We start from the raw sequence: 115,343 nt of genomic DNA on the forward strand, positions 1-115,343 counted from the left end.
GTATTAAAAGAAATTAAAACATCTCAATTAGTATGTGTTAAATGTTTACTATATTTAGTTATCAAACTTTTTTAAGGTTGGTCAATTAAATACCTATTATATGATTTATGCTCAAATAGCAGGTGCTTTATTAGGCATGCTAGCTGTAATTTTAGGAGCCTTTGGGGCGCATGCACTGAAAGGAAAATTTACAGCAGAACAATTAACGAGTTACGAAACAGGGGTTAAATACCAAATGTACCATGCTATTGTTTTATTACTAATAGGTTTTAACAATAAAGCAGTACCTGTATATGAAACCACTGTATGGTTTTTTATTTTAGGAACAGTACTTTTTTCTTTTAGTATATATCTACTTTGTTATACTGGGTATAAGGGTTGTAAATGGAAATTTCTAGGACCTATTACACCATTAGGAGGGGTGTGTTTGGTAATAGGTTGGGCATTGCTATTATACAATGCCCTAAGTATTTTGTGAGTATAGTTAATGACAACCACAGTTGTCTTTACCGCATCCTGAATTTTTTACAGATTTTTGGCGTTTAGGCATGTTGTATTTATAAAATAAATAGAACAAGGCAGCTAAAACACTTACGTAAACTAAAATTTCTTGCATCATCTTCTTTTCTATTTTAAAATTTGAAAGGCTATAAAGGCAACCACATAAGCAAAACCTGTCATGCTTATAAGTTGTATAGATGGCCATTTCCAACTATTGGTTTCTTTTTTTACAATGGCTAACGTACTCATACATTGCATAGCAAATGCATAGAATAACAGTAATGAAATGCCCGAGGCTAAGTTAAACACTTTGGTTCCGTCTGGCATTAATTCAGATTTCATTCTGTTTTTTATAGTATTTTCATCATCAGATTCAACACTGTAAATGGTAGCTAAGGTGCCTACAAAAACCTCTCTTGCTGCAAAAGAACTTACAATAGCTATGCCAATTTTCCAGTCATAGCCTAAAGGTCTAATAATAGGCTCTATTGTTTTACCGCAAATACCAATGTATGAATTCTCTAATTGATAAGCACCTGTATGTTTGTTAAGCTCTTCTTTAGAGATATTTTGATCTTTATATTTTTCAGTAATAATTTTTTCAGCGTTTGTAAATTTATCGGTAGGACCATTGGTGGCTAAAAACCATAGAATAATAGATAATGACAAAATGATTTTACCGGCTCCTAGAACAAAACTCTTAGTTTTTTCAAAAACAGTAATAGCTATATTTTTGAAAAGAGGTATTTTATAATTGGGCATTTCAACAACAAAAAAAGAACGTGTTTTTGTTCTTAAAATTTTGTTTAGAATATAAGCAGAGGCAACCGCCATTATAAACCCTAAGATATATAAGCTCATAAGTGCTAATGCCTGATAGCTTAACCCTAGAATGGTGCCTTGCGGAATAACCATAGATATTATAATAAGATATACAGGCAAGCGCGCAGAGCATGTAGTAAATGGAGTTACCAATATAGTTATGAGACGCTCTTTCCAGTTTTCTATGTTTCGGGTGGCCATAATTGCTGGAATAGCACAAGCAGTACCAGATATTAATGGAACCACGCTTTTACCACTAAGACCAAAACGACGCATTATTTTATCCATTAGGAATACAACACGACTCATGTACCCCGTTTCTTCTAGTATAGATATGAATAGGAATAAGAAGGCAATTTGCGGAATGAATATAACAATACCTCCAATACCGGGTATAATGCCTTCGGCAATTAAGTTCGTAAATGCTCCCGAAGGTAAAGTTTCTTTGATCCATTCAGCTAAAAATGAAAAGGTATTCTCAATCAGGTTCGTAGGAACCTCGCTCCAGCTATAAATAGCCTGAAATATAAGTAATAAGATAAAAAAGAATGTGGCAAATCCATATACTTTGTGCATTAGAATTCGGTCTAAAACACTTCTCAGGTCTTTGGCTGCATTAATGTCTTTCTTAAAAGTTTCTTTTAGAACATTATTAATAAATTGGTATCTGACAATAGTCTCCTTTTGTTGCATTCGTTTTAAGTCAGATCGTGATTTGGTTGAAAAGCTGGAGGTATCCTTCACTAAATTTCGGTCTAACTTTACAAAGTTTACATCTTGTGTAATAACCAACCATAGTTTATAGATAGATTGGTTTGGGAAAGCCTTCTTTAACCCATCAAAATATTCTTGATCTATAACAGAAGCATTTACACAAGGCTCTGTAGAAAGGTTTTTATAGTTAAGAATTAAGTCTTTTAAATGCTCAATATTGGTTCCTTTTCTAGAACTTACCAAAGCAATTTTGGTTTTTAATTGGGCTTCTAAGAGTTCGATATCTAACGAAATTCCATGTCTTTCCATTCTATCGGCCATATTGACTACCAAAATGGTCGGAATTTCTAGATCTTTAATTTGTGTATATAAAAGAAGGTTCCGTTTTAAATTTTCAACATCAGCAACAATAACGGCAACATCCGGAAAATCTTTATCATTTTTATTAAGAAGCAATTCTATAACTACGTTTTCATCTAATGAAGTAGCATTTAAACTGTAGGTTCCGGGTAAGTCTAGTATATGAGCCTTAATGCCTCTAGGAAGCTTGCAAATGCCTTCTTTTTTTTCAACCGTAATACCAGGGTAGTTACCTACTTTTTGGTTTAGCCCTGTAAGGGCATTAAATACGGATGTTTTACCCGTGTTGGGATTACCAATGAGGGCAACTTTTATTTGCTTACTCATAGGGTAATATGATTTTCAATTTTTTCAATTTCAATTAATTCTGCAGTTTGCTTTCTAATAGCTAAATGCGACCCATTTATATTAAGGTATAAAGGGTCTCTAAAAGGAGCAAATTGAATTAATTCTACTTCATTTCCTGGTAGACATCCCATCTCATATAATTTTAAAGGTATCGCTGGGTTCGATATATCTTTAATAATTCCTTTCTCGCCTCTCTTCAGATCTGAAATAGTGTGTTTCAACTTGTTATTTAGATTGATTTTAATTAAGCAAAAGTACTATAAATAATGTAGTTACCAAAAAAGAAAGGCGTTAATAAGCTATACAAGCGGGTAGTTTTGGTGTTATAGGGCTATAACTTATTCTTTTTCAAGTTTTTTAATGTCTTCAAGGAGTCTTTTTATTTCTTCTTTTTTAGTGCCGTCATAAAATCCGCGTATACGCCGTTTGGTGTCTACTAAAACAAAGTTTTCGGTGTGTACCATATCATAAGGACCTCCATCTCCATCACTCTCTGCTGCTAAATAACTCTTACGAGCTAAGTTGTATATTTGCTTTTTATCACCTGTAACTAAATTCCATTTGCTATCGATAACCCCTTTTTTAATAGCGTATTTTTTTAATTGAGGAACCGAGTCTTGCACTGGAGTTACACTGTGCGAAAGAAGAAGTACTTTGTCGTTATTTAGAATTTCTTTTTGGATATCTGCCATATTAGCTGTCATTATAGGGCATATTCCGGGGCAAGTAGTAAAAAAGAAATCAGCAACGTATATTTTACCCTCATAGTTCTTTTGCGTAATCGTATCTCCGTTTTGGTTTACTAACTTAAAATTTGCTATAGTGTGATACTTACGGATGTATTGTACAGTGCTGTCTACTAAGCTCGTGTTAACATCACTTGGTTGATATATGGGTAATCTATTTTCTGCATCTCTGCCAGGCTTGCTTAAAAAGAAGTATATGCCGCCAAATGCAGCAATTAGTATGGTGACAAATAATGATATTAACAATATTAGCGAAGTGCTTTTTTCTTTTCCTTGCTTCATTATAACATAATTACGATTGGAACTTGCGATGCAAAGTTATAGTATTAAAGACATTTCAATTGTTAAAATGACGATAACTATATATTGGGTTTAGTTGGTTTCTAGTGTTTTTTAATCAGGGTAAACATCGTTGATAGCTATTCTTGAAGGCTTTTTTTTGCGTCAAGCCCATGTTTGGAGTTGATCTTTAGTGACATATGTTACATTTGCTGAATTGTTAATAATATTTTGTAATTTATTTATGATTTACTTTGATGTATTGATAAGGGTTTATTGAATTCACTTAATATCCGTTAAAAGTGTACTTTTTTCCGATTAAACGCAATTTAATTCGTTAAAAGTGTTATATTTACTATCCCGATACTTACTATATACTTGATTTATGATGAGAAGATTACTTATAATAGCGGTACTTTTAACTTCTGTATTATCATTTGCTCAAAGTCCTGAGGAATTTAAGCAAATAGTTAATAGTGAAATGAATAGAGCAGAATCAAAAATACAAGCTCCTACCAATATCAATACAGAAAATTACGATTTAAAATTCACTCGTTTAGAATTTACATTGGATCCTGCAGTTTATTATGTTGATGGTACGGTAACAACCTACTTTGAAGCTGTTCAGGATATGAACACAATTACTTTTGATTTTACAAATCAGATGCCTGTTTCTTCGGTAACTAGAAACGGAGTAGCATTAACATTTACTCAAAATGCGACTGATGAATTAGTGATCGATTTGCCACAAACTGTTGCGGCAGGAACTTTAGATTCTTTAACTGTTACGTATGCTGGTGCTCCTGCTGCAGATCAGGCTGCATTTACTGCAAGTACACATAATGGAACACCAATTATTTATACTTTATCTGAGCCATATGGGGCTAAAGATTGGTGGCCATGTAAGCAAGATCTTAACGATAAAGTAGATAGTATAGAGGTAAGTATTACTGCTCCTATGCAGTATGTTTCAGTTTCTAATGGTTTAGAAACAAATAATGTTACTAACGGATCTTATAAAACAACTACTTTTAAACACGGTCACCCTATCCCGGCTTATTTAATTGCAATTGCGGTTACTAATTATCAAGTGTATACCGAGACGGTGGGTAGTGGTGCAGATAGCTTCGATATTGTGAATTACGTATATCCGGAAACATTAGCCACCGCACAGGTGGCTACCCCGGTAACCGTTGATATTATGAATTTATTCCAAAACCTTTTTGAAACATATCCTTATCATGATGAGAAATATGGGCACGCTCAGTTTGGTTGGGGTGGAGGTATGGAGCATACTACTGTTTCTTTTATGGGTGGATTTAGTAGAGGCTTAATAGCGCATGAATTGGCACACCAGTGGTTTGGGGATAAAATTACATGCGGAACCTGGAGAGATATATGGTTAAACGAAGGTTTTGCTACTTATTTATCGGGTCTTGTAGAAGAACATCTAGATGGTAATGATGACTTTATTAATTGGAAACAAACCAAAATAGCTAATATTACTTCTAATATTTCTGGGTCGGTATATTTACAACCTTCAGACACTACCAATGTAAGTAGAATTTTTAGTTCGCGTTTATCTTATAATAAGGCAGCAATGGTTTTGCATATGCTTAGAAAGAAATTAGGTGATGCAGATTTTTATCAAGGAATTCAGAATTATTTGGCCGATCCTGATTTAGCGTTTGATTATGCGCATACCACAGATTTTATTGCCCATATGGAGGTGCAAAGTGGAATGAGTCTTACTGAATTTTTTGATGATTGGATTTATGGGGAGGGGTATCCTATGTATGATGTGTCATGGAGCCAAGCCTCGGGAGGTATAAATGTGGTGTTAAGTCAAGATGTATCGATGCCTTTGGTAACAGACTTTTTTGAAGTGAATGTTCCTATACGTTTAATTGGTGCAGGTGGCGAGCAATTAGATGTAACTTTAGATAATATCTATAACAATCAAGTATTTAGCGTGCCTGTTGGTTTTACAGTGACCGATGTAGAGTTTGATCCTGAATATGATATTATCTCTAAGTTTAATACAGTTACTTTAAAGTTGCCTGATAATGAAGTTGCAGAATCTGATATTATAATATACCCAAATCCGGGTAATACGACTTTTGAAATAGAAAAGCCTGAAAATGTAATTATTAATCATGTGAAAATATATGATATGACGGGTAAGTTAATTACAGTGACTAGTGGGGTTGCTGTAGTTGATGTTACGGCATTATCATCAGGGGTTCATAAAGTGCTAATTGAAACCGATAGAGGGACTATCCAGAAAAGTTTCGTAAAGAATTAACGTAAAATTAGCAGGAAATAAAGTGTATTAATTTTAAAAGTAAGGTGAAAACCTTACTTTTGTGCGTTTTGAAAGTAGAGAAAAGAACTTATGAGTCCATTTTTAGTTAAAGCATTACAGCTATTTCTTAGCTTATCTATATTGATTGTATTACACGAGTTAGGGCATTTTATCCCTGCAAAAATTTTTAAAACCAGAGTAGAGAAATTCTTCCTTTTCTTCGATGTTAAGTTTGCATTGTTTAAAAAGAAAATAGGGGAAACTGTATATGGTATAGGTTGGTTGCCATTAGGAGGGTATGTGAAAATTGCCGGTATGATTGATGAGAGCATGGATAAAGAGCAGATGAAAGAACCTGCTAAGCCATGGGAATTTAGAAGCAAACCAGCTTGGCAACGTTTAATAATTATGGTTGGTGGGGTTACCGTTAATCTTATTGTAGGGTTCCTTATTTATACACTTGTTTTTTATTATAACGGTTCGAAAGTTGTAAAGATGGAAGACCTTAAAGATGGTTTTGAGGTAAACGATGCAATGAAAGCTTATGGATTTAAGGACGGAGATAAGATTTTAAGCTATAATGATAATGAGCTGGATGATGCGTTAAAAATGAACTGGTATTTACTGGTTAGAGATGTGTCAGAAATAGAGGTGGTTCATAAAGATGGTGTAACGGAAACAATAGCATTGCCTGACTCTTTAGGGATGCATTTGTTTAAAGAAGGAGCTATTAATGCTTTTGTGCCTATTATAGACAGTATTTCTAGAGATGCAGTAATCCGTTCTGTAGAAGAAAGAAGTCCGGCTAGTAAAGCAGGTTTTTTAGCAGGAGATAAAGTGATGTCTATTAATGATACACCGGTAGCTAAGTTCTCAGAGATTTCTTCGTTACTTAAAGAGGGAGAGAATGTTATTGTGGTACATAGAGATGTCAAGGATGAAACTATTAGTGTGACTCCTGTTGAAGGAAAAATAGGAATAGGTAATAGAAAGTTAATTTCTACGAAGTATTATACTTTTGGAGAAGCTGTTAAAAAAGGAACTGCTGAGGCTTATTGGACACTTCACGATTATGCATCGCAATTAAAATACTTATTTACGAGTAAAGGAGCGTCTCAAATGGGAGGTTTTGGTAGTATAGGAAGCATTTTCTCTCCTACGTGGGATTGGGTTTCTTTTTGGGAAAAAACGGCCTTTATATCTATTGTGTTAGCATTTATGAATATTTTGCCAATACCTGCGTTAGATGGGGGGCATGTATTGTTCTTAATGTACGAAATGATTACGGGTAGAAAACCGAGTGATAAGTTCTTAGAATATGCTCAATTGGTTGGGTTTATTATAGTTATTAGTTTGGTTTTATATGCAAACGGAAATGACTTGTATCGCTACGTAATTCAGAAATTTTTTGGTGGCTAAAAAAAAATAAAAAAAATGTTTGGTGTGAATTAAAAAACCTATATATTTGCAACCGCTAAAACAGAGAGGCATATTCCTCCTTAGCTCAGTTGGTTAGAGCATCTGACTGTTAATCAGAGGGTCCTTGGTTCGAGCCCAAGAGGAGGAGCTTAAAAATGAAGCAGTAACATTTAAATGTTGCTGCTTTTTTGTTTGTAAGCAAGCGGTTAGTTGTTAGATAAACTAAAAATACTATTGGAATTTTATATGGAAATTTGATAGTAGTATGTTTTAATAAGTAATGAGATGTGCACTTTTTCCTTGCACATAAATAAAAAAACATATAGATTTGCCACCGCTAAATATAAGGAAATACAGTCCTCCTTAGCTCAGTTGGTTAGAGCATCTGACTGTTAATCAGAGGGTCCTTGGTTCGAGCCCAAGAGGAGGAGCAAAAGTAAAGGCAGTAACATAATTAATGTTGCTGCCTTTTTTAATTAGTTTACTGTAAAGGATAAGGATAGAGATAAAAAGGAGTTGTTACAGTTGTATAAGCCAAATGAATTTGAAATAACGAATAGATGTGTTCTTTTATTTTGATATAGAGATACTTATGCCTTTGCCGTTTCTGTTTCTATGATTGTTTTTTTGCTGTTCTATAAACTGTTTCATTTTCTTTTCACTAATTTCATCATATTCGGTTTGAGTAACCTTTTTTCCTTTGGAAGGTATTTTTATTTCAAAGTCGTTTTCTTTGCTCAACGTTATTTTGTTACACACAAGTGTTTTATTTCCTTCATGAACTTCGAGAATTAGTCCTGGTAAACCTTGATAGTCTTCTGGTCCGTTGCTTACTGGTATTTCAGGAGTGTACCAAGCAGTAAGTGTCTTGGTTTTTTCTACGGTTTTTTCTTCTTCTTCGTTTCCAAAGGTGAATTGTGTGTGTGTTACCGTAAAGTCAATAGTGGCTTTATAACAAGTATAATTACCTATGGTTTTAGTTTCAGAACCTAATTTCCATTTACGTGTAGTAAGGGTATCTTTTATTAAAAATAGTTTTCCCATTAACTCGGTTTGGTTTACAAACTTGTTTTCTTTTACATTTTTATATAACAAGTCACCTCCTCCCGAAGAGCTTATAAATACAGCACCAACACCGCCCACATTACTGCTTGCAGGAGTGGGAGTATCTAGTTGTTCCTCTTGTTTGTATATAGACTCAGTTGGGGTAAAGGTTAGGGTGTACTCTTTTTGAGACAGGCTCTTAAGTTGCGCATCTATTGCTTGTCGCATTTTGTTAGTCATTTTTGCGTTGGTGGTAGAGTCAAAAGAGATACTCGCTTTAACATGTTCAAGATAGGTAGCTTCCCCTTGTTGAGCTATAGCTGATGCACATGTAAATGTGCTTATCAGTAATCCAAGAAAATAGTTCATAACTGTTCGTTTTTCAATTTGATGTAGTAAATATCTAATTGTTTTTCTGCTTTAATGGTTAACCAGTGTTAACTAGTGTTAACCGATAAAATAATGCTTTTAAAAACTGTATTTTTGAGGTATGAACAATCGAAAATACAAATACATACTATATATCATTGTGATAACCATAATGGTAACTTTGGTTGTTCAGGCGTATTGGAATTATAAAAATTATCTGGTTAATAAAGATAATTTTAAAACCGAAATGCAGGAGGTTTTAGATAATGCTTTAGAAAAGTATTACATAAACATAGTAAGGAAAAAAGATATTTCGTTGGTGGCATCAACTCATAAATTTGTACAGATAGAAGGCGATGTGCATGTTGCTGAAGAAGCAGAGATAGATAAGTTTTCTAATCAGTTTACAGATAGTATAGAGTTTCAATTAAAACAAGCAAAATCACCGAATACAATTTTTAAGATTCACGATAATTTAATGGGGGCAAAAGAAGGAGCTGATATAGGCGATTTTTTAGAGGATAGTCTTCGGCTAAACCCCAATCAAATAAGCAGTGTAAGTGTTTTTAAAAACGATACCATTAAAGACAATCTACAACAGCGTATTACTTCTATTTTTATTTCATTTCAGGAAGATACCATCAATTTTCAAAAATTAGATACGTTACTACGTGCTGAATTAGATAGCAGAGATTTTCACTTTCCTTATGCTATTACTCAGTTTAAAAAGGATACGGTGTACAGAACATTTAATGCAGGTGTGGTAGATGAATCCTTTTTAAAAGCGAAATCACAATCGAACTATATAGATGAGGGAGAAGCAATGGAAATAGCGTTCCCTAATGCTAGAGGTATTATTTTGAAATATAGTTTTTTGGGTATTTTTATTTCGGTGCTATTGGCATTGGTTATTATAGGGAGCTTGTTTTATCTGTTGCGGATTATAAAAGATCAAAAAGAACTTTCAGAAATTAAAGACGACTTTCTAAGTAATATAACCCATGAATTTAAAACGCCAATAGCTACGATACATGCAGCCCTAGAAGGGATGGATACCTTTAATGCCCTAGATGATGCTGCTAGGGCAAAAAGATATGTGCAGCGGTCACGTGTACAGTTGGAAAAATTGAGTGAGATGGTAGAGAAGATTCTTGAAACCGCAACCTTAGAGAGCTCTTCTATAAAGGTAACCAAAGAAGAGATGTGTATAAACACCCTTATACGCTCTATTCTAGGTGATTTTAGAAGTAATGGAGGTGATAAAGTATGGGATGTGACATTACCTGAAGAAGAAATATTGATTTTTGCCGATACGTTTCATTTAGAAAATGCCATAGGAAATATACTAGATAATGCTGTCAAATATGGAGGAAAACGGATTACTATAAAATTACTTAAAGAAGATACTTTGCGAATTGTGATAGCTGATAATGGATGCGGTTTAACCAAGGATCAGGCTACGCGGATTTTTGAGAAATTTTATCGGGTTCCCACGGGTAACATTCATAATGTTAAGGGGTATGGTATAGGTTTGTACTATACTAAAAATATTATTGAAAAACACAATGGAACTGTAGCTGTTAGAATAGGTTCGGGAATTACAACATTTGAAATACGGTTGCCTTATGAGTGATAAAATAAAAATACTGTTGGCCGAGGATGAAGAAGTACTCGCCGAAATAGTAAAGGAAAGCTTAGAAACCAGAGATTTTAATGTAGTGTTGTGTGCAAATGGAGAAGAGGTATTAAAGGCTTATGCCGAATACCAGCCAGAATTACTAGTGCTGGATGTAATGATGCCTCTAAAAGATGGTTTTACAGTGGCTAAAGAAATACGAAATTTAGATGAAAAAATTCCTATTATTTTTTTAACGGCAAAATCACAAACACAAGATGTAGTTGCTGGTTTTTCTATTGGCGGAAACGATTATTTGAAAAAGCCTTTTAGTATGGAAGAGCTGATTGTTCGTATCCATAATTTACTTAACTATACTAAAAAAGCGATGTTGGAAGAGGTGCACGAGGGAATTGCTATAGGGACGTATACCTTTGATGTTGCTAAGCAAGAACTACGTTATGGGGGTGAAGATAAGGTGGTGCTTACCCATAAAGAAACACAGTTGCTTTTTCATTTGGTGAGCCATAAGAACGAGTTGCTGGAGCGGTCTTATATTTTGAATGAACTTTGGGGCGCAGATGATTTTTTTACAGCCCGTAGTATGGATGTGTATATCACTAAGTTACGTAAGCGGTTAAAGCAAGATGGAAAAATTAAAATACTGAATGTTAGAGGTTTGGGGTATAAGTTGATTTGTTGATTATAAAACTTATAAACATTTGGTAATGTTTTTTTAACTTTTATTTGAAATTATAGTATGATTGTAGAATTTTACGCTTTAACAACGCAACGCAATGAAAATAGGAATTCCAAAGGAAATTAAAAACAATGAGAACAGGGTAGGTATGACACCTGCAGGGGTTTTTGAACTAATTAAAAACAATCATACGGTATATGTACAATCAACCGCAGGCGAAGGCAGCGGTTTTTTTGATGCCGATTATGAAAGTGTTGGGGCTACAATTTTACCAACTATTCAGGATGTATATGCTGAAAGTGATATGATTGTTAAGGTGAAAGAACCAATTGAAGAGGAGTATGATTTAATAAAGCCAAATCAGGTTCTGTTTACATATTTCCATTTTGCTTCTAGCGAAGCACTTACATTGGCTATGCTAAAAAGCAATGCAGTGTGTATTGCTTATGAAACGGTGGAGGATGAGGAAGGTACCTTGCCATTACTAACGCCTATGTCTGAAGTGGCTGGTAGAATGGCTATTCAGCAAGGGGCTAAGTATCTTGAAAAACCTATTAAAGGTAAAGGGATTTTATTAGGTGGTGTACCAGGTGTGCCTCCGGGTAAAGTTTTAATACTAGGTGCCGGTGTAGTGGGTATTCAGGCTGCTAAAATGGCAGCAGGCTTAGGGGCTCATGTAACTATTTTAGATGTGAACATGAAGCGTTTGAGATATGTAAACGATATTATGCCAAGCCATGTAATTACTGAGTTTTCTAGTGAGTATAATATTCGTAAGCATATCAAAACCCACGATTTAATTGTAGGAGGGGTGCTTATTAAAGGAGCAAAAGCACCTAAACTAATTACCAGAGATATGTTGAAAGATATGCATCCGGGTGCTGTGATTGTAGATGTAGCGGTTGACCAAGGTGGATGTATTGAAACAACCAAACCTACTACGCACGAAGACCCTACTTATATTATTGATGATGTAGTACACTATTGTGTAGCTAATATGCCTGGTGCTGTACCATATACTTCTACAGTAGCGTTAACCAATGTAACGTTGCCATATATTTTAAAACTGGCTAACAAAGGTTGGGAAGTAGCTTGTGATGAAGATAAGCTTCTGGCAAAAGGATTAAATATTGTAAAAGGTACGTGTGTTTTAGAGGAAATTGAGGAAGCCTTTGGGTGGAATGTTTCTTGTTAATGTTACAATAGATTTACGGTATAAAAAATCGCACCAAATAATTAAAAGTAGTTGGTGCGATTTTTGATGTTATACTCCGTAAAGGGTGTAAATTATTTTACTGAAAATCTTCTTCGTTTATTTCATAAATATATTCATAATCGTGTTTAGAGGGGTTATTAACGCTCCAATACTCGTCAATATTGTAGATATTTTTACCGGGCGTATCCTCTTTATATACTTTGAGTATGTTGTTTGAAAAATCGGTAATGTATATAGAATCATACAGAGCCATATATAATATAGATCCTCCCCCCATATCGCAGTATTTAGATCCAAAAGGTATTTTAGAGTCTTGATAAATGTTTTTAAAAATAATCGTATCCTGACTTACAAAATATATATTAACATTAGTTTCACTATAATTAGCAAGATGGAAACTTGAGCATTTTTCGGGATCACATCCAGTTAATAATGTTACCAAGCAACTAATAAGAAATATTTTTTTCATGTATGTAAACTATTAATATTAATCCCAATAATAAGCTTCAAATAGATTTCGTAAATCTGTTTCATCTAAATTTCCATTTTCACTTAGTAACCGGTCTCTTAATTTTTGTGGTGAGGTTACATCACTGTCCATAGCATTATAGATGTTTTGATATGTATAGCCACTAACATTGTCTCTGTATCCTGTTCGTACCCAGTCTGCTTGGGTATCGGTAATATCTAATATGATACCTGCTGGAATCCAGCCTCTCCAATTATATATTGGAGTTCCATATCTGACTACATCTGCATTACTTGGTTTCTGCACTGGATCAAAATTTTCAAATCCATTAATAGAAATAATCCCATTTGTACTCCCAAACTCCTGTAAAGTTAAAAAATACCCTATATGATATCCCCATGCTTCTCCTAAAGCTACATATTCATTGTTCATACCATGTCCGTCTCCATAAGCTCCGTAGGTGATAATATAGTTAATATATTTTATCCAATAGCTACTTCCTACTTTTTTAAAGTGTGATGCATGTCCAAGCTCATGAAATGTGGTTTCAAATACACCATCGGTACCTTGACTTGCATTTGCTTTCTTCATGTTTCTCACAGTATAAGGATTAGCTGTGTTAGTAGCTCTTGCGTAGTTGGGAGCGGCTTCGGCATTTGCTGTGCTATTTATAAAATTTATGTCTTCTTTTTCGCAAGAAACACAACTAAGGTAGGTGGCTATCATGAGCCATCCTAAACGGACTAATTTTTTTGTAACATAATTTATTTTTTAAGTTGTTGTTACGTATAAAAATAAGATTGTGTTTTTTATAAATGGGAGTTTTAATGTTACTTAATTGTAAGTATATTGTTTTTTTACATGCGTGTAATAACTTTAAAGAGTTATAAGTTTATCAAATTTTAATGTTAAACTTTGATACTGTTTACTTTGTGTTACCTGTCAAAATTACTATTTTTATGTTTGGCTTGTTTTTTTGATATTTTTATTAAAAAAACAGCCTGAATATGGGAATTTATGGATATTATTTACTGTTAGGGGCAATAGCCCTAATAAGTATGATGGTAAGTGGAAAGCTTAAGAGTAAATTTGCTTACTATTCTAAAGTACATTTGCGCAACGGGATGAGTGGTGCCGAGATTGCAGAAAAAATGCTGGCAGATCATGGCATATATGATGTTAAGGTAATAAGTACAACAGGAAGCCTTACAGACCACTACAATCCGGCTAATAAAACTGTAAACTTATCAGAAGCTGTATACAATCAGCGTAATGCTGCTGCGGCTGCGGTTGCGGCACACGAATGTGGACACGCAGTTCAGCATGCTCAGGCGTATGAATGGTTAGGACTACGATCTAAATTAGTACCTATTGTAAGTGCTACTTCCGGAATGTCGCAATGGTTGGTGTTTGGAGGGTTTATTTTAGGTGCTGCTTCACAGTCAGGCATAGGATATCCAATAGCAATTGTAGGACTTGTATTTATGGCTTTGGCAACGGTATTTAGTTTTATCACCTTGCCTGTTGAGTACGATGCAAGTAACAGAGCGTTGGCTTGGTTGAATAATAAACATATGGTAACCCAACAGGAATATGAGGGAGCAGAGGATGCTTTAAAATGGGCTGCCAGAACGTATGTGGTTGCTGCTATTGGTGCCGTGGCTCAATTAGTATATTGGGCACTACAAGTGTTTGGAGGTAGAAGAAGTTAAGAAGCCTTTATTAATTTTGGTTATAAATACAGAACGACAGCGAAAGCGGTCGTTTTTTTATGGAGTACTAATTACTTTGTTTATTTTTACCTTATGATTTTAGTTACTGGAGCTACGGGTATGGTAGGAGCACATTTGCTAGTTAAATTGTTGGAACAAAACCAACAAATACGTGCTATCTATAGATCTGAAGAAAAAATAGAAGCGTTGCGTAAAAGTATTTTGTTTGATGATAAACAAGAACAGTTTAATAGGATAGATTGGATTCAGGCAGATATAAGAGAAGTGCCCGCTTTGGAAAAGGCTTTTGAATGCGTAACTGAGGTATACCATTGTGCCGGACTCATTTCTTTTACCCCGAAAGAATATAGGGCATTAAGAACTATTAATATTGAAGGTACTGCCAATGTAGTTAATTTTGCGATAGCGAATAAAGTAGATAGATTATTTTTTATCAGTTCTATTGCAGCGTTAGGACCTGCTAATAAGGAAGGGTTTGTGGATGAAAAATGTTACTGGAATCAGGAAGAAGATCATAGTATTTATGCGATTACAAAATATGGTGCTGAAATGGAGGTTTGGAGAGCATCACAGGAAGGAATTCCTGTTATTGTGGTAAATCCAGGTGTTATTTTTGGTACAGGTGTTTACAGCAAGAGTATGGAGGTCTTTGAACGTGTTAAAAAAGGATTACGATATTATACCTGTGGAGGTAGTGGTTTTGTATCGGTGACAGATGTAATTGATGCACTTTTTTTTCTAAAACAAAAGGAAGCTTATAATGAACGTTTTGTATTGGTTTCTGAAAATATGAGTTACAAAGATATGCTAACCGATGTTGCTTCTGCTTTAGGTAAAACACCACCAAATAAAGAAATAGGTAAAAACATTTTAAATATAGTACGAGTGCTAGACGTTATAAAGGGCGTATTTACCTTAGGTAACAGACAATTTACAAAACTTACAGTAACTTCTTTAGATGAGAAAAGTAATTACTCAAGTAGTAAAATAAAAGCATTAGGTTTTACTTTTAAACCTATGAAAGAAGCTATTAAAAGTTGTGCTATTTAATAGTTATGTTAACTGGTTTTTTTTCTTCGGATAGTTGTTTGTTTTTTTCTTTTTGAAGTTCTTTCCTTGCAGCATCAATAGAATCCTGAATTTTATCTACCTGTACTTCAATTTTTGCTTTTACTCTTTCATATATTTCACCATATGCTTCTGGGTTTTTTGCAGCATAGTAAACGCTGCTTTTTGCAAATTGCGCACTATCTATTTTGTATTTCTTAAAAAGAAACTCTTTAGGGTTTATGTTGTTTTCTTTCAATGAACCGTTTTCTACTGCTTTCATGGCATTTAAAATGCTTAAGTCATAAATGATTTTCTCCATCTTATCAGATGGAATAATATTGTCAGGTTCTTTAACCAAATTTTGTTTACAGCTATACAAGCTTGTACAAATACCAATAAGTAGCAGTATTCTTTTCATTATCTATTAAATGTTAGTCTTTTAGCATTTCTCTCTTCAGAAATCATTCCATTTTCATAAGCTAGATGGCCATTAACAAAGGTATGAGTTACTTTTGATGCAAACGTAGTACCTTCAAACGGAGACCATTTACAGGCATATTCAATATTATCAGTAACAACTTCCCAAGGTGCATAAGGGTTTACTAAAACTAAATCGGCATAATACCCTTCTCTTATATAACCACGTTCTTTAATATCAAATAATATAGCTGGGTTATGACACATTTTTTGCGCCAATTTTTCAATTGGTAAGGTTCCGTTATTTACGTATTCCATCCAAGCCACTAAGGCATGCTGTACTAGAGGACCTCCAGAAGGTGCTTTAGTATAAACTTGTTTTTTTTCTTCTATGGTATGTGGTGCATGGTCTGTTGCAATAATATCTATACGGTCATCCAATAATGCTTTCCATAAACCATCTTTATCTTTTTGCGTTTTCACAGCAGGATTCCATTTTATGAAGGTTTGCTTGGTGTCGTAATCAGCATCAGTAAACCAAAGGTGATGCAAACATACTTCAGCAGTTATTTTTTTCTCGGCTAAGGGAATATCGTTCGTAAATAAGTGTGTTTCCTTTTCAGTAGAAACGTGAAAAACATGTAGGCGTGCACCAGTCTTTTTTGCTAAATTAATAGCTTTTGAAGAAGATAAAAAACACGCTTCTTCACTTCTGATAATTGGGTGATACTTTATAGGAATATCGTCGCCGTATTTTTCTTTATAGATTTCCATGTTGCGACGTATGGTGCCTTCATCTTCACAATGCGCTGCAATTACCATATCTGTATTAGAAAAAATACTCTCAATAACTTTTTCGTTATCTACTAACATGTTTCCGGTAGAAGATCCTAAGAAAAGTTTAACTCCAGCACACGATTTGTTATCTAATCTCTTTAATTCTTCAAGGTTATCATTGGTGCCTCCAAAAAAGAAAGAATAATTAGCGTATGAGGTGTTTTTTGCAATATCAAATTTGCCTTCTAATTTTTCAATAGTAGTAGTTTGCGGATTGGTATTTGGTTGCTCCATAAAAGTAGTAATACCCCCTGCAACGGCAGCTCTACTTTCAGAAGCTATATTTCCTTTGTGAGTTAACCCTGGCTCTCTAAAATGTACCTGATCATCAATAATTCCAGGTAGGAGATAATGTCCTTCGGCATCAATTATTTTAGCACTGTCGTCTGTTATGTGGGAAGCAATTTTTTCAATACGTTCCTTATTAATCAGTACGTCCGAAATTTTAACTGTTCCTTCGTTAACTACTTTTGCGTTTTTAATCAGATATTTCATTTGTGAAAAATACTTTTTATTTTCATTGAGATTACTCCAAAAATGGCTTCATAAATAATAGAACCGCTCATTTTTGATATTCCTTTTACCCGGTCTGTAAAAATAACAGGAATTTCTATGATAGTAAACTTTTTTAGTGATGCTTTAAATTTCATTTCAATTTGGAAAGCATAGCCAACGAAATGAATTTTAGATAAATCGATGGTTTCCAATACTTTTCTTTTGTAGCAAATAAATCCTGCCGTAGAATCGTTTACATTCATTCCAGTTATCCATTTCACATATTTAGAAGCGCCATAGGATAAAAGAATTCTGTTTAAAGGCCAGTTTACAACTGTAATGCCTTTTACATATCTGGAACCAATAGCAAGATCGACATTTTTGTTTTGGCAGGCATCAAGTAGCGCTTCCAAATCATTTGGATTATGCGAAAAATCGGCATCCATCTCAAATATGTACTCATAATCTTTTTGTAGTGCCCAATGAAACCCATGTAAATAAGCAGTACCTAAACCTGATTTTTCGGTACGCACTTCTAGGTGTACTCTCTGCGGATACATTTCCATAAGCACATTAACTGCATCGGCAGTTCCGTCTGGAGAATTGTCATCAACTACCAATACCTCAAATTGAGATGGTTGTTGAAGCACCTCTTTAAGAATAGCCTCTATATTCTCTATTTCATTATATGTAGGTATAACAACCAGGCTTTTTGCCATGTGTAAAAAATTTTAGCAAAAATAAACTTTTCTAAAAATTTGATTGCTAGTACCGTTTGTTTATCTTTTATTTAACAGAAATAACGTAATTTTAGCCCATATTATATAGAGTTGGAGGTAATTAAAAGAACCCTTGTTGAAAATGATTATGTGACCCTTACCTTTGTGTTGGTATTGGGTGTTGTTTGGTTTGCAAAACAGATGTACTACCACAGATTTTTAGAATTTTTACAGCTACCCTTTAGTAATAAATATTTTTCTGCAGCGCTTAGAGAAAAGAACCTCGAAAATCCATTTACCCTAATTATGCTGGTTGTTCAGATAATAAGTTTTGGTGTTTTTGTTTGGTATATGATTACAACACATCATATTAAAATCTTTAATGCAATTAAAATAGAATACTGGATGGCTTTGGTAGGGGTGTTTGTTTTTGTGTTGACCAAACTTGTAGTACAGATACTTGTCTCTGCAATCTTAAACATAAATAGAATCACCTATCAGTATATTTATAGGAAAATCAGTTACTTAAACTTTAGTTCTTTTGTTTTGTTGATAGGAATGGCTTTTGCATTTTATAACAAAAACCTGTCAAGTATATTTTTAATATTATCAGTTTTTGTATTTCTTCTATTAAATTTTATTGGAATACTAGACATGTTGAAAAATTATCAAAAATTAATCCTTAATTATTTCTTATATATTATTTTGTATCTTTGCGCTTTCGAAATAGCACCTTTGTTAATTTTAGGTGCTTATATAACAATTTATTAGCGACAATAAATACAGGGTATACATGAAAGTGAAAACAATCTTGGTTTCTCAGCCAGAACCTAAAGTAGAACATTCACCGTATTCTCAACTTGAAGAGAAGCAAAAAGTAAAAATCGATTTTAGACCATTCATTCACGTCGAGGGAGTAGATGCAAAGGACATAAGACATCAGAAAGTCGATTTGTCTGTCTTCACTGCCATTATACTTACTAGTAGAAATTCTGTCGATCATTTTTTTAGAGTAGCAGAAGAGATGAGGTTTAAGGTGCCTGATAGTATGAAATACTTTTGTCAATCTGAAGCTGTAGCCTATTATTTGCAAAAATATGTGGTTTACAGAAAAAGAAAAATTTACGTTGGAAAACGGAACTTTTCTGAATTGACTCCATTAATTAAAAAGTATAAGGACGAGAAGTTCTTATTGCCTTCTTCTGATATTTTAAAACCTGATGTACCTGCTGCATTAGACAAGCTTAAAGTAAATTGGGTAAGAGGCGTTTTCTACAAAACTGTAGTAAGTGATCTTTCTGATCTTAAAGATGTATATTACGATATCTTGGCTTTCTTTAGTCCTTCAGGTATAGAATCTTTGTTTAAAAACTTTCCTGACTTTAAACAAAATGATACGCGTATAGCTGTTTTTGGTAATACTACTAATAAAGCTGCGGAAGAAGCTGGGTTGCGTATCGATATTTTGGCACCAACACCCGATACTCCGTCTATGACTATGGCTTTAGAAAAATATATTGTAGAGGTAAATAAAAAATAAGATATATATTTTATGTGCTATTCTAAAAAGGGACTGCATGCATTACAGCCCCTTTTTAGAAGCACTACTAACTAACTACAATAAAACTAAATAGATTTTTATTTGGGTCCTCCCGCTAATATTTCATCATTAGCGTATTCTTCAAATTTTTTGAAATTTTCCTTAAAAGCATTAGCTAACTGATTTGCTTTTTTATAATAAGCATCATCGTTATTCCAGGTTTGTCTAGGGCTTAAAACTTCTGATGGTACATTAGGACAAGAGTTTGGTAAAGCAACACCAAAAACAGAGTGTATTCTGTAATCTCTATCGTTAATAGTTCCAAGATTTCCATTCATGGCAGCTGTAATCATGGCTCTTGTGTATTTAAGTTTCATTCGATGTCCTACGCCATAAGGTCCACCTGTCCATCCGGTGTTTACTAACCAAACATTAACCCCTGTTTCTTTCATTTTTTCAATGAGCATTTCTGCATATACAGTTGGGTGTAGCGGCATAAATGGTGCCCCAAAACAAGCGGAAAAACTTGGTAAAGGCTCATCAATTCCGGCTTCTGTTCCGGCTACTTTAGCGGTGTATCCAGAAATAAAATGATAGGCTGCTTGCCCTGGAGTTAATTTAGAAATAGGAGGTAATACACCAAAAGCGTCTGCGGTTAAGAAAAATATATTTTTAGGATTTTTACCTATAGATGGAGTTTGTGTATTTTCTATATGCTCTAAAGGGTAACTTACTCTAGTGTTTTGTGTAATAGAGGTGTCTTCAAAATCTACAGAACCATCATCTTTTAAGAGTACGTTTTCTAATAGAGCCCCTTTTTTAATCGCATGGAAAATTTCAGGTTCTTTCTCTTCAGTTAGATCTATAACCTTCGCATAGCAACCTCCTTCGAAGTTGAAAACGGTGTTTTCAGGAGTCCACCCATGCTCATCATCCCCAATTAATTTTCTGTCCGGATCTGCTGATAAAGTGGTTTTACCAGTACCTGATAGTCCAAAAAATATAGCGGTATCCTCATCTTTACCTACGTTAGCACTACAGTGCATAGGAAATGTTTCTTTTTCAACCGGAAGAATGAAATTCAAAGCAGAAAAGATTCCTTTTTTAATTTCACCTGTATAACCGGTACCCCCAATAAGAGCAATTTTACGTGTAAAATCCAAAATGGCAAAGTTATGTTGACGCGTGCCATCTACTTTAGGGTTCGCCATAAATTCAGGCGCATTAATAATGGTCCATTCTGGTGTAAAGTCTGCTAACTCTTCCTCTGTTGGTCGTAAAAACATATTATAGGCAAACAGATTGCTCCAAGGGTAGTCGGTAACAACACGAATATTCATCTGATAATTCGGATCAGCACATGCATAAGCATCTCTTACGTATACTTCTTTCTCAGAAAGGTAATTAGTTACCTTGGTGTAAAGTTTGTCAAAGGCTTCACTTTCAAAAGGAATGTTTACAGAGCCCCACCAAACCTTATCTTCGGTAATTGCATCTTTAACAATAAATCGATCCATAGGAGACCTTCCGGTAAATTCACCAGTGTTTATAGCTAAGGTACCGTTATTGGTTTCTGTACCTAAGCCCTTTTCAAGTGTAATTTGCTGTAGCTCTTCCGGCGAAAGCTGATAATGAGCCTTAGCCTTGTTAATTCCTAAATAGTCTAAAGAAATAACAGGGGCTATGTTGCTTGTATTTGCCATAATATATTTGTTTGTTGTGTTTCTGTTGTATAACAAATGTAATAATAAAAGAAAACTACAACGTTTTATTATGGGTGTTTCTTGCTATTTTACTATCTATAAATTTTTAAAACGCCATGCCATAAGCCCCCAGCCTACAATAAAGCAAACACCTCCTATAGGGGTTGCCGGCCCAATAAAACTGATATCGAGACTAAGTACATCTTTAAAGGTTAACAAATAGATAGAGCCTGAAAACAGTAAAATACCTATTGCCATAAAAATGGCTATCTGCTTTTTATGTTTGTCTGCAATTTTAGAAAGTCCAAGTGCCAAAAGAGCAAACACGTGGTACATTTGATAGGTGACTCCTGTTTTAAAGGTTTCTACTTGTTCAGGACTTACAATTTTCTTTAGTCCGTGAGCTCCAAAGGCTCCAAATAGTACAGTTAACATTCCTAAAACCGCGGTAAGCGTTAAAATATTCTTATGTGTACGCATGATATTTTTTATATATATAACAAATACTTACATTTAAGTTACAATTAAAACAAGTTATAACTTAGTTTGCTAAGTTACGGAACATATTAGTAAAATTATGAGAAGCATAGTAGTATTTGGAGCTGGTAAGTCAACAGCATTTTTATTTGATTATTTTTTAAATATAGCAGCAAAAGAGGCATTAGAAATTACAATAGTAGATAAATGCTTTCATGCAGTTTCTCCTGAAATTAAAGAAAGTACTTTTTTTAAGTTAAAAACTGTAGACATAAATAATAAGGAGGAAGTTGCTAAACTGATCGAATATTCTTCTATTGTGGTTTCAATGCTGCCTGCTTTTCTTCATATTAAGATAGCCAAACTTTGTTTAACATTTAAAAAGAATTTGGTAACGGCATCATATATAAGTGAGGAGATGAAAAAGATGCATATGGAGGTTAAAGGTAGTGGGTTGATTTTCTTGAATGAGGTAGGCTTAGATCCGGGAATAGACCATATGAGTGCTATGAAAATAATTGATGATGTAACCGATAAGGGAGGTAAACTGTTATTGTTTGAATCGTTTTGTGGGGGTTTATTAGCACCTGAAAGTGACTCTAATCTTTGGAATTATAAATTCACCTGGAACCCCAGAAATGTTGTGCTTGCCGGTCAGGGAGGAGCTGCCAAGTTTATTCAAGAAGGTACGTATAAGTATATTCCTTACCATAAGCTATTTAGAAGAACAGAGTTTTTAAATATTGAAGGGTACGGAGGTTTTGAAGCTTATGCCAATAGGGACTCCTTAAAGTATAGATCTATTTATGGGTTAGATGATATTCTTACATTTTACAGAGGTACTATTAGAAGGGTTGGTTTTTCAAGAGCCTGGAATATGTTTGTACAGTTGGGGATGACAGATGATTCGTATGTAATTGAAGATTCTGAACATATGAGCTATCGTGATTTTTTAAACCTATTTTTAGCTTATTCACCTTCTGACTCGGTTGAGTTAAAGCTACGCCATTATCTTAAAATAGATCAGGATGATGTAATGTGGCAAAAACTAGAAGAATTGGATTTGTTTAGTGCTACTAAAAAAATAGGAGTTCCTAATGCAACGCCCGCACAAATGCTACAGAGAATACTTGAAAATAGCTGGTCTTTGCAAGAAAATGATAAGGATATGATTGTAATGTACCATAAAATAGGGTACGAGTTACAAGGAGAAAAACAACAAATAGATGCCCATATGGTAGTAACAGGTACCAATAGTGCCTATACAGCTATGGCTAAAACAGTAGGATTACCGTTAGGTATTGCAACCTTGCTAATACTTAATAATAAGGTTACGGAAAAAGGAGTGTTGTTGCCGTTAACGAAAGAAATTTATGAGCCAATACTTAACGAATTAAGTGCACTTGGAATTACATTTAGACATGAAAAAGTATCTTATATGGGGTATAACCCAAATAATGTTTTTGGATAATACTAAATTTGGAAGTACTTGAAATGCGTTTAAGTAGAAAAAGCAATCGTAAAAATACTATTTTCTTAATTTTTCTTAAAGATATTTCATAATTAAATTAAATATGTATTTTTGGTTTCAAATGACAATTTAAAATGAAGTCTGATAAGAATACTGTAACCATAGATGGTATTGATAAAAAAATTTTAAGATACTTGATGGATGATGCTCGTAAACCTATTTTAGAAATTGCTCGAAAAATTGGTATTTCGGGAGCTGCAATTCACCAAAGATTGAGGAAATTAGAGCAAAGCGGTCTCCTTGCCGGATCAAAATTCATTATTAACCCTAAAGTTTTAGGGTACTCTACCATGGCTTTTGTGGGTATTTATCTTGATAAAGCTATGAGAAATCCGGAAGCTGTAAAGGTTTTAAAAGATATTCCTGAGGTGTTAGAGTGTCATTATACTACAGGTAACTGGAGTATTTTGGTTAAAATACTATGTAGGGATAATGAGCATTTAATGAATGTGCTTAACCATAAAATACAAGCTATAGATGGAGTCTCGCGTACTGAGACTTTTATTTCTTTAAATCAGCAAATAGATAGGCAAATAGGTATCTAAACACTTGAAAGAACACGTCAAATCCATTATATTTGCTGCTTCTTAAAAACAATATAATGGCTAAAAATTTTGTTGAAGAGCTTACATGGCGAGGTATGATACATGACGTAATGCCTGGTGCAGAAGAACATTTATTAGAAGAAATGCGTAGTGGTTACGTAGGGTTTGATCCTACTGCCGATTCACTGCATATAGGTAATTTGGTGCCTATTATGTTACTTGCTTTTTTTCAGCGTAGTGGTCATAAGCCATATGCTTTGGTGGGGGGTGCTACAGGAATGATAGGTGATCCTTCTGGTAAGTCAAATGAAAGAAACTTATTAGACGAGGCTACTTTACAATATAATCAGGAATGTGTTAAGAGACAACTTTCTCAGTTTTTAGATTTTAGTTCAAGATTGGATAATGAAGCAGTAATGGTAAATAACTATGACTGGATGAAGAATTTTTCTTTCTTAGGATTTATCAGAGATGTTGGTAAACACATTACTGTAAACTATATGATGGCTAAAGATTCGGTAAAAAGCAGACTCTCAGGTGAATCTTCTGAGGGAATGTCATTTACAGAATTTACATATCAGTTAGTGCAAGGGTACGATTTTATGCATTTGTACAAAGAAAAACAATGTACACTTCAAATGGGGGGAAGTGACCAGTGGGGAAATATTACTACAGGTACCGAGCTTATTAGAAGAATGGAGAATGGTAAAGGGTATGCTTTAACTTGTCCGTTAATTACTAAAAGTGATGGAAGTAAGTTTGGTAAGAGTGAAGGTGGTAACGTATGGTTAGATCCTGAAAAAACCTCACCTTATAAATTTTATCAATATTGGTTAAATACTTCTGATGAAGATGCTGCTAAGTACATTAAAATATTCACTTTCTTAGAAAAGGAAACTATAGATAGTTTGATAGCAGAGCATGCAGAAGCACCTCATTTAAGAGTTTTACAAAAAAGATTAGCTAAAGAGGTTACTATTACGGTTCATAGTGAAGAAGAGTACGAAAAAGTAATTAAAGCGTCTGAAATTCTTTTTGGTAAATCTACTTCTGAAGATTTGAAAGAATTAGATGAGAAAACTTTTTTAGATGTTTTTGAAGGTGTGCCACAGGCTGAAGTGGAAATGGCTGATATAGAAGCTGGATTAGATATGATTGGCGCTTTAGCGGCTAAAACCGGATTCTTAGATTCGAATGGGGCAGCAAGACGTGAGTTGAAACAAAATGCGATTTCGGTAAACAAAGAAAAAGTAAAAGAAGATTACACTATTACAAAGGAAGACCTTATTAATAACAAATTTGTGTTGTTACAAAGAGGTAAGAAAAACTATTATGTTTTAGTGGTTAAATAAAAGTCTCCGAATTAATACATATTAAAAATCCTGTCTCTTAAGGCAGGATTTTTTTGTTTAAAGTACCATAAGGTTACAACCACGTATATCACTATTGTCAAATCTTCCTATTACTTCAAAAGAGCCATCTTTGTATTTTTTACCAAGGTCTTGAGTGGCAATAAATGAGCACGAGTTAATATTGGCAAGATCTATTACATTAATACCTCCATTTTTACCGTTTGGTAATATGGTAAGCGCATCTTCGGTATCTCTGGTAAGAATACTCATCCATGGAGAACATTCGAAGATTCCATTGCCTTTAGAGTATCCTTGTGCCAATAATTCCGTCATCCCGTATTCAGAGTGTATGTAGGGTACCCCAAAACCTTTAGAAAGTACCTCGTGAAGTTCGGTTCTAATCATTTCTTTTCGCTTCCCTTTCATACCACCTGTTTCCATGACAATAGTATTTTTAAGTTGAAAAGAATGTTTTTCTACAAGGTCTAATAATGCAAATGATACCCCTATAAGCAATACTTTTTGTCCGCTTTCATCAAGCGCAATAAGTTTATCTTTTAGCTCTTCTAGATTATCAAGATAGAATCCGCTTTCAGGGTTGTTGCTTTTTTTAATAAGATCGTCTACCATATAAATAAGGGACGATCCTGTTCTTTCTAAATAAGAAGGTAATAAGGCTAAAACTACATAGTTTTCAATATTTCCATAAAAGTATTCAAATCCTTTACGGTAGCTTTTCTCATAAATACTAATAGCTGTTACCATATGTTTACTGGTGGTACTGCCTGTGGTGCCGCTGCTGGTAAAAACAGTTTCTACAGGAGCGATAGAAGATACTATTGCATGAGTTTTAAAAAATTGTATAGGTAGAAATGGTATGTGTTCTAAAGAGGTAACTTCTTCTGGTGATGTTTTAAGTAAGTTACAGAAAAGCCGATATACCTTATTTTTTTGATACTGATAATTAAAAACCTTAATAGCAGCTGCTGTAAAGTCGGTTTCATTTTTAATATCAAATATAAAATCGGTATTCATGGAGTTTATAATTTTAAACTTCAAAATTAAGCAAAATAAAAAAGCTCCCCATAAAGGAGAGCTTTTAAATATATAGTATTATAAAACTTATTTTATTACTAATTTTTGAGTAATAGAAGCTTCGTTCTGAGTTACTTTTAAAACGTATACGCCTTTCTCAAGAGTAGAAACGTTCACTATATTATTACTAATCGTAGTGTTAATTACTTGTTTTCCAAGTAAATCAAATATTTGAACATTCATATCGTTAGCTATGCTACTAGTAATGTTTAAAGTACCATTAGTAACAGGGTTAGGATAAACTTCAAAAGTTACATTATTAAAGTTAATAGTGCTTAAAGAGTAAGAGTTTGTAGTACCAGGAGTACCATAATCACCGTCTCCATAAGTAGTTGAAGCAATACCCCAATTACTACCAAGATCGTTAGAAGTAGCATCGTAAGCGTTAGTAGCTAATTCCATACTATAACCAGAAGGATCAGGGAAGGTAGAACCATTATCCCATACAACTTGGTCAATTATAGCACTAGAACATTCTATGATAATACCATCTGTACTATTTCCTAATGAGAAGTTACTTGGGTATTCGTAATTAATAGTAACTCCTCCGTTGGTTGTTTGATCAGCGTTGTTTCCAAAAACAACATATCCATTAGCAGGAACTGTTAACGCACTAATGATAAACATTTCTGTTGTTGTATTTGTTTCGTCTGTTACTGTCCATCCAGACATATTAATATCACTAGCTGTGGTATTGTAAACTTCAAACCATTCTCCGTTTTCATCATAAACCGCAGAAGGGTTTTGCATAACTTCTGTAATAATTAAATCTCCAGGATTTGAACAAACTACAGAACCTAAACATGCAGGCGAATCAATAGTTAAAGAGTAATCACAACTACTACCTGTTCCTCCTAAAATGTCTACTTGTAAGTTAGTACCTTCGGTTACTCCTGTAATAGAAATAGTACCAGAAGCCATAGCACTAGGATCGTCACCAGCAACTGTACCATCATTAACGTTTATAGTATAAGATGCTGTTCCTCCACCTGTAAAATCAATTGTAGCAGTGTAGGTGTCTACACCTGAAGTTGAAGCGTCACAAGTAGCAGCTTCGGTACCTAATGTTAAATCACATGGGTTTTCAACGCTAAATGTAATTGTTTGGTTAACAGCAGGAGAAAGAGGGTTATGAGAATCATCTACTAATTCAGCATAAACAGTATATGTTCCACCATCAGCAACGGTGATTGTTTCATCAGTTAAATCATATTTCATTGTCATGCTACCGCTATTCAAAGTCCAGTGAATATGTCCGTCACCATTACCAGCTGTGGCAACAGTAAAGTTTTGAGTAGTGAAAGATAATGTAGTAGAGGTAGTACCTGAACTAAAAACATATCCGTCTGCCGGAGCAGTAATAGTTAAAGCAGGAGAGGTAGAGCAGCCTGTATAAGCACCAAGATCGGTCCAACCAGAATTACTAGCGGTAACAATCCATTCAGAATCAGTAGCATTTGTGCCAAAAGATCCTAATTCGTTAGGGTTTGGTCCACAAACTGAAGTTTTACGAGTTAAAGTATGGTTTTGTGTTCCATTAGTTTCACCAGCAACGTCCCATCCGCTTCCTGGGTCTCCTTGTAAATCACCAATTAAATCGATAATAGTGTATGTTGAAGCTGTTGCATTAACCAAAGTTAATGCCATCGCATCGTCTCCATTACTTAGGTACGAGAAAGTGTCATCGGCTACAGCTAAAATTGTAGCATCAGCACTCGGGTTAGCAAGTACAAAAACATCTCCATCTGATAAAGTAGTACCTGCTGGAAATGTATAATTATCAGGGTAATCAAATTCACCTGCAACATTACACCCATTTGAGCAAGTAGAAAGAGAATAACCAGTTAGGTCAACATCAGCTCCTGTACCATTGTAGATTTCTAAAAATTTATTGTTACTAGACCCTTCAGCGTACATACTAAAGTATAAGTCGGAAGCTTGTGAGAAAGAAGCCGTAGTTACAAATAAAAGTAAAATAATTGAGTAGATTTTTTTCATAATATATGAAATTTAATTTTTTGTACTCAAAATTAGTAAAATGTAACATTATAAGCGCTTTGTGTTATGCATTTTAACGATTTGGTAACAGTATTTGTAAGGTTTAAGTGATATTGTTTCAAATTGTTAATCAGATATACCATTTAGCTACTTTAATTTTATGTTGTATTATGAAGAACAAATAGTTAATAGAAGTTAAATTTTAATATTATATTTACTTTTGAGCAACTTTTATAATAGAAGAAGCAATAAATCATGAAAAAAAAAGACGTTAAAATTTTATTGGTAGATGATGAACCGGATATTTTGGAGATTGTTGGGTATAATTTATCGTTAGAAGGGTATCAAATAAGTACAGCATCAAACGGTTTAGAAGCTGTAACAAAAGCTAAGAAAGAAAAGCCGCATCTTGTTATATTAGATGTGATGATGCCAGAAATGGACGGTATAGAAGCCTGCGAGCAAATACGAAAGGTTCCTGATTTGTCTGATACAATTATTACATTTTTAACGGCAAGGGGAGAAGATTATTCTCAAATGGCAGGATTTGATGCCGGTGCTGATGACTATATAACAAAACCTATTAAACCAAAGGTTTTGGTAAGTAAAGTGAAGGCATTATTAAGAAGATTGAAAGATAGCAATGAAGAAGTAGCCGATGATATTGTTAAAGTTGGTGATATTGTTATTAATAGAGTTGAGTACAAGATTATTCAGAATGGTACTGAGATTATATTGCCAAGAAAAGAGTTTGAATTATTGTCGCTATTAGCTTCTAGACCAGGAAAAGTATTTAAAAGGGAAGAAATTTTAGATAAAGTTTGGGGTAACGAAGTTATTGTTGGTGGTAGAACTATTGATGTTCACATTAGAAAACTTAGAGAAAAAATTGGCGATGACCACTTTAAAACCATTAAAGGGGTAGGATATAAATTTGTATTGTAATTTTTGAATGTCGAGAAAGCTTAAAAAGTCTTACCGATTTGCCTTAAAGTCATCTTTATTTATTACCATTAGTTCTTCTATATTGGTAAGCTTATTATTGAGCTTAACCGGAGGAGTCTTTGATTGGTGGGTTATCTTGGGTTATGCAATAGCTATTTTTTTATTGTCGTTTTTCTTTTTGCAATACCGAGTAGAGAAATTTATCTACAAAAGAGTAAAAAGAATTTATGACGATGTCTCCTTATTAGAATCTACCTCTTTTAATGAGCAGCCCATTACTACAGATATGTCTACACTTACCAAGGAAATTGAGAAATTTGCTAAGGATAAGAAACTGCAAATTGAAACTTTAAAGGTTAGGGAAGAATATAGAAAAGAGTTCATGGGAAATGTTTCTCATGAACTTAAAACCCCCTTGTTTACAATACAAGGGTATTTACTTACATTGCTAGATGGTGCAATGGATGATAAAAATATACGTAAAAAGTATTTACAAAGAGCGGCTAAAGGGGTAGATAGATTAATTTACATTGTAAAAGATTTAGATATGATTTCTAAATTAGAAGTAGGTAATCTAATACTAGAACAAGAAGCTTTTGATATAGTAGAGCTCATACAAAGTGTTTTTGAATTATTTGAAATGAAAGCCAATAAGAAAAATATTGTGCTAACGTTTGATATACCGTATGAGCCTATTTATGTATATGCCGATAAAGAACGTATTCAGCAATGTGTGGCTAATCTGGTGGTAAATAGTATTAAGTATGGTAAGATGGATGGTACTACTGAAATTAGCATTGAAAACCTTATCAAGAATAAAATTATAATTAGAGTTACCGATAACGGAGAAGGTATAGAGCAATCAAATATTAGAAGATTATTTGAGCGTTTTTATCGCGTAGATAAATCTGGGAACCGAAAAGAAGGAGGTTCTGGTTTAGGGCTGTCTATAGTGAAGCATATTATTGAAGCGCATAAAGAGAAGATTTATGTTGAAAGCGTATTTGGTGTAGGTTCTGAGTTTTCTTTTACGTTAGAAAAAGCTGCAGAAGACCAAATATTGGAAGCTGAGGAAATGTATGATGATGAGATATAAGCTTACTTTAGCCTATACTATTCATTAATTACGTTTTGATGAAGCTCTTACAAGTACATCTGTATTTAAAGTAATTGTTTTACAAAGTCGTTCCCCAGTTGTTTTCATAGATTCCATTTCTTCTTTTAAAAGTAAAAAAGCTTGTGCACCCATAGTAAATCCGGGCTGATCTATAGTACTTAACTTTGGAGAAATAACACCAGACATGAACCAGTTACTAAAACCAATTACAGCAACTTGCTCTGGTACTTTTATCTGTTGCTCATTCAGGTAGGTAAGTATACCAACAGCTACTAAATCAGTTATAGCAAAAAATCCATCTACATCGGGGTATTTTGTCATTATTTTTTTTGTAAATTCATAACCTTCTTCATAACATACACGTTCACATGGAATTACTAACTCAGGGTTAAAAGGAATATTATGATGCGCTAAAGCTGCTTTATATCCTAAAAAGCGGTCAATGGCATTTTGAGGATTTAAAGGACCTCTAATATGTGCTATTTTTTTACACCCCATATTTATAAGATGATTTACAGCATCAAATGCAGCTTTTTTATCGTCGATAACTACTTTAGAACAGTCAATTAGTTTCGAAATTTTGTCAATAAGAACAAATGGAATTTTTTTGTTGATAATCATTTTTAAATAGTCCTCATCATTAGATTGATTCGATAAAGACATAATAATACCATCAACTTTTTTGCTAATAAGTAATTCTACTTGCCTTTTCTCCATCTCTTTTTTCTCATTAGATTGTAGAATAATCACAAAATAGTTTTGTCTTTCGGCTTCTTCTATTACCCCGTTAATAACACTAGAGAAAAAATGATGTACTACCTCTGGTATAATAATACCAATGGTTCTTGTTTCCTTTGTTCTAAAGTTAACAGCTAATGAGTTAGGGGTATAGTTAAGCTGATCGGCCATATCAATAACCCTTTGTCGCGTAACTGCACTAACATCTGAATACCCTTTGAGAGCTTTTGATACTGTGGTTACGGATATGTTTAATTTTTCGGCGATTAACTTTAAAGTAGGCTCTTTTTGTTGCTTCATAAGTTTAAATATAGCATAAAATATGGAATGCGATACTAAAACGAAAACGATTTCGATGTTTTCGAAATCGTTTTCGTTTGATAAATTAGTTATTTTCGTTTATTGAAATTATACATTTACTAAAAATCAGGTAATTGTATTGTCAAATAATTAAAACAAACAAATAATGAGATCGAATTTTATGAATATTAAAATAACAGTTTTACTGATATTGTTTGCATCCTTAGGGATGTATGCACAAGAGAGTACTTTATTCGGAACTGTTAAAGATGTAAATGGAGAACCTTTACTTGGAGTAAATGTAACTTTAGAAAATACTGCTATTGGTACCTCAACAGATTTTGATGGGAATTACCAAATAGCGGGCTTAACTGATGGGGACATCACTATTGTTGTTACCTATATAGGATTTAAATCGCAAAAACAGAATGTAACCATTAATGGAGAAACCAAACTTGACATTGTTTTAGAGGAAGATGCTACTCAACTTACAGATGTAGTAGTTACAGGGGTTTTGAATCCTAAATCTAAACTACAGTCAAGTGTTTCTATTAGTAGTGTAGGGCCTGCAAAGATTGCAGAGTCGGCTCCTAGGGTAACCGCTGAGGTGTTTCGTTCGGTACCCGGTATTAAATCTGAATCAACAGGAGGTGAAGGTAACGCCAATATTACAGTAAGGGGTATTCCGGTAGCTTCGGGTGGTGGTAAGTTTTTACAATTACATGAAGATGGTTTGCCGGTAATGCAATTTGGAGATGTGGCCTTTGGAAATTCCGATATCTTCTTAAGATATGATCAAACGGTTTCAAGAATCGAGGCTATTCGTGGTGGTTCAGCTTCTACCTTAGCCAGTAATTCACCTGCAGGAATTATTAATTTCATTAGTAAGAACGGAAAAGTAGAAGGTGGTTCTTTAACACACTCTTTGGGAATAGACTATAAAAATAGTAGAACCGATTTTGAGTATGGGGCACCCCTTAATGAGTCACTTAATTTCCATATGGGTGGATTTTTCCGCCAGGGAGAAGGACCTAGAAATACCGGATATACGGCTAACGTTGGTGGGCAATTTAAAGCAAACTTGACAAAAGAGTTTGAAAAAGGATATGTTCGTTTATATGTTAAGTATTTAAATGATAAAGCAGTAGGGTACTTACCAATGCCAGTACAGGTTTCGGGTACCAATGCAAACCCTGAATGGTCTTCACTTTCAAGTTTTGATATTTTACACGATGCACCACATAGTGCTTTATTTTTAGATAACCTTAGTGTTGGTGCAGATGGGCAACCAAGAAGAAGTAATATAGGGGATGGTATGCGCCCAATAGCCACTTCTTTTGGAGCAGAAATGTCTTTTAATCTTAAAGCAGGATGGAAGATTGAAGAACGTTTTAGATTAAATTTCAATAAAGGTAGATTTGTATCTCCGTTTCCGGCAGATGTGCAAACGGCAGGGAACTATGCAACGGAGTTTGGCGTTGGTAATTTAACGTACGCTAATGGTGTTAATGCAGGGGAAGCATTTTCTAATAGTGCTTTAGCAATGCGTATTCACTTATTTGATGTAGAGATAAACAATTTCAATAATTTCACTAACGACTTAAAGCTATCTAAAAAGTTTGGGAATCTAGATGTATCTGCAGGGTATTACAGAGCTATTCAGAATATTTCAATGTCATGGTTATGGAACTCATACCTATTAGAAGTTAAAGGAGATAATGCAGCATTGTTAAATGCAGGAGATGCATCTACTAACGGATTGTATGCTTATGGTGTACCTTCATGGGGAAACTGTTGTACACGTAATTACGATGCTGTTTACGATATTTCTGCACCGTATGTTGGAGCTGAATATGAAGTAACTGAAAAATTAAACGTTGATGCTAGTGTTCGTTTTGATTATGGAACTGCAAGAGGGACGTATGCCGGGTCAACACAAGCACAAGACTTAGACGTAAATAATGATGGTGTTATTCAAACCAATGAAGAGAGTGTTTCTGTAGTAGATAATGCCAATAGATTACCTATTAATTATGATTTTGATTATATGTCATATTCCTTTGGTGCTAACTATTTATTAAATGACAATCAATCGGTTTTTGCAAGACATAGTAAAGGTGGACGTGCCAATGCAGATAGATTATTATTTGGTTCTGCTGTATTAGCATCGGGAGCAGCAATTAACGGATTGAGTGCAGATAAAGTAACACAAACAGAGGTTGGTTTTAAACATAGAAAAGGAGACTTTGCTTTATATACAACTGGATTTTTAGCAAATACCTCTGAGCAGAACTGGGATTTTGCCGGTGGTTCACCAAGAGAAATTCAAAGAGAATATCAGGCATACGGTATTGAATTGGAAGCATATTATACTAAGAAGAGATTTGATATAGGAGGTAGTGTAACTTGGACAGATGCCGAAATCAAAGAAGATTTCTTCAATCCTGAGTTCATTGGAAACACTCCTAGACGTCAGGCAGATTTTATCTATAATGCGAATGTTTCTTATAGAATGGGTAAATCAAATGAGCATATGTTAGGATTTAGTGTAATTGGTACAACAAAGTCTTATGCTCAGGATAGTAATGAGTTAGTAATGCCAGGATATGCATATGTAAATCCGTTTGTGAGGTTTCAATTAATAGATGGTTTAACTGCTTCATTGAATGTAAATAATGTGTTTGATACCATTGGTATCACAGAAGTAGAGGAAGGTAGTATTACAGAAAATACAAATAATATAGTGAGAGCAAGGGCTATTAACGGAAGAACAACGTCGTTAACCCTATCATATAAGTTTTAGTTTAAGTAGTATTTTGAGTAAGTTGAAGAATGATCATGCAGTGATGAAAAGTTCCGGTGCTGTATAGCGCCGGAACTTAATTAAAATTGAATAGTAACATGAAACATCTTAGATTTTTATTGGTATTCCTTTCTTTCTTTTATGCAGAAACTATGGTTGCACAAAACCTTGATCATGCTAACGAAAAGATTATTGTTTATGGTAGTAGCGACTGTCATTATTGCATAGACACTAAAGCATATTTAGAGGATCGTAATATAGCCTATGTTTTTTTTGATATTGATATAAATGAAAAGGCGCTTAAAGAAATGTTAGGTAAATTAAAGAATGCTGGTATAAGCTTATCAAGTGTAGCGATACCTGTAATAGATAAAGAAGGAGATATATTTATGAATGATGGAGATTTTGAAGAATTTCTAGAAAAACTGAATCAATGAAATTAGGTAAGATAAAGTTAAGCTTTTGGCAAATAGTAAATATGAATGTCGGTTTCTTTGGCATCCAATATAGTTTTGGGTTACAGCAAAGTGCCGTAAATCCTATTTACGATTTTTTAGGAGCAACTCCAGATCAAATACCAATTTTAAATTTAGCAGGACCGGTAACAGGATTTTTAATACAACCAATAGTAGGGGTGTTAAGTGATCGTACCTGGCATCCTAAATTTGGAAGAAGAAAGCCTTATTTTTTTCTGGGAGCTATTCTATGTAGTCTTTGTTTGTTTATATATCCGTACAGTAGCTCGTTATGGATGGCTGCTGGTTTGTTGTGGATTTTAGATGTTGGAAATAATATGGCAATGGAACCTTATAGGGCATTTGTAGCAGATAAATTAGTTACTGAGCAGCAGCCTATGGGGTTTCAGATGCAGAGTTTCTTTACCGGATTAGGACAAACGTTGGCTAATCTATCCATTTTCATTTTTCCTTTAATTTTTATTGGTAAAACAGGATCATTGCCCACATGGGTATATGCCTCCTTTTTTCTAGGAGCAGTATGTTCTATTGGTACCATATGGTGGTCTATGAAAACCACAAAAGAAATACCCCCTACCCAAGAAGAACTTACCCTTATGAAACAAAAGCATAAGGGGGGGCTTCAAACGTTTCTTGAAATATTTGTAGCTATTAAAGAAATGCCTAGAATAATGTGGCAATTAGCATTGGTGTATTTTTTTCAGTGGTATGCGCTTTTTTGTTATTGGCAAAATTCGTCTAAAAGTATAGCGCTTTCCGTTTGGAATGTAACACCAAAAAGTAATGAAGCTTTATATAGTAAAGCGGTAAGCTGGACAGGGCTAGTTAACGGATGGTATAATGTGGTAACGTTTTTGGTGGCATTGATTTTAGCCATATATGCAAAGAAATACGGTCCCAAAAATGTACATTTTGTTTGTTTACTACTGGCAGGATTTGGTTTTTTAGCATTCCCTCATATATCTGATAAAAATTTGTTGTTTGTTGCGATTACGGGGTTTGGTATTGGTTGGGCAAGCATTATGGGAATCCCATATTCTATAGTTTCGGCAGATATACCTAAGTCTCGTCGGGGCGTGTATATGGGTATTATTAACATGATGATTGTAATACCAATGATTATTCAAAATCTTTCATTTGGCTTTATATTAAAGAATTTTTTGAATAACGATCCCCGTAATGCTATTACGTTTGGAGGAGTATTTATAATAATTGCAGCATTTTTAACCTTGCTGATTAAATCTAAGAAAACTGTAAAAATTGAAAATTATGAATAGTTACGGCAAAGCCATAGATCTCTTAAAACGAGCTTCTTCAGAAAATGGTTTTTATGCGAGTATTCAAAATACTGGAAATTACCAACGAGTTTGGTCTAGAGATGGTGTTATTTGTGGTTTAGCAGCCTTGGCTTCCGAAGATGAGGAGTTGATTAATACCTTCAAGAAGACCTTAGAAACCTTGGCAAAATATCAACATTCAATAGGTACTATTCCATCAAATGTGCTTATTACTAAGTCGTTAACAGATGTTAGTTATGGTGGGTTAGCCGGGAGAGTAGATGCTGTAACGTGGTTTGTAATAGGTGTATGTGAATATGCATTTCATAGAAACGACACCGCTTTCTTTAAAAAATATAAGTCTACCATAGAAAAGTGTTTTCATTTGTTAACTGCCTGGGAGTTTAATAATAAGCATTTGGTGTATACTCCACTATCGGGCAATTGGGCCGATGAATATATTACAGATGGATATGTTTTATATGATCAGCTCTTGAGAATTTGGGCTTTAAAGGCCTATAACTATTTTCAAAATAGTTCGGTAATTGCATCAAAAATAAAGGCAATAGAAGAACAAATAGAAGCTAATTTTTGTCCAAATTCTAGAAAGCAGAAGTTTCATGATAAGGCTTATCTGCGATTAGAAAACAAAGACTATTTGCCTTGTTCTTTTTCTCCGAGTGGGTATAAAACTTCTTTTGATGCTTTTGGTAATTCGTTGGCGTTATTATTAAATATTGGAGATGAAACCTTCCAAAGTAGGTTGATTAATTACATGAGTGCGTTGCAAGAAGAAACTAAATTAGGACTGATGCCTGCCTTTTGGCCTCCTATTTTTGAAGGAGAAGAACACTGGGATTTACTAAAAGATAACTGCAAATACGAATTTAGAAATTATCCGTACGAATTTCATAACGGAGGAAGTTGGCCAATGGTTAACGGGTTCTATGCATTAGCATTAATTAAACACGGACAAAAGGAGAAAGCGTCTAATATGTTAGATGTTATAAATAAGGCGAATGCTAAGGAAGATTATTCTTTTTTTGAAAATTTCAATACAAAAACAGGAGCTCCTAATGGGGTACCTTATTGTGCATGGAGTGCGGCAGCAGCAATTTTAGTATCCAAGGCACTTACCAATAATTTTAAAATATCCCCCCTATGTTAAAAACGATAGATATTATATCTGCTGGTGAAATTCTTATAGACTTTATAGGTAATGAATTAAATGTAGGTATAAGTAACATTAAAGATTATCATAAACACCTAGGAGGCTCCCCAACAAACTTGGCTATAAATGGAGCTCGATTAGGATTAAAAACAACCTTAATTGCATCCTGTGGAAAAGATGGATTTGGAGATTTTATGGTTGAAAAATTAAAGGAAAATAATGTAGATACTAGATTTTTAAAGCAAAAAGAGGAAATGCCTACATCGGTTATTTTTGTTTCTAAGTCTACTGATACGCCTGAATTTATTGCTTACCGAAACTCAGATTATCAAATAACTCACGATCAGATTTCTGATGAGCTTTTAAATAACGCCAGAGTTTTTCATACAACATGTTTTGGATTAAGTAAGAACCCAGCGAGAGATACCATTTTAGATGCAGCGGGGAGAGCTGCTAAGAAAGGCTTAACTATTAGTATCGATTTTAATTTTTCGGATAAAATATGGCCTAATAGAAAAGAAGCCGAAGATGTTTTAAAAAAATACCTTTCTAAAAAGCCATTGGTTAAAATTAGTGAAGACGACTGTTTTCGATTTTTCGGGGAGGTAAAAAGCGATAATGAAATTCTTGAATACTTCCATTCGGCTGGTGCAGCAACTATATGCTATACAAAAGGTAAAAACGGTGTAGTTGTTTCTGATACAACTACAGGAATGTATTCTCAAAATGCATTGCACATACCGGAGGTGAAAGATACCACCGGTGCAGGAGATGCTTTTTGGACAGGATTCTTATACGCTTATTTACATTATAAGAAACTACAAGATTGTGTTGCCTTTGCACAACAAATGGCAGGCATAAAATTACAACGTATAGGTGGTTTGCCTATTAATATAGATGCAACAAAAATGTTAGCTGCTCTTTAGTCAAAAATAGTAAAGAGATCAGCTAACTGGTTGTTGTTTTCTGGTAATACGGTAAATCCGTTATAAACATCAATACTATCTAACTTTTTAAGTCTGAAGTCTTCTTGTTTACAATATGGAATCATGCCTTTTTTCTTCAAGCGCTTTGCAAGATATACTTGTTCGTATTGTCCTGGCGTAGGAATAAAGAAGGCTTTTTTCTCTAGTTTAGCCAAATCCATAATAGTTGTATAGCCGCTTCGGCTAATAACTATATCACTTTGGTTAAACGCTTCTTCTAATTGTTCCTTAGTCATATAATTGTATATAACTAAGTTGTCATCTTCTTTACGGGTTTGTTCTTTTTCAATTTTACCACGAACTATTAGTACTTTGCCTGAGTGTTTTTTTAGTTCTTCTATAAGAAGTTCTTCAAGCATGGTACGTTGAGGTTCTGGTCCTGAAATAAGCCCCATAATATCATAAGCCTTAGGAATTTTTTTCTTAGCTATTCTGCTTAATGGGCCTATATATTTAATATTCTTTTTATCTTTTTTAAGATGACCTAATTTGCCAGAAAGGTTAGGTTTATCTTTAAAATCAGGTACCCAACATTCATCATATCTTTTAATAATATTTTGATGAATTTTAGAACTTAACCAAGTAGTATTACCTGTAAGTACATTTAATTGGTGTGTTATGAATACACATGGAATCTTTTTTAATTGAATACCTAAGCGGTTATCAGATATAATACCGTGTATATTTTTTTCTTCAACCAGTTTTTCAACGGCCTTACGTTCTTTTGTTATAGCGGCTAACATTTTAGGAGAATCCCAAATCATTTTTAATTTGAAGTTCTTACCCTTTTTTGCATATTCAATATCGTAAGAAGGCAGTTCATATGCTTCCAAATCTGGGAATTCTTTTCTTAAAAGCTCAAGCGCAATACCATCAGAGGCAATAACGGGCTCATAAAATTCGTCTTGTAATGCATGTATAATAGGGATGCAACGGGTGGAATGCCCTAGGCCCCAATTAAGAGGGGCTACCAAAATGCGCTTTTTTTCACTCATAATAACAAATGTATTAAATTTTGCACTCTTAAACTTTTCCATAATTTTGCCAAAAAATTAAATAATTGTTTTGGGAAGTAAAAACAAGCTAAAGCGGTTCAGAGAGAACGAGACATTTTCGAATGTAATTCAACCTACAAGAGAGCAAGCGTTGAGTGGTGAATTTGAGTTAAAAGGCAATTGGGGAGCCAATTTTTTTAAGAACGACAATCCTATTGTTTTAGAACTTGGATGTGGTAAGGGTGAGTACACCGTAAATTTAGGGAAAATGTATCCTGAAAAGAATTTTATAGGGATAGACATTAAAGGGGCTCGTTTTTGGAGAGGTGCTAAAACAGCTGTGGAAGATGGAATGGGGAATGTTGGGTTTTTGCGAACACAAATAGAACTTATTGAATATTTTTTTGCTGAAAATGAGATAAGTGAAATTTGGATTACCTTCCCAGATCCACAGATTAAGTATAAGAGAACAAAACACCGTATGACTAATAGCGAGTTTTTACAGCGTTATAAGCGTGTTTTAAATGAGGAAGGGGTAATGCATTTAAAAACAGATAGTGAGTTTATGCATGGATATACTTTAGGGTTGTTACATGGAGAAGGGCATGACGTTTTATATGCCAATCATAATGTTTATAAAAACGAAGGTGCTCCAAAAGAAGTAACAAGTATTCAAACTTTTTACGAAAATCAGTATCTTGAGCAAAATAAACCTATTACCTATATAAAATTCAAAATAAAATAACGGTTTGCATTTAGTTATTCTCTTTTTTGCCACTTATTTTTCTTCTTTTGGAGCCTCTGTAATTCCGGGGCTTCTTAATATGAATGCAGCCAAGATTAGTGCTGAAAAAGGGAAAAAATTTGCGGTTTATTTTAGTGTTGGGGTATGCTCTATTATTGCTTTACAGGCATATTTAGCAGTGCATATCTCTAAGTTTCTTTTTAAGAATAAGCATATTATCGTCTATTTAATGGAAACAGCGCTGGTTATTTTTGCCATACTAGCGGTGTATTTTTTCTTGCATGCGAAGGCGAAAGCAGGTGCCGAAAAAAAGGTAAAATATATTTCGGTTAGTAGAAGAAACAGCTTTTTTAAAGGTATGTTACTTGGTGTTTTAAACCTATTAACGTTGCCTTTTTACTGCGGGCTTAATGCCACCTGGAAAGTTAGTGGATGGATTAAGTTTCAATGGCAAGACACTTTAATATTTGTGATTTCTGCAGCATTAGGCACTTTTTCCATTTTATATGTTTATATTTTTTATTTCCATAAATTAGAGTTAAAATCTAAATCGTTTACACGATACTCAGATTATATTATGGGAGTGTTAATGGTTTTACTAATGCTATTTACCCTAATAAAACTTTACTACCATTAATTTTTGTAGCCAATGAGTACAGCGCCTAATTTTTTTGAAAGTGTATATGAGGTAGCTGCTTTAATACCTTATGGACGGGTTACATCTTATGGTGCTATTGCTAGGTACTTAAGTGCCCCACGTTCTGCCAGAATGGTTGGTTGGGCTATGAACAATTGTAATGGTAGAGAAGACATCCCGGCTCATAGAGTGGTGAACCGTAAGGGGATGTTAACGGGTAAATTTCATTTTGAAGGTACCAACCTTATGCAACAGCTATTAGAAGCCGAAGGAATTAAGGTAAAAGATAATCAGATAGTAGATTTTGAGACACTTTTTTGGGATCCGTCAAAAGAACTTCTTTAAGAAAGCGTTATTCTACCAAACAGACTACAAATTTGGTTTTACCTTCTTTGTTTTGATATACCAAATATCCGCCATGGGCTTCTACAATATTTTTAGACAAGGTTAAGCCAATACCAGCACCATCTTTTCTGGTAGTAAAAAAGGGTAAGAATATTTTATCTTCTATTTCCTTAGGAATACCTTTTCCACTATCTGTAATAGTTATATAAATTCTATTGTTGGTTTGTTCCGCCTCAATGGTAATATTCCTTTCTGTGGTTTCTTGTAATGAGTACATGCTATTGGTAAGCAAATTAATAAAAACTTGTTCCATTAGTAACTTATCTAATAATAACCATCTATTAAAATCGATAGCATTTACCAATGTAATCTTAGATTCTTTTAACAAAGGTTTCATAAACGTTACACAACTATCTATTAGCTCTTGTAGTGATGTTTTTTCTTTTTTAGGAGAGGGTAGCATAGCTAGTTTTCTGTAGCTTTCTACAAATTGTTGTAAGTGATTGCTACGCTGTAACATGGTAGAAACACTCATTTTCATATCGTGTAAATCTTCATCGGTTAAGGTGTCTTGGGTAACCATTTCCTGAAGATTTTGTGATAACGATCGTATAGGGGTAATAGAGTTTAAAAGCTCATGAGAAATAACTTTCATTAGATTGCTCCAGGCTTCTTTTTCCTTTTTATCTATTACTTTTTGAATTGAGTCTAACAACACAACATAATACGTGCCATGCAGGGTCTTTGTGCATGCTGTCTGCATAATAAACGTTTGGTTGTCTTCTTTGTTTACCCGTATCTGTAAAGAAGTTTTAACCTCCTTAAAGTTTTGTGCGTTAATTAGGTCTGCAATTGCGGGAGCTTGTTCCTCAAGGTATTTCCATTTGGTTACTTTCGGAATTTTAAAGTGATTGGAGAAATAGTCGTTCATTAAAAAAATATTTCTTTCTGCTCCTGTGGTTTCTAGTATTAATATACCCGTTTCAATATTGTTTAGTAGAGATTGGTATACTAATTCTTGCGACTGCTGTTTATGCTGTTCTTTTTTTAGTTTATTATACAGTTTGAATAAGCTGGTGTAGTTGTGTCCATTTTTATATACCGAAAAATCAGCCGAAAAATCATTTTGTAGAATAGCATCAATAGTACGTTCGTAAAAATTAAAAGCACTATTAATGTAACTATATATTTCTAATAGCAGCATTAGTAGAATAAAAGTAACAAAGACACCAGAGTAGAAGAAAGCATGTGAAAACAATAACCAGCAGATAAATACAAATACAACAACAATAACCAGTCTGATGAAAAGTGCCTGATGTAATTTTAGTTTTTCCATGCTGTTAGTTTTCTATACCGTATTTTTCTATTCTTCTATACAGTGCACCTCTTGATAATCCTAATTCATCGGCGGTTTTACTTATATTATAGTCGTTTTTAGAGAGTGCTCGTTCAATAGTTATTTTTTCAATTTCAGATAAATCGGCTGATCCCGTTAAGGTATCTTCCAATGGCACATCTTCTAAATCTAAATCGTCTATGGTAATGGTATTGTCCTCACATAGTATAATAGCCCTTTCAATACGGTTTTGCATCTCTCTAATATTCCCATTCCAGCTATATATCTCCATGTGATTCTTAGCAGTATCGTTAAATGTAACGCCTGTTTTTTCGTATTTAGCCATCATGTTCTCGAGTAAAAATTCAGCTAAAGGCAAAATATCTTCTTTGCGTTCTTTAAGAGAAGGTAGCTGTATTTCCATGGTGTTAATACGATAGTATAAATCTTGTCTAAATGTTTTATCCGTCACTTCTTGTTTCAGATTAGCATTGGTAGCACATATGATACGCACATTTACCGGACGAGGTTTAGATTCTCCTAATCGTATAACAGTCTTGCTTTGTATTACCTGTAATAGTTTCGATTGAAGGTGAAGCGGTACATTACCTATTTCATCTAAAAATATGGTTCCGTTTTGTGCAGCTTCAAACCTTCCTGGGCTATCTTGTTTGGCATCAGTAAAAGCACCTTTGGCATACCCAAATAACTCGCTTTCAAAAATATGTTCGCTTAACGACCCTAGGTCTACATGAACAAAAGATTGGGTGGCTTTTGAAGAATTGTCATGTACGTATTTAGCCATGACCATTTTACCCGTACCATTGGCTCCTAAAATCAATACATTGGCATCGGTTTTAGCTACTTTTTTAGCTAAGGTATATGCTTTGTTTATTTCTTTGCTTTCGCCAATAAAATATCTCGCTTTTATAGGTTTAGTACCAATAGATAGCTTTTTATATTTTCTACTTTCATGCACTGCATTCTTAACAATTTCCAGAAGTTTCTCGTTGTCCCAGGGTTTTAATAAATAATCAAAAGCCCCCGATTTAAGTCCTTCCACTGCAGTTTCAACTTTGCCAAATGCCGTCATCAAAATTACCATAGTTCCCTGAGAAAGCTTCTTAATTTCTTTTAGGAAGTAAATACCTTCTCGTCCGTCTTCAAAACCAATCCGGTAATTCATATCTAATAACACTACATCTATGGTATTTTCTGCCAACAAGCCAATAACTTTTTTAGGGTCATTTAAGGTGTAAACTTGTTCGTAATGCTTTTTAAGGAGCATTTTAAGGGCAAAAAGGATGTCTTCCTGATCGTCAATAATTAATATCGATGCGTTCGTTTTTTTCATGTATTGTTCACTTACGGACAAAGGTGTTCATTTATGGGCACTTATAATATATCGTGTTTTTTATATGCTTGAAAAACAGTTTTTTATGAGTTTTTAAATTTTGGTACGGTATTGATGGTATAGTTAAACAAATAGCAATAAATGGACACTATCATTAAAGGTAAAAATAAAAAAAATAAACGGGTATTAATGGGTATAGCTCTTTTTTTGGTTGTAGGAGTACTAGCCTATTTTTCAATGACCAAAAAACGCAGTCTTAATATAAAGAGAGGAGAAATTTCTGTGAAAACAGTTTCTGAAGATTATTTTGAGGACTTTATCGTTTTTCAGGCTAAGGTAGAACCGCTGACATCAACGTTGATTAATGTAGTAGAGGGTGGAGCTGTTCAGGAAATTTTTGTGGCAAATGGCGATATTGTAAAAGCGGGAGAGCCATTGGTACGGTTGTACAATCCGAACACTGAGTTAAGTTACATGAATCAGGAAACAAGCATGATTGAACAAATTAACAACTTGCATAAAGCCCGATTAGATTTGCGTAATCAGGAATTAAGTTTGGAGAAAGACAGGGTTGCTATTGAGCACGACTATGTAGATGCTAAAAACGAATATGACTTAAACAAGCAGCTTTTTGAAAAAGAAATTCTAGCCAAAAATGATTGGATTATTACACAGGAAAAATTTCGTTACCAACAGGAACGAAAAAATATCATTCAGCAAACGGTAGCAAAAGAAAAAGAGGCAAATGCCATACAATTAGCTCAGATGAACCGTTCGCTGACAATTATGGAAAAGAGTTTGGAAATACTTCGTCAGAATAAAAAGAACTTCTTAATTACAGCATCGTTTACCGGTAGATTATCTTCTTTTGAACCGGTACTGGGGAAAACCTATAATGCTGGGGAAACTTTAGGTAAAATAGATGTGATGGAAGGCTATAAGTTATTGGCTGATGTAGATGAGTTTTATTTAGATAAGGTTTCTGAACACCAAAAAGGACAAATAGATTTTAAAGGAGAACTGATAGAGGTAGAAGTAACCAAAGTGATACAGGAAGTAAAAGGAGGACGCTTTATGGTTGAACTAAAATTTGTAACCGATAAAGACCTTGATTTACAACAAGGATTAAGTTTTGGGGTACGCTTAAAACTTTCGGAAAAAGAAAAAGCAGTAGTGGTATCTAAAGGTAGTTTTTACAGAGAGACAGCCGGTAAGTGGATTTTTAAACTAGAAGGAGATAAAGCAATAAGACAGCCAATAGAGTTGGGTAGAGAAAATCCCTTGTATTATGAAGTAAAGAGTGGATTGAAACCAGGCGATAAGGTAATTACATCTAACTATGAAGATTATAAAAAAGTAGAGGTCTTAAATTTTAACTAATAAGCAATTAAAAACGAATAAGTTATGATAGAAATTAATCAATTGTCAAAAGTTTTTAGAACAGAGGAGGTAGAAACTAAGGCTTTAAACAACGTAAGTCTAACTATTAAAGAAGGAGAGTTTGTTACCGTTATGGGGCCATCGGGTAGTGGTAAGTCTACCTTGTTAAATATTATTGGTTTGCTAGATAGCGCTTCTGCTGGTAGCTATAATCTTTTAGGTAATGAAATGGTTGGATTAAAAGAACGTGGTAGAGCAAAGATTAGAAAACAACAAATAGGGTTTGTATTTCAAAACTTTAACCTTATTGATGAGCTATCGGTCTATGATAATATAGAACTGCCCATGGTATACAATGGCGTAGCAGCTTCTGAGAGAGCAAAACGAGTTGAGGAGATGGCAGAACGTTTGGGAATTTCTCACAGATTAAAACATTATCCACAACAATTATCGGGGGGGCAACAACAACGTGTAGCGGTAGCCCGAGCGCTAATTAATGAGCCTAAGATTATTTTGGCAGATGAGCCTACAGGAAACTTAGATAGTAAAAATGGTAATGAGGTAATGGAGCTTTTAACCGATTTACATGCAAATGGAGCTACTATTTTAATGGTAACACATTCCGATTATGATGCTTCATTTTCTCAAAAAACCATACTAATGAAAGACGGTATGATTTTGTCAGAAAAACAGCAGAATAAAAACATAGATATTGTAGTAAACAGCTAGTTCATTCATCACACATCAATCAAACAAATCAATTAAATCAACCAGAAAACTAGAGTTATGCTTAGAAATTGGGTACATATTTTTTTCTACAATATTAAAAATAGTAAATTTTTTACACTACTTAATTTAATAGGATTAAGTATTGGGATCACCGGACTTGTTTTTGCCATATTGTATTGGAACGATGAGCATTCTTATAATGCTTGGAACTCACAAAAAGAAAAGGTGTTTGAGGTTATTAATGGTATGAATGAAAACACGGAGTGGCATACAAGTGTAGCACCTCTTGGTCCTGAGATAATAAATAGTACCGACAAGGTAGCTAGTTATTGCTATTTAAATGACTGGTACTTTTCTGAAAATGTTTACTATAATGACAAAAAAGAACTGGTAGAAAATATACTGAATGCACAAGCCAGTTTCTTTGAATATTTCCCTTTTGAGTTTGTAGAAGGGAATTCTGAAACTGCTTTAGGAGACAATACTATTGCTATTTCTGAAACAACCGCCAAACGTTTGTTTGGAAATGAAAAAGCGTTGAATAAAATTGTACGCTATTCAGGTAATGATATGGTAGTTAAAGGAGTATATAGAATTTTAGGAAAATCGTCAATAAGACCAGATATGGTTACCAATAAAATTGAGCAGTCCTTAAAAAACAATGCAGACTCTTGGGGTAATTACAATTTTGGACTCTTAATAAAGCTTAACGATCCTAAGGATAAAGAGAGTGTTATTAAAACTATTGATGATATTTATTATAGAAAAAAGATAGTCCCAGTGTCAAAGGAACTAGGGTTATCTCCTGAAGAGTTTATAGAGAAGTATGGAGAATTTTATGTGAAGTTACAAGCTCTTAAAGATGTGCGATTGGGTAGTATAGATTCTGGTTTGCCTGAAGGGCAAGGAAACCCTCAGTTTTTAATAATTATGTTAGGGTTATCTATTCTTATTTTAGTATTATCTATTGTAAATTATGTGAATTTGGCAACTGCGAATGCTATTAAAAGAGCTAAGGAGGTTGGTGTACGAAAGATAATTGGTGCTTCTAAGGGAAATATTATTTGTCAATTCTTATTTGAAACCGCTATACTATCGGTATTTGCAATTGCCTTGGCTATGGTGTTGGTAGAGTTGGTGTTACCGTATTATAATGACTTTTTAAAAAAGGAATTGGTGATACAAGGAGGGCTAATTTACAGTCAGTTAATTACCATATTTATTTTATTAGTGGTGATTGCTGGTATTTTCCCAGGCATCTATGTAGCTAATTTTGAAACGTTAAAAGTATTACGAGGTAACTTCGGAAGAAGTAAGAGCGGGGTGTGGTTACGTAACGGAATGCTTATCATGCAATTTGCTATAGCTGCTTTCTTTATTGTAGGGTCTTATATTGTTTATGAACAAGTAAAATTTATGTCTGAAAAAGACTTAGGCTTTAATGGAGATCAGGTTGTAGAAATACGATTAAGAAGAATCAATACAAAGGTCTTTGACCGATATACAACCGTTAAAAATGAGCTTCTAAAAATAGATGGTGTAAAAGAGGTTTCTACGGGGGTATTTGGATTTGGGGAAGGAGCCCGTTCTACCTCTGGTTTTGATTATAAAGACCAAAGCATTCAGGGGCAAAATATGGGAGTAGACTATGGTTTGTTAGAAATGTTGGATGTGCCTGTGATAGAGGGAAGAGATATTTCACCCGATTTTGCATCAGATACTATTAGTTCTATGTTGGTAAATGAGACTGTGGTACGTATGATGAAAGAACCGGAACCTATTGGTAAGGAAATCAAATGGAATGGTACCAACTTGAAAATTATTGGGGTGGTAAAAGACTTTAACCTATTTGGGTTGACCGAAGAAATTCCGCCAATGGTGTTTTTTCATATAAAAACCATTTCGTGGATGCAGTCCAATCTGGATAAGGTATATGTGAAAATAGATGCTGATAAAATGGAGCAGACACTAGCCGATATAGAGACTTTTTGGAATAAAGATGTAGACATAGAGTATGCTTTTGAGTATGAATTTATAAACAAGAAGTATGCTCGTACTTACGAAGAGTATGTAGATCAAAGAAATTTATTTTCAATATTAAATATTGTAGTAATATCTATAGCCTTATTTGGGTTGTTTGCTTTGGCTTCGTATTCTATAGAAAGACGTATGAAAGAAATTGCTATACGTAAAACGTTAGGCGCAAGCACTAAAGATCTTTTAGTTACACTGTCTAAACAATACTTGGTGTTTTGTATAATCGGTTTTTTAATGACCATCTTCCCGGTATACTATCTGTTAAGCACTTGGTTAGATAATTTTGTATTCCGCATTTCAATCTCTGTATTGCCATTCATTATTGGCTTTATTGTATTGGCGTTGCTTACGTTGATTGTAGTGTTAGGAAGGGCTTATAAGGCTACGCGTGTGGATGTATTAACCTATTTAAAATACGAGTAACATGCTGCGTAACTGGATACACATATTTATATACAACATAAAAACAAATAAGTTATTTACATTCTTAAATGTATTGGGGCTTAGTTTAGGAATATCGGGACTTATTTTCTCTATTTTGTATTGGAATGATGAGCATGAGTACAACAAATGGAATCCTGAAAAGGAAAAGGTTTTCCAGGTGATTAATGATTTAAGTCAGATCGAAAGCAGCTTGGGATATTGGAATACCAATACAGTGCCATTGTCTGCCTATTTACAAGAAGAGTTGCCGTACCTAGATGAGTTTTGCTATTTAGATGATTATTATACTGAAGATATACTTTCGTATAACGAAAAGAATGAAATCGTAAAAATTACAGATGCTCAAAGTAACTTCTTTAGTTTTTTCCCATTTACATTTATAAAAGGCACACCACAATCTGCGTTGGCTAATAGAAACTGTATAGCCATTTCAGAAAGTACGGCAGAACGTCTTTTCGGAGATAAGAATCCAATGGATAAAATAATTACCTATGGTAAGGAAAAATTAACCGTAAAAGGGGTATATAAAATTCCGGGTAAGTCGTCGTATGCTCCCGAGGCGGTAACCAATCTCATAGAAGAATTATTAAAGGATAATGCTGATTCTTGGGGTAATTTTAATTACAATTTACTAGTTAAATTAAAAGATCCGAGTAAAGGTGATGGCTTAAAGAAGGCTGTTGAAAATGCTTATATAGAACATAGGATTAACCCGAGTGCAAAAAAAGAAGGTGTAACCGCAGATGAATATGTAAAAGAGCATGGCAAAATAGGCGTTTTGGTAGAACCCCTGGAAACTTCAAGACTATATTCTGTTACCTCAGGATATCCTGAAGGAAAAGGTAATTTACAGATGCTGTATATAATGATTGGCTTGTCTGTTTTAATACTTGTTTTAGCCATTATTAATTATGTAAACCTGGCTACTGCCAATGCGCTAAAACGAGCTAAAGAAGTAGGGGTGCGCAAGGTAATAGGAGCCACTAAGCAAATAATAGTACAGCAGTTTGTTTTTGAAAGCGCCTTGATGATTTTAATAGGTATCATTATGTCTATGGCTTTAGTAGAGTTTACAATGCCTTATTACAATGAGTTTTTAGGAAAAGAGTTAAGTATTAATGGAACTCAATTTTATATACAGTTAATTGTTGTTTTTGTTGTGCTTATTATTCTAGCGGGCTTTTTACCGGCATTGTATGTGGCAAACTTTAGTACCATTAAAGTGCTAAAAGGAGATTACTCCAGAAGTAATAAAGGTATTGGGTTGCGTAACACTATGTTGGTGCTACAGTTTGGTATTGCTGCATTCTTTATAACGGGTTCATACATTGTAAACCAGCAAATGAATTACGTGTCTGATATGGACTTAGGGTACAACAGCAATCAGGTAGTTCAGATATACTTTAGAAATCCATACGATTGGAGAGAAGAGGGGTATAGAAAAAAGTTGCTTAATAAGTTCAACTTTATGGAACAAGAGCTAAAAAAGATAGATGGCATTGAAGAGATGGGTGCAGGTGCTTTTTCTTTTGATAAAGGGAGTAATGTTTCTTCAAGTTTTAGTTACAAGGGGAAAGAAATTCAAGGGCATAACATGGGAATGGATTTTAATGTGCTACCAATGATGGGGATTACGCTAAGAGAGGGTCGATTCCTATCAGCTGAATTTGCGCAGGATACGGTTAGTAACATTCTTATTAATGAAACTGCTGCAAGACTTATGAAGGAGGATCATCCATTAGGAAAGGAAATTCCATGGAGAGGTGATCCGCTAAAAATTGTAGGGGTAGTGAACGATTTTCATACCAGTGGTCCAGAGGAAGAAATTCCTCCAATGGTGTTTTTCCATTTTAAAACGGTAGAATACATGATTAACAATGTACACGATGTGTACATTAAAATAGACCCGGCTAAAACAGAACATGTACTTGCTGAGGTTGAAAAGTTATGGACGCAGAAAATAGATACAGAGTTCCCATTTGAGTATGATTTTGTAGACAAAAAGTTTGCCCGTACGTATCAGCAATATACCAATCAGAAGAATTTATTCTTGTTGTTAAATATTACGGTAGTCATTATTGCGCTATTTGGGTTGTATGCATTGGCATCCTTCTCTATAGAGCGTAAAATGAAAGAAATTGCCATTCGTAAAACGCTGGGAGCCGAAACACAACGTTTGTTGTTTGCTTTGTCTAAGCAATATATTGTTTTTTGTGTTATAGGGTTTGTAATAGCTATTGCCCCCGAATATTATTTACTATCCCTTTGGTTAGACAATTTTGTTAGTAGAATAGAGCTGTCTTTATTTCCGTTTATCGTCGGGTTTGTATCATTAATGGCGTTAACCTTGGTAGTAGTAGTTTTAAAGGCATATATGGCAACAAGTAATGTTGATTTACTAAAATATATAAAGTATGAATAAGGTGTTTATTTCACTATGTTTTTTTCTCATGGGTGTTGTTGTGTGGGGGCAGCAAGAGAGCTGGTCTCTACAACAATGTCTGGAAACAGGGTTGAAAAATAACAGAGATATTAAGATAAAAAAATTGGAATGGGCAAAGGCTAAAAAAGGATATGTGCCCAAATTGCAAACGATGCTACCATTGGTAAACCTTAATGCTAGTCAGAGTTACAATTTTGGATCTACTATTGATCCGGCAACCAATGCAAGGGTGAGTTCAGATATTTTGTATGATAATTTTTATTTGAGTTCGAATTTTTCGTTGTTAGATTTTTCCAACCTTTCCCAGTCAGGAATATATAAGCTGGCTATTGATTTGGCAAAGGCCGATGAAGAGGTAGTAACCTATGAGTATAAGATGATGCTTTTAGAGAAGTTTTTTGATGCATTGTATACGCAAGAGTTGGTGAAAATTCAACAGGAACAACTGCAAAATACCTCTCAAAATTTAGAGAGAGTACAAGACGAGTTTAATTTAGGAAAACGACCAAAAAGTGATTTATATGATATGCAGTTAAGTTTTCAGCAAGAAGTAAAAGCAATGCAGGAAACGGAACAGCTTTTAGATACACAGGTGCTACAGTTATTTCAATTAATGAATATAGATGAGGTACCGGATGAGGTATTTCTTCTAATGCCTAATAGTATGGTGGAATTGGTAGAAGAGAGTGGTGAAGAGAACCCCAAGGTGTTACAAACCGAATTGGCTTATGAAAGCAGTTTAAAGAATATTAACTTACAACGAGCTGCGTTATTGCCGGTTGTTAGTGCTTATTATGAGTTTTCTACTTTTTATTATAAGCCCTTAACTTCGGCAACAGGAGAAACCGTAAATAGCTTTGATTATCAAATAGATTTTAATAAAAACCATGTAGTTGGATTTAAGTTAAGTGTACCTGTTTTTAATGGGTTTAAAACCCGAAGAAAAATTAAAGTGGCCAAGTTGAATAGCGAGCAAATGAAAATTAAAAATCAAGATCAGAAAGTAAAATTAGCACAAGAGATTAAGGTAGCCAAAACACAAATGAGTCAGTACAAACAGTTACAGCAAACCTTAGCTGTAACATTAGATTATGCTAATAAATCTTATATCACAACGGAAGTTAAGTATGCTAGTAACAAGATAGAAATTGTTTCTTTTACTTCGGTTAAAAACCAGTTGCTAACGGCTAAGTATAATGTGTTAAAAAATAGTATGCTGAAAGAATTTACACAGTTAAAATTAAATCTACTTAAATATAACGCATTCATGTTGTAAAAGGGGTAAACCTTTTAAAATATATAGCGTCTAATAATGGCGAATCGGTAAGGTTCGCCATTATTTGTTTTGTGGATTAAGAAGGGTTTTGGGTGCGTATAGCAAAATAGCATGTATTAGATTGTGGTATATTTTAAGGGATTGTAACTTTGGTAACAAACTGATAAATATCATATAATTAACAGTTTTTAAAGAGCTATATTCGCTTACCATCTAATATACAGATATGTTTTAGATAACAAATTTAAAGCGTATCTTTGTAGCTTAGAATGAGTTTAAATAATGCACAAGCATGAAATTAAATAGAAAAGATATAATAGACGCTCTTCAAGGCATCACTGTACCAGGGGAAGGAAAGAATATGGTAGAGAGCGGAGCTGTACAAAATGTAATGACTTTTAGCGATGAAGTAGTGGTAGATATAGTTATAGGAAACCCTAGCTTACAAGCTAAAAAGAAAACCGAAGTAGAGATTATGAAAGTAATTCACGAAAAGGTGTATGAAAAGGCAAAGGTAAAGGTAAATATAAAAGTAGAGGCTCCTGAAAAGCCACAAATTAGAGGCAAAGAAGTACCAGGAATTCAAAATATTATTGCCGTAGCGTCTGGTAAAGGTGGAGTAGGTAAATCTACTATCACTGCAAATTTAGCAGCATCATTAGCTAAAATGGGCTTTAAGGTTGGTTTGTTAGATGCCGATATCTATGGACCTTCTGCACCTATTATGTTTGACGTTGCCGACGAAAAACCTTTGGCGGTAGATATAGATGGTAAATCTAAAATGCAACCTATAGAAAATTACGGAGTAAAAATACTTTCAATAGGTTTCTTTACACAACCTAATCAGGCTGTTATCTGGAGAGGACCTATGGCTGCAAAAGCATTAAATCAAATGATTTTTGATGCTGCATGGGGAGAGCTAGACTTTTTATTATTGGATTTACCTCCGGGAACAGGAGATATTCATTTAAGCATTATGCAGTCGTTACCTATTACAGGGGCTGTTATTGTAAGTACGCCTCAAAATGTAGCGTTAGCAGATGCGCGTAAGGGAGTAGCAATGTTTCGTCAGGATAGCATTAATGTTCCGGTATTGGGTATTGTAGAAAACATGGCTTACTTTACACCTGAAGAATTACCAGAGAACAAGTATTATATTTTTGGAAAAGAAGGAGCTAAGAACTTAGCGGAAGATCTAGAAATACCTTTCCTTGGTGAAGTACCATTGGTACAAAGCATCAGAGAGGCGGGAGATGCTGGTAGACCTGCTGCATTGCAGGAGGATACACCTTTGGAAAGAGCATTTGAAGAGTTGACTAAAAGCGTAGTGTCTGAAGTGGTAAAACGTAACACAAACTTACCGCCAACAGAGGCTATAAAAATAACAACAATGGCCGGTTGTTCATCGGTTAAAAAGTAAATTATGACTACGGATGAAATTAGAATTAATGTAGAAAAGGCGCTCGATGAAATTCGCCCTTTTTTAGAAAGTGACGGAGGCAATATTTCTTTGGTTTCTATAGATGATGATAAATTGGTAAAAGTACGTTTAGAAGGTGCTTGTGTTGGGTGTTCTGTAAACCAAATGACGCTGAAAAGCGGTGTGGAAATGACTATTAAGAAATATGTTCCGCAAATAGAAGAGGTAATTAATATAGCTTAATTGCACATTGTATAGCAAGGATTCTGGTGGGCGAGTTGTATCGTGACTGGTTTCTATTGCCATTTTTTTAATTGGAGAAAAAATATCTTTTTTCCGAAATCTAATGAAATGATAACAACAGATATACTAATTATTGGGGCGGGTCCAACGGGTTTGTTTGCGGTTTTTGAAGCAGGTTTGTTAAAAATGAAATGTCATTTGATAGATGCACTACCGCAACCAGGTGGACAATTAACTGAATTATATCCTAAGAAACCGATTTTTGATATTCCGGGATATCCGGAAGTACTGGCAGGTGATTTAGTCACCAATCTAATGGAACAAATTAAACAATTTGAGCCTGGATTCACCTTAGGAGAAACAGCAGAAACTATAGATAAGAAAGAAGACGGTACTTTTATTGTTACTACCAATAAAGGAACTAAACACCAAGCAAAAGCAATAGCTATTGCAGGAGGCTTAGGAACATTTTTACCTCGTAAACCTCTAATAGAAAACATTGAGTCGTTTGAAGAAAAAGGGGTTGAGTACTTTGTGAAAGATCCGGAACAATTTAGAGATAAAAAGATCTTAATTGCGGGTGGTGGTGATTCTGCTTTAGACTGGAGTATCTTTTTAGCGGATGTTGCAGCTTCGGTTACCTTAGTACACCGTAGAAATGAGTTTAGAGGAGCTTTAGATTCTGTAGAAAAAGTACAGGAATTAAAAACGCAAGGTAAAATAAATCTAATGACTCCGGCAGAAGTTGTTGGTGTTCATGGAGAAGATTATTTAACCGCAGTAGATATTGATAAAGAAGGAGAGGTAATTACGTTAGAAGTAGATAACTTTATTCCGTTATTTGGTTTAACTCCAAAGCTAGGTCCTATTGCAGATTGGGGACTAGAAATAGAGAAGAATGCTATTAAGGTAAACAACGCCTTGGATTACCAAACAAATATAGAAGGTATTTATGCTATTGGAGATGTCAATACATATCCAGGTAAATTAAAGCTAATATTATGCGGTTTCCACGAGGCTACTTTAATGTGCCAGAGTGTTTATAACCGTATCAATCCAGGGAAACGTTATGTGTTAAAGTATACAACCGTTTCTGGGATAGATGGTTTTGACGGAACTAGAAAACAAGCAGAGAAAGCAGTTGTAAAGGCAATACAATAAGTTACTTTTAGTGAAATAAAATAGTGTAATGAGTGATATTACAATTAAAATAAAAGATAGAGAAGGAGTGCAACATTCTGTAGATGCTCCAACAGATATGAACATGAATATAATGGAATTGGTGCGTGCCTATGAGCTGGCTCCTGAAGGTACTATAGGTATTTGCGGAGGTATGGCTATGTGTGCTTCTTGTCAATGTTATATTGAATCGGATCACGAATTACCAGAAAAAACACCTGATGAAGATGCAATGCTTTGGGAGGCGTTTAATGTAAAGGATAATAGTAGACTAGGCTGTCAAATTCATATAACCGAAGCGTTAGACGGGTTAGAGCTAGAACTGGCTCCTGAGGCATAGTCTTAAAACCTATATAAATGAAAAAGGATCATTGGTACAATGATCCTTTTTTATGATTATTATGCTATTTCTTTTTGGGTGATTGTTTCAAAAATACCATCCCATAAGTGAATGCGGTATTTCAGAGCTTCAATAGAAATATCGGTTGCTTCCTGCCACTTTTGTTCATCTGTACCACAAAGTTCACTTACCATTTGTAGTGCCATTGGTCCATGCTCCTCTTCGTCTAACTCAATATGTCTGTCGAAGTAATATACCAGCTTTTCAATATTTAATTCAGGGAAGTGTTGTTGCATTTCTTTCAGAATGGCTGTAAACATATCTGGTATTAGGTCTTCTCTTCCAAAGGTAAAAGCAGCAGCTATTTTATGAGGTTTTCCTTCTTTTATGACACGGAAAGTAAATTGTAAGAAGGCTTTAATACTATCTTCTAAGTTACTTTCTGAAATAAGTGTTTCAATAGGAGTGTCATTTTTTGCTATAGTTGCTAAAAATGCTTTAATAGTAGTAGTATTTGCACCACACTCAATCATGGCATCTAAATACATTTCGTAATGACTTTGCCTTTGTCCTTCTTTGTTAATATCAGTTTCCTCGGCAAGTACAATTTCATTAATTAAATATCGGGTCTCAGGATTTTCATAAGGAATCCAAGGTGTAGTTGTACAGGTAAGTTGTTGTTGCAGAGATTTTAATAAGCTCATAAAATCCCATACAGCATATACGTGATGTTCTAAAAAAACCTTCAGGTCGTCAGGATTCTGGATTTTTTTATATAACTTATGATTTAATAATATTTTTCTGAATGGTAAGATTGATTCTTGTAGTGTAGAAGTCATGTGTTAAAAATTTTCGCAAAATTAGAATAATATATAGGCGGATATGTAATTTTAAAGATTTTTTAACGACTAACTATTAGTACAAATAAATAAAAGGTGACAATGATAATGGTTATATTTGCAGGGCTATGAAGAGATTAGAACAGAACATGCCGTTTAAGTTTTTAATTAGTTGTGAAAAGTTGTTTTTGCACTATGAAAACTTGTTGAATAGTGAAGACGATTATACAGCGTACAAGGCTAAGTACATTGTTGATATAGCAAAGAAATACCCGATTTTAAAAGACGGATTTGATGATATAGCTTTGCTAGAAGAACTTAAAGAACCTTTAAATGTAGTTTTAAGAGATATTTTCGCACCTACTTTAAGTAGTAACGAAATGAAAATAGCTGCAACACCTTTACAAGAGGTTGTACTTTATTCTTCCGATAGATTTAATAGTATTTTGGAATATGCCGGTCCTGGATTTGAACTGGAAATTCGTAATATGTTTGAAGTTGACAAATATATTTTTGGATGTTGTGCTATCTTAAAATCTTATTACAAGGTTAATGTAGATCTTGCAAGGCCACTGTATTATGATATACCTGATAAGAATGGTATTATGCGTAATTATAGAATTACGTATAATGGAGATTTTATAGATATTCAACCAACCGATAAAGCAATCATGTTAACGGAAGATATGATTAGTGAGTTGTTGAATAATTATGATGATATAGAGGTTTGGAAGAAGTATTTTCCGAGAGAAAGTTATATAGGAAAAGGATTTGTAATTTCAAACATGTTTGATGTAACCTTAGATAATGCCATATCTGAGTTAAAAACCAACCTTTTAGCCTTAGACAAGAGTAATAAGTTATTTGCTAATAACTTTAAAGAAATCTTTAAATCGATGTTTGGTATTCCTGATATCAAGCTTGGCTTTACTTTGTATAACGAAGAAGATCAGAGTTTTGAGAAACTTCCGTTTGATGGCGTAAAGAGTATGATTGTTTGTGAGGACAATCATTATGACTGTCATTCTGCTTTATGTGATGAAGCATACGATGCTATTGTTGTTAGAAATAAGTACTATGCTGTTAGCAACATCCCAAAAGCTTATGCAGAACGACCTAATGTAGGGCCCTTTAAAACGTTGCTAGACGGAGGTGTTAAGAGTGCTATTTTGGCTCCTATTTCTAATGATGGTAAGTTATTAGGGACTATAGAAATAGGTTCTCCAAGAATAATTGAATTAAATACCATTAATGCCAATAAGCTAGATGATGTTATACCGTATTTGGTAGTTACTATTTTAAGATCTGAGGCAGAAGATAAGAACCTTATAGAGGTTATTATACAACAAGAATGTACCTCTATTCACGAAAGTGTTTTTTGGAAATTTGAGAAAGAAGCAAAACGTTTCTTAAGAGACGTATCTGCCGGAAAGTCTACAAGTTTTCAGGAGATTGTATTTGAAGATGTTTTTCCGTTATATGGGCAAATTGATATCAAAGATTCTTCGGTATCCAGAAATGAGAGTACCAAGAAAGATTTATTGATACAGCTAAATTTACTGAATAAAATTTTTGATGAGGTTGCTAAACAAGAGTCGTTGCCTATTTATGACGAGATAAAGTATCGAATCAAAACATTTATAAGTGGGTTGCGAGAAGAGTATCATAACGATAGTGAGCAGGTTATTTTAGATTTCCTTCAAGAGGAAATTGATCCTGTTTTAGAGCATTTAGAAGTACTTAGCAGTAATCTTAATGAGTTAGTAAGAAACTACCATGACACTTTAAATGAGAATGGAGTAGTATATAAGTATCGTAGAGATTATGATACCTCTATAGGTACTATTAATAAAGTCATGGCTTCTATTATTGATGAGAAGCAGGTAGAGGCACAAAAAATGTTTCCACACTATTTTGAGCGTTATAAGACAGATGGTGTTGAGCATACGATGTATATAGGAAAATCAATTGCTAACGATAAGAAATTTAGTGAGTTATATCTCAATAATTTAAGGTTGTGGCAATTGCAGGTAATGTGCGATATGGAAAATGAGTTTTATCGTTTGCAACCAGAGTTGGCTTTTAAAATGAAGGCGGCTTCGTTAATTTTAGTTCATAGTACAACCATTTCAATTCGTTTTAGATTAGATGAACATAAGTTTGATGTAGACGGAACCTACAATGCTCGTTACGAGGTTATTAAAAAACGATTGGATAAGTCCTTAATAAAAGGGACTAACGAAAGAGTTACACAAGAAGGTAAAATGGCGATTGTTTATGGATCTAAGAAAGATGAGCATGAGTACATGCGTTATGTGAAGTTACTTCAAGTACAAAAGTATATTTCTGAAAATGTAGAAATTGTAGAGTTAGAATCACTTCAAGGAGTTAGTGGTCTTAAAGCTATTCGTGTAGAGCTTTTATATACGAGTAAAGATCGTTTAAACCAATACTTTACGCTTAACGAATTGTCTGATATAAAAACTAAAGAAACCATAAAAACTTTTAGACTTGGTTAGTGAGCCAAGTCTGAAAGTTGTCTTACATTTCCATATAAATTATACGCAATACCAAAGGCAATTACCGAGATTACAATACCAATAATGAAGATGGTGTATGTAAGTCTCAAAATTTTATATTTTCGATGTAAAACAAGACCTAAGAAGTATAAATCTCTAGTGAGACTTTTATATAAATAATCTTTGTCTTTAACCAATTCACCAACTGCCCATTCGTAATCGGCAAGCTTCATTTTATGAAAGTTACCAAAGAAGAGTAAGTTCACTTTTCGGTTTTCTACATCTTTTTTTGTAAACTCACCCTGAGTTACATTTGGCCTAGTAGCCAGCACTGATAATGCCATTGAAATAACACTAAAAAGTATAAATATAGCCGTAGGTATAACTAGATATTTGTTGTAAGGATTGTCTAGTTTTGGGAAAATACTTGATAATGCCAGTGAAATAATAATAGCATTAACCGATAATAAAATATTAGCTTTAGAATCGGCAATAGCACTTAGCTCCATATGGTTTTTAAGAGCCACTCTGTACATGGTTTGTATACCTCTCTCTGGACTTTCATTCTTCAATTGAACTTTAAGCTTTTCTTTCTGAATGCTCTTCTTATCTTTTTTATCTTTTTTGAGTAAAGATTTAATGTTTTTTTCTTTTTGTTCTTGCCACAAACTCTTAGCACAGTCGGTATAATAACGGTGCTTAGTAGTTAATAAAGTAATATTTTCGCTACGCCATTCTTCTATAGAAAATTGTTTTATATCTCTTAAAATAAGTTCTTTTCTAAGAAACTCGGTTATTTCAGGATAATTTTCATCACCAAAATGAGAAGAGTCGGCATCTCGTATAATCATTTCAGCAGTGGTTTGCGGATCATATGTATACTTAGTAGACATAATTAGTTTACAAACTTCTTCTATTTGGTTCTTGGGATACTTCTCTTTAGCTAAAAATTCTCTGGCTATATTGCAACTTTTTTCTTCATGATTTTCTCCGCCTTTAGTATACCCGGTATCATGAAAAAAGGCGGCTATAATTAAATTTTTACGCTCTTTATCATTTATTTCACATTTTTCAACCAATACTTTAGTACCTTTAACTACCTGTTGAGTATGACGAAGGGTGTGATATAAAAAAGTTTCATTCAACTCATTAGTTAAAAGATTAGTGGTGTATTCCTCAATTTTAGTAATCAGTTGATTATCCATTTTTAGTAAAAATTTTAACCCAAATTACAAAAAAAAACATACGATTGTCCATGAGAGTAAAAAGTTACCTTGTTTTTATCTTTCTTTTAATATTATTTAACGGTTGTGCAACATACAAAGCACAATTTCTAGAGGAGAATACTACTGTTTCTTATCCTACAGAGAAAACTGTGGAGAAACGTTTTTTCTTAATTGGCGATGCAGGCAATGCACCTTACGGAGAAACTACTTTAGGATTAAAGGCTATGAAATCGGTTTTGGATACCATTTCTAATCAAGATTATGTGTTGTTTTTAGGAGACAATTTATACCCTAAAGGGATGCCAAAAAAGGATAGCCCTAATCGTGAACTTGCAGAATATCGTTTGGATGCACAGGTAAATGCATTGGAAGGTTTTCCGGGGGAAATTATTTTTATTCCGGGAAATCACGAATATTATAGCGAGGGTGTTAAAGGATTGGAACGTGAGGAAAAATATTTAAATAAGAAACTTAAAGATAAGCAAAAACAAACTTTTTTCCCGAAAGATGGTTGCGGACTAACGCAGATAGCTATATCAAATGATATTCAGTTAGTTATAATGGATTCTCAATGGTTTTTGGAAGATTGGGATAAGAATCCGGGGATTAACGATAAGTGCGATATTAAAACCAGACAGAAGTTGTTTTTAGAGGTAGAAGATGCTTTAAAAGATAATCAGGAAAAGACAATTATTTTTGCAATTCACCATCCTTTATATACAAATGGACCACATGGCGGGCAGTTTGCTGCAGAAAAACATTTGTTTCCGTTTCAAACTAAGGTACCAATGCCTGTTGTGGCAAGTTTAATTACCTTGGTAAGAAAGTCTGGCGGAATATCTATTCAGGATCGAATCAATGGACGTTACAAACAAATGGCCGATAGGTTAATTACCCTTGCAAGAAATTCTGACAGAATCATTTTTGTATCGGGGCACGAACACTCTCTGCAATATTCCAGAGATGAAGATATTCCACAAATTGTATCGGGAGCTGGTTCTAAAACGTCTGCTACAAAAATCTCAAATTTTGCACACTTTACTTATGGCAAACAGGGTTTTGCAATTTTAGATGTCTTTGATGATGGCTCATCTTGGGTACGTTATTACGGAGCAAAAGGAGATGGAGCAGAGTTACTGTTTCAAAGTGAAATTCATAAACCGGAACGCATTTTTAAAATGGATAGTTTGCCTAAGGTTTTTCCTGAAACCATTAGTGCATCTGTCTATAAAACAGATGATACTGATAAAACCGAATTGTATGAAGACTTACTAGGGAAACATTATAGAGATGTTTATGGTACTAAAGTAAAGGCAAAAACGGTGGACTTAGATACGTTATTAGGAGGGTTAACGCCAGTACGCATGGGAGGTGGACACCAATCTAAAACGTTACGACTGGTAGATAAGCAAGGCAGAGAATACAATATGCGAGCGCTTGAGAAGAGTGCTACTCAGTTTTTACAAGCTGTAGCATTTAAGGATACTTATATGGAAGACGATCTTGAAAACACATTGCCTGAGCGTATTTTAAAAGACTTTTATACTGCGGCGCACCCTTATGCATCTTTTGTAGTGGGCACCTTGTCTGATGCAGTAGATGTATACCATACCAACCCTAAATTATATTATATCCCTAAACAAAAAGCATTGGGAAAATATAATGAGGAATATGGAGGTGAACTTTATATGATAGAGGAACGTCCCATGGATGAATTTAAGGACTTATATAGTTTTGGAAGACCCGATGATATAGATAGTACCGATAAATTGTTCGAAAACTTACGAAAAGATGAAAAGTATAGCTTGGATGAGGAATCTTATATAAGAGCCAGATTGTTTGATATGTTGTTGGGAGACTGGGACAGGCACGAAGACCAATGGAGATGGGCGCAGTTTGATAAAGAAGATGGTGGGGTGGTGTATAAGCCTATTCCCAGAGATCGCGATCAAGTGTTTTCTAATTATGACGGTAAATTATTAGGTTCAGCTAGAACCATGATTACAGCGGCTAAAATGCTTCAGATGTATGGTGATAATTTGTATGATTTAGAGTGGTTTAATAAAGAACCTATTGCTATGGATAAGATTCTATTACAGAATTATACCCGTAGTGGTTTTAAGAAGGAAGCAGAATATATTCAAAAGCATTTAACAGATGATGTAATTGATAAAGCTTTTAAAGAGTTTCCGGTTGAGGTGCAGACAAAGCAGTTAGAAGGGGTTAAGGAAACACTTAAAAAAAGAAGAGGTAACCTTACCGATATAGCCAACAGGTACTATGAGGTACTTAGTAAATTGGTGATTTTAAAGGGAACTGATAAGGATGATATTTTTGAAATAAACAGAAGTGGAGATGGCGAAACTACTATAAAAATTTACCGAAATATTGATGGTAAGAAGAAAAAGAAAATGGTAGATAAAAAGTTTTATGCAAGTGAGACTAAAGAGATATGGATTTACGGGTTGGATGAAGATGATGTTTTTGAAATAAAAGGGGAAGGAAAGCACCCAATAAAAATTAGGATTGTTGGGGGGCAGAATAATGATATTTATAAAATTGAAAATGGTAAGGACATTATTGTATATGACCATAAGTCCAAGAAAAATACTATTAAAGAAAAAGGTGGAGCGAATTTTGAGCTAACCGATGATTATGAGATAAATCTATTCAATTATAAGAAAGATAAATATACATCGGGTACATTTTTACCGGCTGTTGGTTTTAACCCTGACGATGGGGTGAGTTTAGGTATTAAGGCAACCATTACCAATTTTGGATTTGAACGTAATCCATTTACTTATAAACATACTATAACAGCGGGTTATTACTTTGCAACCGACGGGTTTCAATTGATTTATGATGGCGAGGTAGCTAAGATATTTGATAAAACCAATTTGCAATTTGGTGGGCGCATGACCAGCGATAATTTTGCTCAAAACTTTTTTGGGTACGGTAGCGATACTCCTAATTATGACGATGAATCCGGAATGGATTATAACCGTATTAAAATGCGATTTTTAACAGCTTATGCCGGCTTGGTTCGCAGGTCTAATTACGGTAGCGATTTTGCATTAAAGGTCATGTTTAATGGTGCTGAAGTACATAAGTCGGAAGGACGTTTTATAGATACTTTTGATGCGTCAAATCGATTTTTTGACTGGGAGTATTTTTCTACTTTAGAAGGAAGTTATAACTTTGAAAGTTATGATGATAAGTTAACGCCAGGTAGAGGAATGGCGTTTAATTTAACCACTGGTTTTACTGGAAATTTAGAAGATTTTGATCGTAACTTCGGGTATTTAAAATCGAGTGTATCGTTTTATAATCCTATTTCTAGAAGTAAACGTTTGGTGTTGAAATCTTCTGCGGGTACCCATGTAAATTTTGGTGATGGTTTTGAGTTCTATCAGGCAGCTAATTTAGGAGGTAATACCGGATTAAGAGGATACAGAAATCAACGTTTTACGGGTAGAAATAGCTTGGTTTTTAATGAAGATGTACGTTATAGCCTAAAGGATATTAAAACAAGCTTCTTACCACTAAGAGTAGGTGTTTTTGCAGGGATAGATTACGGACGTGTTTGGATAAAGAATGATACAGCTAATAAATGGCAACATTCGTACGGAGGCGGAATGTGGATAAACATCTTAGACTCTGTGAATACAGATGTTATGCTATTTACCTCAGACGATGGTCCACGTTTTTCATTTGCTTTTGGGTTTAAGTTTTAAGGAATTTTAAGTTCATATAGTTTAGGGTGTTTCTTTTTAGAGGCTTCATCACTTATAAGTAAGGTGTGTTGATCTTTAAATGCTATAGACTCCTTTTGTGAATTATTGTTCATATTAATTGTGGTTAGTTTTCCTGAGAAGAAGTTGTTACCGCTATAGTTACTAAACAGGTATACATGCTTGTGGGTTAGCAAAGCTATTGTACTTTTATCAGGTGAAATATCTGCAGCGGTTATACTTCCAATAGTATAGGTGTCTCCAAAATGATAAGAATCTATAAGCTTGGCTTCATAATCCCCGGGTTGGGCAGGTATACGGTACATGTTACACATTCCTTGATAGGGGTGACTTCTATCTTTTGTGAATAAATATAAGTTATTATTTAAATAAAAGAAGGCCTCGCAATCGTAGAAGAGTTCATCTTTTTTTGGAGGAAAGTCCTGCTGATCTTCATAATGAAATGTTATTTTTTGCGCCTTTGTTTTATCCGATTTAATATCATCAGGATTCGAAATAATGTAAATGGCTAAGTTATCACGTTTGTTTGCATTGTTCCCAAAATCGCCTATGTAAATATTGCCTTTGTTATCAGAAGTTAGTTCTTCCCAATCTACATTTTGTGCATTGGTGATTTCTATAGAAGTTTTAATATCCCCGTCATTGGCTACCTTGTAAATATTATTTTTATTACCGGAATCTTCAATAAACCAAAGATTTTCAGATTTTGTGATTGCCAAGCCTGAGTTCTCTTTTAGCTTTTTAGAAAGTTTAGTTAGGGTAGTTAATTGTCCGTAATTAGAACAACTGATTAATATTAGAAAGCCTAAAAATGTAAATAATTGTTTCATGGCAGTAGTTTGTTGCAATATATCATTTGTATTTATTTCTAAAGAGAGTTTAAGAATCTTTAACGTGATGCAGTTATAAAAAAGGAGACCACCCAATGGGTGGTCTCACAACTAAACAAATTAATACAAACTTAATTTTTAAACAACTTAAAGCTATTGTATGAACCGTTAGTTCCTTTAACTTTTATAATATAAAACCCTTGTTTTAGACTTGTTATATCAAATTTATAATTGGCCTGATATGATTCTTTATAATCTCCAAGAAGTTGTCCGTTAGTATTAAAAATCTGAACACTGGTTGCATCAGTAGACAAACTGAAATAATTATTTGCCGGATTAGGATACAGCTTAACCATATTATTTTTTTCGAAGGTTTCAGTAGCTAATCCTGCTTGCTGATTACCATATATTCTATATTCTCCAGGAGCTAGATTTATAGTAAAGTCTGTTCCGGTAGAGGTAACGTTTAATGTGCTGCCATCTAGTAAGTCATACCAAGTTCCTGTATACGGGAAACCTGGCGTAACGTTATGTGAAGTAACGTTAAAATTAGCCAACACAACAACGTCTTTTAAATCGGCAGTGGTAAGGTCATCATTCCAAATGTGTATTTTAGGTAATAACGTGCCTTGATTTGATGTAATGGTGAATGTTTCGGTATCAAAAACTTCTTCGGTTAATCTTAAATGAATCATGTCAGCCCATGTATCGTATACCGCTTGTCTATCAGCGTCTGTATCGTATCCAATTTCCATAGGTATAGGTTTTGGATTGGTACGGCAATTATTACTAGTAGAGCCATCTTCACAGTAGTTAATACTATAATCGTATCCTAGCTCACCAAACTGCCAAAACATTTTAGGACCTGGAATAGTAAATAGAACGGCTCCTAAGGTTTTCATACGTTCTAAACCTGTAGCAGTAGTTTGTACATTATAAGAACCTGACGCATTACCATAGGCGGTATTTTTAAACATCATACGTTCCTCATCATGGCTTTCTGCATACCCAACTAAACGAGGTTTTGAATATCCGTGATTTTCAAAATCCATTCCGTTAAAATTGCTATCAGAAGCATATCCCATAGTATTTTGGTTGTATGGGTCAGTATATTTACCCCAAACCATAATACCTTTATCTTCATTAATACGGTAATCGGTCCATTCTACTTGTTCTGTATCCGTACCTAAATGCTCAAAGATAACATAGAAGTCAGGATCAAGTGCCCATTGATAATCGGCATATTGTTTTAAGATAGCAACTCTATCCGCTTGATAAGCGTTGGTGCAGCTCTCATCACTAGAAGTACAATTATTAGTAAACCCTTTGGTTAAGTCCCAACGGAATCCATCTATATGGAACTCATTAATCCAATGCTCAACTGTACGTTGTACATAGTATTGAGTAGCCGTAGATTGATGGTTTAAGTCGTACCCAACACTATACGAGTGCATGGCTTCTTCATTTAAGTAAGGGTTAGCAGCTGAAGGGGTTCCATATCCGTCACCATCAGTGTCGTCCATCCACATTCTTACTAGTGGAGATCTTCCGTAAACATGGTTTAATGCCACATCTAAAATAACTGCTATATCGTTTTGGTGACACAGATCAATAAATTCTTTCATCGTATCTGCAGGGCCATAAATTTTGTCTAAAGCACAGTGAAATGCCGTATTATAACCCCATGAAATATTACCTTCAAATTCCATTACCGGCATAATTTCAATAGCATTCACATTTAAATTAGTAAAGTAACTAATTTGGTTACTTAAAGATGTCCATGTTTGAGTACTGTTGAAATCACGAATTAATAATTCATAAATAATTAAGTCTTCTTTGTCAGGACGATCAAAGTTAGCAACCTGCCAGTTATAATCTGTCTGATTGGTTTGTATCACGGAAACACAAAATTCTTGTCCATCAGGGTACGAGGGCATACTAGGATAAATAGAACTATCAATATACGGATCGTCATCTGGTGATAAGACCAACGAAGAGTAAGGGTCTGCAACTTTAATTGCATCATCTGTGAGGTATTGGAAAGTATATGCTTCACCTGCTGTTAACCCAGTAATTTCAATCCAATATAAGTCAGAATCACTGGTGTCTCTATGCATTAAATACGCATTAGATATTTGCCAGTTGTTAAAACTACCAATAACATGTACGTAGTTTTTAAGCGGTGCATATAATGCCAAGGTCACTTTAGCAGGGTCGTTATCATCATAGTTAATACCCTGAACAATTCCTGATGGTATTGCCTGAGTAGTAACTGTAGGTGTGGTAATAGCAGAGAACGTTTTTGTAATTACTTCAGAAGTACTTACACTTGTTGCGGTAAGTTCAAAAGAAGAGTCCCCTGTAATAGTTTGGTTGTTTGAAAAGCTTGTTGTGTTTGATTCGGTAGCCACAGAAGTGCCATTTTTGGTAAGCACCCAATTAGCGGCTAATGATGTAGTAGCTGAAATTGGTAATGTACCTCCAGAAGTAACCACAGTATTACTATCTTCATCAGGAGATAGCGTAGTCATTTGAAAACCTCCTACTTCAATAAAAATATCGGGTGAGGTTTGTTGGGTTCCATCAGCACTTCTTAAAACCATTGAAATTTGACTTATGGTGCTGGAGGTGGATACCCCGAAATAGGTATATAAATCTGGAGTAATTTCTAACGAATACGTTGTACCCGATACAAAAGTTAGTGAAGGTTGTGTAGTGTTATTACCCCAACTACCAATAACATTTTGCCAGATGTTACCGTCTACAGTAACTCCCATATGGGCATAAATGGTTCCTGAGTAACTACTTAAACCTGTACCAGATGTATCAAAATAAATAGTAACTGCCTGATCTGCTTCGGGTGGAGAAGGAACCGTAGTTACCTGTGCCCATGCCGATATAGCAAACAAGGAAAGTAATAATGTAATAATTTTTTTCATAGGATGTTATTTTAGTAAAAAAGGCTGTCTTAAGACAGCCTTTTTATGTATAAATATCTATTTATGGTGTATCAATAGTATATGTTCCATTAGTAAGGTACATGGTAATAAGGTAGGTTCCTGCAGACACTGCAATGTTATCACCTCCATTATCAAGAGTACCATCGGCACCGGAATCACCATAATTCAATCCCCAATCGTTATTAAGTCTAAACTTAATTTCACCATCTACAAGAGTAGCCGTAATTGTCCAGGCATCAATGGTTCCGTCATATTCCATTACCATATCAGGGCCATTCCATCCATTAGTGGTAGCACTACCTACAAGTCCCCAAGTATAGGTTTCCATAGTATAGGTAAGGTCGTTTAGGTTTATGGTAATTTTGTAAGAACCTGCAGTTACAGCAATGTTATCTCCACCGCTGTCAAGTGTACCATCTACACCGGTATCACCATAGTTGTTAGTCCATTCGTTATTTTCTCTAAACTTAATTTCACCATCAGCTAAAGTAACATACGCTACATAAACGTTGTCTGTGCCAGTCTGCCAGAAAGGTAAGTCTGGTCCATCCCATCCATTAGTAGTAGCAGAACCAACAACTCCCCAAGTAGTAGAAAGATCCATTTCTGTACTATATGGTGTTACAGTTAAAGTAGTTGTATTTGAAACAATTGGGTCAGTATAGGCACTTAATGAACCCTCAACTTTTACATCAATACTAACAGCTTCCTCAGTAGTAAGCTCAAAAGTATTCACTAGTATAGAGTTTAAATCTTCAGTAACCATTGTATAGGTTTTACTAGTACCTGCAGACAAGGTAACAGCGCTGGCAAAATCATTGTCACTAACATCTACATAAATAGTATAGTCAAGAGAAGCATCAAAACCTACGTCAGGATCTGTCCAGTTAAAAGTAACAATGTCATAACTTGCAATTTCTTCTATAAGTTCCAACTCACTTTGAGTAGAAGTTAGTTCAATAGAAGCATTTTCACTATCTAATACTACAATATCCTTGTCATCGTCACAAGCTGTGGTAGATAGGAATATCGCAAATACTCCTATTACTATTTTATATAAATTCTTCATAAGATTCTGTATTAATATCCTGAGTTTTGTGTCATGTTAGGATTTACTGTTAAAATGCTAGTAGGTATTGGGTATAATACTCTATAGCTGCTAATTCCTACACCATTTGCTGCCCCACCTTTAAATGGCCATAAATAAGTGCTAGAAGTAAAGTATCCGTATCTTATAAGATCGGTTCTTCTAAATCCTTCCCATTGTAATTCTCTAGCTCTTTCATCGAGAACAAAGTCAAGATTTAAATTGGTAGCGTTAATATTATTAGAAGAATTACCATATGCTCTTTCTCTTAATTCGTTAATGTAAGTAACAGCGTTTGTGTTGCTACCGCCTCCACCTCTTAAAACTGCTTCAGCATAATTAAGATATATTTCAGCAACTCTTATCAATGGTACGTCAGTATCTACAAATGTTTGGTTAACATCGTTTCCTGTGCTTCCGTCACTTTTAATGTTTTTAAACTTAACATTAGCATATCCATCAGTAAATGTATTTGAAATAGTTTCAATCTCATAGTTTTGTCCTTCAGTATAGAACATAGCTCTGGAGTCGGACCAAGCAGTTGGATAGCCATCAGAATCACTAGCAGTGATAGCATCATTAAATTTTTCAACCAATGATTTAGTAACTCTGTTACCAGCCCATCCACCATTAACTCCGTATTCAGAAGCTACCATGTCACCACCAATTGCAGCGAATACCAGATAAGTAGACCCACCGTAGGTAGTAGAATTTATACCATCAAAATTAGCTGTAAAAATAAACTCATTTTGAGCTCCATTAGAATCATTATCAGCTAAGAATAATTCATCATAAGCATTCCCATTGCCATTTGCGTCAGTTGTATTGATTTGGTAAGAAGAAGAAATAACCATTTCAGAATAAGTAACACAATCAGAATATCTGTTTTCTCCAATCCAAGTTTCAGCATTTAAGTATATTCTAGATAATAATGCCCATGCAGCAACTTTATCTACTCTACCATATTCTGTAGCGCCACTATCAGGTAATAAATCCTGAACCTCTAATAGTTCAGCTTCTACAAATGTGAATATTTCTTCACGAGTGCTTTGCATAGGTAAATCTGTACTAACACTTGTAACAATAGGCACATTACCAAAGAAGTCCATTAGATACGAGTATGCATAAGCTCTTAAGAAACGTGCTTCTGCAATATAGTATTGTACATCTGTATCACTATTAAGAGCAGTAGCATTATCAATAAATGAGTTACAGTAAGAAACCTCAAGAGCTAAACGATAGTACATAGCTTCTAAAAAGTCATTTCCTGCAGACCAGTCCATTTGATGGAAGTTAGGCACACCTGCGTCACCCCATCCATTAACAGCTTCGTCTGTAGGTAATTCGTTTAGAACAAATAACAAACGCGTAAATTGAGAAGCTCCTTCATCAAGATTTGTGATATCTGGATCACCTGCTGGTCCGGTTTGACCTGTTAAAGCAAACCCTGCATATAATTTGGCTAAAGCGCTTTTTGCTTCATCTGCACTAGCAAAAACGTCTTCTTCCGTAAAAACATCTGGATCTGTTGGAGATTGATCCAAATCATCCATACATGCTGTAAACATTACAGCAAATACTACTAAGTATGATAATTTATATAGATATTTCATGTTGAATTTTTTTAGAAATTTAAGTTTAACCCTAACATATAGATACGTGGTCTTGGATATAAACCATTATCAATTCCTCCGTATACTTCAGGGTCTAATCCATCATATTCTGTAATGGTAGCTACGTTTTGTACAGAGCCGTAAAGTTTTAAGCTAGAATCTTTAACAAATTTAGTAAAGGTATATCCTAATGATATATTGTCTACTTTAAAGAATGAAGCATTTTTAACAAAGTAATCACTCATTAGGTTTCCTTCAGAGCTTTCTACAAATGCGTGATCATAGTAATCAGTAGTTAAGTTACTTAAAATACTATTAGCTGTAGCTCTGTTTAAATACGCTCTACTAGATGCGTTGTTGTTATAAACATAATTACCTAAGCTAGCTCTTGTTACTATGGCTAAGTCAAAGTTTTTATATTTAATACTTGTATTTAAGCCCATAGTTACATCTGCAAATGGATCTTTATAAAGGTACTTATCTGAATCGTTTAATTGACCATCGTGATTACGGTCTACATAAGCACCCTCAATTGGTTTTCCATCTTGATTATATACTTGTTGGTACACATAAAAAGCAAACGGAGAATAACCTTCTTCCTGATATTGTATTTTATTACCTGTACCTCCGTTAATTCCTCCAGTAGGGAAACTAGCAGGAAGATTGGTGATTTCATTATCGTTATAAGCAATGTTATAACCAATATTCCATTCAAAATTTTCTGTTTGAACAGCTAGGTAGTTTATTTCAAGTTCAACCCCTTTGTTTTCCATATCACCAACGTTTGCATCGATTGAATCTCCAAAGTTAGTAAATGGATCCACTGGAATATTACTAATTAAGTCAGATGTTTTCTTAACATATGCATTGATAGATCCTGAAACTCTATTGTCAAAGAAACCATAGTCAATACCAATGTTTAACGTTTTACCAACTTCCCATTTTAAATCTTCATTAATTTCTTGTGGTCTGTAAGTAGCCATGTAGTTCCCACTGCCTATTTGGTAATAAGCACCGCTTTGACTTACGTTATATTTTGTTAAGAATAAATAATCGTTTAAACCATTTACGTTACCTACTTCACCATAACCAACTCTTAATTTTAATTGATTGATAGTTTTAGAGTCTTTAAGGAAATCTTCGTTATTTAAGTTCCATGCTAAAGAGAATGAAGGAAAATATCCCCATCTGTCATCCGGATTTAATTTAGAAGAAGCATCAGCTCTCAAGGTAGCTGTAGCCAAATATTTATCGTTATAGTTATAGTTTGCTCTACCAAAGAAAGACATTAAAACATTTTTAGACGGGTCATCTGTATAAGCACCTTCAATATTTCCTTGTTCTTCTGTTTCACTGTTGTAACCATATTTAAAATAAGTGAAAGATTGGTAAGAGTGACCAAGCATAGCAGAAATTGATTGTTTACCAATTTCTTTGTTATAAGTCACGTAGAAATCGAATAACTTGTTTATAGTCTCATTACTATAATTTGTATATGCACCGTTGTAATCGTCATTGGCACTAGAATTAGGCATTAACTCAGATGTGATTACTCTACCATTACTATTAGAATAATCATAAGCAAGGTTTAGAGTAGCTGTTAAATCGGTTAAGAATGGTAAATCATAGTCAATTTTAGCATTACCTATAAATCTTCTTACTTCAGAAGTGTCATCTTGAAGGTTAATTAAAGCAACTGGGTTTGTAGGAGCTAAACTATTTTGATATCCGTCTGAATTTAACCAAGAGTAATATCCTGAATATGGAGAATTTTCATCATAAACTGATTGCGTAGGGTCAAAATCTACTGCAGCTCCAATAGCGCCATTATTAGCAAATGTATTTTCTGTATACATTCCTCTTGCATTCAAATCAAGACGAAGGCTGTTGTCTAAAAAACGTGGACGAAGATTTAAAGAAGCAGTAGTTCTTTTAAAGTTATCACGGTCTAAGATACCACTCTGGTCAGAGTATCCGATAGATGCTCTAAAAGGCATAAAGTCTTTGTAAGTCCCAGAAACAGTAAAACTACTGTTATTACTTACGGCTGTTCTATAAATTTCATCTTGCCAATCTGTATTAGCATCTCCTAACAAAGCAATTTGAGAAGTATTACCAACCTCATTAATTAAAGCTCTGAATTGATCAGCACTCATTACATCAATTTTTTTGTAAGGATCAGAAATATTCATAGAAGTAGTAAAGTTAAACTTCAAATCTCCTTTTCCCTTTTTAGTAGTAATCATAATAACCCCGTTTGCTGCACGTGAACCATAGATAGCAGTTGCCGAAGCATCTTTTAAAACGGTCATTGTTTCAATATCATTAGGGTTAATAAAGTCTAATGGGTTACGAGACCCACCCGAAGTACCATCGGCAATTGGTACACCGTCAACTACAAATAAAGGATTACTCGTAAGTGATAGAGAACCAACACCTCTAATTCTTATGGTTTGACTAGCACCTGGAGCACCACCGCTTGATGTTACGTTAACACCTGCTATTTTACCAGTAACTAACTGTCCGGCTGTAACAACAGGTCCTTGGTTAAAGTCTTCTGTACTAATTTGGTCAACAGTACCGGTAGCGTCTTTTTTCTTAACGGTACCATAACCAATAACTACAACTTCATCTAGTTGTTGTGTGTCTTCTACTAATGAAATATTAATAGTAGTATTACCGCTAAAGGTAATACTTTGGGTAACGAATCCGATATACGAAAATTCAATTACATCGTTTTCGCTGGCTGTAATTTGATATTTTCCATCAAAATCAGTTGTTGTACCTGTGGAGGTACCTTTAATAACTACATTAGCCCCTGGAATTGGCATGCCTGTAGCATTTTCGGTAACCACACCGCTAACTGTTGTTTGCGCCCAAAATGTAATTGGGATACAAAACAACAGAAATAACATGTATTTTTGTAATGTGTTCATACAATTGTGTGTTAAATTCATTTGTTGTTTAAAAAGATATATTTCATTTCTCGATGTTAAATTTATGTAAAAAAATAACCTAATTAAGGTACGTACGCGTACGAAACCTTACTTAAACGATTGAGTGTTGAAAACTTTCTTAAATTTAACATAATTAAATTTGAACTATGATTAAATATTGATGTTTCAAAAGAAGATATATATTTTTGATAATTATATAATATGAGAAGAAAGCTTACCTTAAAACAGATAGCAAAAGAGATGGATGTTTCTATTGCAACGGTATCAAAAGCATTGCGAGATAGTTCAGATATTGGACTAGAAACTCGTGAGAAAATTCAGGCGTTTGCTAAACTGTATAACTATAAGCCAAATAATATTGCGCTAAGCTTAAAAAACAGAAAAACTAAGAATATAGGAGTCATTATACCCGAAATTGTACACCACTTTTTTACCACTGTAGTAAGTGGGGTAGAAAAAGTAGCCAACAAACGTGGTTATAACGTAATTGTATGTTTATCTGATGAGTCTTTCGATAAAGAGGTGATTAATATGGAGATGTTAGCTAGCGGTAGTATTGATGGTTTTATTATGTCATTATCAAAAGAAACTCAAAATAAAAAAGACTTCCACCATTTAAAAGAAGCTATAAATCAAGGAATGCCTTTAGTGTTATTTGATAGGGTAGCAGAAGAAATCTATTGTGATAAGGTTGTTATAGATGATGCACAAGGAACCTACCGTGCAGTTAATTATCTAATAGATACAGGGTGTAAACGTATTGCACTTATTACTACTGTTGATTATGTGAGTGTTGGTAAACTCCGTACGCAAGGGTATATAAATGCTCTTGAAGATGCAGGTATGAAAATAGAGCAGAATCTTATAGTAAAGATAGAGGATACCGAAAATTGTGAAGAGCCCATTGCCGCATTATTTGAAACGCAGGAGTTTGATGCAATTTTTGGAGTAAACGAATCTTTTGCAGTAACCGCTATGAGAGAAGCGCAAATACGAGGGTATAAAATTCCGGAGGATATCTCAATAATCGGGTTTACCGACGGTATACTTTCTAAAAATTCTTTCCCTAGAATGTCAACTATAAATCAGCACGGAGTAGAAATGGGCGAACACGCAGCTGAGATGTTGATAGACAAGCTGGAGGAAGTAGATGAAGATGAATATTACCGTACTGAAGTAGTAAAATCTAGCTTAACTATAAGAGAATCAACAAAAAAGATTTCTTAACATTTCGCATTGAGAAAAAAGTTCTATCTTTACGCCATCGAAACTTAATATATTTCATTTCTCACCTATAGTAAGTTTTGATAAGCAAAGCGCTTATCGTAATATTTAATAATTTTTACGATAGTCTTCTGCGTGCTTTGGTCGCATACAGATTACCTTCTGTAAAACAATTTTCATAGATAGAATGAAAAAGCGTTTACTTTCCTTTTGGGAGATCTGGAACATGAGCTTTGGCTTTTTGGGTATTCAGTTTGGATATGCCTTGCAAGGTGGCTTTATGTCAAGAATTTTCCAAACACTTGGGGCAAGTGAGGATGAAATTCCATTATTATGGATAGCAGCTCCCCTAACAGGTTTAATTGTTCAGCCTATTATCGGGTATTTAAGTGATAGGACCTGGCACCCTAAATTGGGAAGGAGAAAACCATATTTTTTAATAGGAGCTGTATTAAGCTCGCTTGCACTATTTTTTGCGCCACATTCTTCTGCATTATGGATGGCAGCCGGTTTTCTATGGGTTATAGATGCTTGTATTAACATTAGTATGGAGCCGTTTAGAGCATTAGTAGCAGATAAGCTACATGAGTCTCAACGTTCTTATGGGTTTGTTGTACAAACATTAATTATTGGTATAGGTACGTGGGTTGCAAGTAACCTTCCTTGGTTAATTAATCAGTTAGGAGTAAGTAATGAAGCACCGGCAGGTGTGGTTCCGCAATCTGTGAGAATAGCGTTTGCTATTGGAGCTTTTGTATTTATCCTAAGTATTCTGTATACCATTTTTACTACAGAAGAATATCCGCCTGAGGATATGGAGGCTTTCTTAAAAGAGAAAAAGGAGAAGAAAAGTAATTTTATTAAGGATATTACTGAAAACGTGGCTAATATGCCAAAAACCATGAGAAAATTAGGGGTTATCCAATTTTTTAGCTGGTTTGCGTTTTTTACCATGTGGAGCTTGGCTACACCTGCATTAACAGAACATATTTATGATGCTCCGAAACCTGATGTTAAGTTATATGCGCAATTAGATGCCGAAGGTAGTATAGTTCACAAAGGTGAAGGTGAAGATAAAAGGGTAATGTTTCTAGATGCTGAAAAAGAAGCAACGTATACAACCAAAGATAAAGCGTATAATACAGCTGCCGATGAGGTAGGGTCTGCTATGGGTGTGTACGGATTATCTTCTATGGCGTTTGCTTTGTTACTAACTTTTTATTCTGCAAGATTCAAATTAAACAGAAAATATACTCATTTAGTTTCATTAATACTTGGCGGACTAGGTTTTATCGGAATGTACTTCTGTGACGATTTTATTTCGCTGGCTATTTGCTTTGTTCTAGTAGGTATTTCATGGGGTAGTATTTTGTCTATGCCTTATGCAATGCTTTCAAGCTCAATAGATCCTACTAAAATGGGAATGTTTATGGGGCTTTTCAATATGTTTATTGTAATACCGCAAATTGTTGCTGCCTTAGGGGGTGTAAATTTTGTGTACAAACTTATTGGAGATAAAACCATTAATGCAATGATTGTAGCTGGTATAAGTTTAATTGTAGCCGGTTTATTCAACTTACTTATTACAAACAAAAAGGCAATAGCCTATTCAATCGATCAATCAGAATAATTATGAAAAATTTAGGACTCATTTTTGACCTTGACGGGGTAATTGTAGATACTGCTAAATTTCATTTTTTAGCATGGAAAAAAGCGGCAGAAGAAGTAGGTTTTGAACTTACCGAAGAACTTAATGAAAAATTAAAAGGGGTTAGCCGAGTAGATTCGTTAAACAAAATTTTAGGATGGGCAGGGGCAACGGTTTCTCCTGAAAAATTTGATGAAATGGCAGCAAATAAAAATGCCGATTATCTTACTTATGTTGATAAAATGACTTCTGAGGATATATTGCCAGGAGTGGAAAGTTTTATTAGGGAGGCTAAAGCAAAAGGGTACCCTGTTGCCTTAGGTTCTGCTAGTAAAAATGCACCGGGTATCTTAAAGCATGTTGGAATTTATGATTTGTTTGATACGATTGTAGATGGTAATAGCGTAACAAAAGCAAAGCCAGACCCTGAGGTATTTACGGTAGCAGCTAAAGCTCTTAATGTAGCAGCTACAGATTGTGTGGTTTTTGAAGATTCTGAAGCGGGTATTGAAGCGGCTAATAATGCAGGGATGTTATCAATAGGTTTAGGAAGTAAAGATATATTAACAGAAGCAGCGTATGTTTTTGGTGAATTTACTGAGATTGAGTTAAGTTTTATAGAGACACAAACAACAACAACAAATACATAATAAAAAGAGAAAATGAATCAGGATTATATTATACCGGATAACTGGTCTATTATAGAAGAGGGGTTTGAGCCGGAAAGAGTGTGTTCTTCCGAAAGCCTTTTTAGTATAGGGAACGGTGCCATGGGGCAGCGTGCCAATTTCGAGGAATATTATAGCGGAAAAACCTTTCAGGGGAGTTATATAGCCGGAGTATATTACCCAGATAAAACCAAAGTAGGTTGGTGGAAAAACGGATATCCGGAGTATTTTGCTAAAGTACTTAATGCACCAAACTGGATTGGTATTAATGTAAAGGTGAATGGTGAAATGTTAGACCTTAACACTTGTAAAGCTGTTGAGGAATACCGCAGAGAATTGAATATGAAAGAGGGGTGGTATAGTCGTACTTTTAAGGCGAAAATGCCAAATGATATGGTTGTAAAAGTAGAAGCGTTACGTTTTCTAAGTTTACAAGAAGATGAGGCTGGTGCTATTAAATATAGCGTAACTCCTTTAAATGGCGATGCTGAAATTACCTTGGTACCGTATTTACATACGGGTATTGAAAATAAAGATACGAACTGGGAAGAAAAATTCTGGGAACCATTATCGGTTACTGAAAGTGGTGTAAGAGCTTTTGCTACTGCCCGTACACTAAAAACTAAGTATACGGCTTGTACGTTTATGAGCAATACTGTTGATATAGATGGTAAAATCTTAAGTTTAGTGCCTGCATCAGAAAACACTACCGATTATGTTAGTCATACGTATGTACAATCGGTTGCGGCTAATAGTACGATTACCCTATATAAATATGCAGGGTATGTTACGTCTATGAATCATGTAGTAGATGCTTTAGAAGATGCAGCTAACAAAGTGTTAGATACGGTAACTGGTTTAGGCTTTGATGGGTTGTTACAAACCCAAAAGGATGCTTGGGCTAAAGTGTGGGAAATGGCGGATATTACCATTGATGGAGATGTGAAAGCACAACAAGGGATTCGTTTTAATATTTTCCAATTAAACCAAACTTATACAGGTGCCGATGACCGCTTAAATATTGGCCCGAAAGGATTTACAGGTGAAAAATACGGAGGAAGTACCTATTGGGATACTGAGGCATATTGTATTCCTTTCTATATGGCTACTAAAGATGAAAAAGTAGCACGTAGCTTGCTTAAGTATCGTTATAATCAATTAGATAAAGCTATAGAAAATGCAGGTAAATTAGGGTTTACTAACGGAGCTGCATTATATCCAATGGTTACTATGAATGGAGAAGAGTGCCATAACGAGTGGGAAATTACCTTTGAGGAAATTCACCGTAACGGAGCTATTGCTTTTGCTATTTTTAATTATGTTCGCTATACGGGTGATTACAGCTATGTCCCTGAAATGGGGTTAGAAGTGTTAATTGCTATTGCACGTTTTTGGCATCAGAGAGCTACCTTCTCTACAAACCATAATAAGTATGTAATTCTTGGGGTTACCGGACCTAATGAGTACGAAAACAACGTAAATAATAACTGGTATACCAACTATTTAGCACAATGGTGTATTCACTATGCTGCTGAAAATATTGAGAAGATAAAAGCAGCATACGGAGCAGACTATGCGCGTATTATGGACAAAGTTCAATTGTCTGAAGAAGAGTTGACAGATTGGAAAAAAGTTGCTGATAATATGTATTTCCCATACTCTGAAGAGCATAACGTATTCTTACAACAAGATGGTTTCTTAGATAAAGAACTTATTACGGTGGCTAACTTAGATAAGAGTCAGCGCCCTATTAACCAGAAATGGAGTTGGGACAGAATCTTACGTTCTCCTTATATTAAGCAGGCTGATACCTTGCAAGGATTCTATTTCTTCGAAGATCAGTTTACTAAAGAAGAATTAGAGCGTCACTTTGATTTCTACGAACCATTTACGGTACATGAGAGTTCGTTATCGCCATGTGTACATAGTATTCAGGCGGCTGTATTAAACCGTATGGAACAAGCATATACTTTCTATCTAAGAACTTCTCGTTTAGATTTAGATGATTATAACAAAGAAGTACACGAAGGATTACACATTACTTCTATGGCTGGTACATGGATGAGTGTTGTAGAAGGTTTTGGAGGAATGCGTGTAAAAGATGGTATGCTGTCTTTTGAACCAAGAATTCCGGAACAATGGAACGGATTTACCTTTAAGGTAAATTTTAGAAACCATGTGTTGAAGGTAAACGTTACTAAAGAGGGAACAACCTTTACTGTTGATGGTGATAAGGATGTGACTATCTTGTTAAACGGAGAAAAAGCAACTGCGAAAGCAGTATTAAAAACAACATAAATTTTATATGAGGTATTTAGTAATAATATGGGTTACTTTGTTTATGATAACAGGCATGGTTTCGGCTCAGGAGCTGAAATCACCTAACGGAAACTTTGAGATGAAGTTTGCCTTGTTATCAGACGGAACACCTACTTATGAATTAAGCTACAAAGGAGAAGAGGTTATTAAAACCAGTAAACTTGGATTGGAGCTTAAGGATGATGAAAAATCATTACTAAACGATTTTAGTGTCACCGATACTAAAACGGCTAGTTTTGATGAAACATGGAAGCCAGTTTGGGGAGAGGAAACTGAGATTCGTAACCATTATAATGAATTAGCGGTAACACTTAATCAAAAAGGGACTGATAGAATAATGATTGTTCGTTTCAGGCTATTTGATGAAGGGTTAGGATTTCGTTATGAATTTCCTCAACAAAAGAACTTGGTGTATTTCGTTATTAAAGAAGAGCGTACTCAGTTTGCTATGACAGGGGATCATACGGCATTATGGATTCCTGGGGATTATGATACACAGGAGTATGATTATACACGCTCTAAGTTATCGGAAATTAGAGGTAAGTTTGACGCAGCTGTAACAGGGAATGCATCACAAACTCAGTTCTCTAAAACAGGAGTGCAAACTGCTTTAATGATGAAAACAGCTGATGGTTTATACATTAATTTACATGAAGCTGCTTTAATTAATTACTCTTGTATGCATTTGAACTTGGATGATGAAAACATGATTTTTGAATCGTGGTTAACACCAGATGTACAGGGGAATAAAGGGTATTTACAAGCGCCATGTACAAGTCCTTGGAGAACTATAATGGTAAGTGATGATGCCAGAGATATTTTGGCTTCAAGAATGACATTAAACTTAAATGAGTCTTGTAAAATAGAAGATACTTCGTGGATACACCCTGTAAAATATGTAGGTGTATGGTGGGAAATGATTACAGGTAAAAGTAGTTGGTCTTATACTAATGATTATCCTTCTGTAAAACTAGGTGAAACTGATTTTGAGCACGCAAAACCTAATGGTACACATGCGGCAAATACAAAACACGTTAAAGAATATATAGACTTTGCTGCTAAACATGGTTTTGATGCTGTATTAGTAGAAGGCTGGAATGTTGGCTGGGAAGACTGGTTTGGACATTCTAAAGACTATGTATTCGATTTTGTAACTCCATATCCTGATTTTGATGTAGAAGGTATTCACCAATATGCAAAATCTAAAGGAGTGAAAATGATTATGCACCATGAAACTTCTGGATCTAGTCGTAACTATGAACGTCATATAGATACTGCCTATCAGTTTATGAACAAGTACGGGTACGATGCCGTGAAGAGTGGTTATGTAGGTAATATGCTACCAAGAGGTGAGTATCATTACGGTCAGTGGATTAATAATCACTACCAATACGCATTGGAAAAAGCAGCAGATTACCACATTATGGTAAACGCTCACGAAGCCGTTCGTCCAACAGGTATTTGTAGAACGTATCCTAACCTAATAGGTAATGAGTCTGCAAGAGGAACCGAGTACCAGGCGTTTGGAGGGTCAAACGCGAACCATGTTACTATATTACCATTTACACGTTTGGTAGGTGGACCAATGGATTATACTCCTGGTATTTTTGAAATGGATATTGAAAAATTAAATCCAGATAACCATTCGCATGTAAATAGTACCATCTGTAATCAATTAGCTTTATATGTAACATTATACAGTCCGTTACAAATGGCTGCCGATTTACCAGAGCATTACAATCAGTTTATGGATGCTTTTCAATTTATTAAAGATGTAGCAGTAGACTGGCAGAAAAGTATTTATTTAGAAGCTGAGCCTGGTGATTATGTAACCATAGCACGTAAGGCTAAAAATAGTGGTAACTGGTTTGTAGGTAATGTAAATGGTTATAACAAACGTACTTCAGAAATTAAACTTGATTTCTTAGAAAAAGGCAAAAAGTACGTTGCTACTATTTATAGTGACGCTAAGGATGCGGATTATAAAACAAATCCACAGGCATACGAAATTGAAACTAAGAACGTAACTAGTAAAACCAAGCTGAAAATTGATTCAGCTCCGGGAGGTGGTTATGCTATTAGTATTGTAGAAAAGAAATAATACAGAAAGACAGGTGATTAAAAGTTGCCTGTCTTTTTTTGTTTTAAATAAAACTATATGAGTACATTAAAAAAAATGTTTGCAGTAGTAGTATTGTTGTTAACCGTTACTGTGAATGCGCAAATTGATAAAGTAGAGCCTCCTTTCTGGTGGGAAGGAATGCACCACAGTAGTGTTCAGGTAATGGTTTACGGAGAAGACATAGCAGATTTAACACCTGTTGTATCTAAAGCTACAGTAACTGCTATTACCAAAACAGAAAATCCTAATTATGTATTTATTACCATAGATACTAAAGGGTTACCTGCTGGTATGTATCCTATTCAGTTTAAGAAGAAAAAGAAAGTTGTAGCTACATATAACTTTGAACTTAAAACACGTAGAGAAGGATCTGAATACCGTAAAGGTTTTGATAGTTCGGATATGATTTACTTGATTATGCCAGATCGTTTTGCTAACGGGAATACTGATAACGACTCGATGACTTCTGTAATCGAAAAAGGAGATCGTTCTAACTTAAATGGGAGACACGGTGGAGATATTGCCGGAGTAATAAAGCACTTAGATTATCTGGAAGGATTAGGAGCAACTGCATTATGGAGTACACCTTTATGTGAAGATAACGACAAGGCATATTCATACCACGGATATGCACAAAGTGATGTATACAAAATTGATCCGCGTTACGGTACTAATGAAGAGTACGTACAATTAGGTAAAGAGTTGCATAAGCGTGACATGAAGTTGATTTTAGATTATGTAACCAATCACTGGGGATTAGAGCACTGGATGATTCAGGATTTACCAACCTATGATTGGATTCACCAGTTTCCGGGGTATGCACAATCAAACTACAGAATGTCTACGCAAATGGATCCGAATGCTTCTGAGATAGATGCAAGATATTGTATGAATGGCTGGTTTGTACCAACTATGCCCGATTTAAATCAGTCAAATCCATTAGTGGTTAATTATATTATTCAAAATGCTATTTGGTGGGTAGAGTATGCAGATTTAGACGGATTTAGAGTGGACACTTATTCGTATAACGATAAAGAAGGGATTGCAAAATGGACGAAAGCGGTAATGGATGAATATCCTAACTTTAATATTGTTGGAGAGGTTTGGTTACACGATCAGGCTCAGATTTCATACTGGCAAAAAGATAGTAAAATTAGTGCTATTCAAAGTTATAATACCTATTTACCATCGGTAATGGATTTTACCTTACACGATGCTATGAGTGCTTTTGGACAAGAAAATGCCGGATGGTTTGATGGCACTATTCAGTTCTATGAGAACTTTGTAAACGATTTTCTGTACCCTGATATCAATGCTATTTTAGTATTTGCAGAAAACCACGATACCGATCGTTTTAATCAGCGTTTCCAAAATGTAGCCGATTATAAACTAGCTATGACGCTTATAGGAACTGTACGTGGGATACCACAATTATATTATGGTTCTGAAATAGGAATGGCAGGAGATAAAAGTAAAGGAGATGGAGATATTCGTAGAGACTTCCCTGGTGGATGGAACGGTGATACCAACAATGCTTTTACTGCTAGTGGGCGTACGGCAACACAAAAAGAATACTTCGATTTTACGTCTAAGTTATTTACCTGGAGAAAAAATGCAGAAGTGATTCACACCGGTAAAACAACACAATACATTCCACAAGACAATGTATATGTATACTTTAGATACAACGAAAAAGCTACGGTAATGGTTGTGCTAAACAATTCGAAAGAAGAACGCACTTTTGATTTAAACAGATTTGCTGAAAGCATTAAAACGGCTACAAAAGGCACTGATGTTATTAGTGGTAAGACCATAGATGTTACTGCTAAAGCAATGACTATTGCAGCTAAAAGCTCGTATGTATTAGAATTAGCCCCCTAACCTCCAACAGGGGAACTATTCAGGATTGTAAAATTTAATTTATAATTCTAAATGCTGAATTTATAACAATAAAATCTCAATTCGTATGTACCTCTTTTAGGGAGACTAAGAAGGAGGGGATAATAGAACTTATGATATGAAAAAAATAATTTTAAGCTTGGTAACTATTGCTTTTTTGGTTGGGTGTAATGAGGGTGCCAAACCAAAAGAAGCAGCTACTTCTGAGAAAACAGAAATGTTAGCACCTATTGCTGATAGTGTGTTAGAAACGGCTACCATATACGAAGCAAATATTCGTCAGTACTCGGAAGAAGGTACCTTTAATGAGTTTACTAAAGATATTCCGGCACTTAAGGAAATGGGAATTGATATTATATGGGTAATGCCTATTTATCCTATTTCTAGTACTAAAAGTAAAGGGAGTTTAGGAAGTTATTATGCGATTACCGATTATACAAAAGTGAACCCTGAGTTTGGTACTTTGAAAGACTTTCAGAAATTGGTAAAAACAGCTCATGATAATGGAATATATGTAGTTTTAGACTGGGTTGCTAACCACACAGGTTGGGATCATGTTTGGATTAAAGAACATCCGGATTATTATACGCAAGATAAAGACGGTAACATAGTAGATCCATTAAATCCTGAAACAGGAGAGTCTTGGGGATGGACAGATGTTGCCGATCTTAATTACGATAATATGAATATGCGTAAGGAGATGACTGAGGATATGTTGTATTGGGTTAAAGAGCAAAATATAGATGGTTTCCGTTGTGATGTGGCAGATAATGTGCCTACTGATTTTTGGGCAGAGGCCATTCCTGAGCTAAGAGCTGAAAAGCCTATTTTTATGCTAGCTGAATCTGCAAAGGCAGAATTGGTACCTGTCGGATTTGACATGTTATATAACTGGCCTGGACTTCATACCATGAATGAAATTGCAAAAGGCGAAAAACCAGCGAGTGCATGGAACCAGCTGAAGGCAGAGCAAGATAGCACCTATACCAAAGGAACTATCTTTATGAACTTTATTACCAACCATGATGAAAACTCTTGGAATGGTACTGTTTTTGAACGTTTAGGTGATGGTACAGAAGCCTTTGCTGCATTAGAGTATATGACTCCTGGAATGCCGTTAATCTATAGTGGGCAAGAGTATGATATGAACAAAGCTTTATTGTTTTTTGAAAAAGATACCATCAATAAAACAAAAGGGAAGTTTTATTCTATCTACGAAAAATTAAACGTGTTAAAAGAAACTCATACCGCTTTAAATGGGGGTAAAAATGCAGCTGCTTATGAGCCTATTGCTACATCTGATGACACTAAGATACTAGCCTTTAAACGCAGCAAAGCTGGCGATACCGTATATTATATTGCTAATTTAACCAGTGAGTCTATAGATGCAGAAGTTCGTTTAATTGGTGACTTTACCAATTATATGACGGGCGAAAAAATAAAATTGGGGCCTGCTAAGTTTGCCTTAAAACCTTGGCAGTATATGATTTTGGTGAAATAGAACGAATCTTCTTCCTAACATAAAACTATGCAAAAACGCAACCTGAGAGTTCTTGGGTTGCGTTTTTTTATTCTAAATTTTTACATAAGATAACTTAGGGGGATAAAATAAGGGAAGAACATAATAATAAATCGGTACTTGCTGAACTGGCAATTCGATAAATTTATTATGAAAGAATGAAAAAGGGGTAGTGATGAACCAGATGAAATTGTTTTAAAAAAACATCACACCATTACATATACAATACGTATCCCCTAAAACTCGACCACCACTTTTTCTCCTGGTTGTGCCATAGGTCTAATGTTCTCTATATTATCCCAAGTTTCTTTAGCACTTGCTACCTGCTGTGGGTATAAATGGTAAATATAATACTGCTTGGCATCTATGGTTATCGCTTCTTCTTTGGCATATAACAAAATCCAATAGGGTACAAAAGCCAAGTCTATGTTTTCCATGCTTCCAATGGTTTCAGGGAAAGTTGTATCACCGTGCTCCCGACTTATAAGGGAAGTCAATATAAAAATTAGTGGTACCATCGGTCATATACAACCCACAGTTTCCCATAAATTCAATAGTGGTTTGGTTCGTTTAAGCCATTCTGGCATGGCTTACTAAGGTAAAAGTTAACAGAAGTAGCAGGGCAAAGTAATTTAATTTCATTCGTTGTGTGTTTAAGGTGTCGATAACATTTTACTCGATAATCGAGATTAAATGCTCCAAAACTTATTTCGGAATAGAAATGTAATTCTTAATAGATGTTTCGTAGGCTTGTTTTTAAGCTCCATTTAGGATTTCGATTTTTGAGTATTTGATTTAATAACTATTTAAAAAGTATTTAGAAATGTGTATTTATGTAGTTCATTTTAGAATATTACTAAGCGTATGAGTGTATTAAGATTGCAATCATTTTCAAAAATTGATTTTCAGCGTTTGATAAATTGGATAGATAATGAAAAAGAACTGATTCAGTTTGCAGGTACTATATTTACTTGGCCATTAACTAATAATCAGCTGGAAGATTACATTAATGATTCTAGCCGATATGTCTATAAGGCTATGTACAACGGAAAGGTAATTGGACATGCTGAAATCTATAAGGAAAATGCTGAAACGGCCAGATTGTGTAGAATTTTGATTGGTGACACTACATATAGAGGAAAAGGATTAGGAAAAGAGTTGATGGAACAACTTTTGCATGTTGCCTTTACAGAGTTACACGTAAATTATGTGCATTTGAATGTTTATCATTGGAATGTAAGAGCAATTAAGTGCTACGAAAAATGCGGATTTCAGTTTACTAAGGGAGTGTCTCAATTAGTTTTTTTTGCTGGTGAAGAATGGAAAGCATTGAATATGCATATACGCCAACCAGCATGGAAAGAAAACCTCCGGTAAGCAACCGAAGGTTTTTATATTTATACAAAGGCGGTTTTACTTCTTTTGGTTAAAAACAAGAATAGTAAGATACCCGATGCTAATATAAGGTAGGCTATAGAGAGTTTTGATTGTCCTTGAGGATTCATACTCCAGGTAAGTCCGTAACTAAAAAATGAACACAGAATATAATTCATACCACCAATAAGTCCACCTGATAATCCTGCCATGTCAGGGAACCTACCTAAGCAATAGGCAAAGTAGTTGTTAAACATAAAGCCAGCGCATACATGTATGGCAAAAGCAAAAAATACCAAAGTAAAAATATCGGCTCGTAAAGGAGTGGTTAGTAGCATTGCCACTATAAACAGAAACTGAATAGCATTACCACGCTGAATTTTAGGGAGGAAATCTTTTTTCATTAAAGCTTTTCCTATAAACCCTCCTGCCATCCATGCAAAACCAAGAATAAGTGAAACATAACCTGCTACAATAGGAGAAAATCCCATTTTATACTCTACTATAAACGAAGATACTAATCCGAATAGAATAACCATTGAATAACACAAACTACAAATTAGAACCCCGTAGATAAAGTCGGGTGTTTTAATCATTATAAGATACTTTTTAAGAATAGGTTTTATTTTTAGTTCGTGATAGAGCTTAATCGTTTCACCTGAAAAAATGAGTTCTAAAATTAAAATAACCAAGGCATAAAGTCCTAAAAAGGCAAAACATGCACGCCAATTGATTAAATGTTCCAAATATCCACCAATAAAAGGAGCTATAATAGGTCCGAGTGACCAAATAATACTCATAATGCTTAAATAGTGCTTAAGTTTTTCACCACTGTGTACATCTATAAACAAAGTTCTTTTTGCGGTGGCAATGGCTCCGGCACTAATGCCCTGTATAAATCGGGCAGCCAGAATAACCTCTATAGAATTACTAAGCATAATTATTACATTACTTAGTATAAACACTACCATGCTTATTATGTTGAATTTATACCTTCCCCAGGCATCTACTAAAGCCCCTGAAATAAATTGCGATAATCCATAGCTTATTAAAAATAAGGTGATACTTAGTCTAATAGTGCTTTCGGTAGTATGGAATTCTTTTACCATAGCCGGTAAAGATGGAATAAAAATATCGGTAGCAACACCTGATAATGGAATTATAGCCAAAGCTAAATAGGTGGCTATCTGTTGGTGACGTGATTGTAATTTTTTCTCTAGCATTGATAACTTTTTCTGAATACAAAGTTATACGAGGTTGCTCTAACAATAATTTTGAAGATGAAACTACTTATGTTGAAATTCAAACATTTTTTAACCGGGATTCACCCGGAGTATTTCCTGTTTGTTTTTTGTAGAACTGATTAAAATAAGAAGGGTTTTCAAATCCTAATGCATAAGAAATTTGCGCAATATTCCAATCAGAGTAGTTTAGAAACTCGTTTGCTTTTTCTACTATTTTTTCAGAAATAAGCAAAGAGGTAGTTTTACCAGTAGATTTTTTAAGTACTCTATTTAGATGATTAGGATGTACAGACAGTGCCCTAGAGTAATCGGAAGGGGTTTTAAATAATGCCGGATTGTCAAAATCTAGTAAGCTAAAATGGTCTTCTAATAGTCTGAAAAATCGATTGCTTAACTGATCCTTTTTTAAACTTTTAGAGTCAATTACTTCAGGGCATTTGGGTAATATTTCGTAGACAATAAGCTGAATTAAAGCAAATACCTTTTCTTCTGCAAAAGAATAATGGGTTGCCAAAATTTCTTTAATGTCTTTAAAATAGCCTTCGATTTTTGGAAGCTGCCCTTCGTCTATGAAAATGATTTTTTGCTTACCGGGTTGAAAAACAGAAAAATTAAGCAAAGTCCTGTTGTTTTTTTGTACAAATGCCTCGTTAAATACACAACGGTAGCTATCATTTAAAGGTTCGCAGGAATCCCATGCATACGGAGTTTTAGGCTCAGTAAAAATAACGGCGGGCTTATTAATATGTACTACTTTTTCTGCATAGGTAATGATAGCCTCATTTTTACAAAGAGTTACCTTGTAATAATTGCGATGGCTAAAAGGTACATGGCACGAGCATTGACTACCTTCAAAATTAGCAACATTTCTATTTTTTAAATACGGAAGTATCATGTTGTAAAGTTATAATATTCAAACGTATTATATTGACATTTTAAAATGTAGATATAAAAAAACCGGGATAAACCCGGTTGTATTTGTTTTGAGTGGTATTTATTCAAACAGTTTTCCTACTTCATTGTTGACAAATTCAAGAAAACGTTCATCTTCCTTTGTAAACGGATTAGGAGTGTGAGAGTCAATATCTATTTGACCAATATTTTCGCCGTTCACAAATAACGGAATTACTATTTCTGCTTTTACATAAATGCTACACGCAATATAGTTGTTCTGAGCTTTTACATCGGGTACCACAAAATTTGCATTACTAACAGCTACTTGTCCGCATATACCTTTCCCAAAAGGAATAATGGTATGGTCTGTAGGTTCGCCTGCAAAGGCTTTTAACTTAAGTTCAGGTTTATCTCCGTTTTTAAAATAAAATCCAACCCAATCATAATAGGTAACTTCGTTTTGTAATAGTTCGCATACCATTGTTAAACGCTCTTCAATTTCAAGTAATTTATTCTTTAGTATTGAATATACTTTGGGTTCTAATTCAGCTAACTTCATAATCCTTCTGTTTTTTGCAAAAGTACGGGAAATAAAAATTTAGTACCGATAATTATTATAAATTTGTTATACAGAATTATTATAATTTTGAAAGAGTTCATAGCTAAATACAAAGAAGCCATAGGCTTTATTTTACGGTTTTTTAGTGTATACATATTACTAACAGTCATTTATACACTTTATATTAATAGTTTTAACACTAGCATAGATGGTATTACTAAGCTGGTAGCAGAGCATAGTGAATGGATCTTAGAGTTTTCTCCCTACCATTTAAGAATGGTGCCAGATGCTGCTGAACCTTTTTATAAAGTAATGGTTAATGATGCATATGTAGCTAGAGTTATAGAAGGTTGTAATTCAGTGAGTGTATTAATTTTATTTGTAACTTTTATTATTGCATTTAGAGGGAGTGTAAAGAATACTATAGTATATGCTACTGGAGGTGTGGTATTTTTATATTTGGTGAACCTATTTAGAATTGTGGTACTAACCATAGCAGTATATAAATATCCTGAATATACTGAATCGTTACATGGATTGGTGTTTCCGTCAATTATATATGGGGCTATGTTGATACTTTGGGTATTTTGGGTTAGAAGATTTGCAAGAAAATGAGACAGTCGGTACGCACATATATATTGGTAATCATACTCTTTTTAGCCTTTATTACCATAAGGGCGTTTCAAGATACGTTGTTTTACGATCCGTTTATAGCCTATTTTAAGAGCAATTTTTTATCAAAAGAATTTCCTGATTTTAACACGATAAAACTAATTGCTTCATTACTATTTAGGTATGTATTGAATGCTATGATATCCTTAGCTATATTGTATTTATTGTTTAGAACTAAAGGAATTGTAAAAGTATCTACAGGTATTTTTATAGTGGCATTTTTGGTTTTATGTCCAATATATTTTACGTTATTATATTTGAATGATGTGGGCGAATATATGCTCTTATTCTACATTAGAAGATTTCTAATTCATCCTGTATTTATACTTATTTTAATTCCGGCTTTCTATTATCAGAAGAAAAAGCAAAAGGTTGTGTAACTTTACGGTATGGAGTTTCATGTAAAAAATATGGTGTGTGACCGCTGTATAATGGTGGTGAGAGAAGATTTTGAGAGTGTAGGATTTACAGTATCTGATATAGACTTAGGTACTATTGTTACGAAGGAAGAATCGTTTTCGGTAGATCAAAAAATAGCCTTGAAAAGCAAATTAGAAGGGCATGGTTTTCAGTTTTTAAAAAGTGAAGACGAAATAGTTTCTGATAAAATAAAAACGGCATTACTTCATTATATAAATAAGGAGTTACTATCTGAAAAGCTTTCAGATTATTTAAAGACTAAATTGCATAAAGACTATGGAGTGCTTAGCAAGCAATTTTCTAAACACAACCATGTTACTATAGAAAAGTACTTTATTAAATTAAAGATAGAGAAGGCAAAACAATACATTCGTGAAGACGTATATAACTTTTCTGAGATTGCTGGAGTCTTAGGGTATAATTCATTAAGTTATTTATCTACACAGTTTAAAAAAGAAACAGGAGTAAGTCTATCTGAGTTTAAATCGAATCCTGAATTACAAAGAAATACTCTTGACAAAATTTTATAAGTATTAAACATAATTTTAAAACCCCTTTTTAAAATCGTTCTGTACTTTTGAAAGTATAGAGATTGATTTTATGAAACATACATATAAAGTAACAGGAATGACTTGTATGGGGTGTAGTTCTTTTGTAGAACGTGCCCTTAATGATTTGGAAGGAGTAACCAAGGCAGCAGTAGATTTAGAGAAAGCTGAAGCTCAAATAGAAATGACAGAACATATTCCTATTGAAACTTTGCAAAAGGAAATAGGAACGCATTATCACTTACATACATCTACAGAAGAGGCTCAACAACACAAAGAGGCTTCAAAAAAAAAATAAAGTAAAAGGAAACGGGGTGTATTATTGCCCTATGTTTTGCGAAGGAGATAAAACGTACGACAAACCGGTAGATTGTTCGGTTTGTGGTATGGATTTGGTAGAGCAACCCTCTAAACAAACGACTACTATATATACTTGCCCAATGCACCCTGAAGTGAAACAAGATGCCCCAGGTAGCTGTACTATTTGTGGTATGGAGTTGGTTTCTAAGGAGCCAGAAAGTGCTGAAAGTAAATCCTATAAAAAATTACTTAAGAAATTTAAAGTGTCGGTAGCTTTTACGTTACCGGTATTTATTATTTCCATGTCTGGAATGTTGACTAATAATCCGTTATATGAGGTAATAGATATAAAATACTGGGATTGGGTTCAGTTTATTTTAACCTTACCCGTAGTTTTTTGGTCAACTCGTATGTTCTTTGAACGTGCATGGCGCTCTGTAAAAACATGGAATTTAAATATGTTTACCCTTATTGGTATTGGGGCAGGAGCAGCTTACTTGTTTAGTGTTATAGCGCTATTAATACCCAGTGTTTTTCCAGATCAATTTAAAACCGAAGAGGGTACAGTACATCTGTATTTTGAGGCTACTGTAGTTATTTTAACCTTAGTTCTTTTAGGTCAGCTTTTAGAGGCTAAAGCTCATAGTAAAACAAACAGTGCTATTAAAGAATTAATGAAACTGACTCCTAATCAGGCAGTACGTTTAGTGAATGGTAAAGAAGAAATGATTGCTATTGATAAAATTGAAGTTGGTGATGTGTTAAAGGTAAAGCCCGGAGAAAAGATTCCCGTAGATGGTAGTATTGTTAAAGGGGATGTATTTATAGATGAATCGACCATAACAGGAGAACCGGTACCTGTTGAAAAGGGAAGCGGAGATACAGTGAGTGCAGGTACCATTAATGGGAATTCTTCTTTTACCATGAAAGCTGAAAAAGTTGGGGCAGATACTTTGCTATCTCAAATAATAGAGATGGTAAACAATGCTAGTAGATCTAGAGCACCAATACAAAAACTAGCCGATAAAATTTCTTCCTATTTTGTACCAACGGTAGTCGGAGTTTCTATGATCACCTTTGTTATATGGTATTTCTTTGGTCCCGATCCTGCTTTGGTTTATGCATTTGTAAATGCTATTGCAGTACTTATTATTGCATGCCCTTGTGCATTAGGGTTGGCTACGCCTATGTCGGTAATGGTAGGGGTAGGTAAAGGAGCCTCTAGTGGGGTGCTTATTAAAAATGCGGAATCGCTAGAGATACTGAATACCATAGATACATTAGTAATTGATAAAACAGGAACAATAACTGAAGGGAAACCTTCGGTTGAGTTGGTAGCTTCAGTATCTAATAAAAGTGAAGATGAGATAATGGCTGTAATAGCATCATTAAATAGTCATAGTGAACACCCTTTAGGGAAAGCAGTAGTAGCATATGCTAAAGAAAAGGACATTACACTTGATGAGGTAGCACACTTCGAATCGGTTACCGGTAAAGGTGTAAAGGGTAAAGTACATGGAGCCAAAGTTGGTTTAGGAAACATAGCCCTATTAGAAGAAGTTAATCTATGCATTGATAACCAATTACAGAATACTATAGAAGAATATCAGAAGGAAGGAAAAACGGTTTCTATAGCCTATAGTACTAATGAAATTATAGGGTATGTTGTAATTGCAGATGCTATTAAAAAGAGTAGTGTAAATGCTATAAAAATTTTAAAAGAACAAGGGATAGCAGTGGTGATGCTTACCGGAGATAATACATTAACTGCTGCCGCAGTAGCTAAGCAGTTAGGTTTAAGCGACTATAAAGCAGAATGTTTACCACAGGATAAGTTGAAAGCAGTAGAGACATTGCAAGAGCAAGGTAAAAGAGTTGCTTTTGCTGGAGATGGTATTAACGATGCACCGGCATTAGCCAAAGCAGATGTGGGTATAGCTATGGGTACGGGTACCGATGTAGCTATAGAAAGCGCTGGTTTAACACTTGTAAAAGGAGATTTAAAAGGTATTGAAAAAGCATTGAGTCTTGGTAAAAAAGTGATGAAAAATATTAAACAAAACTTATTTTTTGCACTCGTATATAATACCATAGGAGTACCTATAGCTGCAGGTATTTTATACCCGTTCTTTGGGGTGTTACTATCTCCCATGATAGCTGCACTGGCAATGAGTTTTAGCTCGGTTTCTGTAATTAGTAATGCGTTAAGGCTACGTAGTGCTAAACTTTAATTACGGATTTACGGTAATCTCTTCGTGAATGAGATTGCCGTAAGAGTCCATACCTTCTATAAATAGTTTTACATCTTTATAATAATAAGGAAATCTAAACGTAAAACTACCGTTATGTGTTCTGTCTATATCTGGTTCCCAGTTAAGAGGAGCAAAGTTGTCAAAAGCTTCTGTTTGTGTCGTATTATATTTAGGTGTATAGTATTTTTTTTGTTCACCAAACCCCGTATTGGTTACAAATTTGTTCCTATTAAAAATAGATTTGTTAACAATTGTTGATTTACCTTTTTTCGTATAAATTTTAATAATACCGCCAGAACTATTAGCTATTTGTGTTACGTTATGTCTAGATATAAACATATCTGTGACTTCATTTATACGTAGATTTAATAGCTGGTTATTTTCACCTTGACCTTCGGTTATTTGAACATCATCTAGAAATATAGTAGGATACGTTGCTTGCCCTGTACCAGTAAGTCCTCTACGGGAAAGTACTAAAACATTATCTGAGCTTGTAACAACTTTGTAACCATAATTCTGAATAATATCCTTTACAAACCCAAATTCATTAGGACTGTCTTTAAAGTTATAGTGTTTCGCATCAAACATACCTACAGGCATATCCATTGGAGTTTCTTTTTTTTCAGCAGTAACAGTTACGGCATCTAAAGCAATAGCGTCTTTAAGTATAAATGCTTTTGTAGTTGGTATAGCTTCATTATTTAATAGCTGATTTTGGTTGTTTAACTGTTCTAGTTGTTTGTTACTAAGGCTTTCAAGATTTTTTAATGAAGGAGAAAGCGTATAATTAATTTTAGGAATTTTGTTTTTATTAGACTTATTACTAATAGTAAAGTTTAGGTCTGAACTATCCTTTATAAAGAGACGATCTACTAGAAATGAGTTGTCTTCTTTTAAAGGAATTTCTAATAATAAATTACTTTTATTTGAAAATAGTACTAACTTATTATTAGCATTGTGCTTAGGGTTTTCTAGTGTGCCTGCTAAAGTAAAGCCAGATTCGAACGGATATTTAAATTGTAAGTCTTTATTAAAAATATCATCCCAATTATAGGAACTCCATCCTTGAGTAAGTAGTAATAGATCTAAATCGTATAGTGTTTTTCTATCGTTATTTTTAAAATAGTAATTAGGATTTTCTATGGAGCCTTTTACATAGGGTGCTAATAAATAGGTGCTAATAATAGAGTTGTTAAAGTTATATGCTTTTGTGTTGGCAGGTAATACCGATACGCTATAACTTGCATTAATGTTTTGGGATTGAGTAGTTTTAAAATATACTCTAATACTGTCATTTTCTTTTCTAGACCATAATTTTTTTATACCGGAAATTTTATTTTTTTGGTTGTTGTAAATAATTCTTTCTAATAGCGGATTACCTTGTTCATCTAATAATGTAAGTATGTTAATTCCTGATAATAGTTTTTCTTTAGGGATGTTTATCATATATGATAATTCATTTTTCTGAAAAGGAATTTCTATAGAAGTAACAGCGCCTTCTTTATGAATTAGTAAGGTATATACTTTATTATAGAGGTCTTTAATTGTTTTTTTGTTAGTAGATAAGGTAACAATGGTTTGATTTTCTAAAATATTCTCTACATTCATAATAACACCTCTTTCGGGTATATTGGTTATTTGTTTTGTAACTGTAGAATCATCGTATAGTTTAGCTGTAATTTTATATGTGGTATTTGGTTGTAGGTGTAATTTAAATTTCCCCATACCAAATTCATTTGATTTAAATGATGTAATGGTTTTTCCATTAGAATCGGTTACATAAGCATTTTCTATAGGAATACCTTTGCCATGAGTGTTTATGAGTTTACATCCAAAGGTATTGTTAACATCACTAAGTATATGTCCTCCTTCAGGTAATAGTTGAAAATCATAAGAGTTTATATCTGATGTTTGTTTTGTATCAGGAACTCCAATAGTAAAACTGGTTGTATATGATCTGTCGTTATCAAAGTTTTTCATAAACTCTGTAGTAGTCTTTAGATAATATTTACCAACGGAAAAGGTGCTATCTATTAAAAAGTTTCCGTGAGTACTACCGTTTTGAGCATAAAATGTTTTTGATAAAATAGGCTCACCTACACTATTATAAAGGGTAGCAATTACATTTGTTGTTGCTATGTAGGGCTGTTGCTGTTTCGTATTATAGATATATGTTTTAAACCAAAGCTCTTCACCGTTAAAATAGATGCTTTTATTTATTTGTGTATACAGTGTTTCCTGTGGAGTTGAAAAGAAGTTTTCATACTTTATTAATGTAGAGTCAACCTGCTTTTGCGCATAGGTTGCTTGTATCGTTATATACGTTAGTAGCATATAAATATATAGGGAGTATGTTTTCATAGTAGAGGTTTAAAGTATCTATTATTTAGTTGTTACTTGTGGTAATTGTTAACTTTTCATGAATAAGGTTACCATTATAATCCATTCCTTCTATAAACAATGAGATATCATTGTAGTAATATGGTATTTTAAGACTATATATATTTTGAGCTTTTCGCTTTACAGTAGGTATCCAGCTTAAAGGAGCAAAGCTTTCAAACGTTTCATAAGCTTGGGTATTATATTTAGGACTATAGTAAGATTTTTGCTCACTATATCCGTTTTTAGTAAAAAATTTATTTCTATCAAATATATTATGATTAACAACGGTAGATTTACCCGGTTTGGTATATATGTAAATGGTGCCTCCACCTTTTCTGTAAATAGGTGAAGGAACTTTAATTATAAACATTTCTTCTACATCATTTACATACAGAGTTGCTATATTGTTAAAGTCATCCATTAGATCTATATTGTCTAAAATAACTGCAGGAGGTCCTCCAAGTGCTCTTCTAGATATAATGGTAACATTCATTCCGTCATTTGTAACTTCAAACCCATTGTTTCTTATAATATCTGTAATTCTTGTAGTCGGAATATCGTCTTCTGTAAAAGGAATATGTTTACCAAACATAGCGCCTATTGGGTCGTGTTTAGGCTTGGGTTTTTCATATGTTTTTGTAACTATTACTTCATCTAATTCAATAGCGTCTTTTAATATGATTTTTTTTGTTTCGGGCAGTGTTTGTAATACGATAGTTTCTGTGTCTACATCTGTAGAAATTTCTAAAGCCTTTTTATCGAGCAGATAAGGCGTTTTCATACTAGGGCTTATTGAATAGGTTATTTTAGGAATTCTATTTTTTTCTCTTTTGTTTATTACAGTAAAACTAAGGTCAGAGCTATCTTTAATAAAAACATTAGTAAGTTTAAAATTATTTAAGGTATCTATAGGGACTTCTAGTAACAGTTTACTTTTTCTAGAGTAGAGAATTAGTTTGTTTTCAGGGGAGTATTTAGGACTTTTAATGTTACCCTTTAATGTAAAACCTGTTTCAAACAGATAGTTAGGTGTATTCATATCTTGATTGTTAGTGTTCCATTTATATGAGCACCATCCTTGGGTAAGTAATAATAAGTCTAAGTTATATAGTGTTTTACGATCTTGATTTTTAAAATAATATTCAGGGTTTTCAATAGTACCTTTTACATATGGTGATAATATAAATTGGGTTATAATATTGCTATTAAAGTTGTATGATAGTGTATTAGCCGGTAACGCCGAAATACTCATATCTATAAATGAAGTGTCTTTTGAAGCCATAAACAAGTCAATTTCTAGAGAGTCACCTACTTTTGTAGTGGAGTATTTATCAGATTTAAAGGAGTTGTTTTTTTTATTATTATATAGAAGTCTTTCCAAAATAGGTTGTCCTTTATCGTCTAATATTGTAAAAATGTTTACTCCGGCAAATAAGTCTTTTTTAGGTAATGTAATAAGGTATGATAGTTCTTTATCTGTTAATTTAATATTGATGGTTTTATATTTACCCTCTTTATGAATTAGTAAAGTATATTTTTTATTATCTAAGTGTCTAAGTGTTTTTTTATTAGATGTTAAGGTAATTGTAGTTCGGTCTTCTATAATGTTCTCAACACTTAATACCATGCCTTGTTGTTTAATGTTTTCAATTTTTTTGGTAAGAACGGTACTATTATCTAATGTTACCTTTACAGTATAGTTTTCATTAGATTTTAGAGTAATCTTAAATTTGCCTAAACCTTTTGTATTACTACTAAATGTACAAATGGGTTTATTTTTAGCATCAAGAACTAGACCTTCTCTTATAGATACACCATGGCCTGAGCTATCTGTAATTTTAAATCCTATCGAGTTTATAGCATCAGCTAACAAATGGCCTCCTTCGGGCAGGAGTTGAAAATCATATTCTTTAGTTGTAGTAGTTTTTTTTAGATTTGGTATGTCTACATTGAAAGCAGTAATTGACGACCTGTCGTTATCAAAGTTTTTCATAAACTCTGTAGTGGTTTTTAGATAATATCGACCAGCTGAAAAGGTACTGTCTATTAAAAAATTTCCGTGAGTACTACCGTTTTGAGCATAAAATGTTTTTGATAAAATAGGCTCACCTACACTATTATAAATGGTAGCAATTACATTTGTTGTTGCGGTGTAGGGTTGTTGCTGTTTCGTGTTATAGATATATGTTTTAAACCAAAGTTCTTCATCGTTAAAATAGGTGCTTTTATTTAGTTGGGTATACAGTGTTTCTTGCTCTAAGGTAAAATAAGACTTATATTTTAAAAGGGTATTATTAATGCTTTCGGTTTGGCTAAATGTAAATACAGAGTATAATAAAGTTAGACATACTAGAAATGGTAAGCGTGTTTTCATGGCGTATTATTTTATGGTTATTAGTGTAGTCTTAATTGAATTAAATACGTAAGAATAATTACAAAAATAATGCCATAGTAACTCCATGTATAAAAATGCCTATTTTTTAAGCATTAAAAATGTTATCCAGTTGTAGCATAGTGTTGTCCATTCACTTAATCCTGCAGTCTCATAGCCAAAGGCAAATCCATGACCTCCATAGGGAAATAGATGCATTTCTACTGGGACATTATTTTTTGTTAGCGCTTCATACATAAGTAGACTGTTTTTTACCGGTACAGCTCCATCATCATTAGCGTGTAATAAGAAGGTAGGCGGTGTATTTTTAGTTACATTTAATTCATTAGAATATTGAAGAACTAAGTCTTTTGAGGGGTTTTTTCCGAGTAAATTGTCTTTAGAGCCTTGGTGTGTAACACCTTCTTTCATGCTAATTACCGGGTAAATAAGAATCATAAAGTCGGGTTTAGCACTTAGTTTATCGGTGTTATCTATAGAGGCATATACTTCACGATCATACTGAGTTCCTAAAGTGCTTGCTAAGTGACCGCCAGCAGAAAATCCCATAACACCTAGTTGACCTTCTGTTAGGTTCCATTCTTTAGCATGCTGTTTAATGATTTTCATAGCACGTTGCGCATCTTGTAACGCAGCTAAATAGCTTGTTTTAACAGAAGCATCGCCCGGTAATCTATATTTTAAAACAAAAGCTGCTATACCTTTAGAGTTTAACCATTTTGCCATATCGGTACCTTCCCAGTCATAGGCCAAACCGGCATAGCCCCCTCCTGGGCAGATAAGTACCCCGGCTCCTGTGGCAATTCTCTTTGTTGGAAGATATACATCTATAGAAGGCTCTTGAACATGCGATACCCAAATAGTTTTATAATCGGTATTAGTAACTTCTTCTTTACTATTACTGGTTTGAAAATTAGGAATGTTGTTATTCCATAGCTTCATAGTTGTTACACCAGAAGTTTGTGCAAATAATGAATAAGACATTAGAATAAATATATAAGAAGTTAAGCGTTTCATGAAGAAGTATTTTATAGAATTAAAAGTACACAATAATTGTTTACTTGAAATGATTAGTCTAGATAAAAAAGCAAAGCATATTTATTATTTTAATTTATTCTAAATAAATTTTGTAGTTAAGATAGGGACGTATACATTTGCTTAAATTTATTTAAACTAATTCTAAATAATAAATTCAAAATTTAATGAGAACTATTTTTACGTTTGTTTTTGCAGTAATAGGTATTATTGCTGCTTCTGCACAAGATGGAAAAATTTCTGGTATAGTATACGATGCAGAGAACAATGCACCGGTAGTTTATGCTAATGTAATGTTGAAAGATTCTTCGCTTGGCGTAACTACCAATTCTAAAGGAGAATTTAACTTGAATAATGTTCCTGTAGGTTCGTACACTTTAAAAATTACAGCTGTAGGGTATGTTTCTGTTAATAAGAGCATTGTTGTAAAGGTAAATGAAATAACTAGTATAGGGACTGTTTTGTTACAAGTAGATACAGAAATGTTGAATGAGGTGGTTGTGCAAAATAGTAAGACTAATAAGTTTGCTAAAGAGAAGAGTTTAACGGTGTCTAAAATGCCGCTTAAAGATTTAGAAAACCCTCAGGTGTATAATGTAATTTCATCTGTTGTATTGCAAGAGCAGGTGGTAACAAATTTTGATGATGCCTTAAAAAATGCTCCTGGGATTTATAAGTTATGGGAATCTACAGGAAGAGGGGGTGATGGAGCCGGTTATTTTTCGTTGAGAGGATTTGCTGTACAGCCTACAATGACAAATGGTTTACCTTCTTTAACCAATGGTAGTCCTGATCCGGCTAATATTGAAAGTGTTGAAGTTATTAAAGGGCCTTCTGGAACTTTATATGGAAGTGCATTAATTTCTTATGGAGGACTAATAAATGTAAATACAAAACAGGCGTTTTATGGTTTTGGAGGTAACGTATCCTATACTGGGGGTAGTTATGGATTAAATAGGGTAACGGCCGATGTAAATACAATGTTGAGTACCGAAAAGAAAATGGCTTTGCGTATTAATACAGCGTACCATACTCAAAATAGTTTTCAGGATGCCGGATTTTCTAAATCGCTATTTGTTGCACCTTCATTGGCTTATGAAGTAAATGATAAACTATCATTTCATATCAATACGGAGTTCTATTCTGGTAAAGGAACTAATCAAACCATGTTGTTTGTAGACAGAGGTGCAACCTTAAGAGTGCATAATCTTGATGAGTTAGGATACGATCATAAGCGTTCTTATACCAGTAACGATTTATATCTTGAAAATCCTACGTATAGTTTACAAGGACAGATGCGCTATGAGTTAAGTGATAAATGGACTTCACAAACAGCTTATTCGCGTTCTAGCGCTAAATCAGAAGGTATTTATTCTTATATCTATGAAATAACACAATATACACCTATGACGGAAGGGGTTGTTTTTCAGCGTTATTTTAATAATCAGAATTCTGAAACCATTGGAACCGATATTCAACAGAATTTTATCGGAGAGTTCAGCTTAGGTACTGTAAAGAACAAGTTGGTTGTTGGTTTAGATTACTTTAATAAAGAAGTTATTAATAATGGTTCGGGGTATGTATCTAATGGAATGATTTATATTGGCGATGATCTTGAAGGTTTTAATAATAATGTTTTAGGAATTACGGACTCTTCTAGTTATACAGATGACACAGGAGTGTTAACAAGAGCTGGAAGCTATGCCTTGTTAGCAAATACTTCTGTAAATGCTTCTAAGGCCAGACAAGAAATATTTAGTGCTTATGCTTCAGATGTAATTTACTTTTTACCTCAATTATCTGCTATGGCAAGTGTACGTGCCGATCGATTTAGTAATGATTCGGGGGCTCAAACTGTTTTTTCTCCTAAGTTTGGGTTGGTGTATCAACCAGTACTTGATAAGGTTTCTGTTTTTGCCAACTTTATGGACGGATTTAGTAATACCGATCCGGTGGTTAATGGTAGTGAGGTGCAAACATTTGATCCGGAACATGCTACGCAGTTTGAATTTGGTACTAAATTTAACATCTTCAATAATAGGTTGTCGGCTACAGTTAGTTACTATGATATTAGTGTGAAAGATGTGGTTTATACCGAAGATTATGTGACGTATTTTCAAGGAGGTAAACAAGAGAGTAAAGGTATTGAGGCCAGTGTAACCGCAAATCCGGTGAATGGTTTAAATGTAATAGCAGGGTACAGTTATAATGACAGCCAATTAGTTGAAGGTTTGGCAGACTTTGAAGGAAAACGTCCTGAGAGTGCGGGGCCAAGAAATTTGGCTAATCTTTGGGCTAGTTACCAGTTTAATAAAGGGGTTTTACAAGGATTTGGATTTGGGTTTGGAGGTAATTATGCAAGCGAAAACAAGATTTTCAACAGAAATCTTGGAGGTACCTTTACATTAGATTCATATACTATTTATAATGCGTCTGCTTTCTATGGAAATAGCGATTTTAGGGTAACCTTAAAATTAGATAACATAGCAAATACAGAATATTATAATGGGTGGTCTACTATTAGTCCACAAATGTTAAGAAATGTATCAGCCAACTTTACATACATGTTTTAGATTATTAAAAGATCGATTATCTAAAGTATAATCGATCTTTTTTTGATTTTTTTAGTCCGTAAGCTTAATTTTAAGTTTTACGGCTTTTTGGTTACTATAGCTTATATATTATACTATGTTTACAATAGGTACTACATTAACACTTTTAGGTTTTTCGGGGTTTTATGTGACATCAAAAAGAGCCGATATTCATTTGTCTGATACTTTGTTGTCTTTGGTGAAATCGAATACGAGGTTGGTAAAAGGCGTATCTTTTTTGTTTTTAATTGCTGCAATCATCCCTTTTATTGTAAAGTTTGGAATAGGTGGTGGCTTACTGTTTTTTAGTATTGTTTTAATGACAGCAGGTGGTTGTGTTATTATGTTTCAACCGCTGCAGTTGTTTAAAATTATACAGCTAATAGTGTTTTTTTTAGTTTGTTTTTTAATTGAATGTTTAGTCTGATGCCAGCAAATAAAAAATATTTAACGAACTCAAAAGTACAGCGTATAGCGAAGTTTGTTACCGGATTTTTAGGAGGATACCTTGTGGCTATGTCTTTTTATTTAGCTATTGGAGCTTGGGTGAATACAGTAAATGTGATGATTACCTCTACATTTACAGCGTTTCTCTTATGGGTAGTATTGTTTATAGGGGCTTATCTGGGGGAGAGTATATGGAAGGTGTTGGGAGGATACCTTTTAATTACGTGCCTTTTCTTAGCAATTATGTATGCCGGAACTAATATGTGATAACAATGAAAAAAAGACCTTATAATATTCTATTTCATTTGCATACCGTTAGCGGTATTGTAATTAGTGTGTTGCTTTATGTGATTTTTTTTGCAGGTTCTTTTTCATTTTTCAGGGATGAAATTGTAAACTGGGAGCGAAATGATAACATGGTATCTACTACAGATATGCAGTTGAATATTGATGTTGCACTAGATTCTCTGACTAAAAATTATGTACTCGAAGGGCGTGATATAACATTTAAAAAATATTACGAAGAAAGACAGCCTGCAGTTACCTTAGGGATGTCTAAAGATACATTGATAGCCGAATCTGATAGAGCAGGTGCTTTTTTTTATTTGCATGATAAAAAGTTTACAGAGGAAAGTTATTCAGATTCATATAATCTTGGTGAGTTTTTATATCGTTTGCATTTTTTTGCTCAGATTCCATATCCATACGGGTATTATATAAGTGGTTTTACGGCTTTTTTCTTTCTTTTTGCACTTGTTACAGGTATTTTAATTCATTGGGATAAAATAGTATCTAATTTCTTTTTATTCAGACCTAAGGCAAAGCTAAAAATGCTATGGACAGATGCCCATACAGCTTTAGGAACCATAGGGCTTCCGTTTCAGTTGGTATATGCCGTTACAGGGGCATTTTTTATGTTGCAAACCATTTTGGTTGCTCCATATGCAATTGCTTTTTTTAATAAAGATCAGGAAAAACTAATGACGGCATTAGAGTATAGAGATCCGGTGTATGAATATGCTCAGGTTCCTTTGAATAAAAAGGTGTTGGTAGAGGAGTATGTTGAGCAAACCAAGAAAAGGTGGAAACACTTTAATGTTACTAAAGTGATCGTGTATAATTATTTGGATGCTAATATGCACGTGTACATTGAAGGGCAGTTAGATGCAGATAAGCGGTTTAGTGGAGCAGGAAAGATTAGTTATAAGGTTGCTGATGATAGCGTTGAGGTTCTTAAAGATCCTTATACAGGAAATACCTATCTAGATGGTGTTAAGACTGCGGTGTATCGTTTACATTACGGAGACTATGCTGGGTATCCGTTACGTTTAGTGAGCTTTGTGATGGGTATTATTGGGTGTGTAGTTATTTTGTCTGGAGTGCTGATATGGTTTAATGCACGAAATAAAAAAAATATTTCAGATAAGGATCGTAAGTATAATGAGAGGGTTGCTAGTGTTTATTTGGCAATATGTTTAAGTATGTATCCTATAACAGCACTAACTTTTATCGCGGTTAAAATAAACGGAGGAAGTGGTATATTTTTCTTGTATTGGTTTTACTTTATAGGGTGGCTGTTATTTAGCTTATTCTTTATAGTAAAGAACAATACTAGGTTAACGAATAGCTATACATTACTGCTAGGTAGTGTCTTCGGTTTTCTAATTCCTTTTGTAAATGGATTTGTTACGAGTAATTGGTTTTGGATGGCATTGGCAGAAAATAATTTCCACTGTTTTTTTATAGATGTTTTTTGGTTGGTAGTGTCGTTGGTTACTTTTTATGTATTTTTAAAAGTCAGGAGAAAATAGAAGGGTATTGATAAAAATAAAAAGCCTCAAAAGTTAACTTTCGAGGCTTTTTCTATTGTTGCGGTCTGGACGGGACTCGAACCCGCGACCCCCTGCGTGACAGGCAGGTATTCTAACCAACTGAACTACCAGACCAGTACCGTATTGCGGGTGCAAATATACATATATTTTTAAAATAGCAGCTATAAGACCCCCTGTATTTTTTAAGAATCTTTATAGACTATTTTAAAGGTTACTTTTTTGCATTAAATTATTGTTACAATTAAATTTTGTAATGAGTTGAAATATTGTGATTTATAAATGCTCAAGTAATGTTTGCTTAATGTTGTGAATCTACATTTGGATATGCAAATAAATCGAAAATCTTTCCTGTTATTTCAAGTATGTGCTTTCCTTGTGTTTATAGGAAGAGCCTATCAGTTTTACTTTTTTGGAGCTCCCTTTAGAGAATTTTTGTGGGACGAAAGTTTCTTGTCTCCTATTGTTGAAGGTGTATTTAATACCCCATGGTATGATTATGCAACTAGTCCATTGGTAAATAAATGGATTGAATTTGTTACCAAAGGATTTAGTATTGTGTTGTTGTTAGGGGCTTTTATAAGTCTTTTTTGGCAACAAATTACTTGGATAAAGGTAAAAAAAAGTATTCTAGGATTTGGGATATTTATTTTAATCCTTTTAGGGATCTGCCTTGTCAAGAGTAAACGTTATGACCCGCTACAGTTTTTTGAATTGAGTATTCAATTTGCGGCTATTTTTGTATTGTTCTTCTCAAAGAATTCAAAAATAGCGAATAAGCGCAGGCTACTTTTTTGGTTACGTGTAACTATTGCGCTTGTGTTTATTTCCCACGGACTTTTTGCTATGGGGCTTATTTATGTTCCTGGGCATTTTATTGATATGTCGATCTCGATATTAGGAACAACAGAAGCACAAACAAAACATTTTCTGTTTGTTTTTGGGCTACTTGATGTTGTAGCTTCTATTCTCATTTTTGTTCCAAAACTGTATAAATATGCGTTTATATACATCATTGTTTGGGGTATAGTAACGGCACTTGCTAGACTTGTTTCTGGGTTTAATAGCGACTTTGTATTGAACTCATTTCACCAATTTTTGTACTTAACAATTTACAGGTTACCACATGGGCTAATGCCTCTGGCAACTTTTATGCTTTATAAAGAATTTGAAAAACAACCCAAAAATTAAACTCTGTAATTATTTAAACATGAAACTAAAATTACTATTAACACTTTTTTGTTTGCTTGGTATTCTTTTTAAGAATCATGCGAATAATGATAAGTATCGTCTTATTCTTGTAGATGATCCTTCAACTACTATTACAGTAGCGTGGAATCAGATTTCCGGTTCTAGTCCAGTAGTTTATTATGATACCACAGACCATGGTACTAATTATGCAATGTATGCTTCCTCAAAAACAGTAGACAGAACAACGAATTTTAGAGGGATGTCTAACCAATTTGCGAGATTAATAAATCTTACTCCAAACACTGCCTATTACTTTGTAATTCATGACAGTGAAGGAACTAGTCAGCGTTTTTGGTTCAAAACGGCTCCTGATGATAATAGTAGATTATCTTTTATAGCGGGAGGAGATTCCAGAAACAATGCAGTACCAAGACAAAAAGCGAATACATTAGTAAGTAAATTGAAACCACATGCGGTATTCTTTGGAGGTGATATGACTGATGATGACTCGAATACAGAATGGCAAAATTGGTTTGATGACTGGCAATTAACCATAGCTGGAGATGGTAGAATGTTCCCAATAGTTCCAGCTAGAGGAAATCATGAATCGTCCTCTACAATTTACAACCTTTTTGATACACCCAATGCAAATTCGTATTATGCACTTACATGGGGGAATAATTTAATACGTACTTATACGCTTAACTCTGAGGTTTCAGTTTTAGGAGACCAATTAACATGGTTACAGAATGATTTGACAGCATCATCTGGATTGACATGGAAAATGGCACAATATCATAAGCCTATGCGTCCGCATACGTCTTCAAAATCTGAAGGTAATTCAGAATACAATGCATGGGCACAATTATTTTATGATGAGGAAGTACGCTTAGTGGTCGACTGTGATTCGCACATGGCAAAAACAACATGGCCGGTAAAACCATCATCAGACCCAGGTAATGATGAAGGCTTTGTTATAGAAGAGCAGCATGGAACAGTATATACAGGTGAAGGTTGTTGGGGAGCTCCTCTAAGACCTAATGATGATGACAAAAGCTGGACGCGTAGTTCTGGTTCGTTTAACCAGTTTAAGCTCGTTTTTGTTGATGATCAAAAAATAGAACTACGTACTATTGATGTTAATAATGCTTATAGTGTTTCTGAAGGTAGTAATACAGATCCGTTTGTATTGCCTGCAAATCTTAACGTGTTTTCGCCACCTACCGGAGCTGTGGTAATTATTTCTAATGGTGTTGCAAATAATCCGTGCGATATTGTAGGGACAACTTGTGATGATTCTGATAGCACAACTACAAATGAAGAAGAAGATGGGTTCTGTAATTGTAATGGATTGTTAGCCAACGATTTAGTAGAAGAAACTATAGCAGTGGCTACTAGTAGTGATGATGCTGAAGAAGAAATAGCTTCAGGGATTGTAGATATTACTAGTAGTGATTTGGAGTTGATTTATGACGGACAAGATCAATTGGTAGGGGTTCGTTTTGATAATGTGCAAATGCCACAAGGGGCAACATTGTACCGTGCATATATTCAGTTTACAACTGATGAAACTGATAATGACCAAGACCCTACAAGTGTTACTATTGAAGGTGAGTTAACAACAGCTAGTGCAACTTTCGCAGAGACCATAAATAATATTTCGTCAAGAATACGTACCACAAACTCTGTGATATGGAATAATATTGCTGAATGGGGAGTGGTAGGAGAATCAGATCTTAATCAGCGTACTCCTTATGTAACATCTATTGTAAGTGAAATTACTTCACAATCAGGTTGGACATCAGGTAACGCTATTACATTTATTTTTTCAGGTTCAGGTAAGCGTGTTGCAGAAGCCTTTGATGGTACTGCTTCGCCTGTGCTTAAGCTATTCTATCAAACTCCTTGTGATCCTGCGGGAACTACTTGTGATGATGGAGACCCTAACACATATATGGATATAGAAGACGGTAATTGCAACTGTATAGGTATACAGGAGACAGATACGCTTACATATCAGGTAAATGATGGAGATAATGATGCTGAAGAAGCAGAAACTGGAGGTGCTATGTATTTAAATAGTTCTGATCTTGAACTTGTATATGATTCGTATGCGGGGCAAAATAATCAAACGGTAGGGATTAGATTTACTGATATTCAAATACCACAAGGAGCAGTCATTTTGAATGCATACATCCAATTTACTGTAGATGAAACAGATTCCGGAACTACGAATCTTCAGATACGTGGAGAAAAAGTAGCTAACAGTGCTATATTTATGGATACAGATTTCAATATAACTAGCAGAATAACAACAAGTACAGTAGTTAGTTGGTTAAATGTTCCTGAATGGAATTCGGTTGGAAGTGCTACAGAAGATCAAAGAACACCAGAATTGAGAACCGTTGTTCAAGAAATTATAGACCAAGCTGGTTGGCAACCATTTAATGCGATGTCATTTATTATTACAGGTACAGGCTCCAGAGCAGCAGAATCGTATAATGGGTCTTCAGGTAGTGCGCCAAAATTGGTGATTAACTATACCTTAAATGATAACTGCCCAGAGTATGGAACGCTATGTGATGATGGAGATGCTACTACTATTAATGATGAAGAAGATGGATTTTGTAATTGTGCAGGGGTTCCTGCTGATGTTGTTGAGGATACCGATTATGTATTAACATCGAGTGATGATGCAGAGGAAGAAGTGTCTACAGGAGCGATAGATTTGACCAGTAGTGATCTTGAGCTTATATATGATGGAGGAAGTCAATTAGTGGGGGTGCGTTTTGATAATGTGCAAATACCAGACGGAGCAACTTTATATAGGGCTTATATTCAATTCCAGACAGATGAAACGGATTCGGAAGAAGACCCTACAAATCTTGTAATTCATGGGGAGTTGTCATCTTCAAGTAGTACATTTACTTCGGCTTCAGGAGATATATCAAGCAGACCATTGACTACAACCTCTGTATCTTGGAATGAAATACCGTTATGGGATACTGTAGGAGAAGTAGGTATTCATCAGCGTACACCTTATGTAACAGGTATTGTAGAGGAAGTAATAGCGCAATCTGGATGGGCATCAGGTAATGCGATTACATTTATTTTTTCAGGTTCAGGAAAACGTGTTGCCGAATCTAAAGATGGTTCTGCTGCGCCAATTTTGAAACTATTCTATCAAACGCCTTGTAACCCAGCAGGAACATTGTGTGATGATGGAGATGCTACCACTTCATTCGATATAGAAGATGGTAATTGTAATTGTGCAGGGATACCTGAAACGGGAACCCTAACATACGAAGTGAACAGATCTGATAATGATGCAGAAGAGGAAGTGTCTAATGGATCTATGGATCTTACAAGTAGTGATTTAGAACTTGTTGAAGAAGGAGGTTCTACAAACCAGCTTGTGGGTATTAGGTTTACAGATATTCAATTACCTGCTACAGCATACATTACAAATGCTTATATTCAGTTTACAGTAGATGATGATAATACCGGAACTACTAATTTAGAAATTAGAGCAGAAGCCACCGCTAATTCTTTGGAGTTCTCGTCTGCAGATTTTGATATTTCTTCCAGAACAATGGGGGGCAGTGTAGTAAGTTGGAATAATGTTCCTGCATGGAATACTTCAGATATCGGAGCGGCAGGAACAGATCAACGTACAGCTGATATTAGTATTTTGGTAGAAGAAATTTTATCACAATCTGGTTGGGATTTATTACATCCAATGACCTTTGTAATTACAGGAAGCGGAGAGCGTGAAGCGGAGTCTTTTGATGGTACTGCTGCACCGCAATTGGTGATAGAATATTCGCTTGTACCTTTATCTGTTGATGATAATGAGTCTGTTAATAATATAAAGGTGTATCCTAATCCGGTAAATGATCGTATGTATGTAAAATCAGCGGAAAAAATTACAAGCGTATCTATTTATAGCGTAACAGGGCAACAAGTGATAGCAAAAGTTGTAGATAGTAATGAACTTACCATTAATATGAGTGAATTGAAAAGTGGGGTTTACTTTATGCATTTACTACAATCAGGTAAAGAATATGTTCATAAGATTATTGTTCAGTAAGTATAATGAGACCTATTTCTTTGTAATAATCAATTGAATAGGATTGAAATAAAAGTTAAAAGCCAAGCTGTATATTTCTCAGCTTGGCTTTTTTATTATTGTGAAATATACTGGATTATTCATAAAGTTGGGAATTCTTTAAAAATATAGATTTTTGTAAAAAATACAAGCTTACTAAAACCAAAAAAGCCTTCCAGATATAAGGAAAGCTTTTCATTGGTTTACTACTAAACCAAAGATAAACCACAACAGTTTATCTAAACAACACAACTAATCTTTAGCCAAAAAAAGCCCCAAGTTATGGAGCTTTCTGTGCATTTGCGGTCTGGACGGGACTCGAACCCGCGACCCCCTGCGTGACAGGCAGGTATTCTAACCAACTGAACTACCAGACCATTCCTGTATTGCGGTTGCAAATATACATCTATTTATGATATTGCCAAATAAAAGAATGTTTTTTTATAAAAAGGTTATGGTGTTAGAAACTATGTTTTTTTATAAAAAGGTTATGGTGTTAGAAACTATGTTTTTTTAAAGTTTTGATAATCAATAAATAGAGGTTAATGTGTTTTTTTGTTTATTCTTGTTGGTGCTGTAAGGGATTAAGCAAAAATATGGCGTTCCAAAAGATAGGTGTGTAGTACTTTGTTTAAATCTGTTTTAATATCGGCAGTTACATATTTAATTCGGTATTGGCCACACTGAATTTTTATGTTTTTAATGTACTCTTTCATTTGTTTTTGATACACATCCTTTACATTTTCAGCATATAAATCAATTACTTCACCGGTTTCAACATCAGTAAATCTTTTTGGTGCATTAGAGAAGTTAAATTCTTCTTCAGTGGTGCTATCTATGGTGTGAAATAAAATAACCTCATGTTTATTATATTTCAAGTGTTTAAGAGCTTCGAATAGCGCTTGATTTTCGGTTTCTGTTTGTAGCATATCCGTAAACAAGATAATCATGCTTCTGCGATGAATTTTTTCGGCTATTTGATGTAGATAGGTGTATGTTTTAGTGGTTTTATTTTGTTGGGTTTTAAAAGTGAGCTTACTTAAATAATGTACTAACATTTGATGATGACGTTCACTGCCTTTTTCAGGAGCATAAAATTCATAAGAATCAGAATATACACTTAAGCCAATGGCATCTCTTTGTCGTTTTAAAAGATTCATTAAAGCGGCAGTGGCTAATACCGAAAACCCTATTTTATTAAGGTTGTTAAATGAATTGTTTTTTTGAACAGGATAATGCATGGAAGAAGAATTGTCTAATATAATATGGCATCTTAAATTGGTTTCTTCTTCGTATTTTTTAGTATAAAGCTTATCTGTTCTGGCATATAATTTCCAGTCGATATGTTTGGTACTTTCACCTTGATTATAGATAGCATGTTCTGCAAATTCAGAAGAAAATCCGTGAAACGGACTTTTATGCATACCACTTATAAAACCTTCAACCGCTTGATTGGTTAATAAATCTAGGTTTTTAAAAAGTTGTACGTTTTGAAGTTCTTTTTGTATATCCAAAATAATCAGAAATTTATCATCTAAAAATACAAAAGGTTTGGCATTTGCCAAACCTTTTGTATTTCAAAGATATTTGTATCTATTATAAAAGCGAATCTAATGCTTCAGCATAAGTGTCTTTAGGAGCAACACCAACTTGTCTTCCAACAACTTCTCCGTTTTGAAAAACTAATACAGTAGGAATGTTACGTACTCCATATTTAGCGGCAAATTCTTGATTTGCATCTACATCTACTTTTCCTACTACTGCTTTCCCATCATATTCTTCGTTCAATTGCTCAATAATAGGAGCAACCATTCTACAAGGTCCACACCATGCAGCCCAGAAGTCAACCATTACAGGTTTGTCACTTTTTAAAACTAATGCTTCAAAAGTTTCGTCAGTTATTTCTAATGCCATGATTTTTTATTTTTAATTATATGCGAAATTAGTCAATATTTTTTCTGAAACTTACAAATACAAAATAAGTTTTCCTTATAATACTATTTGTTTTGTTAATAATCTTCTACAAGATAAAAAATAATTGACAATGTTAGCCATACTTATTTAGATAAATAAGGTTTATATTACTCTAGAAGCAAATGATATGTTAAGGATAAGATGAGTTCTTGTAAGTTTATTTTTTATTGGTGTATTGTGTTTTTATCTTTGTGGATATAAGAATTGTGAACATTTGCTAATCTAATGGTAAGAGTTAGTTTTATATTAGCTATAAAAATGGGAACAACGTACTTTTTAATAAATTAATTAAATTAAATGTTTATGGATGAAAAAATTTCTTCAATGGAAAGTTATTGGGATCAGGTAGTAACAGTAACTATAGAATATGTTCCTCAAATTGCTACAGCTTTAATATCTGCAATGTTAACCTTGGTTATTGGGTTATGGGTTATAAAAATAATTAATAGGTTAGTTAGAAAGTTATTCGAAACAAGAGACATAGATTTATCATTACGTACTTTTTTATGTAATCTTATAAGCTGGTCTTTAAAAATTGTTTTGTTTATTGTTGTGGTAACGCAACTTGGAATAAAGACTTCTAGTTTTGTTGCTGTATTAGGGGCTGCAGGTTTGGCAGTTGGTTTAGCTTTACAGGGATCTTTATCTAATTTAGCCGGTGGGGTTTTAATTTTAACCTTGAAACCTTTTAAGGTAGGAGATTATATTGCTTCAAGTAATGGTGTTTCGGGTACGGTAAGTTATATTGATATTTTTAATACAAAACTTAATACTCCTCAAAACCAATTGGTAGTGGTGCCAAATGGAGATTTATCTAATAGTAGTATTACTAATTATACCGAGTTGGGAACCAGAAGAACTTGGTTTGATATAGGGGTTTCATATGACGCTGATTTAAGACAAGCAAAAGAAATTCTTCTAAAAGTTATTGCAGAAAATCAATTGGTACTAGACGATCCGGCTCCGCAAGTTGTGGTAACAGCCTTAGGTGATAGTTCTGTTAACTTATCGGTTAGAGCAACAACCACAAATGACAACTTCTGGGATGTGAACGAAAACTTAATTATAGATTGTAAAGCTGCTTTGGATAAAGCAGGTATCGAGATTCCATTTCCACAAAGAGATGTTCATGTATTTGATGAATCAAAAAAATAAATAAAAATTGTAGAGCTGCTTTTTTCTAAATGGAGAAGCAGCTTTTTCTTTGTTTATTGTAAATAACTTACTATTTGAAATAAACATTTCATAGAAAAGAGTTATTTAATTACAATTTTGCTTTTACCTTAACAAAAAATTATAATTTCTAACACATTTTTGGCTTGTAAGTCAATTAATTAATTATCTATATTTGTATTAGAATGTTCCTGAGCCTGTTACGAAAACAAAATTTATATACATACAATAGAAAATATTTATTTTTTTAATAATGCATGATTTTCTTAGTGGAGATAATCACCCTTAGACTATGTATGGTCTTATCTTTTTATGGGTACATAAATTTACAAAATAGCGAATTTTTTAGATTATTATCTAATGTTTTAGGATAGGTAGAGTAGATATGGTAAGCTTGCTATATAATTTAGCAAGAAGCTATTGAAGTTTTTAAAGAGAAATAGTGGTTTTAGAAGCTTCTAAAATCAATAATTTGGTATTGATCCAAATATATGCATACTGTAAAACATAAAATAGACCTTAGAAATCTTTGTCTGGAGGATTGTAGAGAATTAAGAACTTTGATGCGATGCGTTGATAGTGCCTTGTGGAAAGAAGACCAGATTAAAGAATTGTTTACTGTTTTTCCAGAAGGACAATTGGTTATAATGGACGATGGAAAAATAGTTGTAGCGGCTTTAAGTATTATCGTGAATCTTAGTGATTTTAATATAAATCATATATATACCGAGATAACGAGAAGCTATAATTTTAGTTTACATAATCTAAAGGGTGATGTGTTATATGGGATAGAGGTATTTATTAATCCTGAATATAGGGGTCTTAAATTAGTACAAAGGTTATACAGTGCATTTAAAGAATTATGTGAAACCTTAAATTTAAAATCTATTGTATCAGTTGGTAGAATCCCTAATTATAATAAGGATTCTCGTAAATATGCTTCTAAGAAGTATATTGAAATGGTTAGGATGAAGGAGTTGTATGACCCTGTTCTTAGCTTTCAGCTGAATAACGATTTTCAGATTAAGAAAATTATGAAAGGGTATTTAGAAGGAGATATTGTTTCTGAAGAATACACTGTTTTAATGGAGTGGAATAATATTTATTATGAAGAAACTCCAAACGTAATGAATGCTAAAAAATCAGTTGTTAGATTAGGTCTTATTCAGTGGCAAATACATCCATTGAAAGATTTAGAAGCATTGTTTGAACAAGCTAAATTTTTTATAGATACTGTTTCGGGTTATGGAAGTGATTTCATTTTGTTTACTACTCATTTAATGGCTGATTATAATCAACTTTTGGAGAGTAATGCTATTCGAGAGTTAGCGAAATACTCGAACCAGGTGCGTGAAAAATTTCAAGAATTTGCTATTTCCTATAATATCAATATCATTGCAGGAAGTATACCTTTTTTATAGACAACGAGGGGAAGTTATATAATTATGGGGTGCTTATGTAAAAGAGATTGTGCATTGGAGGTATGTCAAAAATAAATATTACTCCTAACGAAGTTTCTCATTGGGGAATGACGTTAGGGGGTAAAATAAAAACATTTAATACCGATTGTGGTAAAATAGGAATACGTATCTGTTACGGTGTAGAGTATCTGGAACTATTTAGATTAATGGCAGATGAGAGGATGCAATTGCTATTTGTTCCGTTCTTAACAGATACACAAAATGCGGACACGTGTGCTAGATGCTGTGCACAGGCTAGGGCTATAAAAATAAATGTTATGTAGCAGTAGCTGGTTGTGTTGGTGATTTACCTTAGGTAAATTACATGGATATTCAGTATGCTAAGGCAGCCGTGTTTACACCGTCAGATTTTTATTTTTCTGCATTGTATTAAAGCAGAGGCTACGCCTAATACAGAAATGACGCTTATCGTAGATGTAAATATTGATTTATTGAAAGAGCTTCGTGAGTTTGGTAGTGGTAGTGTTAAAATTTTAAAAGCCAAAAATGATAATTAGTTAAAATGTAATTCCCTAAACACAGAACAATATGAATTTTATTAATCTTAGAAACGAAGAATGGAAAGAGTACCGTAAGGAAAACTGGAAAGAAGGTCAAGTATTTAAAGTGTCAAATTACGGAAGAGTTATTGGTCCAAAAGACATTGATAGACCTAAATTACTTAAAACTTATCAGGTTTCAGGGTATGAGTACTTCATGGCAAAAAAAGTTACAGATAAGAATGAATTAGTGTATATTCATAGAGCGGTAGCAGAGCTTTTTTTGGATAACAGTGAAGGTAAGCGTTTTGTAATACATAATGATTTTGACAAGCTTAATAATCATGTGAATAATTTAGCTTGGGTAACTAGATCTGAACTTACAAAACATAATATGGAGAACCCTTCTGTTATAGCAGGTAAAGAGCGTAAGAAAACCCAGCCGAGTTTTAGTAAGCTTACAGAGTCGAAAGTAAAGTTATTAAAACGAAAAATTAATGACCCCAATCGTAGAACTAGATTACGTATTTTAGCGAAACAATTTGGTATATCTGAAATGCAATTATATCGTATTAAGTCTGGTGAGAACTGGAGTCATGTAAAACCTTAAATTAAATATAGCTTTATTTTATTGCATAATTGAGATTATATGTTTCGATACTAGAATGTGATTTTTATAAAGCTTAATGGTTTTGCCCAAAAGTAATTTATTATCATAAGCTGTTGGTTATAGTAAATAGCCAATGGCTTTTTGTTGTATACCAGTGTTTTAATAATGTTTTTTTGATTAGATAAAATTCACCTCCAGATTTTATTAGTATCTTTAATGTATGAAAACAGTTGTACAATTTATTGCCGGACTAATTGTAGTTTTTGCCATATATATAAGTTTTAATTCACTTCTTCCTTCTAATGAATTTATAGAGAAGGAATCAAAAGATCATTTTTCTACTAATAAAGCGCTAAAGCATGTAAAGGCGTTATCTTCAAAACCGCATTACGTTGGTTGTATTGCGCATGAAGAGGTAGGAACCTACTTAAAGAATGAGCTTAAAAACTTAGGGCTAGAGCCTTTTATGCAGATAGGATATACTGCAGGGGATTGGGCTAACCTTAGTAAAGCCACTAATATTATGGCGCGTATAAGGGGAACAAAAGGAGATAAGGCGTTGGTATTACTTTCTCATTATGATAGTCACCCACATACATCCTTTGGGGCTTCTGATGCTGGTAGCGGTGTAGCCGCTGTACTTGAAGGGGTTAGGTTATTTTTAGCTTCTGGGAAGCAACCGGTAAATGATATAATCATATTGTTTACAGATGCTGAGGAATTAGGACTTAACGGGGCGCAATTGTTTGTAAATAATCATGATTGGATTCAGAATGTAGGCTTGGTGCTTAATTTTGAGGCAAGAGGTAGTGGAGGTCCTAGTTACATGCTTATAGAAACAAATGAAGGTAACACGGGTTTGGTTCATGAGTTTAAAGAGGCCAATCCTGAATTTCCTGTTGGTAATTCATTTATGTATAGCATCTATAAACTATTGCCAAACGATACGGATTTGACGGTATTTAGAGAAGATGCCGGTGTGAATGGTTTTAATTTTGCTTTTATAGATGATCATTTTGATTATCATTCTCAATTAGATACATACGAGAATCTAGATGTTACAACTTTGGCACATCAAGGGAGTTATATAG

87 protein-coding genes, 4 tRNA genes and 2 pseudogenes (1 of these 93 running past the window's edge) are annotated in these 115,343 nt (G+C 34.2%); 57 read left to right on the plus strand and 36 right to left on the minus strand.

Going from position 1 to position 115,343, the window contains the following annotated elements:
* Positions 1-100: 100 nt before the first annotated feature.
* Positions 101-478: a DUF423 domain-containing protein gene (locus NBRC110019_RS02180; protein ID WP_281751896.1), complete on the plus strand. Its 378-nt coding sequence runs from the start codon at positions 101-103 to the stop codon at positions 476-478.
* 6 nt (positions 479-484) lie between these two features.
* Here the strand turns inward: NBRC110019_RS02180 and NBRC110019_RS02185 are convergent, their stop codons facing one another.
* The 4 genes from NBRC110019_RS02185 to NBRC110019_RS02200 form a co-directional block, all read right to left on the minus strand.
* A complete protein-coding gene (locus NBRC110019_RS02185; protein ID WP_281751898.1) occupies positions 485-619 on the minus strand; it encodes a FeoB-associated Cys-rich membrane protein in 135 nt (44 codons plus the stop codon).
* Between the two features lie 8 nt (positions 620-627).
* A complete protein-coding gene (feoB, locus tag NBRC110019_RS02190; RefSeq protein WP_281751900.1) occupies positions 628-2,724 on the minus strand; it encodes a ferrous iron transport protein B in 2,097 nt (698 codons plus the stop codon).
* Entirely contained in the window at positions 2,721-2,966 is a 246-nt protein-coding gene (locus NBRC110019_RS02195; RefSeq protein ID WP_281751902.1) for a FeoA family protein, read from the minus strand. The genes feoB and NBRC110019_RS02195 overlap by 4 nt, the downstream gene beginning before the upstream one ends.
* Positions 2,967-3,083: 117 nt before the next feature.
* Positions 3,084-3,773, minus strand: a complete 690-nt coding sequence (locus tag NBRC110019_RS02200) for an SCO family protein (protein WP_281751904.1) — start codon at positions 3,771-3,773, stop codon at positions 3,084-3,086.
* Positions 3,774-4,155: 382 nt separating this feature from the next.
* Here NBRC110019_RS02200 and NBRC110019_RS02205 point away from each other — a divergent pair, with 382 nt between their 5' ends.
* The 4 genes from NBRC110019_RS02205 (at position 4,156) to NBRC110019_RS02220 (ending at position 7,925) form a co-directional block, all read left to right on the plus strand.
* The gene (locus NBRC110019_RS02205) at positions 4,156-6,075 is read left to right on the plus strand and encodes a M1 family metallopeptidase (RefSeq protein ID WP_309297636.1); all 1,920 of its coding nucleotides are present in this window, start codon (positions 4,156-4,158) and stop codon (positions 6,073-6,075) included.
* 90 nt (positions 6,076-6,165) lie between these two features.
* A complete protein-coding gene (rseP, locus tag NBRC110019_RS02210; RefSeq protein WP_281751906.1) occupies positions 6,166-7,494 on the plus strand; it encodes an RIP metalloprotease RseP in 1,329 nt (442 codons plus the stop codon).
* 74 nt (positions 7,495-7,568) lie between these two features.
* Positions 7,569-7,642, plus strand: a tRNA-Asn gene (locus NBRC110019_RS02215).
* A gap of 209 nt (positions 7,643-7,851) precedes the next feature.
* Positions 7,852-7,925: transfer RNA gene (locus NBRC110019_RS02220), tRNA-Asn, on the plus strand.
* Between the two features lie 139 nt (positions 7,926-8,064).
* Here NBRC110019_RS02220 and NBRC110019_RS02225 read toward each other — a convergent pair.
* Positions 8,065-8,907, minus strand: coding sequence for a GLPGLI family protein (locus tag NBRC110019_RS02225; RefSeq protein WP_281751908.1), 843 nt, complete (start codon positions 8,905-8,907; stop codon positions 8,065-8,067).
* A 121-nt stretch (positions 8,908-9,028) separates the two neighbouring features.
* Here NBRC110019_RS02225 and NBRC110019_RS02230 point away from each other — a divergent pair, with 121 nt between their 5' ends.
* The 3 genes from NBRC110019_RS02230 (at position 9,029) to ald (ending at position 12,417) form a co-directional block, all read left to right on the plus strand.
* The gene (locus tag NBRC110019_RS02230; RefSeq protein ID WP_281751910.1) at positions 9,029-10,540 is read left to right on the plus strand and encodes a sensor histidine kinase; all 1,512 of its coding nucleotides are present in this window, start codon (positions 9,029-9,031) and stop codon (positions 10,538-10,540) included.
* Entirely contained in the window at positions 10,533-11,225 is a 693-nt protein-coding gene (locus NBRC110019_RS02235) for a response regulator transcription factor (protein WP_281751912.1), read from the plus strand. Before NBRC110019_RS02230 ends, NBRC110019_RS02235 begins: the two co-directional genes overlap by 8 nt.
* A gap of 94 nt (positions 11,226-11,319) precedes the next feature.
* The gene (gene ald / locus NBRC110019_RS02240; protein ID WP_281751914.1) at positions 11,320-12,417 is read left to right on the plus strand and encodes an alanine dehydrogenase; all 1,098 of its coding nucleotides are present in this window, start codon (positions 11,320-11,322) and stop codon (positions 12,415-12,417) included.
* Between the two features lie 97 nt (positions 12,418-12,514).
* On the opposite strand, the gene NBRC110019_RS02245 is transcribed toward ald, so the two are convergent.
* Positions 12,515-12,907, minus strand: coding sequence for a hypothetical protein (locus NBRC110019_RS02245; protein WP_281751916.1), 393 nt, complete (start codon positions 12,905-12,907; stop codon positions 12,515-12,517).
* 18 nt (positions 12,908-12,925) lie between these two features.
* Positions 12,926-13,633 (minus strand): hypothetical protein, encoded by a 708-nt coding sequence (locus NBRC110019_RS02250; protein WP_281751918.1) that lies wholly within the window; start codon positions 13,631-13,633, stop codon positions 12,926-12,928.
* A 287-nt stretch (positions 13,634-13,920) separates the two neighbouring features.
* Here NBRC110019_RS02250 and NBRC110019_RS02255 point away from each other — a divergent pair, with 287 nt between their 5' ends.
* A complete protein-coding gene (locus NBRC110019_RS02255) occupies positions 13,921-14,619 on the plus strand; it encodes a zinc metallopeptidase (RefSeq protein ID WP_281752284.1) in 699 nt (232 codons plus the stop codon).
* Between the two features lie 93 nt (positions 14,620-14,712).
* A complete protein-coding gene (locus NBRC110019_RS02260) occupies positions 14,713-15,690 on the plus strand; it encodes an NAD-dependent epimerase/dehydratase family protein (protein WP_281751920.1) in 978 nt (325 codons plus the stop codon).
* Here the strand turns inward: NBRC110019_RS02260 and NBRC110019_RS02265 are convergent.
* The 3 genes from NBRC110019_RS02265 to NBRC110019_RS02275 are packed head-to-tail and all read right to left on the minus strand — an operon-like array spanning position 15,683 to position 18,158.
* Positions 15,683-16,108 carry a DUF4296 domain-containing protein gene (locus NBRC110019_RS02265; RefSeq protein ID WP_281751922.1) on the minus strand — a complete coding sequence of 142 codons (426 nt, stop codon included), beginning with the start codon at positions 16,106-16,108 and terminating at the stop codon, positions 15,683-15,685. The two genes, NBRC110019_RS02260 and NBRC110019_RS02265, sit on opposite strands and share 8 nt — an antisense overlap.
* Positions 16,108-17,439: a dihydroorotase gene (locus NBRC110019_RS02270; RefSeq protein WP_281751924.1), complete on the minus strand. Its 1,332-nt coding sequence runs from the start codon at positions 17,437-17,439 to the stop codon at positions 16,108-16,110. The genes NBRC110019_RS02265 and NBRC110019_RS02270 overlap by 1 nt, the downstream gene beginning before the upstream one ends.
* Positions 17,436-18,158, minus strand: coding sequence for a polyprenol monophosphomannose synthase (locus NBRC110019_RS02275; protein ID WP_281751926.1), 723 nt, complete (start codon positions 18,156-18,158; stop codon positions 17,436-17,438). The genes NBRC110019_RS02270 and NBRC110019_RS02275 overlap by 4 nt, the downstream gene beginning before the upstream one ends.
* Positions 18,159-18,308: 150 nt before the next feature.
* Here NBRC110019_RS02275 and NBRC110019_RS16875 point away from each other — a divergent pair, with 150 nt between their 5' ends.
* Both NBRC110019_RS16875 and NBRC110019_RS02280 read left to right on the plus strand, forming a co-directional pair.
* Complete coding sequence (locus tag NBRC110019_RS16875) at positions 18,309-18,929, plus strand: DUF4271 domain-containing protein (RefSeq protein ID WP_373876990.1); 621 nt, start codon at positions 18,309-18,311, stop codon at positions 18,927-18,929.
* A gap of 22 nt (positions 18,930-18,951) precedes the next feature.
* The gene (locus tag NBRC110019_RS02280; RefSeq protein ID WP_281751928.1) at positions 18,952-19,698 is read left to right on the plus strand and encodes a uroporphyrinogen-III synthase; all 747 of its coding nucleotides are present in this window, start codon (positions 18,952-18,954) and stop codon (positions 19,696-19,698) included.
* A gap of 98 nt (positions 19,699-19,796) precedes the next feature.
* Here the strand turns inward: NBRC110019_RS02280 and pckA are convergent, their stop codons facing one another.
* Both pckA and NBRC110019_RS02290 read right to left on the minus strand, forming a co-directional pair.
* Positions 19,797-21,401 carry a phosphoenolpyruvate carboxykinase (ATP) gene (gene pckA, locus NBRC110019_RS02285; RefSeq protein ID WP_281751930.1) on the minus strand — a complete coding sequence of 535 codons (1,605 nt, stop codon included), beginning with the start codon at positions 21,399-21,401 and terminating at the stop codon, positions 19,797-19,799.
* Between the two features lie 96 nt (positions 21,402-21,497).
* Entirely contained in the window at positions 21,498-21,881 is a 384-nt protein-coding gene (locus NBRC110019_RS02290) for a DUF423 domain-containing protein (protein ID WP_281751932.1), read from the minus strand.
* A gap of 97 nt (positions 21,882-21,978) precedes the next feature.
* Between NBRC110019_RS02290 and NBRC110019_RS02295 the strand changes: the two genes are divergently transcribed.
* From NBRC110019_RS02295 to tyrS, 3 genes are all read left to right on the plus strand, one after another.
* Positions 21,979-23,349 carry a saccharopine dehydrogenase C-terminal domain-containing protein gene (locus NBRC110019_RS02295; RefSeq protein WP_281751934.1) on the plus strand — a complete coding sequence of 457 codons (1,371 nt, stop codon included), beginning with the start codon at positions 21,979-21,981 and terminating at the stop codon, positions 23,347-23,349.
* A 134-nt stretch (positions 23,350-23,483) separates the two neighbouring features.
* On the plus strand, positions 23,484-23,954 hold the full coding sequence (locus tag NBRC110019_RS02300; protein WP_281751936.1) for an Lrp/AsnC ligand binding domain-containing protein: 471 nt from the start codon (positions 23,484-23,486) through the stop codon (positions 23,952-23,954).
* Positions 23,955-24,010: 56 nt separating this feature from the next.
* Entirely contained in the window at positions 24,011-25,306 is a 1,296-nt protein-coding gene (gene tyrS / locus NBRC110019_RS02305; RefSeq protein ID WP_281751938.1) for a tyrosine--tRNA ligase, read from the plus strand.
* 57 nt (positions 25,307-25,363) lie between these two features.
* On the opposite strand, the gene NBRC110019_RS02310 is transcribed toward tyrS, so the two are convergent.
* Both NBRC110019_RS02310 and NBRC110019_RS02315 read right to left on the minus strand, forming a co-directional pair.
* Positions 25,364-26,341 (minus strand): LuxE/PaaK family acyltransferase, encoded by a 978-nt coding sequence (locus tag NBRC110019_RS02310; RefSeq protein ID WP_281751940.1) that lies wholly within the window; start codon positions 26,339-26,341, stop codon positions 25,364-25,366.
* Between the two features lie 87 nt (positions 26,342-26,428).
* Complete coding sequence (locus NBRC110019_RS02315; protein WP_281751942.1) at positions 26,429-28,399, minus strand: lamin tail domain-containing protein; 1,971 nt, start codon at positions 28,397-28,399, stop codon at positions 26,429-26,431.
* Between the two features lie 255 nt (positions 28,400-28,654).
* Between NBRC110019_RS02315 and NBRC110019_RS02320 the strand changes: the two genes are divergently transcribed.
* Both NBRC110019_RS02320 and NBRC110019_RS02325 read left to right on the plus strand, forming a co-directional pair.
* Positions 28,655-29,344 carry a response regulator transcription factor gene (locus NBRC110019_RS02320; RefSeq protein ID WP_281751944.1) on the plus strand — a complete coding sequence of 230 codons (690 nt, stop codon included), beginning with the start codon at positions 28,655-28,657 and terminating at the stop codon, positions 29,342-29,344.
* 7 nt (positions 29,345-29,351) lie between these two features.
* A complete protein-coding gene (locus NBRC110019_RS02325; RefSeq protein ID WP_281751946.1) occupies positions 29,352-30,440 on the plus strand; it encodes a sensor histidine kinase in 1,089 nt (362 codons plus the stop codon).
* 24 nt (positions 30,441-30,464) lie between these two features.
* On the opposite strand, the gene NBRC110019_RS02330 is transcribed toward NBRC110019_RS02325, so the two are convergent.
* Positions 30,465-31,499: a LacI family DNA-binding transcriptional regulator gene (locus NBRC110019_RS02330; protein WP_281751948.1), complete on the minus strand. Its 1,035-nt coding sequence runs from the start codon at positions 31,497-31,499 to the stop codon at positions 30,465-30,467.
* A gap of 166 nt (positions 31,500-31,665) precedes the next feature.
* On the opposite strand from NBRC110019_RS02330, the gene NBRC110019_RS02335 reads away from it, so the two are divergent.
* The 5 genes from NBRC110019_RS02335 to NBRC110019_RS02355 all read left to right on the plus strand — a co-directional run bounded on the left by NBRC110019_RS02335 (position 31,666) and on the right by NBRC110019_RS02355 (position 38,152).
* Complete coding sequence (locus NBRC110019_RS02335; protein ID WP_281751950.1) at positions 31,666-34,302, plus strand: TonB-dependent receptor; 2,637 nt, start codon at positions 31,666-31,668, stop codon at positions 34,300-34,302.
* Positions 34,303-34,400: 98 nt separating this feature from the next.
* Positions 34,401-34,739: a glutaredoxin family protein gene (locus tag NBRC110019_RS02340; protein WP_281751952.1), complete on the plus strand. Its 339-nt coding sequence runs from the start codon at positions 34,401-34,403 to the stop codon at positions 34,737-34,739.
* The gene (locus NBRC110019_RS02345) at positions 34,736-36,055 is read left to right on the plus strand and encodes an MFS transporter (RefSeq protein WP_281751954.1); all 1,320 of its coding nucleotides are present in this window, start codon (positions 34,736-34,738) and stop codon (positions 36,053-36,055) included. The genes NBRC110019_RS02340 and NBRC110019_RS02345 overlap by 4 nt, the downstream gene beginning before the upstream one ends.
* Positions 36,048-37,223 carry a glycoside hydrolase 100 family protein gene (locus tag NBRC110019_RS02350; RefSeq protein ID WP_281751956.1) on the plus strand — a complete coding sequence of 392 codons (1,176 nt, stop codon included), beginning with the start codon at positions 36,048-36,050 and terminating at the stop codon, positions 37,221-37,223. Before NBRC110019_RS02345 ends, NBRC110019_RS02350 begins: the two co-directional genes overlap by 8 nt.
* Positions 37,217-38,152 carry a carbohydrate kinase family protein gene (locus NBRC110019_RS02355; protein WP_281751959.1) on the plus strand — a complete coding sequence of 312 codons (936 nt, stop codon included), beginning with the start codon at positions 37,217-37,219 and terminating at the stop codon, positions 38,150-38,152. The genes NBRC110019_RS02350 and NBRC110019_RS02355 overlap by 7 nt, the downstream gene beginning before the upstream one ends.
* Here the strand turns inward: NBRC110019_RS02355 and NBRC110019_RS02360 are convergent.
* Positions 38,149-39,207 (minus strand): glycosyltransferase, encoded by a 1,059-nt coding sequence (locus NBRC110019_RS02360; RefSeq protein WP_281752286.1) that lies wholly within the window; start codon positions 39,205-39,207, stop codon positions 38,149-38,151. The genes NBRC110019_RS02355 and NBRC110019_RS02360 overlap by 4 nt on opposite strands.
* Before the next feature lie 70 nt (positions 39,208-39,277).
* Between NBRC110019_RS02360 and trmB the strand changes: the two genes are divergently transcribed.
* From trmB to NBRC110019_RS02375, 3 genes are read left to right on the plus strand one after another with little or no spacing between them, the layout of a single operon-like run.
* Positions 39,278-39,952: a tRNA (guanosine(46)-N7)-methyltransferase TrmB gene (trmB, locus tag NBRC110019_RS02365; RefSeq protein WP_281751960.1), complete on the plus strand. Its 675-nt coding sequence runs from the start codon at positions 39,278-39,280 to the stop codon at positions 39,950-39,952.
* A gap of 4 nt (positions 39,953-39,956) precedes the next feature.
* Positions 39,957-40,589, plus strand: coding sequence for a lysine transporter LysE (locus NBRC110019_RS02370; protein ID WP_281751962.1), 633 nt, complete (start codon positions 39,957-39,959; stop codon positions 40,587-40,589).
* Between the two features lie 12 nt (positions 40,590-40,601).
* Complete coding sequence (locus NBRC110019_RS02375) at positions 40,602-40,934, plus strand: MGMT family protein (RefSeq protein ID WP_281751965.1); 333 nt, start codon at positions 40,602-40,604, stop codon at positions 40,932-40,934.
* A 7-nt stretch (positions 40,935-40,941) separates the two neighbouring features.
* Here NBRC110019_RS02375 and NBRC110019_RS02380 read toward each other — a convergent pair whose 3' ends face one another.
* The gene (locus tag NBRC110019_RS02380) at positions 40,942-42,270 is read right to left on the minus strand and encodes a sensor histidine kinase (protein ID WP_281751966.1); all 1,329 of its coding nucleotides are present in this window, start codon (positions 42,268-42,270) and stop codon (positions 40,942-40,944) included.
* 4 nt (positions 42,271-42,274) lie between these two features.
* On the minus strand, positions 42,275-43,624 hold the full coding sequence (locus NBRC110019_RS02385) for a sigma-54-dependent transcriptional regulator (protein ID WP_281751968.1): 1,350 nt from the start codon (positions 43,622-43,624) through the stop codon (positions 42,275-42,277).
* Positions 43,625-43,765: 141 nt separating this feature from the next.
* Between NBRC110019_RS02385 and NBRC110019_RS02390 the strand changes: the two genes are divergently transcribed.
* The 9 genes from NBRC110019_RS02390 (at position 43,766) to NBRC110019_RS02430 (ending at position 55,115) form a co-directional block, all read left to right on the plus strand.
* Positions 43,766-45,004 (plus strand): efflux RND transporter periplasmic adaptor subunit, encoded by a 1,239-nt coding sequence (locus NBRC110019_RS02390; RefSeq protein WP_281751970.1) that lies wholly within the window; start codon positions 43,766-43,768, stop codon positions 45,002-45,004.
* Between the two features lie 24 nt (positions 45,005-45,028).
* Positions 45,029-45,733 (plus strand): ABC transporter ATP-binding protein, encoded by a 705-nt coding sequence (locus NBRC110019_RS02395; RefSeq protein ID WP_281751972.1) that lies wholly within the window; start codon positions 45,029-45,031, stop codon positions 45,731-45,733.
* 57 nt (positions 45,734-45,790) lie between these two features.
* Positions 45,791-48,193, plus strand: coding sequence for an ABC transporter permease (locus tag NBRC110019_RS02400; protein ID WP_281751974.1), 2,403 nt, complete (start codon positions 45,791-45,793; stop codon positions 48,191-48,193).
* A gap of 1 nt (position 48,194) precedes the next feature.
* Positions 48,195-50,636, plus strand: a complete 2,442-nt coding sequence (locus NBRC110019_RS02405) for an ABC transporter permease (RefSeq protein ID WP_281751977.1) — start codon at positions 48,195-48,197, stop codon at positions 50,634-50,636.
* Entirely contained in the window at positions 50,629-51,933 is a 1,305-nt protein-coding gene (locus NBRC110019_RS02410; RefSeq protein WP_281751979.1) for a TolC family protein, read from the plus strand. The genes NBRC110019_RS02405 and NBRC110019_RS02410 overlap by 8 nt, the downstream gene beginning before the upstream one ends.
* 292 nt (positions 51,934-52,225) lie before the next feature.
* Positions 52,226-53,353 carry an Mrp/NBP35 family ATP-binding protein gene (locus NBRC110019_RS02415; protein ID WP_281751981.1) on the plus strand — a complete coding sequence of 376 codons (1,128 nt, stop codon included), beginning with the start codon at positions 52,226-52,228 and terminating at the stop codon, positions 53,351-53,353.
* A gap of 3 nt (positions 53,354-53,356) precedes the next feature.
* Positions 53,357-53,596, plus strand: a complete 240-nt coding sequence (locus tag NBRC110019_RS02420; protein WP_281751983.1) for a NifU family protein — start codon at positions 53,357-53,359, stop codon at positions 53,594-53,596.
* A 108-nt stretch (positions 53,597-53,704) separates the two neighbouring features.
* Positions 53,705-54,757, plus strand: a complete 1,053-nt coding sequence (locus tag NBRC110019_RS02425; RefSeq protein ID WP_281751985.1) for an NAD(P)/FAD-dependent oxidoreductase — start codon at positions 53,705-53,707, stop codon at positions 54,755-54,757.
* Between the two features lie 28 nt (positions 54,758-54,785).
* The gene (locus NBRC110019_RS02430) at positions 54,786-55,115 is read left to right on the plus strand and encodes a 2Fe-2S iron-sulfur cluster-binding family protein (protein WP_281751987.1); all 330 of its coding nucleotides are present in this window, start codon (positions 54,786-54,788) and stop codon (positions 55,113-55,115) included.
* 59 nt (positions 55,116-55,174) lie between these two features.
* On the opposite strand, the gene NBRC110019_RS02435 is transcribed toward NBRC110019_RS02430, so the two are convergent.
* The gene (locus NBRC110019_RS02435; RefSeq protein ID WP_281751989.1) at positions 55,175-55,954 is read right to left on the minus strand and encodes a DUF3050 domain-containing protein; all 780 of its coding nucleotides are present in this window, start codon (positions 55,952-55,954) and stop codon (positions 55,175-55,177) included.
* Between the two features lie 128 nt (positions 55,955-56,082).
* On the opposite strand from NBRC110019_RS02435, the gene NBRC110019_RS02440 reads away from it, so the two are divergent.
* The gene (locus NBRC110019_RS02440; RefSeq protein WP_281751990.1) at positions 56,083-58,473 is read left to right on the plus strand and encodes a GAF domain-containing protein; all 2,391 of its coding nucleotides are present in this window, start codon (positions 56,083-56,085) and stop codon (positions 58,471-58,473) included.
* On the opposite strand, the gene NBRC110019_RS02445 is transcribed toward NBRC110019_RS02440, so the two are convergent.
* Positions 58,470-59,678, minus strand: coding sequence for a Pycsar system effector family protein (locus tag NBRC110019_RS02445; RefSeq protein WP_281751992.1), 1,209 nt, complete (start codon positions 59,676-59,678; stop codon positions 58,470-58,472). The two genes, NBRC110019_RS02440 and NBRC110019_RS02445, sit on opposite strands and share 4 nt — an antisense overlap.
* Positions 59,679-59,728: 50 nt before the next feature.
* On the opposite strand from NBRC110019_RS02445, the gene NBRC110019_RS02450 reads away from it, so the two are divergent.
* Positions 59,729-63,433, plus strand: a complete 3,705-nt coding sequence (locus tag NBRC110019_RS02450; protein WP_281751994.1) for a metallophosphoesterase — start codon at positions 59,729-59,731, stop codon at positions 63,431-63,433.
* Here the strand turns inward: NBRC110019_RS02450 and NBRC110019_RS02455 are convergent.
* The 5 genes from NBRC110019_RS02455 to NBRC110019_RS02475 all read right to left on the minus strand — a co-directional run bounded on the left by NBRC110019_RS02455 (position 63,430) and on the right by NBRC110019_RS02475 (position 72,877).
* Positions 63,430-64,281: a hypothetical protein gene (locus NBRC110019_RS02455; protein ID WP_281751996.1), complete on the minus strand. Its 852-nt coding sequence runs from the start codon at positions 64,279-64,281 to the stop codon at positions 63,430-63,432. The genes NBRC110019_RS02450 and NBRC110019_RS02455 overlap by 4 nt on opposite strands.
* Before the next feature lie 131 nt (positions 64,282-64,412).
* On the minus strand, positions 64,413-67,220 hold the full coding sequence (locus tag NBRC110019_RS02460) for an alpha-amylase family glycosyl hydrolase (RefSeq protein ID WP_281751998.1): 2,808 nt from the start codon (positions 67,218-67,220) through the stop codon (positions 64,413-64,415).
* Between the two features lie 61 nt (positions 67,221-67,281).
* Positions 67,282-68,310: a SusE domain-containing protein gene (locus NBRC110019_RS02465; RefSeq protein ID WP_281752000.1), complete on the minus strand. Its 1,029-nt coding sequence runs from the start codon at positions 68,308-68,310 to the stop codon at positions 67,282-67,284.
* 11 nt (positions 68,311-68,321) lie between these two features.
* The gene (locus tag NBRC110019_RS02470) at positions 68,322-69,941 is read right to left on the minus strand and encodes a RagB/SusD family nutrient uptake outer membrane protein (protein WP_281752003.1); all 1,620 of its coding nucleotides are present in this window, start codon (positions 69,939-69,941) and stop codon (positions 68,322-68,324) included.
* Between the two features lie 11 nt (positions 69,942-69,952).
* Positions 69,953-72,877, minus strand: a complete 2,925-nt coding sequence (locus NBRC110019_RS02475) for a SusC/RagA family TonB-linked outer membrane protein (protein ID WP_281752005.1) — start codon at positions 72,875-72,877, stop codon at positions 69,953-69,955.
* 222 nt (positions 72,878-73,099) lie between these two features.
* Between NBRC110019_RS02475 and NBRC110019_RS02480 the strand changes: the two genes are divergently transcribed.
* The 7 genes from NBRC110019_RS02480 (at position 73,100) to NBRC110019_RS02510 (ending at position 84,279) form a co-directional block, all read left to right on the plus strand.
* Entirely contained in the window at positions 73,100-74,125 is a 1,026-nt protein-coding gene (locus NBRC110019_RS02480) for a LacI family DNA-binding transcriptional regulator (protein ID WP_281752007.1), read from the plus strand.
* A 184-nt stretch (positions 74,126-74,309) separates the two neighbouring features.
* On the plus strand, positions 74,310-75,752 hold the full coding sequence (locus tag NBRC110019_RS02485) for an MFS transporter (protein ID WP_281752009.1): 1,443 nt from the start codon (positions 74,310-74,312) through the stop codon (positions 75,750-75,752).
* A gap of 2 nt (positions 75,753-75,754) precedes the next feature.
* Entirely contained in the window at positions 75,755-76,420 is a 666-nt protein-coding gene (gene pgmB, locus NBRC110019_RS02490) for a beta-phosphoglucomutase (protein ID WP_281752011.1), read from the plus strand.
* A gap of 12 nt (positions 76,421-76,432) precedes the next feature.
* Entirely contained in the window at positions 76,433-78,736 is a 2,304-nt protein-coding gene (gene mdxK, locus NBRC110019_RS02495) for a maltose phosphorylase MdxK (protein ID WP_281752013.1), read from the plus strand.
* Between the two features lie 7 nt (positions 78,737-78,743).
* Positions 78,744-80,858 carry a glycoside hydrolase family 97 protein gene (locus NBRC110019_RS02500; protein ID WP_281752015.1) on the plus strand — a complete coding sequence of 705 codons (2,115 nt, stop codon included), beginning with the start codon at positions 78,744-78,746 and terminating at the stop codon, positions 80,856-80,858.
* 57 nt (positions 80,859-80,915) lie between these two features.
* Entirely contained in the window at positions 80,916-82,760 is a 1,845-nt protein-coding gene (locus tag NBRC110019_RS02505; protein ID WP_281752017.1) for a glycoside hydrolase family 13 protein, read from the plus strand.
* A 136-nt stretch (positions 82,761-82,896) separates the two neighbouring features.
* Positions 82,897-84,279, plus strand: coding sequence for an alpha-amylase family glycosyl hydrolase (locus NBRC110019_RS02510; protein WP_281752019.1), 1,383 nt, complete (start codon positions 82,897-82,899; stop codon positions 84,277-84,279).
* Positions 84,280-84,533: 254 nt separating this feature from the next.
* Here NBRC110019_RS02510 and NBRC110019_RS02515 read toward each other — a convergent pair whose 3' ends face one another.
* Positions 84,534-84,734 carry a hypothetical protein gene (locus NBRC110019_RS02515; protein WP_281752021.1) on the minus strand — a complete coding sequence of 67 codons (201 nt, stop codon included), beginning with the start codon at positions 84,732-84,734 and terminating at the stop codon, positions 84,534-84,536.
* 427 nt (positions 84,735-85,161) lie between these two features.
* On the opposite strand from NBRC110019_RS02515, the gene NBRC110019_RS02520 reads away from it, so the two are divergent.
* On the plus strand, positions 85,162-85,674 hold the full coding sequence (locus NBRC110019_RS02520; RefSeq protein ID WP_281752023.1) for a GNAT family N-acetyltransferase: 513 nt from the start codon (positions 85,162-85,164) through the stop codon (positions 85,672-85,674).
* A 20-nt stretch (positions 85,675-85,694) separates the two neighbouring features.
* Here the strand turns inward: NBRC110019_RS02520 and NBRC110019_RS02525 are convergent, their stop codons facing one another.
* The 3 genes from NBRC110019_RS02525 to NBRC110019_RS02535 all read right to left on the minus strand — a co-directional run bounded on the left by NBRC110019_RS02525 (position 85,695) and on the right by NBRC110019_RS02535 (position 88,368).
* Positions 85,695-86,894: an MFS transporter gene (locus tag NBRC110019_RS02525; RefSeq protein WP_281752025.1), complete on the minus strand. Its 1,200-nt coding sequence runs from the start codon at positions 86,892-86,894 to the stop codon at positions 85,695-85,697.
* Positions 86,895-86,973: 79 nt separating this feature from the next.
* Positions 86,974-87,810 (minus strand): helix-turn-helix domain-containing protein, encoded by an 837-nt coding sequence (locus NBRC110019_RS02530; RefSeq protein ID WP_281752027.1) that lies wholly within the window; start codon positions 87,808-87,810, stop codon positions 86,974-86,976.
* A 99-nt stretch (positions 87,811-87,909) separates the two neighbouring features.
* Positions 87,910-88,368, minus strand: a complete 459-nt coding sequence (locus tag NBRC110019_RS02535; RefSeq protein WP_281752030.1) for an XrtF-associated fRMsr-like GAF protein — start codon at positions 88,366-88,368, stop codon at positions 87,910-87,912.
* Positions 88,369-88,455: 87 nt separating this feature from the next.
* Between NBRC110019_RS02535 and xrtF the strand changes: the two genes are divergently transcribed.
* From xrtF to NBRC110019_RS02555, 4 genes and pseudogenes are all read left to right on the plus strand, one after another.
* On the plus strand, positions 88,456-88,983 hold the full coding sequence (gene xrtF / locus NBRC110019_RS02540; protein ID WP_281752032.1) for an exosortase family protein XrtF: 528 nt from the start codon (positions 88,456-88,458) through the stop codon (positions 88,981-88,983).
* Positions 88,980-89,420 carry an exosortase F system-associated membrane protein gene (locus NBRC110019_RS02545; protein WP_281752034.1) on the plus strand — a complete coding sequence of 147 codons (441 nt, stop codon included), beginning with the start codon at positions 88,980-88,982 and terminating at the stop codon, positions 89,418-89,420. Before xrtF ends, NBRC110019_RS02545 begins: the two co-directional genes overlap by 4 nt.
* A gap of 9 nt (positions 89,421-89,429) precedes the next feature.
* On the plus strand, positions 89,430-89,990 hold the full coding sequence (locus NBRC110019_RS02550) for a helix-turn-helix domain-containing protein (protein WP_281752036.1): 561 nt from the start codon (positions 89,430-89,432) through the stop codon (positions 89,988-89,990).
* Positions 89,991-90,060: 70 nt separating this feature from the next.
* Positions 90,061-92,539 (plus strand): annotated as a pseudogene (locus NBRC110019_RS02555) (heavy metal translocating P-type ATPase).
* Here the strand turns inward: NBRC110019_RS02555 and NBRC110019_RS02560 are convergent.
* The 3 genes from NBRC110019_RS02560 to NBRC110019_RS02570 form a co-directional block, all read right to left on the minus strand.
* Positions 92,540-94,921, minus strand: a complete 2,382-nt coding sequence (locus NBRC110019_RS02560) for a hypothetical protein (RefSeq protein WP_281752038.1) — start codon at positions 94,919-94,921, stop codon at positions 92,540-92,542. It lies immediately after the preceding pseudogene.
* A 25-nt stretch (positions 94,922-94,946) separates the two neighbouring features.
* Positions 94,947-97,316 carry a hypothetical protein gene (locus NBRC110019_RS02565; protein WP_281752041.1) on the minus strand — a complete coding sequence of 790 codons (2,370 nt, stop codon included), beginning with the start codon at positions 97,314-97,316 and terminating at the stop codon, positions 94,947-94,949.
* Positions 97,317-97,415: 99 nt separating this feature from the next.
* Positions 97,416-98,351 (minus strand): alpha/beta hydrolase, encoded by a 936-nt coding sequence (locus tag NBRC110019_RS02570; RefSeq protein WP_281752043.1) that lies wholly within the window; start codon positions 98,349-98,351, stop codon positions 97,416-97,418.
* Between the two features lie 185 nt (positions 98,352-98,536).
* Between NBRC110019_RS02570 and NBRC110019_RS02575 the strand changes: the two genes are divergently transcribed.
* The 3 genes from NBRC110019_RS02575 (at position 98,537) to NBRC110019_RS02585 (ending at position 103,218) form a co-directional block, all read left to right on the plus strand.
* Complete coding sequence (locus NBRC110019_RS02575) at positions 98,537-100,942, plus strand: TonB-dependent receptor (protein ID WP_281752045.1); 2,406 nt, start codon at positions 98,537-98,539, stop codon at positions 100,940-100,942.
* A 444-nt stretch (positions 100,943-101,386) separates the two neighbouring features.
* Positions 101,387-101,674 (plus strand): hypothetical protein, encoded by a 288-nt coding sequence (locus NBRC110019_RS02580; protein ID WP_281752048.1) that lies wholly within the window; start codon positions 101,387-101,389, stop codon positions 101,672-101,674.
* Positions 101,675-101,679: 5 nt separating this feature from the next.
* Complete coding sequence (locus tag NBRC110019_RS02585; RefSeq protein ID WP_281752050.1) at positions 101,680-103,218, plus strand: PepSY-associated TM helix domain-containing protein; 1,539 nt, start codon at positions 101,680-101,682, stop codon at positions 103,216-103,218.
* Between the two features lie 61 nt (positions 103,219-103,279).
* Here the strand turns inward: NBRC110019_RS02585 and NBRC110019_RS02590 are convergent.
* Positions 103,280-103,353 (minus strand) — tRNA-Asp (locus tag NBRC110019_RS02590).
* A gap of 210 nt (positions 103,354-103,563) precedes the next feature.
* Between NBRC110019_RS02590 and NBRC110019_RS02595 the strand changes: the two genes are divergently transcribed.
* Entirely contained in the window at positions 103,564-104,427 is an 864-nt protein-coding gene (locus NBRC110019_RS02595; RefSeq protein WP_281752052.1) for a hypothetical protein, read from the plus strand.
* A gap of 19 nt (positions 104,428-104,446) precedes the next feature.
* Positions 104,447-108,517 (plus strand): T9SS type A sorting domain-containing protein, encoded by a 4,071-nt coding sequence (locus tag NBRC110019_RS02600; protein ID WP_281752054.1) that lies wholly within the window; start codon positions 104,447-104,449, stop codon positions 108,515-108,517.
* Positions 108,518-108,838: 321 nt separating this feature from the next.
* Here the strand turns inward: NBRC110019_RS02600 and NBRC110019_RS02605 are convergent.
* The 3 genes from NBRC110019_RS02605 to trxA form a co-directional block, all read right to left on the minus strand.
* Positions 108,839-108,912 (minus strand) — tRNA-Asp (locus tag NBRC110019_RS02605).
* A gap of 207 nt (positions 108,913-109,119) precedes the next feature.
* Entirely contained in the window at positions 109,120-110,049 is a 930-nt protein-coding gene (locus NBRC110019_RS02610) for a DUF58 domain-containing protein (RefSeq protein ID WP_281752288.1), read from the minus strand.
* 82 nt (positions 110,050-110,131) lie between these two features.
* Positions 110,132-110,449, minus strand: coding sequence for a thioredoxin (gene trxA, locus NBRC110019_RS02615; protein WP_281752056.1), 318 nt, complete (start codon positions 110,447-110,449; stop codon positions 110,132-110,134).
* Positions 110,450-110,812: 363 nt separating this feature from the next.
* Between trxA and NBRC110019_RS02620 the strand changes: the two genes are divergently transcribed.
* The 4 genes and pseudogenes from NBRC110019_RS02620 to NBRC110019_RS02635 all read left to right on the plus strand — a co-directional run.
* Entirely contained in the window at positions 110,813-111,664 is an 852-nt protein-coding gene (locus NBRC110019_RS02620; protein ID WP_281752058.1) for a mechanosensitive ion channel family protein, read from the plus strand.
* 509 nt (positions 111,665-112,173) lie between these two features.
* Positions 112,174-113,660 (plus strand): annotated as a pseudogene (locus tag NBRC110019_RS02625) (carbon-nitrogen hydrolase family protein).
* A gap of 31 nt (positions 113,661-113,691) precedes the next feature.
* Complete coding sequence (locus NBRC110019_RS02630; RefSeq protein WP_281752059.1) at positions 113,692-114,252, plus strand: HNH endonuclease; 561 nt, start codon at positions 113,692-113,694, stop codon at positions 114,250-114,252.
* Between the two features lie 220 nt (positions 114,253-114,472).
* Positions 114,473-115,343, plus strand: partial view of a M28 family peptidase gene (locus NBRC110019_RS02635; RefSeq protein ID WP_281752061.1) — the beginning only. The gene runs 1,418 nt beyond the window's last position; only the first 871 of its 2,289 coding nucleotides appear in the window; it begins with the start codon at positions 114,473-114,475; its stop codon lies off the right edge, out of view.

Origin of the sequence: Neptunitalea chrysea (assembly GCF_027924145.1) — a bacterium.
GTDB lineage: Bacteria > Bacteroidota > Bacteroidia > Flavobacteriales > Flavobacteriaceae > Neptunitalea > Neptunitalea chrysea.

What these genes read in the sequence shown, in the direction of transcription:
- NBRC110019_RS02180 (WP_281751896.1), top strand. Translation starts at nt 101, where the DNA reads ATGATTTATGCTCAAATAGCAGGTGCTTTATTAGGCATGCTAGCTGTA.
- NBRC110019_RS02185 (WP_281751898.1), bottom strand. Translation starts at nt 619, where the DNA reads ATGATGCAAGAAATTTTAGTTTACGTAAGTGTTTTAGCTGCCTTGTTC.
- feoB (WP_281751900.1), bottom strand. Translation starts at nt 2,724, where the DNA reads ATGAGTAAGCAAATAAAAGTTGCCCTCATTGGTAATCCCAACACGGGT.
- NBRC110019_RS02200 (WP_281751904.1), bottom strand. Translation starts at nt 3,773, where the DNA reads ATGAAGCAAGGAAAAGAAAAAAGCACTTCGCTAATATTGTTAATATCA.
- NBRC110019_RS02205 (WP_309297636.1), top strand. Translation starts at nt 4,156, where the DNA reads ATGATGAGAAGATTACTTATAATAGCGGTACTTTTAACTTCTGTATTA.
- rseP (WP_281751906.1), top strand. Translation starts at nt 6,166, where the DNA reads ATGAGTCCATTTTTAGTTAAAGCATTACAGCTATTTCTTAGCTTATCT.
- NBRC110019_RS02225 (WP_281751908.1), bottom strand. Translation starts at nt 8,907, where the DNA reads ATGAACTATTTTCTTGGATTACTGATAAGCACATTTACATGTGCATCA.
- NBRC110019_RS02230 (WP_281751910.1), top strand. Translation starts at nt 9,029, where the DNA reads ATGAACAATCGAAAATACAAATACATACTATATATCATTGTGATAACC.
- NBRC110019_RS02235 (WP_281751912.1), top strand. Translation starts at nt 10,533, where the DNA reads ATGAGTGATAAAATAAAAATACTGTTGGCCGAGGATGAAGAAGTACTC.
- ald (WP_281751914.1), top strand. Translation starts at nt 11,320, where the DNA reads ATGAAAATAGGAATTCCAAAGGAAATTAAAAACAATGAGAACAGGGTA.
- NBRC110019_RS02245 (WP_281751916.1), bottom strand. Translation starts at nt 12,907, where the DNA reads ATGAAAAAAATATTTCTTATTAGTTGCTTGGTAACATTATTAACTGGA.
- NBRC110019_RS02250 (WP_281751918.1), bottom strand. Translation starts at nt 13,633, where the DNA reads ATGATAGCCACCTACCTTAGTTGTGTTTCTTGCGAAAAAGAAGACATA.
- NBRC110019_RS02260 (WP_281751920.1), top strand. Translation starts at nt 14,713, where the DNA reads ATGATTTTAGTTACTGGAGCTACGGGTATGGTAGGAGCACATTTGCTA.
- NBRC110019_RS02265 (WP_281751922.1), bottom strand. Translation starts at nt 16,108, where the DNA reads ATGAAAAGAATACTGCTACTTATTGGTATTTGTACAAGCTTGTATAGC.
- NBRC110019_RS02270 (WP_281751924.1), bottom strand. Translation starts at nt 17,439, where the DNA reads ATGAAATATCTGATTAAAAACGCAAAAGTAGTTAACGAAGGAACAGTT.
- NBRC110019_RS02275 (WP_281751926.1), bottom strand. Translation starts at nt 18,158, where the DNA reads ATGGCAAAAAGCCTGGTTGTTATACCTACATATAATGAAATAGAGAAT.
- NBRC110019_RS02280 (WP_281751928.1), top strand. Translation starts at nt 18,952, where the DNA reads ATGAAAGTGAAAACAATCTTGGTTTCTCAGCCAGAACCTAAAGTAGAA.
- pckA (WP_281751930.1), bottom strand. Translation starts at nt 21,401, where the DNA reads ATGGCAAATACAAGCAACATAGCCCCTGTTATTTCTTTAGACTATTTA.
- NBRC110019_RS02290 (WP_281751932.1), bottom strand. Translation starts at nt 21,881, where the DNA reads ATGCGTACACATAAGAATATTTTAACGCTTACCGCGGTTTTAGGAATG.
- NBRC110019_RS02295 (WP_281751934.1), top strand. Translation starts at nt 21,979, where the DNA reads ATGAGAAGCATAGTAGTATTTGGAGCTGGTAAGTCAACAGCATTTTTA.
- NBRC110019_RS02300 (WP_281751936.1), top strand. Translation starts at nt 23,484, where the DNA reads ATGAAGTCTGATAAGAATACTGTAACCATAGATGGTATTGATAAAAAA.
- tyrS (WP_281751938.1), top strand. Translation starts at nt 24,011, where the DNA reads ATGGCTAAAAATTTTGTTGAAGAGCTTACATGGCGAGGTATGATACAT.
- NBRC110019_RS02310 (WP_281751940.1), bottom strand. Translation starts at nt 26,341, where the DNA reads ATGAATACCGATTTTATATTTGATATTAAAAATGAAACCGACTTTACA.
- NBRC110019_RS02315 (WP_281751942.1), bottom strand. Translation starts at nt 28,399, where the DNA reads ATGAAAAAAATCTACTCAATTATTTTACTTTTATTTGTAACTACGGCT.
- NBRC110019_RS02320 (WP_281751944.1), top strand. Translation starts at nt 28,655, where the DNA reads ATGAAAAAAAAAGACGTTAAAATTTTATTGGTAGATGATGAACCGGAT.
- NBRC110019_RS02325 (WP_281751946.1), top strand. Translation starts at nt 29,352, where the DNA reads ATGTCGAGAAAGCTTAAAAAGTCTTACCGATTTGCCTTAAAGTCATCT.
- NBRC110019_RS02330 (WP_281751948.1), bottom strand. Translation starts at nt 31,499, where the DNA reads ATGAAGCAACAAAAAGAGCCTACTTTAAAGTTAATCGCCGAAAAATTA.
- NBRC110019_RS02335 (WP_281751950.1), top strand. Translation starts at nt 31,666, where the DNA reads ATGAGATCGAATTTTATGAATATTAAAATAACAGTTTTACTGATATTG.
- NBRC110019_RS02340 (WP_281751952.1), top strand. Translation starts at nt 34,401, where the DNA reads ATGAAACATCTTAGATTTTTATTGGTATTCCTTTCTTTCTTTTATGCA.
- NBRC110019_RS02345 (WP_281751954.1), top strand. Translation starts at nt 34,736, where the DNA reads ATGAAATTAGGTAAGATAAAGTTAAGCTTTTGGCAAATAGTAAATATG.
- NBRC110019_RS02350 (WP_281751956.1), top strand. Translation starts at nt 36,048, where the DNA reads ATGAATAGTTACGGCAAAGCCATAGATCTCTTAAAACGAGCTTCTTCA.
- NBRC110019_RS02355 (WP_281751959.1), top strand. Translation starts at nt 37,217, where the DNA reads ATGTTAAAAACGATAGATATTATATCTGCTGGTGAAATTCTTATAGAC.
- NBRC110019_RS02360 (WP_281752286.1), bottom strand. Translation starts at nt 39,207, where the DNA reads ATGAGTGAAAAAAAGCGCATTTTGGTAGCCCCTCTTAATTGGGGCCTA.
- NBRC110019_RS02375 (WP_281751965.1), top strand. Translation starts at nt 40,602, where the DNA reads ATGAGTACAGCGCCTAATTTTTTTGAAAGTGTATATGAGGTAGCTGCT.
- NBRC110019_RS02380 (WP_281751966.1), bottom strand. Translation starts at nt 42,270, where the DNA reads ATGGAAAAACTAAAATTACATCAGGCACTTTTCATCAGACTGGTTATT.
- NBRC110019_RS02385 (WP_281751968.1), bottom strand. Translation starts at nt 43,624, where the DNA reads ATGAAAAAAACGAACGCATCGATATTAATTATTGACGATCAGGAAGAC.
- NBRC110019_RS02390 (WP_281751970.1), top strand. Translation starts at nt 43,766, where the DNA reads ATGGACACTATCATTAAAGGTAAAAATAAAAAAAATAAACGGGTATTA.
- NBRC110019_RS02395 (WP_281751972.1), top strand. Translation starts at nt 45,029, where the DNA reads ATGATAGAAATTAATCAATTGTCAAAAGTTTTTAGAACAGAGGAGGTA.
- NBRC110019_RS02400 (WP_281751974.1), top strand. Translation starts at nt 45,791, where the DNA reads ATGCTTAGAAATTGGGTACATATTTTTTTCTACAATATTAAAAATAGT.
- NBRC110019_RS02405 (WP_281751977.1), top strand. Translation starts at nt 48,195, where the DNA reads ATGCTGCGTAACTGGATACACATATTTATATACAACATAAAAACAAAT.
- NBRC110019_RS02410 (WP_281751979.1), top strand. Translation starts at nt 50,629, where the DNA reads ATGAATAAGGTGTTTATTTCACTATGTTTTTTTCTCATGGGTGTTGTT.
- NBRC110019_RS02415 (WP_281751981.1), top strand. Translation starts at nt 52,226, where the DNA reads ATGAAATTAAATAGAAAAGATATAATAGACGCTCTTCAAGGCATCACT.
- NBRC110019_RS02420 (WP_281751983.1), top strand. Translation starts at nt 53,357, where the DNA reads ATGACTACGGATGAAATTAGAATTAATGTAGAAAAGGCGCTCGATGAA.
- NBRC110019_RS02425 (WP_281751985.1), top strand. Translation starts at nt 53,705, where the DNA reads ATGATAACAACAGATATACTAATTATTGGGGCGGGTCCAACGGGTTTG.
- NBRC110019_RS02430 (WP_281751987.1), top strand. Translation starts at nt 54,786, where the DNA reads ATGAGTGATATTACAATTAAAATAAAAGATAGAGAAGGAGTGCAACAT.
- NBRC110019_RS02435 (WP_281751989.1), bottom strand. Translation starts at nt 55,954, where the DNA reads ATGACTTCTACACTACAAGAATCAATCTTACCATTCAGAAAAATATTA.
- NBRC110019_RS02440 (WP_281751990.1), top strand. Translation starts at nt 56,083, where the DNA reads ATGAAGAGATTAGAACAGAACATGCCGTTTAAGTTTTTAATTAGTTGT.
- NBRC110019_RS02445 (WP_281751992.1), bottom strand. Translation starts at nt 59,678, where the DNA reads ATGGATAATCAACTGATTACTAAAATTGAGGAATACACCACTAATCTT.
- NBRC110019_RS02450 (WP_281751994.1), top strand. Translation starts at nt 59,729, where the DNA reads ATGAGAGTAAAAAGTTACCTTGTTTTTATCTTTCTTTTAATATTATTT.
- NBRC110019_RS02455 (WP_281751996.1), bottom strand. Translation starts at nt 64,281, where the DNA reads ATGAAACAATTATTTACATTTTTAGGCTTTCTAATATTAATCAGTTGT.
- NBRC110019_RS02460 (WP_281751998.1), bottom strand. Translation starts at nt 67,220, where the DNA reads ATGAAAAAAATTATTACATTATTACTTTCCTTGTTTGCTATATCGGCA.
- NBRC110019_RS02465 (WP_281752000.1), bottom strand. Translation starts at nt 68,310, where the DNA reads ATGAAGAATTTATATAAAATAGTAATAGGAGTATTTGCGATATTCCTA.
- NBRC110019_RS02470 (WP_281752003.1), bottom strand. Translation starts at nt 69,941, where the DNA reads ATGAAATATCTATATAAATTATCATACTTAGTAGTATTTGCTGTAATG.
- NBRC110019_RS02475 (WP_281752005.1), bottom strand. Translation starts at nt 72,877, where the DNA reads ATGAACACATTACAAAAATACATGTTATTTCTGTTGTTTTGTATCCCA.
- NBRC110019_RS02480 (WP_281752007.1), top strand. Translation starts at nt 73,100, where the DNA reads ATGAGAAGAAAGCTTACCTTAAAACAGATAGCAAAAGAGATGGATGTT.
- NBRC110019_RS02485 (WP_281752009.1), top strand. Translation starts at nt 74,310, where the DNA reads ATGAAAAAGCGTTTACTTTCCTTTTGGGAGATCTGGAACATGAGCTTT.
- pgmB (WP_281752011.1), top strand. Translation starts at nt 75,755, where the DNA reads ATGAAAAATTTAGGACTCATTTTTGACCTTGACGGGGTAATTGTAGAT.
- mdxK (WP_281752013.1), top strand. Translation starts at nt 76,433, where the DNA reads ATGAATCAGGATTATATTATACCGGATAACTGGTCTATTATAGAAGAG.
- NBRC110019_RS02500 (WP_281752015.1), top strand. Translation starts at nt 78,744, where the DNA reads ATGAGGTATTTAGTAATAATATGGGTTACTTTGTTTATGATAACAGGC.
- NBRC110019_RS02505 (WP_281752017.1), top strand. Translation starts at nt 80,916, where the DNA reads ATGAGTACATTAAAAAAAATGTTTGCAGTAGTAGTATTGTTGTTAACC.
- NBRC110019_RS02510 (WP_281752019.1), top strand. Translation starts at nt 82,897, where the DNA reads ATGAAAAAAATAATTTTAAGCTTGGTAACTATTGCTTTTTTGGTTGGG.
- NBRC110019_RS02515 (WP_281752021.1), bottom strand. Translation starts at nt 84,734, where the DNA reads ATGGAAAACATAGACTTGGCTTTTGTACCCTATTGGATTTTGTTATAT.
- NBRC110019_RS02520 (WP_281752023.1), top strand. Translation starts at nt 85,162, where the DNA reads ATGAGTGTATTAAGATTGCAATCATTTTCAAAAATTGATTTTCAGCGT.
- NBRC110019_RS02525 (WP_281752025.1), bottom strand. Translation starts at nt 86,894, where the DNA reads ATGCTAGAGAAAAAATTACAATCACGTCACCAACAGATAGCCACCTAT.
- NBRC110019_RS02530 (WP_281752027.1), bottom strand. Translation starts at nt 87,810, where the DNA reads ATGATACTTCCGTATTTAAAAAATAGAAATGTTGCTAATTTTGAAGGT.
- NBRC110019_RS02535 (WP_281752030.1), bottom strand. Translation starts at nt 88,368, where the DNA reads ATGAAGTTAGCTGAATTAGAACCCAAAGTATATTCAATACTAAAGAAT.
- NBRC110019_RS02545 (WP_281752034.1), top strand. Translation starts at nt 88,980, where the DNA reads ATGAGACAGTCGGTACGCACATATATATTGGTAATCATACTCTTTTTA.
- NBRC110019_RS02550 (WP_281752036.1), top strand. Translation starts at nt 89,430, where the DNA reads ATGGAGTTTCATGTAAAAAATATGGTGTGTGACCGCTGTATAATGGTG.
- NBRC110019_RS02560 (WP_281752038.1), bottom strand. Translation starts at nt 94,921, where the DNA reads ATGAAAACATACTCCCTATATATTTATATGCTACTAACGTATATAACG.
- NBRC110019_RS02565 (WP_281752041.1), bottom strand. Translation starts at nt 97,316, where the DNA reads ATGAAAACACGCTTACCATTTCTAGTATGTCTAACTTTATTATACTCT.
- NBRC110019_RS02570 (WP_281752043.1), bottom strand. Translation starts at nt 98,351, where the DNA reads ATGAAACGCTTAACTTCTTATATATTTATTCTAATGTCTTATTCATTA.
- NBRC110019_RS02575 (WP_281752045.1), top strand. Translation starts at nt 98,537, where the DNA reads ATGAGAACTATTTTTACGTTTGTTTTTGCAGTAATAGGTATTATTGCT.
- NBRC110019_RS02580 (WP_281752048.1), top strand. Translation starts at nt 101,387, where the DNA reads ATGCCAGCAAATAAAAAATATTTAACGAACTCAAAAGTACAGCGTATA.
- NBRC110019_RS02585 (WP_281752050.1), top strand. Translation starts at nt 101,680, where the DNA reads ATGAAAAAAAGACCTTATAATATTCTATTTCATTTGCATACCGTTAGC.
- NBRC110019_RS02595 (WP_281752052.1), top strand. Translation starts at nt 103,564, where the DNA reads ATGCAAATAAATCGAAAATCTTTCCTGTTATTTCAAGTATGTGCTTTC.
- NBRC110019_RS02600 (WP_281752054.1), top strand. Translation starts at nt 104,447, where the DNA reads ATGAAACTAAAATTACTATTAACACTTTTTTGTTTGCTTGGTATTCTT.
- trxA (WP_281752056.1), bottom strand. Translation starts at nt 110,449, where the DNA reads ATGGCATTAGAAATAACTGACGAAACTTTTGAAGCATTAGTTTTAAAA.
- NBRC110019_RS02620 (WP_281752058.1), top strand. Translation starts at nt 110,813, where the DNA reads ATGGATGAAAAAATTTCTTCAATGGAAAGTTATTGGGATCAGGTAGTA.
- NBRC110019_RS02630 (WP_281752059.1), top strand. Translation starts at nt 113,692, where the DNA reads ATGAATTTTATTAATCTTAGAAACGAAGAATGGAAAGAGTACCGTAAG.